Source organism: Serratia sp. CY27727, assembly GCF_052169275.1.
GTDB lineage: Bacteria > Pseudomonadota > Gammaproteobacteria > Enterobacterales > Enterobacteriaceae > Serratia > Serratia sarumanii.
The window spans coordinates 1-115,343 of the sequence record NZ_JBJNLB010000010.1 but is presented as its reverse complement, the minus strand read 5'-3'; the positions used below and the strand labels follow the sequence as shown (position 1 = coordinate 115,343).

Genomic DNA, 115,343 nt, shown 5'->3' with positions numbered 1-115,343 from the left:
CGCTGAGGGACTGATGATTGATGCGCAAACTTTCACGCTGGAACAGACTTTGATGCGTTTTGCCGAGCGAAAGCTGCAGGTTGTTGCCAACGATAATAGCGCAATCGCCGTTTATCGGATGGTGGTTGCCGAGTCTGGTAATTCTGATATAGGCACTCTATTTTATGATGCAGGAATACGAGAAAGTGTAACAAAACTCTCGGAACTCATGGCGATAGCGATGGAGCGTAAGGAACTGCATTTGGCAGATCCGCACCTTAGAGCTTTACAATTTTTGTCGCTATTAACCGCAGAGGTTGATATGCGTGTGTACCAGCGCCAATTAACCCCGCTAAGTACACCGCAAATTCAGGAAATGGTTTGCCATGCAGTTCACATGTTTTTAAATGGAGCGGCATTCAGAGATAATGGCTGAAAAAAGGCCTCTGTACCTCAGGCATCCCTCATTTTTATCTTTTAACGATTCGTTTGAAATCACGCTGAATCATTAAATTCAGTGTAGTCACGCATCTGGTATTCAAGGTTTTCGAAACAGACTTTGAGACAAACATGCACCTGAAACATCCCCGTTCTCTCAGTAATACAGCCTCCAGCGCACTCGAAGAGGGTTCGGCTCGCCTTTCATGCCATCGGAGCCGAGCCTGGACAGGCAAACGCCCCCTGGCAGAAATATGCCAGGGGAATGCCTCCACGGTGCCCCCTCTCGCCCGGCGGCCCAAAACCTTCTGCCCGGCCAGTTGTGCTGTCTGTCGTTCGACGCCGGCCGGCGCGCCCGAACTTAGCCCGAAAGCTGTTCGATAGTTTGCAGAATGCGCTTGTCGGAGATCGGGTACGGCGTGCCCAGCTGCTGCGCGAACAGGCTGACGCGCAGCTCTTCGATCATCCAGCGCACCGCTTTCACCTCTTCCTCCTGCTGTCGCTTCGGCGGCAGCTTGTTCAGCCACTGCTGCCACGCCTGCTGCACCTGCTCAACCCGCAGCATCTGCGCGCGATCGCGATGCGGATCGATGGTCAGTTTTTCCAATCGGCGTTCGATCGCCTGCAGGTAGCGCAGCGTGTCCGGCAGGCGTTTCCAGCCGTTGCCGGTGACGAAACCGCGGTAGACCAGGCCGCCGAGCTGGGTTTTGATGTCTGACAACGCCAGCGCCAAGGACATATCCACCCGGCCTTTCAGCCGTTTGTTGATGTTGAAGACCGCCGTCAGGATCTGCTCAACCTGCCTGGCCACCTCGACGACCGTGTCGTTCAGCTCGGCGCGGATCTGCTCCTGCAGGCGCGCAAAGCCTTCCTCTTGCCAGACCGGGCCGCCGTGTTCGGCGATCAGCTTGTCGATACCGCACGAAATGCAATCGTCAATCAGCTCCAACACCTTGCCGTACGGGTTGAAGTAGAGCCCCAGCTTGGCCTTGTTCGGCAGCTTTTCATGCAGGTATTTGATCGGCGAAGGAATATTCAACAACAGCAGGCGGCGCGTGCCCTGCCACATCGCCTGTTGCTGCTCGCTTTCGCTGTCGAACAGGCGGATCGCCACGCTGTCCTTTTCATCCACCAACGCCGGGTAAGCCTTCATCGAATAGCCGCCGCGCTTCTGCTCGTAAAACGCCGGCAGTTGGCCAAAGCTCCAGACATGCAGATTGCTCTGCTCCAGCCCATCGTCGGCCACCGCCGACAGCGTCTCCTGCACCTTCTCTTTCAGCTGCAGGCGCAACGCGGCCAGGTCTTTGCCTTCGCGCAGCGTCTGGTTTTTCTCGCCCACCACGCGGAAGGTCATCTTCAGGTGATCGGGTACCTGATCCCACTGCCAATCATCACGTGACACGGTCACGCCAGTCATGCGCCGCAGCTCGCGCTCCAGCGCGTCCAGCAGCGGCAATTCCAGCGCAGTGACGCGGCCAAGGAACGCCTCGGCGTAGTTCGGCGCCGGCACGAAGTTGCGGCGCACCGGTTTCGGCAACGATTTGATCAGCGCAATCACCAGCTCGCGGCGAATGCCGGGGATCTGCCATTCGAAGCCCTGCTCCTCCACCTGGTTGAGGATCGGCAGCGGAATGTGCACCGTCACGCCGTCGGCGTCGGTGCCCGGTTCAAACTGGTAGCTCAGCCGCAGCTTGAGGTTGCCCTGATGCCAAAAGTTCGGGTAATCGAGCGCGCTGATCTTGTTGGCGCCGTCCTTAATCAGCATCTCTTTTTCGAAGTTCAGCAGATCCGGCTGCTGTTTGGCCGCGCTCTTCCACCAGCTGTCGAAATGACGGCCGGAAACCACGTCGTTGGGGAGACGGCGATCGTAGAAGCCGAACAGCGTTTCGTCATCCACCAGAATGTCGCGGCGGCGTGATTTATGCTCCAGCTCCTCCACTTCGGCGCGCAGCTTTTGGTTTTCGCGGAAGAAGGCGTGGCGCGTCTGCCAGTCTCCCTCCACCAGCGCATGGCGAATAAACAGCTCACGGCACAGCAGCGGATCAATGGAGCCGTAATTGACCTGGCGCGCCGCGACGATCGGCAGGCCGAACAGCGTGACCTTTTCGCTGGCCATCACCGCCCCCTGCGACTTCGACCAGTGCGGTTCGCTGTAGCTGTGTTTCACCAGGTGCTGAGCCAGCGGCTCGATCCATTCCGGTTCGATGCGCGCAGCGATGCGCCCCCACAGGCGGCTGGTTTCCACCAGTTCGGCCACCATGGTCCACTTCGGCGGCTTCTTGAACAGGCCGGAGCCGGGGAAGATGGAGAAGCGGGCGTTGCGCGCGCCGGTGTATTCCTGCTTGTCCGCATCCTTCTGGCCAATGTGCGACAGCAGGCCGGTCAGCAGCGCGGTGTGCACGCTGCGGTAGTCGGAAGGCGTGCTGTTGATCGGCAGCCCCAGCTCTTTCACCACCTGGCGCAGCTGGGTGTAGATATCCTGCCACTCGCGCACCCGCAGGTAGTTGAGGAAATCGTTGCGGCACAGCCGGCGGAACTGGCTGGAGGAGTTCGCCTTTTGCTGCTCCTGCAGATAATCCCACAGGTTGACGAACGCCAGGAAGTCCGAGTCCTTGTCGGCGAAGCGGCGGTGTTTTTCATCCGAGGCCTGCTGCTTGTCCATCGGGCGCTCACGCGGATCCTGAATCGAGAGCGCGGCGGTGATGATCATCACCTCGCGCACGCTGCCGCTCTTCTGCGCTTCCAGCACCATGCGCGCCAGACGCGGGTCGATCGGCAACTGCGCCAGCTGGCGGCCCTGCGGCGTCAGCTGATAGTGGCCGTTGTCGGCGGTGGCGATCGCCCCCAGCTCTTCCAGCAGGCGCACGCCATCCTGAATGTTGCGCTTGTCCGGCGCCTCGACGAACGGAAACGCGGCGATGTCGCCCAGCCCCAGCGAGGTCATCTGCAGAATGACCGACGCCAGGTTGGTGCGCAGAATTTCCGGATCGGTAAACGCCGGCCGCGACAGGAAATCCTGTTCGGAGTACAGACGGATGCACACCCCTTCCGACACGCGGCCGCAGCGCCCTTTACGCTGGTTGGCAGAGGCCTGCGACACCGGCTCGATCGGCAGGCGCTGCACCTTGGTGCGGAAACTGTAGCGGCTGATGCGCGCGGTGCCCGGATCGATAACGTACTTGATGCCCGGCACCGTCAGCGAGGTTTCCGCCACGTTGGTGGCCAGCACGATGCGGCGGCCGTGGTGCGACTGGAACACCCGGTTCTGCTCGCTGTTCGACAGGCGCGCATACAGCGGCAGCACCTCGGTATGCGGCAGATTGAGGCGGTTCAGGGCGTCGGCGGTATCGCGGATCTCGCGCTCGCCGCTCATGAAGATCAGAATGTCGCCCGGCCCTTCGCGGCCAAGCTCGTCCACCGCATCGAAAATCGCCTGCAGCTGGTCGCGATCGGTATCGTCGCCGTCGTCGACCACCGGGCGGTAGCGCACCTCCACCGGGTAGGTGCGGCCGGAAACCTCGATGATTGGCGCATTGTTGAAATGGCGCGAGAAGCGCTGCGGATCGATGGTCGCCGAGGTGATGATCACCTTGAGATCCGGGCGCTTCGGCAGCAGTTCGCGCAGGTAGCCGAGAATAAAGTCGATGTTGAGGCTGCGCTCGTGCGCTTCATCGATGATCAGCGTGTCGTACTGCATCAGCAGGCGGTCCTGCTGAATTTCCGCCAGCAAGATACCGTCGGTCATCAGCTTGACCAGGGTATTTTCTCCCACCTGATCGTTGAAGCGCACCTTGTAGCCGACGCTGCCGCCGAGCGGGGTTTCCAGCTCGTCGGCGATGCGGTTGGCGACGGTACGGGCCGCCAGGCGGCGCGGCTGGGTATGGCCGATCAGCCCTTTCACCCCGCGCCCCAGTTCCAGGCAGATCTTCGGCAGCTGGGTGGTTTTCCCCGAGCCGGTCTCCCCGGCGACAATCACCACCTGGTGATCGCGGACGGCGTTTAATATGTCCTGTTTTTTTTGGCTGACCGGCAGGCTTTCCGGATAGGTAATGCGCGGGCAAGACGCGGCGCGCGCCTGCACTTTTTGCCGCGCCGCCGCGATGTCGCTTTCTACTTCGGCGGCCACCGCCAGCTGGGCATCGGGATTTTTGATTTTTCGTGCGCCCTGCAGGCGACGACGCAGGCGTTGTTGATCGCGGAGCATCAGCTCACCCAGTTGGGCCGGCAGTGCCTCGAGCGGAGATTTCACGTTCGGTGTTCCTTGTTTCTTCGCCGCCAAGGCCAGGCTTGGCAACGGTTTGATGTTTTTTTAGCGATTTTTTTGCTTTAGCCGCACAGCCTATCACAAACGGCTTTCTCCCCCTACTTCCGCGAGTAAAGCCTCGCCATGTCATTCAATAAAATCGAACGAAGATCTCGAAATATTGCGCTATCACTGTTGGAGGAATGTGAATAGCATGTACTCCATGCAAGGGACGCTGAGTCCTGATGTCACTGTCACAACGTAAGGAATTATCGATGAGCAACGTATTGGTTCTGAAATCAAGCATCCTGGCGACCTACTCTCAGTCTAACCAACTGGCCGATTTCTTCGTAGAGCAATGGAGCAACGCCCACAGCGGCGACACCATCACCGTGCGCGATCTGGCCGCACAGCCCATCCCGGTGCTGGACGGTGAACTGGTCGGCGCGTTGCGTCCTTCCGATGCTCCGTTGACCCCGCGTCAACAAGAAGCGCTGGCCCTGTCGGACGAGCTGATCGCCGAGCTGCAGGCCAATGACGTCATCGTGATTGCCGCGCCGATGTACAACTTCAACATCCCGACCCAGCTGAAAAACTATTTCGACCTGGTTGCCCGCGCCGGCGTGACCTTCCGTTACACCGAAAACGGTCCGGAAGGCCTGGTGAAAAACAAACGCGCGGTGATCCTGACCAGCCGCGGCGGCATTCATAAAGGCACCCCGACCGACCTGGTGGAACCTTACCTGCGTCTGTTCCTGGGCTTCATCGGCATCACCGACGTGGAGTTCGTCTTCGCGGAAGGCATCGCCTACGGCCCGGAAGTGGCGACCAAAGCACAGGAAGACGCCAAGGCGGCCCTGTCTCAGGTGGTGTCTGCCTAAGATCCTGCGCAGGGGCGCCGCGCCCCTGCCGGACAAGAAGCAAGTCCTGTCAAACCTGCACTACCCTCATAATAATCATCTATCCGTATCTCTTGGCGCGCCAGACGGCGCGCTTTTTTTTATTTCTTCAGCCACTGGCCGTTGATGCCGCGCACATACTCGCCGCTCTGCGCCCGCGTCACCAGCTTCTGCCCGGCCATGCGCGCCACTTCGTCGACGGCGATATGGTTGCCGTCCGCCACTTCCTGATACTTCTCGGCGCGGCCGGCGTTGATGCGCTTCACCAGCGCCAGCGTTTCCGCGTCCTGCTTCACCGGGGCGATATAGCCGCTCAGGGTTTCGCCCACCCGCCCTTGCTGCTTCGCCTCATCCAGCGTCAACGCCATCGCCACGCCGCTGAACAACCAGGCGGCGCCGGCCAGCCACAAATAACGTTTTTTCATGTCGGCTCCTAGAACAGACCGCTTTGGGTTTTCAGCAGGTTTTCGACGTCCTTATCCACCTTGATATGAATTTCATGCTCGATCTTGACGTTCATATTGATGGTGATCGGATCCTTCGGCGTCGCCACCTCGATGCGCGGCACGCAGCCGCTCAGCAGCGAAACGCACAGCACCGCTGCCAGCGTCGACACACTCATGATTTTCATTGTTGCTCCCCAGGTTGTGAGAGGGCCTGCTCCAGCCACTCCTGTAAATTGTCGCCGAAGCGCAAACTGCGCCACAGCTGAAACACATTTTCCTGATGCCGATAGTTCAGGATCACCTCGCGCTTGGCGTTCTTCTGCGGGTTGATGCCGTCGATACGCGCGCTCAGCGTCAGTTCGCCCAGATTGTCGAGATCGACCCGGGCGTGCGAACGGTTGATTTCCATGTAGCGCAGCCAGTCGATCGCCGCGCCGGTCGCCAGGTTGTTGCTGCCAATGGCGTCGGCCATATCTTTGTCCAGCCGCAGCGTCAGGGTGCCGGCGTTGGCGATCCAGCCGTTTTGCACCAGCCATTTCGGGTGGTTCAGGAACAGCGGCAGCTCGCCGTCGACCCGGCCGGACATGGCGAACTGCTTCGGCTTCAGGGCGGTGAACAGCGCGCTGAGATCGACCTTGTCCAGCTTCAGCACCGCGGCGTCATGCTGCGGCAACCGCAGCGCCGACAGGCTGATATGCCCGTTGAGCATGTCCACGCCGACGTTGCTCAACGTCAGCGGCTGCCCTTCGCTATAAGGATAGGTGCCCTGCAGATCGGCGGAAATGTTCTGCATCTCGAACAGGTTGCTGAAAGACTTGATGCGCAGCGACACCGGCTGTTTGGCCCCCAGCAGCCACTGATGCTGCTTGAACCGGTACGACAGGATAAAGTCCAGGCCGCTCATCTCGCCGTCTTTCAGCCACATGCCGCCGTTTTTCACCACCCAGTGGCCGCCGGCCTCGAAGCCCTGCTCGCGGGCGGCGGAAAACGCCGACTGCGCATAAAACTCGCCGTCGCGCAGCGTGAGATTGAGATCCGGCGCGAGCAGCGGCTGGAAGACCTTCAGCGACTGTTTCGGCCACCAGGCTTCACCGCGCAGGCGTTCGCCGTCCCAACGGCCGCGCAGCGCGATCGGCCCGATCTGCTGCGCCTGCAGTTTGCCCTGCAGCTGGAAACTGTCCGGCGAAAGGCCGTTCACCTGCAGCGCCAGCACCGGCGCAGGCAGATGGCCGCCGTCGCTGAAGCTGACCTTATCCGCCGCCAGTTGCAGCTCGCCGTTGAACTGCGGGCTTTGTTCATCACGCCGCCAGCGCAGCGGCCGGTTGAGGCTCAGGCGCGGCGCGGCGACCGTCACCAAACCATACTTCAATTTATCGAAACCGGTGGAGAGCTTGTCGAGCACCAGCTCGCTGTCCTGCCAGCGCCCGCTGCCGGCGACGTCCCAGGCGGCCTGCAGCGGCGGCAACCGGCCGTTGCCCCAGTAACGCCACTGCCAGTCGCCCTTGTCCGGCCAGAAATCCTGCGCCCGGCCGTCCAGGTGCAGCTTGAAGCGCCCCCAATAGCTGTCGCTGGCGTTCAGAATCGCCTGCAGGCGGCCGGTGATACCGGCGGCGGTCACCTTCACGCCCGCCAGCGGCAAACGCGCCTCTTCCAGCGTCATTTCCGGCGTCACCTTGCCCCACAGGCGCAACAGCGACCCTGGCTGCAGCACCAGCGTCGGGTTAAGAATGCTGCCGCCGATCACGCCCGGAATCGACGCGGTGGCGGAGAAGTCGGCCAGATTGGCCTGACCGGTCAATTGGAAGCGCAGATCGCTGTCGGTCAACCCTACCTTGCCCGGCCCGAGGGTGAGCACCGCATTGCCCTTGCCGTTGTGGCCGGCGGTGATCACGTTCAGCCGCGCGCTGATCTCCGTTTCATCCCACCCTTTGCTCCAGTCGTGCAGCGCAACGCTCAGGCCGCCGTTCAACGGCTGCCCGCTGTACGGCCAACGCCACTCGCCCTGCCTGATGCTGACCCGCTGCGGCGCGACTTCCCACGGCAGCACCGCCAGCGGCCGATCGTCGCCTTTTTCGCTTACCGTCAACACGCCCTGACGCTGTTGCCAGCGCATGTCCAGCAATACCGGTTTTTCCAGATAGGCGGTCTGCATTTCCCCCTGCAGCGCGCCCTGCGTCGGCAGGCTGGCCAGATCCAGCGGAATGGTTATCTTGCCAGCGAGACGCAGCGGTTGCGCGCTGTTGGGCGGGACGACGGTCAGGCTCTGCAACGTCAGCTGCTGTTTTTCATCCAGCTGCGCCTCGGCGCTGAGATTCGGCCCCTGATAATGCAGGCGTTGCCCGTCAGGGCCGGAGGAAAGCTGCAGCTTGCCGGCATAGCGCTGCCAGGGAACCATCGTCAGGTCATTTATGGTGAGATCCAGCGGCGGCAGCTGTTGCTGCAGCTGATCGAGCGCCAGCGGCGTGCTGTTGGCATCGCCGCCCGGCAGTTTTGACAAACAGGCGCTATCGACGCTGACCTTATCGCTCGACAGCTGCCAGCGGCCCTGGCGGTAAGCCAACCGCGTCGGCCCGACGTTGGCCAGCAGGCAATCTTGCGCGGTGAAACGCGCCCCCGCCAGCGCCAGGCCACCCTGGCGCCAGTGCAATTTGCCCTGCAACTCCAGGCGGCTTCCCGCCGGCAACCAATGCGATAACACGCCCGGCAGCCAGCGCGGCAAAGTTTGCCACAACGCCAGCACCAGAATTGCGCAGCCCGCCACCGTCCCTATGAATACTTTTAATCGCCTGGTCATTAAATGGTTGCTTCGTTCCTGAGTTAGGCATTGGTTAAGTCTATGCCTGAATTGACAATAATGATGGCATGAATTTGACATAGGGTGAAGCTGAGCGGGGTCGCAGCGGCGATTTGCACCTTTTTGGCGCAAACGTGTGCGGAGTTGTAGATTTTCGTTACATATGCATCACATAAACAGGACAGTTTTCAGACTTTTGTTATTGTCGTTGCCATTGATGATTAATAGTCTTGCAACCATTCTAATAAAAGTTCAGCTGCTAGCTAACTGTGTACTAGAGAAGCCATTCCCCACACCCCCGTGGGGATTTTTTTGCCTTAATGCCGAATCACGGCGTCAATAAAATCGTGCAATATGCGGCTGTCGCTCGCTTTACGCCAGATAGCATAAATATCGCTGCGCATTTCATTCCCGCATTCTATGTATGCAACCTTTCGCTGCCGCGCCAGGCTTTCGGGCACAAACGCATAGCCTAATCCCGCTGTTACGCAGGCAAATATCACGTCGTAGCATTCCACCTCCAGCAGCGCGGCGGGGATGACTTGCTGCTTCTGCAGCCAGGCGTCCACCAGATGGCGATAGTGGCATTGCCGCGAATAAACATAGAGATCGCTTTTTGCCAACAACGCCGGCCGATATGCCCCGCCAATGAAGACCAAACGCTCCTGGAAAGCACGCCGGCTCTGCATCTGCGGATGTTCGATCGGCCCATCTGAAAACACCACGTCCAGCGCCCCTTTTTGCAGCTGAAACTCCAGATCCAGCGAATATCCCTGCACCACACTCAGCTGAACGCGGCGATTCTGCGCACGGTAATGGGCCAACTTTTGCGGCAGATGATGACTCAAGGCGATATCCAGCGCGCCAAGCTTCAGTTCGCCCTGCACCGGATCCTGTTCAAGCTGCGCTCGCGCCCGCTCTTCGATAGCCAAAAAGCGCTTGGCCTTATGGTAAAGCGCCCGGCCTTCCGGCGTGAGCGACAACCGATTGCGCTCACGCTCGAACAGCGTGACGCCGCACGCCATTTCCAGCTCTTTTAATTTCTTGGTCACGTTAGAGGGCACGCAAAACAGCCGCTCCGCCGCGGCCGTGAGACTCTCCGACTCCACCGCCATGCAAAAGGTGGCTAACTGGGCACGTTTAAACATCTTAAGCCTTCACCAAAAGTGAACGATTCACGAACTTTATTTCACTTTTAGTCAGCCATCAAGTCCGTAAAATCCTCGCTGTCAGCACAATGCTGCCCCTGGAGATATCCAGTTTCATTACCGACCGAGGAAATCAATCATGATTACGCTCAACGTCTTTTTTCAGGTCAATCCGGCCAAGCGGCAAGCGTTTCTGAGCCTGCTCAACACCATGGTGCAGGAATCCAATAAAGAAGCCGGCTGCTCTTTTTACCAGCTTTGGCAATGCCAGAGCGATGAGAACAGCTACGCGCTGATCGAAAACTGGGACGATAAGGCGGCGCTTTCAGCACACCAGAAAACGCCTCATTGGATCGCCTTTAACGATGTCGTTAACAGTTATTTGACCCATGATTACGATGAGCATCATTACACGGAAATCGCTCGTTAAAACCGCGTGAACCGGCCCCAGACGGGCCGGATTTATCCCCCCTGCTTCTTCGGACAAACCCCGCGCAGGACAAACCGCTAACCAATTGTCGAATTTACTAAAATCTGTTAAATTGATCACAAAATCACGGTGGAGAAACCACGATGAAATTGGCGATATACAGTACCAAACAGTATGACCGTAAATATCTCGAACTGGTGAATCAGCAGTTTGGCTATGAGCTGGAATTCTTCGACTTTTTACTCAGCAAAAAAACCGCCAAAACGGCCGCCGGTTGCAAGGCGGTGTGTATCTTCGTCAACGACGACGGCAGCCGTGAAGTGCTCGAAGAACTGGCGGCGCTGGGCGTCGAAATTCTCGCCCTGCGCTGCGCCGGTTTCAATAATGTCGATCTGGACGCCGCCAAAGAACTGGGCATCAAGGTGGTGCGCGTACCGGCCTACTCACCGGAAGCCGTGGCGGAGCACGCGGTAGGCATGATGATGTGCCTGAACCGCCGTATTCATCGCGCCTATCAACGCACCCGCGACGCCAATTTCTCGCTGGAAGGGCTGATCGGCTTTAACATGCACAACCGCACCGCCGGCGTGATCGGCACCGGTAAAATCGGCGTGGCGACGATGCGCATTCTGAAAGGCTTCGGTATGAAGCTGCTGGCTTACGATCCGTTCCCGAGCGAACAGGCGCTGGAACTGGGCGCGGAGTATGTCGACCTGAAAACGCTGTACGCGCAGTCCGACGTGATCACCCTGCACTGCCCGCTGACGCCGGAAAACCACCATCTGCTGAATGCCGACGCCTTTGCGATGATGAAAAACGGCGTGATGGTGATCAACACCAGCCGCGGCGCGCTGATCGACTCCACCGCCGCCATCGACGCGCTGAAGCAGCAGAAAATCGGCGCGCTGGGAATGGACGTTTATGAGAACGAACGCGATCTGTTCTTTGAAGACAAGTCTAACGACGTGATTCAGGACGACGTGTTCCGCCGCCTCTCGGCCTGCCACAACGTGCTGTTTACCGGCCATCAGGCCTTCCTGACCGAAGAGGCGCTGACCAGCATTTCGCAAACCACGCTGCAGAACATCAGCCAGTTGGATCGCGGCGAAGCCTGCCCGAACCAGTTGAACGCCTGAGCGTCACCTCGAGGCGCCCTTGCGGCGCCCTGTTTATTTGAGAGAACGCGATGAGAACAACCACGGTAGCCGCCCTTGCGGCGCTGGCTTTAGCGGGGTGCAGCATGAAACCACATACGGCCGTCACGCCAGGCGATCTGCTGCATCACAACTTCGTGTTGCAGAGCGTGGATGGCGAAACGGCGAAGCCACCGGCGGGCGGCGGCCTGCTCAATCTGGAGTTCGGCGAGAACCTGCATGTCTCCGGCGCGATGTGCAACCGCTTCTTCGGCCAGGGGCAATTACGCGACGGCGTGCTGACGGTGAAACCGCTGGCCACGACGCGCAGACTGTGCCCTGATGAACAGCGCAACCGCTGGGATCAAGTGATCGCCGCCGTGCTGGAAAACGGCGCCGAAGTGACGCTAAGCGCCCAGCAGCTGACGCTCAACGGCAGCGGCCACACGCTTATCTATACCCTGCGCGATTGGGTGTATTGATCCTGCACGCTGGGCCTGGCGCTGCGGGCTTACCCGGCGCAGCTGCCCAGGCCCAGCGTGCGTTCTTCGCACTGCTTGCCGTTCGGCATTTGGCACATGCGCAGCGCTTCACCGTTCAGGTTGTGCGCGATGGTGGTGACGCCGCCGACCGCCGCGCAACCGGCGCTGGTCTGCAACGTATTGATTCTGGCACTGTTGCCCTGCTGTACTGGCTCTTCGTTATTGCTGCTGCAGGCGGCTAAAAGCAGCACGGCGCTGGCAAGCAGCCATTTTGATGTCGTCATTATCCCACTCCTGAACCCGGAACTGCGCTGTGTAAAATCGCCATTGCTGATAACGCGCGTCACTTGGCGGACACGTTTCGCTATCTTTGATGCAAACTTGTTTAATCTAGCTCGATATATAAATAATGAAAATATATTCCAGCCATTATTTGTCGTTTTTTTGCGTCGGCCGGACATTTATTTTGTTTGCAGAATATTTCCGCACCGGCGCGCGGTGCCAAACGTGACGGCGCCACCCGCTGCCAGGCTTCGGCCGCACGCAGGAAGTGATAACGTCACCGCTGCCGACCAGGAAGTTTTTCCGGCGATATCGCTATTCATTATCTTCGCGTGCTTTCAGTGAAACGGCGCATTTTTTACTACCGGAGAGGACGATATTTGCGTCTATGCTGGCGGCGCTAAGTAATTAGCATTCCACTATTTTCAGTGAATGATGGCTGAATTCTTCAACCGGCGCGACTTGCTGTCGCGCCGGCCTTTTTTCACATTAAAATAACACTCAGTGCACCGTGGCTTTCGACAGTAAATTAATCACCAGCACGCCGGCAATAATTAATCCCATGCCGACGATCGCCGGCCAATCCAATTTTTGCTGATAAACAAATACCGCGGCGACCGACACCAGCACGATCCCCATGCCTGACCAAATCGCATACACGATGCCCAGCGGCATACTCTTGACCACCATCGACAGCCCCCAAAATGCCACGCCGTAGCCCAGCACCACCAGCAGCGACGGCCACAGGCGGGTAAAGCCCTCGGAGGCTTTCAACATGGTGGTGGCGATCACTTCCGCGACTATCGCCATCGTCAAATACATAAATGCGCTCATGATTTTCTTCTGTCAGTTTGCCGATGCGCAATTATGACGCGCCGGAAATAAATTGTCTTTAAACGATGAAAACAATTTATTGCCGCCGGCCCCCAATCGACGAGGAAATAGGCCTTTGACGATTTGTCACCCGCCACACAAACACGATAAAGCCGCGTTCAAACCCTCTGTTAGACTTTTTTCCATTACTGCGAAAGTGCGCTTTCGCGGCTTTGAGAGCAATGAAAAGGTAACGCCGATGATAACTACAGATGGTAATAATGCAGTCGCTTCCGTGGCCTATCGCACCAACGAAGTGATTGCCATCTACCCTATCACGCCGAGTTCCACCATGGCGGAGCAGGCGGATGCCTGGTCCGGCGATGGCCGGCAAAACATCTGGGGCGATATCCCCCGGGTAGTGGAAATGCAGTCGGAAGGCGGCGCGATCGCCACCGTGCACGGCGCGTTGCAAACCGGCGCGCTGTCGACCTCGTTCACGTCATCGCAGGGTCTGCTGCTGATGATCCCGACGCTGTACAAACTGGCCGGCGAGCTGACGCCGTTTGTGCTGCACGTGGCCGCGCGCACCGTAGCCACGCACGCGCTGTCCATCTTCGGTGACCACTCGGACGTGATGGCGGTGCGCCAGACCGGCTGCGCCATGCTGTGCGCCGGCAGCGTGCAGGAGGCGCAGGACTTCGCGCTGATCTCGCAGACCGCCACCCTCAACGCGCGCGTGCCGTTTATCCATTTCTTCGACGGCTTCCGCACCTCGCACGAAATCAACAAGATCGTACCGCTCAGCGACGATACGCTGCGGCAAATGCTGCCGCAGGCGGCGATCGACGCTCACCGCCGCCGGGCGCTGTCGCCGGATCATCCGGTGGTGCGCGGCACTTCCGCCAACCCGGACACCTATTTCCAGTCGCGCGAAGCCACCAACCCGTGGTATGACGCCACCGGCCAGCACGTGATCGACGCCATGGCAGCCTTCGCCGCCCTCACCGGCCGCCACTATCGGCCGTTCGACTATTACGGCCACCCGCAGGCCGAACGCGTGGTGGTGGTGATGGGCTCCGCCGCCGGCACCTGCGAAGAGGTGATCGACACCCTGCTGGCCCGCGGCGAGAAAGTCGGCGTGCTGAAAGTCCGGCTGTTCCGGCCGTTCTCCGCCAAATACCTGCTCGACGCGCTGCCGGACAGCGTGCGCAGCGTCGCGGTGCTCGATCGCACCAAAGAACCGGGCGCGCTGGCCGAGCCGCTGTATCTGGACGTGATGACCGCGCTGGCGGAAGCCTACAGCCGGGGTGAGCGCGCCACGCTGCCGCGGGTGATCGGCGGCCGTTACGGCCTGTCGTCGAAAGAGTTCGGCCCCGACTGCGCGCTGGCGGTGTTCCGCGAGCTGGCCCAGCCGCAGCCGCGCCCGCGCTTTACCGTCGGCATCTTCGATGATGTCACCGGGCTTTCGCTGCCGCTGAGCGACGAAATCCTGCCGCAGCGCGCCTCGCTGGAAGCGCTGTTCTACGGTTTGGGCAGCGACGGCTCGGTCTCGGCCACCAAGAACAACATCAAGATCATCGGCAACGCCACGCCGCTGTATGCCCAGGGCTATTTCGTCTACGACTCCAAAAAGGCCGGCGGCCTGACGGTGTCGCACCTGCGCGTCAGCGAACAGCCGATCAACTCGGCCTACCTGGTCAGCCGCGCGGACTTCGTCGGCTGCCACCAGCTGCAGTTTATCGATAAGTACCAAATGGTCGAACGCCTGAAGCCCGGTGGCACCTTCCTGCTCAATACCCCTTACGGCGCCGACGAGGTCTGGTCGCGCCTGCCGCAGGAGGTTCAGGCGCTGTTGCACCAACGCCAGGCGCGTTTCTATATCATCAACGCCGCCAAGCTGGCGCGCGAATGCCGGCTCGGCGCGCGCATCAACACCGTGATGCAGATGGCGTTCTTCCACCTGACGCAGATCCTGCCGAGCGACGTGGCGCTGCAACAGCTGCAGGACGCCATCGCCCGCAGCTACAGCAGCAAGGGCCAGGAGATCGTCGAGCGCAACTGGCAGGCGCTGGGCGCCACCCGGGCCGCGCTGACCGAGATCCCGCTGCAGCCGGTCGACGTCAGCAGCCCGATGCGCCCGCCGGTGGTCTCGGACGCCGCGCCGGACTTCGTCAAAACCGTCACCGCCGCGATGCTGGCTGGGCTGGGCGATGCGCTGCCGGTTTCCGCCTTCCCACCGGACGGCACCTGGCCGGTGGGCACCACCCAATGGGAAAAGCGCAACATCGCCGAAGCGATCCCGATCTGGCAACCCGACCTGTGTACCCAGTGCAACCACTGCGTCGCCGCCTGCCCGCACTCCGCCATTCGCGCCAAGGTGGTTCAGCCGGCGGAGATGGAGCACGCCCCCGCCTCCCTGCAGTCGCTGGATGTCAAAGCGCGCGATATGCGCGGCCAGAAATACGTGCTGCAGGTAGCGCCGGAGGATTGCACCGGCTGTAACCTGTGCGTCGAGGTCTGCCCGGCGAAAGATCGCCAGAACCCGGAGATCAAGGCCATTAACATGGCTTCGCGCCTCGATAATCTGACGGCGGAAAAAGACAACTACGACTTCTTCCTGCAGCTGCCGGAAATCGATCCGACGCAGCTGGAGCGCATCGACATTCGCACCTCGCAGCTGATCACGCCGCTGTTCGAGTACTCCGGTGCCTGCTCCGGCTGCGGCGAAACGCCGTACATCAAGCTGTTGACCCAGCTCTATGGCGACCGTTTGCTGATCGCCAACGCTACCGGCTGCTCGTCGATCTACGGCGGCAACCTGCCGACCACGCCGTACACCACCAACGCCGAAGGTCGCGGCCCGGCGTGGGCCAACTCGCTGTTCGAAGACAACGCCGAATTCGGCCTGGGCTTCCGTTTAACTGTCGATCAACATCGCGCGCGAGTGCTGCGCCTGCTGAATGCTCTGGCGCCGCAGCTGCCGGAGCGGTTGGTCAATGCCCTGCAGATGGGCGACGTGGCGCCGGAGCCGCGCCGTCAGCAGATCGCCGAACTGCGCACGCTGTTGGCCAATCTCGAAGGCGAAGACGCGCGCCAGCTGGCGGCCGGCGCCGACTACCTGGTGGATAAATCCATCTGGCTGATCGGCGGTGACGGTTGGGCCTACGACATCGGCTTCGGCGGTTTGGATCACGTCCTCAGCCTGACGGAGAACGTCAACGTGCTGGTGCTCGACACCCAGTGCTACTCCAACACCGGCGGCCAGCAGTCGAAGGCCACGCCGCTCGGCGCGGTGACCAAGTTCGGCGAACACGGCAAGCGCAAGGCGCGCAAGGATTTGGGCGTCAGCATGATGATGTACGGCCATGTCTACGTGGCGCAGATCTCGCTGGGGGCGCAGCTCAACCAAACGGTGAAAGCGATTCAGGAGGCCGAGGCCTATCCGGGGCCGTCGCTGATCATCGCCTACAGCCCGTGCGAAGAGCACGGCTACGATCTGGCGCTCAGCCACGATCAGATGAAACAGCTGACCGCCACCGGCTTCTGGCCGCTGTACCGCTTCGATCCGCGCCGCAGCGCCGAGGGCAAGGCCGCATTGGCGCTGGATTCGCGGCCGCCGAACAGCAGCCTGTCGGAAACGCTGCTGAAAGAACAGCGTTTCCGCCGCCTGAACGCGCAGCAGCCGGAAGTGGCCAGCGCGCTGTATCAGGCCGCCGAGAAAGAGCTGCAGGAGAAATACGATTTCCTCAGCCTGCTGGCCGGCAAGGCGGAAAAATCCGCCGCAGAGTAACCTCCCTCAGGGCGCGAGCGATTCGCGCCCTGTTCTTTTACCGCCGGCGTCAACCGCAGCAAAAACCCGCTGGCATTCCTGCGCGCAATCCGTACCATACAGGCCTCGCGTCGGGCGCGTGGCAGCAGGATGATGAATAATGATCAAAAGCGGCCGGTTGAATGGTAAACTCGCGGCTACAACGCCATGCCCCTAGTGCCCCCCATTGAGAATGAGCACGATTTAAATGTCAGAAAAGCAATCCGTTAGCCAAAAAGAGCAGTACAACCTCAACAAATTACAAAAGCGCCTGCGCCGCAACGTGGGCGAAGCGATCGCCGATTTCAATATGATTGAAGAAGGCGACCGCATCATGGTCTGCCTGTCCGGCGGTAAAGACAGCTACACCATGCTGGAGATCCTGCGCAATCTGCAGCAGAGCGCGCCGGTCAACTTCTCCCTGGTGGCGGTGAACCTCGATCAGAAGCAGCCCGGCTTCCCGGAGCATATTCTGCCCGCCTACCTGGAAAGCCTGGGGGTGGAGTACAAGATCGTCGAAGAGAACACCTACAGCATCGTTAAAGACAAGATCCCGGAAGGCAAAACCACCTGTTCACTGTGCTCGCGCCTGCGCCGCGGCATTTTGTACCGCACCGCCACCGAACTGGGCGCCACCAAGATCGCGCTGGGCCACCACCGCGACGACATTCTGCAGACGCTGTTCCTCAACATGTTCTACGGCGGCAAGATGAAAGGCATGCCGCCCAAGCTGATGAGCGACGACGGCAAGCACGTGGTCATTCGCCCGCTGGCCTACTGCCGCGAGAAAGACATCGAGCGTTTCTCGATCGCCAAGGAATTCCCAATCATCCCATGCAACCTGTGCGGCTCGCAGCCTAACCTGCAGCGCCAGGTGATCGGCGATATGCTGCGCGACTGGGACAAGCGTTACCCTGGCCGGTTGGAAACCATGTTCAGCGCCATGCAAAACGTGGTGCCTTCGCACCTGAGCGACATCAATCTGTTTGATTTCAAAGGCATTCACCACGGTAGCGCCGTGGTGGACGGCGGCGATTTGGCCTTCGATCGCGAAGACATCCCGATGCAGCCCGTCGGTTGGCAGCCGGAAGACTCGGACGACGCGGTGCCTGCGCCAGAGCGTTTGAACGTGCTGGAAATCAAATAAGCCCCTCTCGCCGCTTGCCCTCTGCAAGCGGCGACATTCCCCTCTCTCGACGATCTCGATCCTGTTCACAGTTTGCGCAAAATTTACTGGGCGGTGCCGTTTTTACCCTATACTGTTTATTTATACAGTCATATGGAGATCGCGCAATGAATATCACCCCCTGCCTGTCCCACGTCTCGCTGGGCTCCAACGATTTCGAGGCCGCCGCCGCCTTTTACGATCGCACGCTGGCCGCCTTGGGTTGCCGACGCGTGCTGGAGCATCCCGGCGCCATCGGTTACGGCCGCGACTATCCGGAGTTTTGGCTGCAGGTGCCGATCGACGGCCGGCCGGCCTCGCCCGGCAACGGCACGCACGTCGGTTTTTTCGCCACCAGCAAGCAACAGGTGGATGAATTCCATCGCCAGGCGCTGCTGGCCGGCGCCGCCGATGAAGGCGCACCCGGTTCGCGGCCGCACTACGGCGAGGCTTACTACGGCTGCTTTGTCCGTGATTTGGATGGGCACAAGATTGAAGCCAGCTTCTGGGATGAAAGCGCGGCCTGAAGAAGAGAGGAAAGCCGAATAAAAAAATGCCGGTGATTAAACCGGCATTGTACGAATCAAATGTGCTATGCAGTAATTCAAAAATAAGAAAGTAAGACAATTATGGAGCGCAACGCCCATCGCTTGACGTTGCATTCACCTGCGGGAGAGATCATGCCCCATTTCCCCCGGCTAAATGTTGATATTGCTCAATGTTAACCGGGTTTTCGTCATTTTTGCCTACAGCCAGCGGCTGCGCTTCAGCCACCAGGCGACGCCAAGCACCAACCCGCCCAGCATGAGGCAAAACGCCGCAAAACCGAGAGGATTGCCGCCGCCCGGAATGCCGCCAAGGTTGACCCCGAACAACCCGGTCAGGAAGGTGGTAGGCAGAAATACCATCGCCAACAATGACATGGTGTAAGTGCGGCGGTTCATGGCATCGGCCATCACCGTGGTGATTTCGTCGGACAAGATGGCGGTGCGCGCGATGCTGCCGTCCAGATCGTCCAATCCCCGCCCCAGGCGATCGGCGATGTCCTGCATGCGGCGGCGATCGTCGTCGCTCATCCACGGCAGGCGGTCGCTGGCCAGCCGCGCGAAGACGTCGCGCTGCGGCGCCATATAGCGGCGCAGCACGATCAGCTGTTTACGGATCAGCGCCAGCTGGCCGCGCTCCGGCACCTGCTGCTCCAACAAGGCGTCCTCCAGATCGATGATCTTGTCGTGCAGATCCTCGATAAATTCGCTGGTGTGATCGGTCAACGCATCGGAAATTTCCACCAGCCAGCTGCCGCTGTTGGTCGGCCCGGCGCCGCTTTGCAGATCGTTCACCACCTGATCGATGGAATACACCTTGCGGTGTCGGGTAGAGACAATCAGTTTATCGGTGATGTACACGCGAATGGTGACCAGTTGGTCCGGCCGGGAATTGGCGTTGAAGTTGATGCTGCGCAGGGTGATCATGGTGCCTTCGCCCTGGCGGCTGACGCGCGGCCGTGAACTTTCGCCGGAGAGCGCTTCGCGCACCGAGTCCGGCAGCAGCGGCGTGGTGCTCAGCCATTCGGCGCTGGCCGGGTGCGCGTAATCAAGATGCAGCCAGCACGGCGCGTCGCAGGTGATCTTGTCACCCTGCTCGATCGGCGTGACGCCGCCCTTGCCGTCCAGCTGGTAGGCGTAAACCGCATCGGCGATCTGCAGCTCGCTCCCCTCAATCACATCCATTCATTTATCCCCTCAGTCTTGCTTATGTTGCTGAGTCTAGCGTTAACGCCTTGGAGATCAAAGGCCAAGCTGTAACGCCAGTTTTCACGTTGTCCTATAAGCGTGGTCTATACTTCTGCCGCAAGGAACGCAAGACAGCCCGAGAGGAGACTCGCATGTTACAAATCAGCGCTGCGGATATTTTGAAAATCGTCTTACCGACCGTCATTACGCTGTTTATCGCCGTCGTCAAAACCCCTTTTCGCATTCGGCGGGAAAACCGCGATAAGCTGCTGAACCTGCTCGAATCCGTCGAGAAGCGCCAGAGCGCCCCCATACGCCTGTTGCGATTTCGCGACTATCTCGGCAATAGCAGCGCCGGCCTTACTGCGCTGCAGCTGCTGCTGGCATTGCCGGACAGCGTAGCGGCGCTGGAGCGTTATCGCTTCACCGGTGGCCGCCAGCAAATCTTGCGCGCCACGTCCGCGGGCTTCGTTTTGCGGCCAAGCGCCAATAACGCTTTCAAACGTTTCCTGCTTTCGTGTCGCTATTTTTTGCTGTATTTGCTGTTCGTCACGCTGCTGGTACTACTCCCCGCGTTGACTCAATGGGGACTGCAGCAGTCAGGGGTATTGATTACGCCCCATTCACTCAGCTATCTGCCTAATGCGCGCATCACCGACGGCTGGCAGCTGCTGTTCCCCGGCTTATTATTTATTATCATCATGTTCAGCCTGGCATACCTGACCTTCAGACAGCTGGAACGCGCGGGTAACCTCAGCTCGGAACGCGCCTTTTATCGCTACTACCAACGAGCGCGTGAGGAACAACGATGCCGGGAAGTCCTGAGACAAATGCGCACTGCGCTGCGCCGAGCCTGACGAGAATGCGCCGCCTGCGGTGCATCGCAATGGCCGCCCTGCTGCTGTTCGGCCAATCGGTTCGTGCAGAGCCGGTGTTGGAGCGCCTCGCCACGCCCTATCGCGCGCCGACGGCGGCCGGTTCCCTGCCTTATTTTGTCGCTCACGCTCAATCCCCCCAGCCGCGTAACGCACTGGTGGTGATGCACGGCCATCCACGCGACGCCGCCAGGACGTTGCAAGCGGCGATCGACGCCGCGCAGGACGCGGGAGACAGCAGCTTGCTGGTCGCCCCGCTGTTTCAGGTACCGGTAAAACTCGCCGCCCACTGCCATTCCGCCGGTCTGCCCCAGCCGCAAGACGGCGACGCCCTGTGGCGCTGCGGCTCCTGGATCGAGGGCGATTTGGATAATGGCGGGAAGACCGGCTCATTCAACGCCATGGATAACCTGCTGGCCGATCTGAAACGGCGCTGGCCGTCGCTGCAGTCGATAACCGTGGCCGGTTTTTCCGCCGGCGCCCAGTTCGTGCAGCATTATGTCGGCTTTGCCCAGCCGCCACGCGGAGTGCGTCTGCGCTATGTGGTGGCCGATCCCGGCAGCTGGCTCTATTTTGATCGCCTGCGCCCTCTGCCCACCAGTTGGGGAAACTGCAGCAGTGAAGAAACCTGCCGTTTTCGCTGGCAAACGCTGGACGCCGGCCATTGTCCGCAGGCCAACCGATGGAAATACGGTCTGGAAGCGTTTCCCGCTCACCTGCAGCGCACCGCCGACGCGGCCCGCCGGCGTTACGCCGCCGCCGATATCACCTATCTGGCCGCCGCCGAGGATACCGGCGACGCGCCGGGCGCCTACTATCGGATACTCGACAAATCCTGCGCCGCCCAGTTGCAGGGCCCCTATCGATTGCAGCGCGCCCTGGCCTACGCCGACTACGATCGGCGTTACCTGGCGCCGGAGAAGCCGCATCGGTTAACGATCGTTCCCGGCTGCGGGCACAACGTCGCCTGCGTATTTTCCGCCCTGGCGGCCAGGCTGGCGCTTTTCCCCATTAATGCAGACTAATAATAACGGCAATGAAATAAACCTTTGCCGACAAATCAGGCAATATCGCCGATAAAGCGCTGGCAATGTCGTTATTATTATGACTTAACATATTGATATCATTTTTAATTCAAAATGATAATAATAAATCAACACAAAGCTGTTTCAGCGCAAATTTTAGGGGCATATACTTTTCTCACTACGAGGAGGTAGTTATGTTACGCGACCATTTAAAAATAAACGCCAGCGATACGCTGGAAAAAATCAGCAATATCCATTTGCAAAACCAGGGCCAGGAAGAGATCAGTGAGTTTGTGGTGAAAAACGCCGCCGGCCTGCAGATTGGCAAGGTCTCCGTTCACGATCGTTTCAGCACCCGACGCTCGTACCCCACCAGTTACCGCATCACTCAAACCGACATGAACGGCCGGGTGGTGGTGGATGCCATGCGGGACTGTCTATAAGCGTAACCACTCTCTGAAATAGCGAAAATACGGTGATGATGGTAACCCTGTTTATTATTAAACGGGGTTTATCGCGTGGAATAATTAATTATCTTCTTAGTTTCATCGTCGAAAAAAATAAAGCCCCCGCATCAAGCGAGGGCGATAATTAAAGCGACTCAGTGTTTGATGATATACATCGTCTGGCTGTAGGCCACGTCTTCCGGATTGGTGATCGGGTAGCCTTTTACCCACGGTTTGATCAGGCGGCCGTTGGTGTACTGGTAAATCGGCGCGATCGGCGCCTGATCGGCAATGATCTGCTCCATCTTGTTGTAATCGGCGGTCACCGCCGCCGGATTGGTTTCCCGCCCCGCCTGCGCCAGCAGCTTGTCATAGTCCGCGTTCTTGAACTTGGCGATGTTGCCGCTGTGGGTCGAGGTCAGCAGCGACAGGAAGGTCGACGCTTCGTTATAGTCACCTACCCAGGAGGCGCGGATCACGTCGAAATTGCCGGTGTTGCGGCTGTCGATGTAGGTTTTCCATTCCTGATTCTGCAGCTTGACGTCAATCCCCAGCTTCTTCTTCCACATCGAGGCCACGGCGATGGCGATCTTCTGGTGGCTTTCCGAGGTGTTATACAGCAGCGTCAGCTTCAGCGGGTTGTTCGGGCCGTAACCGGCCGCCTGCAGCAACGCCTTGGCCTGCGCGTCCAACTCCGCCTGCGATTGCTGTTGCAGCAAGCTCACTTCAGGTTTGAACCCGGCGGTCACGTCCGGCGTGAAGTGATAGGCCGGTTTTTCGCCGGTGCCCAGCACTTTTTCGGCAATAATCTTGCGATCGATGGCATAGGACAAGGCCTGGCGCACCCGCACGTCATTGGTCGGCGCGCGCTGGGTGTTGAACGCGTAGTAATAGGTGCCGAGCTGATCCGGTGTGTACACCTGCCCCGGAATGTCTTTCAGCAGCTTCTGATACATGTTTTTCGGGAAGGATTCGGTGATGTCGATATCACCCGCCAGATAACGCTTGGTGGCGTTGGATTCCTGGTTGATCGGCACGAAGGTCACTTTGGTCAGCACGGTACGCGCATGATCCCAGTAATGGTCGTTAGGCGTCAGCACCAGCTTCTCGTTCACCACCCGCTCCTGCAGTTTGAACGCGCCGTTGCCCACCAGATTGCCGACCTTGGTCCAGTCGTTGCCGTATTTTTCCACCACCGCCTGATTCACCGGGAACAGGCTGAAGTTGGCCGTCAGGCTGACGAAGTACGGCACCGGTTTGTCCAGTTGCACTTTAAGCGTGTAGTCGTCCGGCGCCGACACGCCCAAGCGATCGGCCGGCAAATTGCCGCTGATGATCTGCTCGGCGTTCTGGATCCCCGCCAGCTGCGCGAACCAGGCGAACGGCGACAGGTTTTTCGGATCTACCAGCCGCTGCCAGCTGTAGACGAAATCCTTCGCCGTGACAGGGTCACCGTTTGACCACCGCGCGTCTTTGCGCAGATGGAAAATGTAAGTCTGGTTGTCGCTGGTCTGCCAACGCGTGGCCACGCCGGGGATCACTTTACCGTTGGCGTCCTGATTGACCAGCCCTTCGAACAGATCGCGCGCCAGCTGGGCCTCCGGCAAGCCTACCGCTTTGATCGGATCGAGCGAGGCCGGCTCGTCTTTAATGTGGCGCACGATTTCCTGTTTGGCCGCCAGCGCGGTGCCCGGGGGAACCTGCGCCGCCATGGCGCTGCTCATACAGGCGCCGATCGCCGCCGCGCAAAGCGCCAAACGAAAACCTCGTTGCATTTTTCTTCCCGTCATTATGATGTTTCCCCGTTAACCATCTGAATTTTTTATCATATAGCACAAGATCCGTCCGGCCTAGCGCTCACGGCCGAGAAGTTGCAAAAAGTGCGATTCAGGCGATAAAAAACCCGTGCGGCGCAGGGCGGCACGGGCGGTGTTTGCAGCAGCGACCGTCAGTCGTACAGGTGGATGCTGTTGATGCGGTAGCTGAACTCTTCGCCTTCTTCTTCATCGAACACGGTGAAAAAGCCTTTCTCGGCCAGCGGACGGGCCGAAATATCGGTTTTTTGCAGCTGGCGCGCGTCGGCGTCGTCGTAGCCGTAATCGAGGTAGAAGGCATCTTTCTGGTAATCGATATGCAGGGTGAACGGATAGTTCGATTCATCCCCGCGCCCGTCGTCGTTTTTCACCACGCCGAACCACTCCCCCTGGCGGATCTGGTTTTCAGCGTCCACGCCGCACAGCAGCGTGATGGTGTCATTTTCATTTTCGCTATAGCTGGCGATGATTCTGGCTACTGGCATGTTAAATCCTCTTGCGGGTGATTGGCTTAGCACTGCCGTTAGTATAACAACAGCGTCAGGCCAGGTGCGGTTTAATTGGCGTTTTCGCCGCCGCCGCGTCACAGATCGCGCAAACGCCGCACAATTGCGATGGGAAAGATGTCTCAAAGCGTAATACACTGAATAAAATGACAATGACTCTCGACCTTTAATCCAGGGACAACACCATGACCGAACATCGACCACGCAGTGAACGTGGCCAGTTGGCCATCGCAGGAGAGAACTACGGCAGCTCGCTGCTGGGTGCGCCGCTGCTCTATTTCCCGGCGGCGAGCAGCGGCCCGCAGACCGGGCTGATCATCGCCGGCACCCACGGCGATGAGAGCGCCGCCATCGTGACCCTGTCCTGCGCGCTGCGCAGCATCGCGCCCGAGCAACTGCGTCACCACGTGGTGCTGGCGGTCAACCCCGACGGCTGCCAGCTGGGGCTGCGCGCCAATGCCAACGGCGTCGATCTGAACCGCAACTTCCCGGCCGCCAACTGGCGCTCCGGCGACACCGTCTACCGCTGGAACAGCGCGGCGCCGGTGCGCGACGTCAAGCTCTCCACCGGCGGGCGCCCCGGTTCCGAACCGGAAACCCAGGCGCTGTGTCACCTGATCCATCGCCTGAAGCCCCACTGGGTGGTATCGTTCCATGAGCCGCTGGCCTGCATCGAAGATCCCGCCAGCTCGCGGCTCGGCGTTTGGCTGGCGCACAAGTTCGAACTGCCGCTGGTGACCAGCGTCGGTTATGAAACGCCCGGTTCGTTCGGCAGCTGGTGCGCGGATCTGTCGCTGCCGTGTATCACCGCCGAATTCCCGCCGATCTCCGCCGATGCCGCCAGCGAGCGCTACATCGACGCGATGACCGAGCTGCTGACCTACCCGAATTAATCCTTACGGGGCGATATCGACGATCGCCCCGCATTCGAACGCCAGGCCCGGTTTGACGTCACACGCCAGCCAGGTCGGGCCGTCCAGATCGACGAAGCGCGCCGCCGGCGCCAGCGGCAAGGCGGCGGATATCGCCCGCGACGTGCACAACATGCAGCCGAGCATGATGGCGAACCCTTGTTCGCGCGCGGCCTGCGCCAGCGCCAACGCTTCGGTCAAGCCGCCGGTTTTGTCCAGTTTGATATTGATCATCTGATAGCGCTGCGCCAACCGCGGCAGATCGGCGCGGGTGTGGCAGCTTTCATCGGCGCAGATCGGCAGCGGATGAATAAAGTGCTCCAGCGCGGCGTCGTCACCGGCCGGCAGCGGCTGCTCCAGCATCGCCACGCCGAGATCGGCCAGCAGCTGGCAGCGCGCCGCCAGCCCTTCCGCCTGCCAGGACTCATTGGCGTCGACGATCAGCGTCGCCTGCGGCACCGCAGCGCGGATCGCCACCAGTCGTTCGCTGATATAGTGATCGTCGAGTTTGATCTTCAGCAGCGTGGCGCCCTGCTGCTCCAGTTCACGCGCGGCGAAGGCCATCGCTTCCGGCGTGCCGATGCTGACGGTCTGCGCCATACGGATATGCGCCGGTGCCGCCACGCCGCTGCGCTGCCACAGGCTCTGCCCGTGCAGGCGGCACTCCAGATCCCACAGCGCCGAATCCAGCGCGTTGCGGGCGGCGCCCGCCGGCATCTGCGCCAGCAGCTGCTCGCGGGTTATGCCTTGTGCGATCGCCGGCGCCATCTCTGCCAGCTGCGCCATCACCGATTCCTCGCTCTCGCCGTAACGCGGGTACGGCGTGCATTCACCGGTGCCGCGCACGCCCTGCTGTTCGATTTCGACCACCACCACCCGGGCTTCGGTGCGGCTGCCGCGCGCAATCACGAAGGCGGTATGCAGCGGCCAGGCTTCCGGGTAAAAACGCATGTCTCTCATAACGGCTCCTGAGCGAAAACTGCGCATTCAGCCAGGCTGATGCGCCGGTGATGTTTTATAGAACAGCCTAATATATACAACTATTTAGCAAACTTTGATATCCAATCCGCCCCGGTTGTCATAAACTGGCGCCAGGGTGTGAACCTGATGTTAAATGCCGTTGCCGGTGCGCCGTTTCATCAGGTTCATACCCTTTGTATAAACACCTGTAAAAGGAATCTAGCAATGACTCAGACAGTACATTTTCAAGGCAATCCGGTCAGCGTAGCGGGCAAACTGCCACAGCAGGGCGAACAAGCCAAGGCCTTCTCACTGGTTGCCAAAGACCTGTCAGACGTAGCGCTGAGCAGCTTCGCGGGTAAACGCAAAGTCCTGAACATCTTCCCAAGCATCGATACCGGCGTCTGCGCGACGTCGGTGCGTAAATTCAACCAGTTGGCCAGCGGCCTGGATAACACCGTGGTGCTGTGCATCTCCGCCGATCTGCCGTTCGCGCAGTCTCGCTTCTGCGGCGCAGAAGGCCTGAGCAACGTGGTCACCCTGTCCACCCTGCGCGGCGCCGAGTTCAAGCAGGCGTACGGCGTCGAAATCGCCGAAGGCCCGTTGGCGGGCCTGACCGCGCGTGCAGTCGTGGTGCTGGATGGCCAGGACAACGTGCTGTACAGCGAGCTGGTGAACGAAATCACCACCGAGCCGGACTACGACGCGGCGCTGGCTGCGCTGAAATAACAAAGCCGGCGAACGCCGGCTTTGGATACCCATTAAAGGCGCCGCAAGGCGCCTTTCTTATTCTTCGCCCTCGGCGCCGCCTTTGCGGCTGCTCAGGCCATACTCGCGCAGCTTGTTGGCGATGGCGGTGTGGGAAACGCCCAGGCGCTTCGCCAGCTTGCGGGTGCTGGGATAGGTGCGATACAGACGCGTCAGCACCGAGCGCTCGAAACGCTTGCTGATGTCGTCCAGCGAGCCGTCCAGCACCTCGTCGCCCAGCGACATCTCCACCTCGAACTCCGGCAACACGATATCCTGCGGCCGCAGTTCGTAGCCTTCGGTTTGCGTCAGCGCGCGGTAGATGGCGTTTTTCAACTGGCGCACGTTGCCCGGCCAGCCGTACTTGCTGAGGAAACCGCCCAAATCGCTCGCCAGCTTGGGCCGCGCCACGCCCTGCTCATCGGCGAAGCGCGCCACGAACAGCTCGGTCAGCGGCATGATGTCCTGCGGACGTTCGCGCAGCGGCGGGATGGTGATGGTCAGCACGTTGAGGCGATAATAGAGATCTTCGCGGAATTCGCCGCGCTGCACCAGCTCGGTGAGGTTTTTCTGGGTGGCGCAGATCACGCGTACGTCGACGTGCACCTCATGCTCTTCGCCGACCCGGCGGAAGGTGCCGTCGTTGAGGAAACGCAGCAATTTAGTCTGCATGCGCGGCGACATTTCGCCGATCTCATCCAGCAGCACCGAGCCGCCGTTGGCCTGCTCGAAGAAGCCCTTCTTGCCTTCCAGCGCGTTGGGATAAGCGCCCGGCGCATGGCCGAACAGCTCGCTCTCCACCACGTCATCCGGCAGTGCGGCGCAGTTCAGCGCCAGGAACGGCTGTTTGCCGCGCGGGCTGCGCAAATGGCAGGCGCGAGCCAGAATATCCTTGCCGGTGCCGGTATCGCCGACGATCAGCAGCGGCGCATCGAGCATCGCCAACTTGCGCGCCTGCTCCAGCACGTGACGCATCTTGGCGCTTACCGCGACGATGTGGTCGAATTCGGTATCGTCGTTCACCGACAGATTTTGCAGCTGGCGGCCCATGCGCGCGGTGGACTTCAGCATCACCACCGCGCCGACCGCGGCCGGCTGCTGCTGTTCGTCTTCCAGATAGATGGGCGTGATGTCCATCAGGAAGTCCTGGCTGCGGATCACTACCCGCTCGGAGTGCGGCGCCGTATGCTCGCTCTCCAGCCAGCGGCTGAAGTTATAGCCGCCGATCAGCGCCCCGGCGGTCTGGTTGCGGATCTTGTCTTCGTTCAGGCTGAACAGCGCCTGCGCCGCCGGGTTGGCCAGCTCGACCTTGCCCTTCATGTCGATCGAGAACACCGGTTCCGGCATCGATTCCAGCAGCGCACGCAGCGCGCGATGCTCGCGTTCGGAAGGCATAAAGCTGACGGTGCGCACGTCGGTCACGCCGGCGATGCGGCGGATCTCCGCCATCAGCGCGCGGAAAGTATCGAAATCCAGCTGGGAGAAATTGAGGTAAATGCGGCCGATGGGATCGATCTCGATGCCACGTAAGTCAATGCTGCGCGATACCAAAAGATCGAGTAATTCTCGAGTGAGACCGAGGCGGTCTTCGCAAAATACTTCCAAACGCATCAGTGTTGGCCTTATCTCTGCAGGTGCGGGGATCGTTGACGATGATGATACTCCCTCGCACCGGGCGGTAGAAGCGATCTGTCAGCAAAAGTTGACAGAACTCTGATTTATTGCCGTGGTTGCTGATTTTAAACGCAAGCGAATAACAGTATCGGCGTCATTTTAGACTACAAACAGAGAGTTATCACAACCAGAATTAATTTTGCAGAGATTTATCACGCACTCGCAGGGGGATCGACTGTCGTCAAGTCTCGATTACGTCCGGCGTCGGCGCCATTGAGAAAGCGGCGCTCCTGAGAACGCCGTGCGGGATTATTTGGCCTTGCCGTCGCTCTTTTTCAGCGTGTCTTTCAACTGGCCGATCAGCTGGCTGCGGAAATCGCCAAGCTTCGGCTTTTCCCCTTCCAGCCACGGCAGCGGGCGGCACAGTTCCATCGCCTTAATGCCCAGCCGCGCGGTCAACAAGCCGGCGCCGATGCCCTGCGCCGCGCGCGCCGACAGCCGCGCCGCCAAATCCTGCGACATCCAGTCCATGCCCACTTCGCGCACCAGCTCGGAAGCGCCGGCGAAGGCGATGTTCAACAGCACCAGCCGGAACAGACGAATGCGGCTGAAGTAGCCCAGCTCGATGCCGTACAACGCGGCGATACGGTTGATCAAACGGATGTTGCGCCAGGCGATAAACGCCATATCCACCAGCGCCAACGGGCTGACGGCGATCATCAGCGTCGATTCGGCGGCGGAGCGGCTGATTTCGCGCCGCGCCTGGTTGTCGAGCACCGGCTGCACCAGTTTGGCGTACAGCTCCACCACTTCACGATCGTTTTGCGTTTCATGCAGCGAGGCCTGCCAGCGCTGCAGCGCCGGATGCCCCTGATCCAGCCCGGCCTGACGCGCCAGCTTCTCGCAGAATTCGCGCCCCTGGCCCAGCCCGTGGCTGTGCAACAGCTCGCGCGCCACGTCGCGCTCTTCCGCGCGCTGGCGCAGCCGATACAAACGCCGCCACTCGGTGACCACCGAACCGACGCCGGCGAACACGATCAGGCCGCCGGCCACGCCGCCGCCCATGGCGATCCAGTCCTGCTGCACCCAGGCGGTATGCACCCACTGCACGCCCTGCGCCACCACGCTGACGCCGAACAGCGCCAGGCCAGCGGTGACCATTTTGCGCCACAGGCTGCGTTTCGGTTTCAGCGCGGCGTTAATGATGCCTTCGGCGCGCCCTTCTTCCTCTTCCTGCTGCAGCTCCGGCGCCGCCGGGAAAAAGCTTTCCGCCTGTTCGGCATCGAACGCGACGCCGGCGCGCAACGCCGGCTCCTGCGGCGGCTGCAGCGGCTCGTCAAAATCGATACGCGGTTTGATCGGCTCGCTCATCGCAATTTGTCTCCCAATAAAAACTCCATCACCGCATCCAGACGGATGTGCGGCAACGGGCTGTCCACGCTCATGGCGCGTGGACGAAATTCATCGAAGTGGAACCCCTGGCTTTGCCAGAACGCCGGCCCCGGCAGGCGCGCGGGCACTTCGCCGGGGAACACCGTCAGCGGCGCGCCGTCACCGAGGCGGTTGCCCTTCAGCGCCGGAATGCGTTGCCCCTGATGATCGACGATGCCGCTCTCGGTCGCCTGCACCGAGGCCAGGCCGACGCAATCCATGCTGATGCCCTCGAACGCCGCATTCTGCCACGCCTCCTGCACCAGCTGTTGCAGCAACGACACCAGATTGGCGTGCTGATCGGCGGTGATATGATCCGCCTTGGTGGCGGCAAACATCAGTTTGTCGATGGTCGGCGAGAACAAGCGGCGAAACAGCGTGCGCTTGCCGTAATGGAAGCTCTGCATCAGTTGGGTCAGCGCCAGACGCATGTCGTTGAACGCCTGTGGGCCGCTGTTGAGCGGCTGCAGGCAGTCGACCAGCACGATTTGCCGATCGAAACGGACGAAATGTTCTTTGTAGAAGTTTTTGACGATCGACTGGCAGTAGTAGTTGAAGCGAGCGCGCAACATGCCGATGTTGGTGTGTTTGTCGGCCTGCGCCAGCTTCGATTCGCCGAACGCGGCCACGTCGGGCCACGGGAAAAACTGCAGCGCCGGCGCGCCGGCCATGTCGCCCGGCAGCACGAAACGCCCCGGCTGAATGAAGTGCAGCCCTTCGCTTTTGCAGCGCAGCAGATAATCGGTGTAGGCCTGGGCGATCGCCGCCAGGCGGTTTTCGTCGGCCGGAGCCAGCGGATCGCAGGCTTTGCACAGCTCAAGCCAGGGTTTGGCCCATTCTGCGCGTTCGCCCTGCAGCAGCCCGGCCATCTGGCGCGACCAGGCCAGGTAATCCTGCTCGAGCATCGGCAGATCCAGCAACCATTCACCGGGATAATCGACGATCTCCAGGTACAGCGTGGAGGTGTCTTTGAAGTGGCGCAGCAGCGAGTCGTTGGAGCGGTAGCGCAGCGCCAGACGAATTTCGCTGACGCCGCGCGTCGGCGTCGGCCAGGCCGGCGGCGTGCCGTACAGCTGCGCCAGCCCTTCGTCATAGGTGAAACGCTGGATGCCGAGATCGCGCTGCGGGATGCGTTTGACGCCCAGCAGGCGCTCTTCGCGCGCCGGTGAAAACAGCGGCATGCGCGCGCCGCTGTGCACATGCAGCAGTTGGTTGACGAAGGCGGTGATAAAAGCGGTTTTGCCGCTGCGGCTCAGGCCGGTCACCGCCAGGCGCAGATGGCGATCCATTCCGCGGTTGACCAGCGAGGTTAACTCATTTTGCAGTCGTTTCATTGCTCTCCTTGACGTAACGCCCGAATGCCTTGTTCAGGCCTTTACGGAACAGCGGTTCCAGCACCAGCGCCAGCACGAAGCGCACCGGTTTGCGGCCGACGGTCTTCAACAGCCAGCCGGCGGCGCCCGCCGGGCCATAGTTCAATAACGCTATGATGATGACTTTAGCCAATGTCTTCAACATTGCCGCCGCTCCTCGTTTAAATCCACCCGTTCTGGCGGTGTTCGCAACATCGATTTTATTCATGACAATGCCCTCCGGCACAAGACGATTAATTTTACATTCAACGGGATAACGGCGGCGAAGATGCCCGGCCTGCGCAGGCCGGGCATCGCAAGAAGGGTTACAGCTTGCGGAAACGGCTCTGCACGCCGAAGGTATCGGACGTTACGTAGCGCTCGACCTGACGCAGCTGCTGCTCGCCGCTGCCCAACTCATATTCCAGCTGATCGAGCAGCTGGCGCGGCGTCTTCTGATGCTCGCCTTCGAAACGGCTGGCCGGCGCTTCGTCCAACACGAACACCAGCGCGATATAGGCCACCAGCGTGAAGAAAAACAGCCCGAAGAACAGCGACAGCACCACCATCACGCGGATCAGGCGCACCGGCACGTCGAAATAGTGGGCCAAACCGGCGCAGACGCCTTTCACCATGCCTTCTTCGGGAACGCGATAAAGCTTTTTACTGCCCAGCGTCATGCTCATCAGGACTGTCTCCAGTTCGGGTGTTCCGCATCAAGGATCTCTTCCAGCGCCTGAATGCGTTCACGCATGCGTTTGGCGTCTTCCGCCAGCTGCGCCAGGCGCTGCATTTCTTGCTGACTCAGCTGGATGCCGGTCTGTTGCCGATTGCTGTAATGCAGCCAAAGCCAAATCGGCGCGACAAACAGCACGAAAATTGTCAGCGGAATGGCAAGTAATAAAGCACTCATTGTTATTCCTTCTTATCGGGTCCTGGATAGGCGGCCACCTCCGACGTGTGGCCGCGGTTCGCCTTACTCTGAGCGGTTCATCTTGGCTTTCAGCGCCGCCAGCTGCTCACTGATGGCGTCGTCGGCTTTCAGCTCGGCAAACTCTTGGTCCAGCGACTTCTTTTTACCGATGCTGATGCTTTCCGCTTCGGCTTCCATATGGTCGATGCGGCGCTCGAACTGTTCGAAACGCGCCATCGCTTCATCCAGCTTGCCGCTGTCGAGCTGGCGGCGCACTTCACGGGAGGAAGACGCGGCCTGATGACGCAGCGCCAACGCCTGCTGCCGCGCACGGGTTTCGGTCAGCTTGTTTTCCAGCTCACCGATTTCGCTCTTCATGCGTGCCAGCGTTTCTTCTACGGTCGTCACTTCTTGCGTCAGCGTGGCGATCAGATCGACCACCTTTTGTTTTTCGATCAGCGCCGCACGGGCCAAGTCTTCTTTATCTTTGCGCAGCGCCAGTTCGGCTTTTTCCTGCCAGTCGCCTACCTGGCTTTCGCCCTGCTCAATGCGACGCAGCAGCTGCTTTTTCTCCGCCAGCGCACGCGCCGACGTAGAACGAACTTCAACCAGCGTGTCTTCCATCTCTTGGATCATCAACCGCACCAGCTTCTGCGGATCTTCCGCCTTATCCAGCAGGGTGTTGATGTTGGCGTTCACGATGTCGGCAAAACGAGAAAAAATACCCATAATTCACTTCCTCTTGGTTCTGATGGCGTCTGAAGCGCCGCGTTAAGTCGTACAGCTTGCCTGAAGATATAATCAAAACTCGTGCCAACTTTTATATCATTGATAAATAATGGATATTATTTTTTGACTCTCTGCGCGCTTGCTGTAGAGTGATTATTTTCACCAAACATTGGCGAATTTCATCATGAACGAGCAGCCAGAGAATTTGTTGGGCGAGGCAAACGCCTTTGTCGACGTATTGGAGCAAGTCTCCCAGGTGGCAAAGCTGAACAAACCGGTGCTGGTGATCGGCGAGCGCGGTACCGGCAAGGAGCTGATCGCCCACCGCCTACACTACCTTTCCAACCGCTGGCAAGGGCCGTTCATCTCGCTCAACTGCGCGGCGCTGAATGAAAACCTGCTGGATTCCGAACTGTTCGGCCACGAGGCCGGCGCCTTTACCGGCGCGCAGAAACGCCATCTGGGGCGCTTCGAGCGCGCCGACGGCGGCACGCTGTTCCTCGATGAGCTGGCGACCGCGCCGATGCTGGTGCAGGAGAAGCTGCTGCGGGTGATCGAATACGGCCAGCTGGAGCGCGTGGGCGGCAGCCAGCCGCTGCGGGTGGATGTGCGCCTGGTGTGCGCCACCAACGACGATCTGCCGGCGCTGGCGGCGGCGGGCAAATTCCGCGCCGATCTGCTGGATCGGCTGGCGTTCGACGTGGTGCAGCTGCCGCCGCTGCGCCAACGGCGGCCCGATATCATGCTGCTGGCCGAGCATTTCGCCATTCAAATGTGCCGCGAACTGGCGCTGCCGCTGTTTCCCGGCTTTACCGAACGCGCCAGGCAAACGTTGCTCGAATATGGCTGGCCGGGCAACGTGCGTGAACTGAAAAACGTGGTCGAACGTTCGGTCTATCGTCACGGCCACAGCGACAGCCCGCTTGACGAAATCATCATCAACCCGTTTGCGCCGCGTGAGGCGGCGCCGGTCGCCCCCGCCCCTGAAGGCGCCGGCGCGTTACCGGCGCTGCCGCTGGATTTGAAAAACTGGCAGCTGGAGCAGGAGAAGGTATTGATCGAAGCGGCGCTGCAGCAGGGGCGTTTCAATCAGCGCAAGGCGGCGCAGCTGCTGGGGCTCACCTATCATCAGCTGCGCGGCATGCTGAAAAAACATGCGCTGCTGCAAAACGGCGAAGCGGACGAGGAATAACAGGCAAAAAAAAAGCCAGCACCCGAGCTGGCTTAAAAAACACTGGAAGCAATGTGAGCAATGTCGTGCCTTCCACATCAGAGCCGCAAACTGTGGCCTTCCGTGAACTGCCAGGCGATGATAATAGTTATCAGTATCGTCTGTAAAGCACTTTGTTGAGAATTTTTCTCATTTCCACACGAAGATTGCGCAATTACCACTCAGGGAACGGGTCAGCCATGTCCAGCCAGTAGTCCACGCCGGCGGCCATTTCATCGTCGCTCAGCAGGCATTCGTCCAGCAAACGCACGATCGTCGCCTGCTGCAGATGCTGGCCGATAAACACCAGCTCCTGGCGCATGTCGCCGAACGGCTCCACCCATTTTTCCTGAATGTGCGCCCGCGCTTCGGGATCCTGCGGCCAGTTCTTTTGCGGGATGGCGCGCCAAAAGGTGCCCGCGAGGCCGTAGTGGGCGATGCCGCCGGCCTGGCTCCACTGCCCGGCCTGCCGCGGCCGCGTCGCCAGCCAGAAAAAGCCTTTCGAGCGCAGCAGCTTGCCGCCGCCCCAGTCGCCGTTGATCACGCGGTAAAACTTGTCAGGCGCAAACGGCCGCCGCGCCTGATAGACGAAGCTGCTGATGCCGTAGTTTTCCGTTTCCGGCACGTGTTCGCCGCGCAGCTCTTTCAGCCAGCCGGGCGCCTGCTGCGCCTTTTCAAAGCTGAAGCTGCCGGTATTCAGCACCGCCTCCAGCGGCAGCTTACCCGGCGCGATCGGCACAATGCGGGCATCGGGGTTCAGGCTGGCCAACAGCGCCATCACTTTGCCCTGCTGGGCTGGCGTCAACAGATCGGTCTTGCTGACCAGCATCACGTCGCAGAACTCAATTTGCTCAATCAACAGATCCGCCACGCTGCGCAGATCGTCCTCGCCCAGGCTTTGGCCGGCCTCCTGCAGGCTTTGCGCCCGCTGGTACTGCTGGATGAAATTCACCCCGTCGACCACCGTCACCAGAGTATCCAGCCGGGCGAACTGCGACAGGCTTTCGCCCTTTTCGTCCTCGAAGGTAAAGGTTTCCGCCACCGGCAGCGGCTCGGATATGCCGCTCGATTCGATCAACAGATAATCGAAGCGCCCGTCCTGCGCCAGCTCACGCACCGATACCAGCAGGTCTTCGCGCAGCGTGCAGCAAATGCAGCCGTTGCTCATCTCCACCAGCTTCTCCTCCTGGCGATCGAGATGCACGGCATTTTCCACCAGCGCGGCGTCGATGTTCACTTCGCTCATGTCGTTGACGATCACCGCCACGCGCATGCCCTGCCGGTTGTTCAGGATGTGGTTCAGCACCGTGGTCTTGCCGGCGCCGAGAAAGCCGGAAAGCACGGTCACGGGAAGTTGTTTCATGGGAGCCTCATTAAAATTCATTGCGTAATGCCTGATAGCCGCGCACCAGCTCGACGTTGGTGGCGGCCACTTCTTCCGAAAACTGCAGCGCGCCGCGATCGACCTGGCGATAGCGCGACAGGTCGCTGTCCGGCCCTACGCGCTCGGTCGAGGGGATATAGCGGTTTTCCGGCAGCGTCACGCCGTCCACCACCGCGTTGTAACGCACCACGCAGCCGGACTGGATGTGGCAGTTGAACAGCACGCTGTTGAAACCGATAAACACCCGATCGTCGATGCGACACGGGCCGTGGACAATGGCGCGGTGGGCGATCGAGCTGTAACGGCCAATGATGACCGCCGCCCCGCTCTTGGAGTGGATCACCACGCCGTCCTGAATATTGGAGTGCGAGCCGATGACGATCGGTTCCATGTCGCCAGCGGCGTTCAACTCGTCGGCGCGGATCACCGCATACGGGCCGACGTAGACGAAATCTTCGACGATCACCCGGCCGCAGATAATGGCGGTGGGATCGATGTAGGCCAGCGGCGAGACCTGCGGCAGATGGCCGCTGGGATTTTTACGCAGCATGATTTTCTCCCCGCCAGCTCAGCTCCGCCACCGCATTGTGGGCATGCAGGCTCTCCTGATGCTCGACACGCAGCGAGAAGGCGCGGTAATCGCACTGGCTGCGCAGCATGCGATACAGACGCCGCGCCGCGTCCTCGCAAAACATCAGGTTCTGCCCGTTGGCCAGCGCGAAGGCCTGTTCGTCGCGGCGTTTCACCAGCGTTTGTACCGGCGTGCCCAGCGCGTGTTCGATGCGATCGATCAATTTCACCGGTTCGAACGCCCGTTCATTCTCGGGCGTCACGGTGACCCAGGCCCAGCTGCGCTGGCTGTGAGGGGTGGCCGGCATTCCCTGCTCCAACAGCCACTCGCTCACCTGCCGTTGGCTGATCCGCTCCGCCGCCTGTTCAAAATCAAACTGAAACTGTTGCTGCGCCAACTGACGGCTGAGCGCCGCCGAACTCGGGCAGGTCGAGGAGTAAGGTACGCCGACGGTCAGCGCCAGCGTCAGCCTGTCCGTCAGGGTGGCCTCGATGCGCAGCGGGTAAGCCTTCCAGCCGCGCTGCGGCGACAGCAACGCCGGGCGCGACAGCAGCAGCTCGCCGCTGAGCGTCAGGCTGGCGCGATCGCTGTGTTCCGGCTGCGAATCCAGAAAGGCCTGCAGCGTTCGGCCGAGGCGCTGCGGCGTCAGCTCGCCCTGCGTCAATTCGTCCAGCGCCAGATACAGCCGCGACATGTGAATGCCGCGTTCGCCCGCCGCTTCGGCGCGCAGGTTGATGCCGGCGTCGACCTTGGCCATCAGTGGCTTGCCGGCCAGCTCCAGCGGCAGCGCGATCCCTTGCATCCCGACCCAATCGAGCCCGACATCACTCATTTCGCCGCGCCATGCCTGAGCGTCCGGCAGCGAACGGCGTGGTGGAAGTGCAACTTCGTTCATACATCCCCTTGCGTTATTGTGACTTTGCCGGGGAACGGTATCATGATTTTGTTATGTTATAACATATCAAATAAGATTTTTTTCACGATCGCGAACAACCTGATTAATCAAGTCGCAGAAAACTCAGCGATTTTGCTCAATGGATTGGGCTGCCGGTCAGAGTGCGATACACTAACGCTATTGCTGATTAACCCATGAGCCTCTATGCGTGGTTTACCCCTTTGGATAGTGTCGTTGTGCTTTACCGGCTCCGCCCTGGCCACAACAACACCGCCCGCGCCCGCCGCGGCCCCGTTGCCGGACATTCGCCAGAGCGGCTTTGTCTATTGCGTCAGCGGCATACTGAATACCTTCAACCCGCAAATGGCCAGCAGCGGCCTGACGGTGGATACCCTGGCCGCCCAGCTGTACGATCGCCTGCTGGATGTCGATCCCTACACCTACCGGCTGATCCCCGAGCTGGCGCAAAGCTGGGAAGTGCTGGACAACGGCGCCACCTACCGCTTCCATCTGCGCAAGGACGTGCCGTTCCAGACCACCGCATGGTTTACGCCCACCCGCAAGCTGAACGCCGACGACGTGGTGTTCAGCTTCGCGCGCGTATTTGACCAAAAACACCCGTATCACGACGTCAACGGCGGCGAATACCCCTATTTCGACAGCCTGCAGTTCGGCGATTCGGTGCAGAGCGTGAGAAAGCTCGACGACTATACGGTGGAGATCCGCCTGCAGTCGCCGGACGCCTCGTTCCTGTGGCACCTGGCGACCCACTACGCGCCGGTGCTGTCCGCCGAATACGCCGACACGCTGACGCGCGAAGGCCATCAGGAGCTGATCGACCGCGAGCCGGTCGGCAGCGGCCCGTTCCTGCTCAACGAATACCGCTCGGGGCAATATATTCGCCTGGCGCGCAACGCCGCCTACTGGAAAGGCCTGCCGCGCATGCCGCAGGTGGTGATCGATCTGGGCGCCGGCGGCACCGGCCGCCTCTCCAAACTGCTGACCGGCGAGTGCGACGTGCTGGCCTATCCGGCGGCGAGCCAGCTGTCTATCCTGCGCGACGATCCGCGCCTGCGCCTGACGCTGCGCCCGGGGATGAACATCGCCTATCTGGCGTTCAACACCCGCAAGCCGCCGCTCGACAACCTCAACGTGCGCCAGGCGATCTCGCTGGCGATCAACAACCAGCGGTTGATGCAATCGATCTATTACGGCACGGCGGAAACCGCAGCCTCGATCCTGCCGCGCGCCTCCTGGGCCTACGACAACGACGCGCACGTCACCGAGTACGATCCGGCCAAATCGCGCGAAATGCTGCGGCAGGCCGGCGTCAGCCAGCTGAACCTGAAGCTGTGGGTGCCGACCGCCTCGCAGTCTTACAACCCGAGCCCGCTGAAGACCGCCGAACTGATCCAGGCCGATCTCGGCCAGGTGGGCATCAACGTCACCATTGTGCCGGTGGAAGGCCGCTTCCAGGAGGCGCGCCTGATGGAGATGAACCACGATCTGACCCTGACCGGCTGGGCCACCGACAGCAACGACCCGGACAGCTTCTTCCGGCCGCTGCTGAGCTGCGCGGCAATCCGTTCGCAAACCAACTATGCTCACTGGTGTGACCCGGGCTTCGACGAGGTGTTGCAGAACGCGCTGCTGTCGCAGCAGCTGTCTCAGCGCATCGACAACTACCGCAAGGCGCAGAAGATCCTCGAGCAGCAATTGCCGGTGCTGCCGCTGGCCTCTTCCCTGCGGCTGCAGGCCTACCGCTACGACATCAAGGGATTGGTGCTGAGCCCGTTCGGCAACGCCTCGTTCGCCGGGGTGTACCGTGAATCCGCGCCGGAGGTGAAAAAGTGATTATCTTTACCCTGCGCCGCATTCTGCTGCTGCTGATCACGCTGTTCTTCCTGACGCTGGTCAGCTTCAGCCTGAGCTATTTCACGCCGCGCGCGCCGCTGAACGGCGCCGCCCTGCTGGACGCCTATCAGTTCTACTTCGTCAGCCTGCTGCACTGGGACTTCGGCGTCTCCAGCATCAACGGCCAGGCGATCAGCGAACAGCTGCGTGAAGTGTTCCCGGCCACCATGGAACTGTGCCTGCTGGCCTTCGCCCTGGCGCTGTTTATCGGCATTCCGCTGGGCATCATCGCCGGCGTGCTGCGCGGCAAGTGGCAGGACACCGCCATCAGCACCTTCGCGCTGCTGGGCTTTTCGATGCCGGTGTTCTGGCTGGCGCTGCTGCTGATGCTGTTCTTCTCGCTGCATCTGGGCTGGCTGCCGGTATCCGGCCGTTTCGACCTGCTGTATCAGGTGAAGCCGATCACCGGTTTCGCGCTGATCGACGCCTGGCTGTCGGACTCGCCGTACCGCGCCGAGATGATCGGCAGCGCCCTGCGCCACATGATCCTGCCGATCGCCGCGCTGGCGGTGGCGCCCACCACCGAAGTGGTGCGCCTGATGCGCATCAGCACCGACGACGTGCTGAGCCAAAACTACATCAAGGCCGCCGCCACCCGCGGTCTGTCGCGCTTCACCATCATTCGCCGCCACGTGTTGCACAACGCGCTGCCGCCGATCGTGCCCAAGCTGGGGCTGCAGTTCTCCACCATGCTCACGCTGGCGATGATCACCGAAGTGGTGTTCAGCTGGCCGGGCCTCGGCCGCTGGCTGATCAACGCCATTCGCCAGCAGGACTATGCGGCGATCTCCGCCGGCGTCATGGTGGTCGGCACGCTGGTGATCACCATTAACGTCCTGGCCGATATTCTGGGTGCGGCAACCAACCCGCTGAAACATAAGGAATGGTATGCCCTTCGATAACGTATACCGCGAGAAAAAAATGCCGAGCCCGCTGCGCTACACCTGGCGGATTTTCTACGGCGACGCGCTGGCGATGATCGGTTTTTACGGGGTGATCGCCCTGCTGCTGCTGTCGCTGTTCGGCAGCCTGCTGGCGCCCTACGCGCTGGATCAGCAGTTCCTCGGCTATCAGCTGCTACCGCCGTCTTGGTCGCGCTACGGCAACGTGTCGTTCTTTCTCGGCACCGACGATCTCGGGCGCGACATCCTCAGCCGCCTGTTGACCGGCACTGCCGCCACCTTCGGCTCGGCGCTGGCGGTGACGCTGGCCGCGGCGTTCTGCGGGGTGATCCTCGGCGTGTTCGCCGGCGTCACCCACGGGCTGCGCTCGGCGGTGCTCAACCACATCCTCGATACCCTGCTGTCCATTCCCTCGCTGCTGCTGGCAATCGTGGTGGTGGCGTTTATCGGCCCCAAACTTGAACACGCCATGCTGGCGGTGTGGCTCGCCTTGCTGCCGCGCATGGTGCGCACCATCTACAGCGCGGTGCACGACGAGCTGGAGAAAGAGTACGTGGTGGCGGCGCGGCTCGACGGCGCTTCCACGCTGCAGATCCTGTGGTACGCCGTCATGCCGAACATCGCCGCGGTGCTGGTGACCGAGTTCACCCGCGCGCTGTCGATGGCCATTTTGGACATCGCCGCGCTCGGCTTCCTCGATCTCGGCGCGCAGCTGCCTTCGCCGGAATGGGGAGCGATGCTCGGCGATTCGCTCGAGCTGGTGTACGTCGCCCCCTGGACGGTGATGCTGCCCGGCGCGGCCATCCTCGTCAGCGTGCTGCTGGTTAACCTGTTAGGCGACGGTATGCGCCGCGCAATCAATGCCGGGGTGGAATAATGCCGTTACTCGATATCCGCAATCTGACGATTGAATTTATGACCGCCGAAGGGCCGGTCAAGGCGGTCGATCGCGTCAGCATGACGCTGACCGAGGGCGAGGTGCGCGGCCTGGTGGGTGAATCGGGCTCCGGCAAGAGCCTGATCGCCAAGGCCATCTGCGGCGTAACCAAAGACAACTGGCGCGTCACCGCCGACCGTTTCCGCTTCGACGACATCGATCTGCTGCAGCTGAGCCCGCGCGAGCGGCGCAGGCTGGTGGGCCACAACGTCTCGATGATTTTCCAGGAGCCGCAGTCCTGTCTCGATCCTTCCGAGAGCATCGGCCGCCAGCTGGCGCAGGCGATCCCGGGCTGGACTTATAAAGGCCACTGGTGGCAGCGCTTCAACTGGCGCAAACGCCGCGCCATCGAATTGCTACACCGCGTCGGCATCAAGGATCACGACGACATCATGGGCAGCTTCCCGTACGAGCTGACCGAAGGCGAGTGTCAGAAAGTGATGATCGCCATCGCGCTGGCCAACCAGCCGCGCCTGCTGATCGCCGATGAGCCAACCAACGCCATGGAGCCGACCACCCAGGCGCAGATTTTCCGCCTGTTGGCGCGCCTCAATCAGAACAACAACACCACCATCCTGCTGATCAGCCATGATTTGCAGATGATGAGCAAATGGGCCGACCGGGTGAACGTGCTGTACTGCGGGCAAACGGTGGAAAGCGCCCAGTGCGAAGAGCTGCTGGCGGCGCCGCACCACCCTTACACCCAGGCGCTGATCCGCGCCATGCCTGACTTCGGCCGCTCGCTGCCGCACAAGAGCCGGTTGAACACGCTGCCGGGCGCCATTCCTTCGCTGGAACACCTGCCGATCGGCTGCCGTCTGGGGCCGCGCTGCCCTTACGCGCAGAAGAAGTGTATCGAAACGCCACGCCTGCGCCCGGTCAAAAACCACTTCTTCGCCTGCCACTTCCCGCTGAACATGGAGGAGCAATAACATGGAAACGCTGTTGGAAGTGCGCAACCTGAGCAAAACCTACCGCTACCGCACCGGGCTGTTCCGCCGTCAGCACGTCGAGGCGGTGAAATCCGTCAGCTTTACCCTGCGCGAAGGGCAGACGCTGGCGGTGATCGGCGAGAACGGTTCCGGCAAATCCACGCTGGCGAAGATGCTCTCCGGCATGGTGGAACCGACCGCCGGCGAACTGCTGATCGACGATCATCCGCTGGAATTCGGCGATTATCGCTACCGCAGCCAGCGCATTCGCATGATTTTTCAGGATCCGAGCACCTCGCTCAATCCGCGCCAGCGCATCGGCCAGCTGCTGGACGCGCCGCTGCGGCTGAACACCAGTCTGGAACCCGCCGAACGCGAGCAGCGCATCAACCAGACGCTGCGCCAGGTCGGCATGTTGCCGGATCACGCCTACTACTATCCGCACATGCTGGCTTCCGGGCAGAAACAGCGCGTCGCATTGGCGCGCGCGCTGATCCTGCAGCCAAAGGTGATCGTCGCCGATGAGGCGCTGGCCTCGCTGGACATGTCGATGCGCTCGCAAATCATCAACTTGATGCTGGAACTGCAGGAAAAACATGGTATTTCCTATATCTACGTCACTCAGCACCTCGGCATGATGAAACATATCAGCGACCAGGTGCTGGTGATGCACGAAGGGGAAATCGTCGAACGCGGCAGCACCGCCGAGGTGTTGGCGGCGCCGCTGCACGAATTGACCAAGCGCCTTATCGCCAGCCATTTCGGCGAGGCGCTGACCGCCGACGCCTGGCGGCGCGACGGCGGCCGTTTTTGAGCCCCGTCCTGGCCTGCAATAAACCCGCTGCGGCGGGTTTTTTATTGCCGCACGCGCCTGCCGCTACGCCAGAAAACGCAAATACAAATTACATTCTTGTTATATATCCTTATATTTTATTCCTTTCAGTTATTGATTAGTCCGTAACATTATTTTATCTCGCCAGGGCGATCGGTGAGGATATCCCCTACGTTGAGCCTCTCATACGACAGGATATCGCACTGATGAACAGCCTTCGCCATCGCCGCCTCTCGCAGTTTCTGCTTACGCTGGCCGCCGGTTTCTCTGTTTACGGCCACGCGCTGTGCTGCGATGAGCTGCGCTAAATCCGCCTTCGCCCCGCCTGCGGGCATGTTGCCTCTTTGTCCAGCCGCCGCTGCCGTACGCAGCGTTGGCTGTTGATCACGATTAAGGATTGACCCTATGGAACGACTCCGTCGACAACATAATGCCCAGTGGTATCACGAAACCCAAAGCAGCGTACGGGGCGATGCGCCGCTGGAGCCGCAGGCGGCCACCCTGCGCGATCGTTTTCTGCTGGGGCTGGGCGCCTTCGCCGACGAAGCGCTGAATGCTGCGCTCAGCGCCCGCGCCGGGGTATTCAACGCCTCGCTGGCCGGTTACCACGCGCTGTTTCCCGACCAGGTGTCGCTGTCACGATACATGACATTGTCACCCTACGATCGCCTCAGCACCGCGTTGACCGTCGCTCAGGTGACGGGCGTGCAATCGCTTTGTAGCCACTACGCCGCCCGCCTCGCCCCGCTGCACAGCCCGGACGCCTCCCGAGAAAGCAATATCCGTCTCGCCCAGATCACCCAATATGCCCGCCAGCTCGCCAGCCAGCCCACGCTGATTTGCCGCAGGGCGCTGCAACAGCTTGGCGACGTCGGGCTGAGCCCGGCGGATATCGTAACCTTCTCTCAGACGATCGGTTTTGTCAGCTATCAGGCGCGCGTAGTGGCGGGTGTGGCGGCGTTAGCCGGCCGCCCGGCGGTGGTGGTGCCCGGCTTCCCGAACGTCGAAGACGCCGATGGCGTCGCTTTCAGCGCCGACGAGTTGAGCTGGACTGCGCGTCTGCCGACAATCGACACGGAAGCCGCCGCCGCCGAACAGCTTGACGTGCTGGATCAGAGCCACCCGCAGGCGCGCGCCGAATCTTATTATTTGCTGTTGGCGCACGATGCCGCCGCGCTGCGCGAGCGTAACGGCGTGTTTAACGGCATCAATGCCGAAGGATATGGGTTATCGAGCCGATTGAAAGCGCTGGCGACGCTGGTGGTCTCGCGCATTAACGGCAGCCGCTACTGCGCGGCTACGGTGGCGCAAGAGCTACAGGACGACGAGCTGGCCCAGGCGCTGTTCGCCGGGCTGCCTCAGGGGCTGGCTTTTACCGAGGATGCCGTCAAACGTGCAGTGATCCACACCGCCGCCGAGCTGACGCGCGCTCCGGAGAAATTCACCCCGCAGAGCGTGCAGCCGTTGTTCAACAGCGGCCTGAATCAGGCGCAGGCGCTGGAAGTGATCCTCACCGCCGCGCTCTACGCCTGGGAAAACCGCCTGCGCCAAACGCTGGGCGATGCGGAGCCGGCACAGCCGGCGCAATGACCTATCACTGAGTTGACGGCTAATTTCGCCGTTAACTCTCTTTGGTCTATTTTGGTTAAAAACTTCACCAAAAGATGAACTGATAAAGTATAAATCCGAAAAAATAATATTTGTCAGAATTATGATTCGTTTTTTCCTGCCGTTCGCGAAAATAACGACTCGTCAAAATTATGTCTGCAAACAAAGCAATAGAAAGATTGCGCCCTCGCTCAATTATGTAACCGTTCTCATCGCAGAAGCAGTAAAACAAGGTTTTAACCCTGCTAATTAATAGAGGAACACATTAACGCCTCTAACTTTTCAGCAGTGGTGGCCTTGCTGTTTAGTTTCTATGATTAAGCCGATAGCGACGTTGTGATTTCCATTTCAAATATTCACTAAAAATAAACGCTCGCCGTCAACCCCATTATTTTTTGATTTTCCATCACAGCAAAAAAATATTGTGAGGTAACCCCATGTCTGAGCAAGAACTTAAATCCAGCAACAGTATCGTTAACGTGATTGTCGTCATCGATACCGATGCTCTGATAGAAGCATTCGAGAATAACAACCCCAGTCAGGACTCCGGCAACCCAACAGGTATCGGCCATCAATACGCTTATATGGTCGTCACCTCCGAACAGGTGATCGGCGGTTCCGGTACGGCGGACCTGAACTTTAAAGCCAATGTCGGCGACGTCATTCGCTGGACCGGCACCTCAGAATCCGCCAATTTCGACGCCGGCGTGTTGATCTACGGGCTGCCGCAGTTCGGCAGCGGCACCCAGGTCTTTTCCAACCCGACCTTCAAAATGTACACCCGCAGCTCGATGATGCCGGCGCAAAATACCGTGTTCCCCGTCACCTTCACCAACCAAACCTATTGGTTCATCCAGGCGGACATCAGCAATACCGGCACGGAAAATTATTGCATCCAATTTGGCCTTTATTATCGGCCAAATGGCGGCGATCAGAAATTACTGGGTTATTTCTATTGGGATCCGACCATTACCATCAGCAATTAACCTTATTCCGTCGACCGTTAGGCACCACATGATTATGGCCCCTCGGGGCCATAATCGTTGCGGAAACATCGGGTAAACTTAAACGTCTCTATTCATTTTGCCGACGCAGCCACTCGCTGGCGGCGTCGAAGAATTTTTGCGCCAACGGCGTGGCGCGCTCCGCCATATCGACCACCACCGCCGCATGACGCGGCATGGCGCCGATGGCCACCGGGCGCCGTTGTAATGCCGGCATCAGCGGCGATTGCAGCTGGCCGCGCGGGAACAGCCCGCAGCCCAGGCCGACGAAAATTCCCTCCAGCAGTTGGAAGATCGAGGCAGTTTCCAGCCGCGTGTGCAGCGTCAACCCGGCGTCGCGGAAGTGTTGATCGAGATAGCGGCGAAAATAACGCGTCGGCTCGGCCAGGCACAGCGGCAAGGCGGCCACCGCCTCCAGCGGCAACGGCGTGTCGCCCACCAGCTTAGGGAAGTGTTGCGGATGAAATACCAGCTCGACGCCGGTTTCCACCAGCGGTTGCGATTGGAAATGCAGCTCCTTTAAGGTCGACAGCTCGAAAAAGCCGATGCCGATGTCAACGGTATGCGCCGTCAGCGCCTCCAGCAGCTGATCGGCGCTCAGCACCGCCAGCCGGTAATCGAGATGCGGGTAACGCGCGCTGACCGCCTTGAGCATTTCCGATACCGAGATACTGCACTGCGGTACCACGCCAAGGCGCAGCGTGCCGTGCAAGCCGTGCTTGAGCGACTCCACCTCCAGCTTCAGCCCCTGGTAGACCGAGACGATCTCACGCGCCCACGCCAGCACCCGCTCGCCTTCGGCGGTAAAACCGCCGAAATGGTTGCCGCGGTTAATCAGCGAAACGCCCAGCTCTTTCTCCAGATTTTTCAATCGCATGGATAGCGTCGGCTGGCTAACGAAGCTGGCTTCCGCCGCCCGGCCGAAGTGGCGTTCCCGTTCTAAATTACACAAATAAATCAGTTGTTTAATATCCATAGCACGGCTCAATGATCGGCATTCGCATCAGTATACCACCGGGCGCCGTCGCCCGCCCGGCGAGTCAGAGCTTCAGCTTCACGTAATCCGCCAGGCGCGAGAACACGCCGCCCTGCGGCACCGCCTGCAGCGCGACCAGCGGCATGGTTTTCACCACCTGGCCATTGTCGCTGATGCGGATCTCGCCGACGGTCTGCCCTTTGCCAATCGGCGCTTCCAGCCGTGCGGTATTGATTACGTACTGCGCCTTCAGCTTGTCCGCTTCGTTTTTTGGCAGGCTGAGCGACTGGTTCTGCGCGCTGCCGACCGGCAAGCGGTGATCCTCGCCGTACCAGACCGGCTCTTCCCCCAGGCTCTGCCCGGCGCTGAACAGGTGTACGGTGGTAAAGTCGCGCAGCCCCCAGGTCAACAGCTTACGCGCCTGCTCCTCACGCCCCTTAGCGCTTTTGCCGCCCATCACCACGGCGATCAGGCGGCGATCCCCTTCGGTGGCGGAGGCGATGATGTTGAAGCCGGCCGAGGCGGTGTGCCCGGTTTTCAGCCCATCGACGTGCAGCGTCTTATCCCACAGCAGGCCATTGCGGTTCTGCTGCGTGATACCGTTCCAGGTCAGCGACTTCTCACTGTACATATGATATTCCGCCGGTTCACTCATGATAATGGCACGCGCAATCACCGCCAGATCGCCGGCGGTGGTGAACTGCCCCGACGCATCCAGCCCGTGTACCGTTTCGAAATGGGTGTTCTGCAGGCCCAGCTGCGCGCTCTTCTCGTTCATCAGCTTGACGAAGTTGGCCTGGCTGCCCGCCACATAGTCCGCCATCGCCACGCAGGCGTCGTTGCCGGAATCGATGATAATGCCGCGGCTGAGATCGCGTACCGTGACCCTGTCACCGGGCTTCAGGAACATCAACGAAGACCCCTTGAACACCGGGTTGCCCTGCGCCCATGCGTCTTTCCCCACGGTGACGACATCGTCAAGACCAATCTTGTGCTGGTCAAGCGCGTGGTCGATCACCAACCCGGTCATGAGTTTGGTCAGGCTGGCCGGGTTGCGCCGTTCATCGGCATTGCCGGCAGCCAACACCTGGCCGGTGGTGTAATCCATCAAAACGTAAGAGGCGGCGTCTATCGCCGGCGGGGTCATGGTGGGAAAATGGGGCGTCGTTCCCGCCGCCTGCGCCGCTACTAAAGGCAGTAATATACCGCCGATCACCACTGATACTGAACGCTTCACGCTGTGTTCCTCAGGCCCGCAGGCTGAATAAAATGCCAATATAATCCGCAAGATAGACTGCATTAATTCACTTTCAGACGAAACCATTACTCTTTTGCAGCGGGTGTCTTTATGCAACCATTTGTTTACGTCATCGCCCGCCGGCGATAGATAAGCTCTATGCCGCCATTGCCCCATTCGATTAGACGCCACCCGGCAGCCCCCCTAAACTTGTGACATAAATACGCAAGACGCATAAAAAAGCGTTTACTTTTTAGCTACAACCACCTGCGAAGTGTCATCATGAAATTTAAACCGTCAATCAAGCCTTACACCGGCCCGGCGGGCGGCTGGGGTTCGCTTGAAGCCACCACCCGCTTTGTCCTCGACAGTAAACAAACGCTCAAAAACATGCGCAACCTGATGCGCGTCAACAAGGCTCGCGGCTTCGACTGCCCAGGCTGCGCCTGGGGCGACGACAACCACAGCACCTTCAGCTTCTGCGAAAACGGCGCCAAAGCGGTCAGTTGGGAAGCGACGCGCAGCGCCGTCGAGCCAGAGTTCTTCGCCGCCCACAGCGTCAGCACCTTGCAGCAGCAAAGCGACTATTTCCTCGAGTATCAGGGGCGCCTCACCCATCCGATGCGCTACAACGCCGAAACCGACCACTATGAGCCTATCCATTGGCCGGACGCGCTGGCGCTGATCGCCAAGCACATCAACGGCATGGACAACCCGAACCAGATCGAGCTGTATACTTCGGGCCGCGCCAGCAACGAAGCGTCGTACCTTTATCAGCTGTTCGGCCGCATGCTCGGCACCAGCAATTTCCCCGACTGTTCCAATATGTGCCACGAGGCGAGCGGCGTTGGGCTGAAACAGAGCATCGGGGTCGGCAAAGGCACCATCCGCATCGATGACTTCGAAAAGGCCGATGCCATCTTCGTGTTCGGTCAAAACCCCGGCACCAACCACCCGCGCATGCTGCACAGCCTGAAAAACGCCGCCCGACGCGGCGCGCGCATCGTCAGCTTCAACACCCTGCGCGAACGTGGGCTGGAAAGGTTCGCCGATCCGCAGGATCCGGTACAGATGCTGACGCCAAAATCCTCGCCGATCAGCTCTTCCTATTACCAACCGAATCTGGGCGGTGATATGGCGGCGGTGCGCGGCATGGTAAAAGCCCTGCTGGAAACCCACCGCCAGCGTCTGGCCGCCGGCGAGCCCGCCCTGTTTGACCTGGCGTTTATCGAACGGCACAGCGTCGGCGTGGAGGCTTACCTGGCGCAGGTGGACGCGACCGAGTGGCAGACCATTACCGCGCAGTCGGGCCTGAGCGAAGCGCAGCTGCGCCAGGCGGCGGCCACCTATCAGGGCGCCGAACGGGTGATCTGCACCTGGGCGATGGGCGTGACGCAGCATAAACACTCCATTGCGACGGTGCGCGAAATCACCAACCTGCAGCTGCTGTTCGGGCAGTTGGGCAAACCGGGCGCCGGCCTGTGCCCGGTGCGCGGCCACAGCAACGTCCAGGGTAACCGCACCATGGGGATCGACGAGAAGTCGCCCAAAGCGCTGCTCGACAGCCTGGAGCGCCACTTTAACTTTACCGCCAACCGCGCGCTGGGCCACAACACGGTGGAAGCGATCGAAGCGATGCTGCGCGGCGAAGTGAAAGTGCTGATCGCGCTGGGCGGCAACCTGGCCGCCGCGGCGCCGGACACCGAGCGCACCGCCCGCGCCCTGCGCAACTGCGATTTGACGGTGCATATCAGCACCAAGCTTAACCGCAGCCATCTGGTGACCGGCAAAGACGCGCTGATCCTGCCGACGCTCGGCCGCACCGAACTGGACATGCAGGCCAGCGGCTCGCAGTACATTACGGTCGAGGATTCGTTCAGCATGGTGCACGCCTCGGAAGGCATCGGCAAACCGCTGGCGGAGACCCAACGTTCGGAGACGGCGATCGTCTGCGGCATCGCCGACGCGGTGCTGGGCACCCAGCAGTTGGACTGGCTGGAACTGGCCGACGACTACTCGCTGATCCGCGATCATATCGCCGCCACCATTCCCGGCTTCGAGGATTTCAACCGGCGCTGCGACCAGCCCGGCGGTTTCTACCTGGGCAATGCCGCCGCCGAACTGCGCTTCGCCACGCCAAGCGGCAAGGCAGAATTCAGCGCCGCCGCGCTGCCGACCACCCTGTTCCCGCAGCTGGGCGGAGAGCAAGCGCCGTTTACCCTGCAGACGCTGCGCTCGCACGATCAGTACAACACCACCATCTATGGTCTGGATGACCGTTATCGCGGCGTTTACGGCCAACGCGAAGTGTTGTTCATCCATCCGGAGGATCTGGCGGCGCTGGGCCTGCAGGATGGCGAACGGGTAGAGATAGAAACCCTGTGGAACGATGGCGTGGTGCGTAAAGTGGACGGGTTCAAGCTGGTGAGTTACGACATTCCGCGTGGCAACCTGGCGGCCTACTACCCGGAAACCAACCCGCTGGTGCCACTGGCCAGCTTCGGCGACGGTACCGGCACGCCGACTTCGAAGTCGATTCCGGTGGTGATCCGCCGCAGCGAACAGCAACCTTCGCTGCGCATCGCCTGAAAACGCGCGCCCGGTTCACCCCGGGCGCGCCAATATCGCCAGGATGGTCTGCAACTCGTCGGACAGCTGATGCCGTCGCCAGACGAAGTACAGGTCGCTCACCCCCTCCTCACCCATTTCCACCACCTTCAGCCCCGGCGCCGGCAAGATCAGCGGCAGCAACGAACCGGGTACGCAGGCGACGCCACAACCGGCCTGCACGCAGGCCGCCATCGCGGCATAAGACTCCATTTCCAGCGTCATGCGCGGTTTCAGCCCGCGCGAGGCCAGCCAGTGATCGACCTTCAGGCGAAACGAACATTCGCGGCTGAAGGTGTAAAACTCCAGCGGCGCCAGCGTGGCGGCGTCGGGTTCCCCGGCATCGGCCGGCATCAGCAATACCAGCCGTTCGTCGAATGCCTTTTGGCTGGCCAGCAGCGGATGTTCTATCGGGCCGTCGGTGATCGCCAGATCGAGATCGCTGTCGATCAACATGCGTTCCAGCACCAGCGAGTCGCGGCTCAGCACGTTGATGTGCAGATGAGGCTGTAAACGGCGCAGCCGGGCAATGCGCGCCGGCAAATGGCTGACCAGCGAGAAATCCAGCGCCCCGAGGTTCAGCAGCCCATGTTGGTGCTCGCCGGCGAACAGCTGCTTGCTGCGCTCCGCCTGCGCCACAATGTCGCGCGCCTGCTGGTAGAACAGCCGCCCTTTGGGATTGACGTACAGCCGGTTCTTGTCGCGGAAAAACAGCTCGCCGCCCAGCGACTCCTCCAGCTCGCGCAGCCGCAGCGTGACGTTGGAAGGCACGCAGTGCAGCTCGCGCGCGGCGGCGGCGATGGTTTTATGTTCCACCACGGTGCAGAAAAACTTCAGCTGGCTCAGCTTCATCTATCATTCACTTTTAGTTAGTGTTTTAGTTAAAAACAATCACTTTAGATTAGCATCGATTTCACCTACAGTCTGCCGACACCCTGAGGAGGATCTCTGATGCCACTGAATGACCTACTGACGCTGCCCGGCGTGGCGGCCCAACCGGATGCGGTAACCGACGGTTACGTGTTCAACCACACCATGATCCGCGTGAAGGATCTGACCAAGGCGCTGGATTTCTACACCCGCGTGCTGGGCTTTACCCCGGTTTATCTGGAAACGTTCGAAGAAGCCGCCTTCACCATCTGCTACCTGACGCGCAGCCCGCGTGAACAGATCCCGCAGGACGACGACGAACGCAAGCGCTGGGCGCTGAGCCAGCCGGGCATTCTCGAGCTGACCCATAACCACGGCACCGAAAATCAGGCGGATTTCCACTATCACAACGGCAACGGCGAGCCGCGCGGCTTTGGCCACCTGTGCGTCACGGTGCCGGACGTGCGCGCCGCCTGCGAGCGGTTTGAGCGCCTCGGCGTCACCTTCCAGAAACGCCTGCATGAAGGCCGCATGAACTACGTGGCGTTCATTCGCGATCCGGACGATTACTGGATTGAAATCCTGCAGCCGACGCCGCTGCAAGACTGACGGTCACCCGCCCTCCACCCCGGCCCTCGCGCCGGGGTTTTTCATCGATAGCGTTTCGATTGACCAATCTTGCGCAAAATCGCGCGGCAACGCGGGGTTCAGTGACGTTAGGCTTGCTCGCAGCGGGTGATTCGCGTAAAACTGTCAGCCGCAAATCTTGCCACTCACAACCCATTCACTGGACGATATGTTTCAAGATAACCCGCTGCTGGCGCAGCTTAAACAGCAACTTCACTCTCAAACCCCGCGCGTTGAAGGCGTCGTGAAAGGGACTGAGAAAGGCTTTGGCTTTCTTGAAGTAGACGGTCAAAAAAGTTACTTCATTCCGCCGCCGTACATGAAGAAAGTCATGCACGGGGATCGCATTATCGCCACCCTGCACACCGAGAAAGAGCGCGAAATCGCCGAGCCGGAGACCCTGGTCGAGCCGTTCCTGTCGCGCTTTGTCGGCCGCGTGCAAAAGCGCGACGACCGTCTGTCCATCGTGCCCGACCATCCGTTGCTGAAAGAGGCGATTCCGTGCCGCCCGGTGCGTGAATTGACCCACAACTTCCAGGCCGGCGACTGGGCGGTGGCGGAAATGCGCCGTCATCCGCTGAAAGGCGATCGCGGCTTCAACGCCGATCTGACCCAGTTTATCACCAACGGTGAAGACCATTTCGCCCCGTGGTGGGTGACGCTGGCGCGTCACAACCTGGAAAAAGAGGCGCCGGAGATGCTGGCTCTCAGCGAACCGGCCGCCGCGTCGGCGCGTGAAGATCTGACCGCGCTCGAATTCGTCACCATCGACAGCGCCAGCACCGAAGACATGGACGATGCGCTGTACGTGACCGACAACGGCGACGGTTCGCTGCAGTTGACCATCGCCATCGCCGATCCGACCGCCTACGTCGAACAAGGCAGCAAGCTGGACGATATCGCCCGCGTGCGCGCCTTCACCAACTACCTGCCGGGCTTCAACATCCCGATGTTGCCGCGCGATCTGTCGGACAACCTGTGCTCGCTGCGCCCTAACGAGCGCCGCCAGGTGCTGGCTTGCCGCGTGACCATCGCCGCCGACGGCGCGCTGGGCGAAGATATTCAGTTCTTCGCCGCCGAGATCGAATCCAAAGCCAAGCTGGTATACGACGAAGTGTCCGACTGGCTGGAAGGCATTGCCGGCTGGCAGCCGCCGAGCGACGCCATCGCACAGCAGGTAACCCTGCTGAAACGCGTTTGCGACGCGCGCAACGCCTGGCGCCACCAGCATGCGCTGGTGTTTAAAGATCGCCCGGACTACCGCTTCGTGCTGGGTGAAAAAGGCGACGTGCTGGAGATCGTTACCGAGCAGCGCCGCAGCGCTAACCGCATCGTTGAAGAGTGCATGATCGCCGCCAACGTCTGCGCCGCCATCGTGCTGCGCGATCGCCTGGGCTTCGGCGTGTACAACGTGCACACCGGTTTCGATCCTGCGCTGGTCGAGCAAGCGGTCACCGTATTGCAGGCCAACGGCGTGGAAGCCGAAGCCGACAAGCTGCTGACCCTCGACGGTTTCTGCGAACTGCGCCGCCACCTGGACGCGCAGCCGACCCAGTTCCTCGACAGCCGCATCCGCCGCTTCCAGACCTTCGCGGAGATCAGCACCACGCCGGGGCCACACTTCGGTCTGGGGCTGGAGGCTTACGCCACCTGGACATCGCCGATCCGTAAATACGGCGATATGGTCAACCATCGCCTGCTGAAGGCGATCATCAACCAGCAGCCGGCGGAAAAACCGCAGGATGACGTGACGGTACAGCTGGCGGAGCGCCGCCGCCTCAACCGCATGGCGGAGCGCGACGTCGGCGACTGGCTGTACGCTCGCTTCCTGCAGGACAAGGCCGGTACCGATACCCGCTTCAACGCCGAGATCATCGACGTGACCCGCGGCGGCCTGCGCGTGCGCCTGCTGGACAACGGCGCCGTTGCCTTCATCCCGGCACCGTTTATTCACGCGGTGCGCGACGAGATGCAGTGCAGCCAGGAAACCGGCACCGTGCAGATCAAGGGTGAAGTGGTTTACCGCCAGAGCGACACCTTGCAGGTCACCATCGCCGAAGTGCGCATGGAAACCCGCAGCGTGATCGCCCGCCCTGCGGCCTGAACGCCAACCTGAAACGGTAGCAGCGCCAAACGCCGACGGTGAAAACCGCCGGCGTTTTTTTTCGCCTCATTCCGGCTAGCGCAGCGGCTCGCCGCCGGTTTCGCGCAGCAGCGGCAGCACCGCCAGCGAAGCCAGCGTCGCCAGCATCAAATAGACGGCGGGCGCCAGCAGCGAGCCGCTCAGCGCGATCGACTGCGAGGCGATGTACTGGGCAAAACCGCCGAAGATCGCCACCCCGAGGCTGTAGACCAACGCAAACCCCAAAGCGCGAATGCGCTGCGGGAACAGCTCCGAAATCATCAGCATGGTCGGCACCGAACCGAGCGTGGTCAACCCGACCAGCAGCGCGACTATCAGCAACAGCACCGCCGGATGCGGCACCGCGCTCAGCCACCAAAACGCCGGCAGGGCCACGATCAGAATCGCGATCCGCGACCAACGGATCAGCGGCAGGCGGCCGTAACGATCGCACCAGTGCCCGACCAGCAGGCTGCCGCCGAAGGTGACAAGCCCCGCCAGCAGCATCGCGGCATAGCCGTAGGCCTGCGCCATCCCCAAGTATTTCACCGCGTAGGTGCCGAGATAATACATCGAGATGTAAGTGGCGACGGTGGCGCCGATGGTCAGCATCACCCCGAGCACCACCGCCCGCGAGTGCTTGCGCAACTGCGCAGGCGGCTCGTGCGCCCGCGGCACCGACGGCCGATCGCTCTCCAGCCCGAGACGCAGCCAGCAACCGAGCGGCGCCAACGCCACGCCGATAAAGAAAGGAATACGCCATCCCCACTCGGCCATGGCGTTCGGCTCGCCGGAAAGCACCGGCAAGGCCGCGCTGAGCGCCAGCGCGGTGACGCCGCCAACCACGGTGGCGATGCCCTGCGTCGCCAACGACCAGCTGGAATAGAAGCCGCGCCGGTTGGGCGGCGCCGACTCCACCAGCAACGACATCGACGCCCCTATCTCGCCGCCCGCCGCCATGCCCTGGATCAGGCGCGCCGCTACCAAGGTGACGGTTCCCCAGTAGCCGGCGCTGGCGTAGGTCGGCGCAAAGCCGATCATCGCCGTGCCCAGGCTCATCAAGGAAATCGTCAGGATCATCGCCGGTTTGCGGCCGCAGCGATCGGCATAGGCGCCAATCAGAATGCCGCCCAGCGGCCGCATGAAGAAGCTGACGCCAAACGTCGCGAACGCCAACAGCAATGCCAAATGCGGATCGCTGGACGGTGGAAAGAACAATACGCTGATGTAAATAACGAAGAAGTTATAAATACCGAAGTCAAAAAACTCCAGCGCATTACCGAAAGAGGCGGCGAATATGATCTTTTTGCCGCTGGCGTTCGGAGCCGATATTATTGCCGTTTGAGTTTCAGCCGTATTTTCACTCATCATTATCTTCCCTGTTATTATTTTTCGCGTTTATTTTAAATACGCTTCCGCCAACGCTGCCCAATAATGGCTGCCGGCCGCCAGACAGCCGTCGTTAAAGTCATATCCCGGGTTATGCACCATGCAGCTGCCTTCGCCATCGCCGTTGCCGATGATCAGGTAACAGCCCTGCGGGTGCGCATCGAGCATGAAGGCGAAATCTTCGCTGCCCATCAGCGGCCGGGCGCCATAGTGCGCGCGGGCGGCGCCGAACTGCTGTTCCGCCACGCGGTGGGCGAAACGGGTTATCCCTTCGTCGTTGACCAGCACCGGCGTGCCGTTAACGTGTTCCACCACCGCGTGAGCGCCGAAGCTTGCCGCCTGCGCCTCGATCAGCGCCGGAATGCGCGCCAGCAAGGTTGCGCGCGCCTGGCGATCCAGCGAGCGCACGCTGAGCTTCATCTCCGCGCTGTCCGGGATCACGTTGGCCGCCTCACCGGCCTTGATGCTGCCGACGGTGATCACCGCCGCTTCCAGCGGATCGATATTGCGCGAGACGATGCTCTGCAGGGAAACGGTGATATGCGAGGCCACCAGCACCGGATCGATCGTCAGCTGCGGGATGGCGCCGTGGCCGCCACGCCCCTGCACCCGCACGTTGAACTGATCCATCGAGGCCATAAACGGGCCATGCTGGAAAAAGAACTCACCGAGCGGCATGCCCGGCATGTTGTGCATGGCGAAGATGGCGTCGCAGGGGAAGCGCTCGAACAGCCCCTGTTCCACCATGCGCGCGCCGCCGTTCAGCATCTCTTCCGCCGGTTGGAAAATCAGGTGCAGCGTGCCGTTGAAGTTGCGCGTATGCGCCAGGTAACGGGCGGCGCCGAGCAGCATTGTGGTATGGCCGTCATGGCCGCAGGCGTGCATGCGGTTGGCCACGCTGCTGCTCCAGGGTTTGCCGGTGTTCTCCTCGATCGGCAAGGCATCCATATCGGCGCGCAGCCCGAGGCTTTTCACGCCGTCGCCCGCCCGCAGCGTGCCCACCACGCCGGTGCCCGCCAATCCGCGGTGCACCTCATAACCCCACGAACTCAGATAATCCGCGACCAGATCGCTGGTACGAAACTCTTCGAAACCCAATTCGGGGTGCTGATGAATATCGTGCCGAATAGCCGTGAGCTGCGGTAAATACCCTTCGATGATTTTATTTATCATAATTACATTCCTTTCGTGATTTTATTATTTATTTGGTGAATGAATAAACCTGAGGGTGAAAATAAAGGTATAACACGGCATGAATAATTTTATTTCGGCTCGCCTCGACAGATAAAATAATAATCCGCCAGACGCCGTATCCAGATAAAAAACGACAATGATTCGCTGTACGCGCCGCGAAAATGCAGAATGAATAACTGCCCGGGATTCTGTGGGCGGCAGCCTGCGCCAACGCTGTTTCATCACTTTGTTTTTACACTAAAACCCCACCTGCTTCACATTTCTCATCCGACCTGCCGCGGTTCAGCGGCAAAACTTCTACTGTTAAAACGTCATTCCAAATAACAACGTCGATTTTTACCTCTGTACGCCAAGGAGTTGTTTCATGAAAAACATCAGGTCCGGACTTATCTGGCTGCTGGTGGCGTTGGTCGGCGCCTTCGCCTTCGCCATGCTGGCGCTCAGCCGCGGCGAACACGTCAACGCCGTCTGGCTGGTGGTCGCCGCCGTCGCCTGCTACAGCATCGCCTACCGCTTCTACAGCCGGTTCATTGCCGACAAGGTCTTTGAACTGGACGATCGCCGTCTGACCCCGGCCGAACGCCGCAACGACGGCCTGGACTATGTGCCCACCAACAAATGGGTGCTGTTCGGCCACCACTTCGCCGCCATCGCCGGCGCCGGGCCGCTGGTGGGGCCGATTCTGGCCGCGCAGATGGGCTTCCTGCCGGGGACCATCTGGATCCTGGTCGGCGTCATGCTGGCCGGCGCGGTGCAGGATTTCCTGGTGCTGTTCATTTCCACGCGCCGCGACGGGCGTTCGCTGGGGGAAATGGCCAAGCAAGAGTTGGGCGCCTTCGCCGGGGTGATCACCATGCTCGGCGCGCTGGGGGTGATGATCATCATCCTGTCGGCGCTGGCGCTGGTGGTGGTAAAAGCGCTGGCCGACAGCCCGTGGGGGCTGTTCACCATCGCCGCCACCATCCCGATCGCGCTGTTCATGGGCATCTACATGCGTTTTATCCGGCCGGGCAAGATCGCTGAAATTTCGGTGATTGGCTTCGTGCTGATGCTGCTGGCGATCATTTACGGCGGCAACGTGGCGCAAGATCCCTACTGGGGGCCGTTCTTCACGCTGCACGGCACCACCCTGACCTGGGTGCTGGTGATCTACGGCTTCGTCGCTTCGGTGCTGCCGGTGTGGCTGCTGCTGGCGCCGCGCGACTACCTTTCCACCTTTATGAAAATCGGCGTCATCATCGGCCTGGCCATCGGTATCGTCTTCGCCATGCCGGAGATGAAAATGCCGGCGGTTTCGCGCTTCATCGACGGCAGCGGCCCGGTGTTCGCCGGCGCCCTGTTCCCGTTCCTGTTCATCACCATCGCCTGCGGCGCCATTTCCGGCTTCCACGCGCTGGTCTCCAGCGGCACTACGCCCAAGCTGGTGGAGCGCGAAAGCCACATCCGCTTTATCGGTTACGGTGCCATGCTGATGGAGTCTTTCGTCGCCATCATGGCGCTGATCTGCGCCTCGGTGCTGGATCCGGGCGTTTACTTCGCCATGAACTCGCCGGCGGCGCTGATCGGCACCACGGTGGAAAATGCTTCGCAGGTCATCAACAGCTGGGGCTTTATCGTCACGCCGGAAACGCTGGCGCTGATCGCCAAAGAGGTGGGTGAGAACTCCATCCTGTCGCGCGCCGGCGGCGCCCCGACCTTCGCCGTGGGCATGGCGCACATCATCAGCGAGGTGTTCAACAGCCGGGCGATGATGGCCTTCTGGTACCACTTCGCCATTCTGTTCGAAGCGCTGTTCATTCTGACCGCCGTCGACGCAGGCACCCGCGCCTGCCGCTTTATGGTACAGGATCTGGTGGGCGTGGCGGTACCGCAGCTGGCCAACAACCGTTCGTGGTTCGGCAACCTGGCGGGTACCACGGTGGCGGTAGCCGGCTGGGGCTTCTTCGTGTATCAGGGCGTGGTCGATCCGCTCGGCGGCATCAATACCCTGTGGCCGCTGTTCGGCATCGGCAACCAGATGCTGGCGTCAATGGCGCTGATCCTCGGCACCGTGGTGCTGTTCAAGATGAAAAAACAGCGTTACGCCTGGGTCACCATTCTGCCGACCGCCTGGCTGTTCGTCACCTCCATGACCGCCGGCTGGCAGAAGATCTTCCACGAGAAACCGAGCATCGGCTTCCTGGCGCAGGCGAAGAAATTTTCCACCGGCATCGAGCAAGGCACGATCATTGCGCCGGCCAAATCGCTGAAAGACATGGAAACCATCGTATTCAGCAACCAAATCAACGCCGCGCTGTGCGGGTTCTTTATGCTGGTGGCGGTGACCATGCTGATCGCCGCCTTCTTCGCGATCCGCCGGGCGTTGCGTTCCGAACAGCCGACGACGCATGAGGTCAGCGCCGCGCTGCGGGAGGAGACCGGCCGCGGCTGAGTCTCGCCGTTAGGAGAAACGGCCGGCCTCTTGAGCAGAGCACTGCTTAAGGGGTTGGGCCGTTAACGGACGACAGTTTGTCTGAAGATGTCGCCCCTAGGAATATTGTCTTCACCGACCCGCTTCTTGATTTCCGTCGCCAGGTATGGCGAAGCGCCCCCGTCACCGCCTGCGCCGCCTTCTGCAGATCGCTGCCAGTGCCGTATTGCCGCATCGCGTTGTCGTATGCCCGCTGCAACACGTCCGCCTCGCGGAACGGTTTGCCGTTCTTCTCAAGCTGCTCCCTGGCCTGCGCCAGCGCCGCCGGGTCTTTATGCGCCTTCAGCCCGGCGATATCGCCCTGCGTGCGGATGACGTCCATCGCCTGGCCGCCAATCTCCCCAATCAACTGCACCTGCTTGAGCCGATTTTGCTCCTTCTCCTTGTTGAATATCGGGCTGATGCTGCCGGCGTTGGCATGCTCGGTATCCCGGTTCAGCTGCGCCACATCCTGCTGCTGTCTGCCGGTGTCGCGAACTATCAGCGTACCTTCGCTAACCCCGGCCTTTGTCGTGCCCTCGGCGTGCCCGCTGTGGTTGGCGCCCGACAGCATACCGCCGGCCATATTGGTCAGCAGGTCTTTGCCCACCGGCCCGCCGGTGCTGAATGACCCGCCGCTGTGCGTCGCGCTGTAGTCCGCCTGGTTGTGGATGTCCGTCCAGCCCAAAGTGCCGGTATCGAGGCGGTTTTTCTCCTTGTCAGCTTGGCTTGCAATCACAGCGCCGTCGAGCTGGGTATGTTCTTTGACCTTGACGTCATACCTGCCTTGGCCGGCAAACAGCCCGGTCTGCTCTTTTACCGAGTCGAAGTTGCTGTGCAGTTTGTCCTTGCTGGCGCTCACGTTGGCTGAGCCGGTCATCGAGCCGAAGGTGAAGCTGCCGCCCGCACTGGCGTTTTGCTGTTTGGCGTCATAACGGTCGCTGTCCTGTTCGCTTTCAAGCCGAAGGTTACGGCCCACGTCGACGGTGACTTTTTCTCCGCTGGCCTGCGCGCCGGTAAGCCGAACCCGCTGCCGCAACTGACCCTCAAGGGCCGTTGGCTGGAGCCGCTGGGATTCACCACAGGCCAGCGGCTCGAGGTGATCACCGAACCGGGCCAGTTGAGTACCTGCCACTGAGGGAGCCGTATGAACATCACCTTTACCCCTGAGCCGATCCCGGAGCTGACGCTCACAGACGGCGCCCTGGCCGCACTCGGTTTTACATCCGGCATACCGTTGCAGCTTACGCTGCGGCCTGGTGGTCTGTGGATCACCACTGTGACCGATGAGGCCACCTGGGAAGCCGTCTGTGAAGCCAGCCAGCACCGCCACGGCATGGGGGCTGAATGGGTGCGGGAGAACGGCAAGGTGATTATTGGCGGCGACTGGCTCACCGAGTCCGGCATTGCCAGCGCTGAACAGCTTGAGGTGACCGCTGCGCACGGTGTTATCCGGTTACAGCGGCGGGAAGTGGGAGGATTTAGGGCTTAGAAGTAAGAACCCCGGCCAGTTGGCCGGGGTCAGTTATACGATTATTTGATTGATTTTTAATATATCTTTTCTTAAATCATCGTTAATATCCGAAGGCTCTAACTGACTTATAAGCTGCTTTATTTGGATAAAAGTACGTTTATGATCTTTTAGATCTTCGCCTTTTATCGTCGATAAAGCGGCTATAAGTTCACCATCATAATATTCTCCAGCCAGCGGATCTTCAGTCAGAACACCCAAAACTCTTGGCATCAACTGATCAACACATAGATCTTGCCGAATGGCACGGCAAAGATCCTCTACGGCCAACTCTTCGATAGGTATGTCAATGACGCGTTCGAACCATAGTTCAAGCGGAGATTGTTGACTTGGTTCCTTCGTTAAGTTGATGTTTCCTATCAATTTACGGAAGGTAATCATATCCCATATCCTTTCAAGGCTGATTCTATTTTATTAATGGCGTCAGTTGCTCTGCCATATGCAGCCTGAGCCTCAGGGTTATTTACGTTTTTCAACGTATCCGCATGGTTCCGCAATCCCCGGAGAGTGTTTTGCATTTCCTGCATATGATCCCAATAACCGCCACTCTCTTTAGGAACAGGATTACCATCCATATCCTTGAGGGTTCCTGTTATATCATGATCTTTCAGAGCATTTTTTATAGTGTTATCAATCTTCTTGATAGCACTTTCTTGCTTCTGATTCAGATTATCGACTTTTTTCTCTTCTGATTTGTTCGGATCATTTTCTGGCGGTGGTGGTGTTCCAGTTCCAGACCCCGAACCACCCAGTTCTTTCTTCTGTTCATCAGTCAGATCCTTGCCTATATTCGGGTTCGAGGCTGCATCCGGTGCATATTTATCCTGAAGTGAACTCAGATATTTACTGGTGATTTCATCGTTACCCATCATTTTCAAGGTAACAAGATGCTCCAGCTCATCGGACGTCATCTTGTCCGCTATATCCTTCACGGCTGCACCTGCCAGTCCGGCAATACCCGCCTTGGCGCCTATCTCCAGCAACTGCTCTGCGACCTTGCTACGACACGGTGCAGCGATAGCACAACCTTCCGCAACGACCTTCAGGAAGTTATTCTCCACCGCATTCTTCCCAGCCTGCCCGCCGGTCACCGCTCCCGCAGTATCTCCCGTCGCCAGCCCGCCTGCAAGCCCTGCGGCCAACTGGCTCAGCGCGCTCACCTGCTGCTTCTCGCTTTCGCTCAGCTGCTCTTTCGTTTTGCCCGGGAACAGCTGCCCGGCAATGTAGCGCGCCGCCAGTTCACCGCCCCCCGCGCCCAGTCCCCCTGCCGTGGCCGACTGGTTGTTCAACTGCGCCGTCACCGCCCCCAGTACAGCGTGCGCCATTGTGTTGGCAGCAACGTCGACTTCACCGGTCAGCGGATTGGTGGTCAGTTTCTTGATTTCCGTCGCCAGATACGGCGAGGCGCCGCTCGCCAGCGCGCCCGCCAGGTTATTGCCCGCAAGTGCCGTCAGCGCCCCCGTTACCGCCTGCGCCGCCTTCTGCAGGTCGCTGCCGGTGCCGTATTGCCGCATCGCGTTGTCGTATGCCCGCTGCATCACCGCCGCATCGTTCGTCGGTTTGCCGCTCTTCTCAAGCTGTTCCCTGGCCTGCGCCAGCGCCGCCGGGTCTTTCTGCGCCTTCAGCCCGGCGATATCTCCCTGCGTGCGGGAATGACATCCATCGCCTGGCCGCCAATCTCCCCAATCAACTGCGCCTGTTTGAGCCGGTTCTGCTCCTTCTCCTTGTTGAATATCGTGCTGATGCTGCCGTCGTTGGCATGCTCGGTATCCCAGTTCAGCTGCGCCACATCCTGCTGCTGTTTGCCGGTGTCGCGGACTATCAGCGTACCTTCGCTAACCCCGGCCTTCGGCGTGCCCGCTGTGGTTGGCGCCCGACAGCATGCCGCCGGCCATGTTGGTCAGCAGATCCTTGACCACCGGCCCGCCGGTGCTAAAGCTGCCGCCGCTGTGCGTTGCGCTGTAGTCCGCCTGGTTGTGGATGTCCGTCCAGCCCAGCGTGCCGGTATCGAGGCGGCTCTGTCCTTTGCCTACCATGCTTGAAACAAAGATCCCGGCCAAATTGCTGGAAACTTTGCTACTTGATAGGGCAATTATAATGCGCAGGTATTTGATAATGCTCTGGTATATCAGGCCAATCTGAAGATCTCAATAAAGAATCCGCATCCTCTTTAAATGCATCAAAAAAACTTGATAAATTCATTGAGTACACTCTGATATATACTAGTGCCGCTTGTATTGCGACCTTATCATCATCCAAGCTCGCCTTTACCAAAAACTCTTTTGCATTTCCAAGCAATTCAAGTTGACGATGGAATGAAGCACATTGTTGAGCTTTATAATCAACCAAAAGATCACTCTCATTTATTGGTTTTTTTGGCATTATCTTCGATAACTGAAGATAAATGTCTTTTAACTCATCAAAATTAATTTCTTTAATCATTTAGGTAATTTCCGTCCTTCAGTAGCAGCACTTTTTGTTTTATCTACATTAACTGAGCCATCCAGATTTAAAACAACTCTAAAGTTACCTTTGCTATCAAAAACTTCAAGATGATTTTTATGGCTAGCATCCAGATAAAATTGATCTCCCTTACGGATCTCATCACTGATGTTACTAGAAGCTTTATAAACTGTTTGTCCTTGATAAATTTTGCTAGTTTTCTGTGAACTATCTTTTGCCAAGACACCAAAACCAGCCTGCTTAAAGAACTCCCCCATATTTCCGACAGAGCCAGCATTAGGAACATATGGAACTTTCTTACCTGGAAGGATGATTCCAGCAATCAACCCTCCTGTTGCTTCCAGCGCTGCCTGATTCCCTTCAGATGCCTGAACTAACGTGTCTTTCACCGCTGACCAGGTTTCACTTTGCATCAGGGCAGTAACGGTATCCGCCACTGCCTGATTCTTCCCGGCCAGGTCGCTCATCGCCTTGCTGCAGTAGCTGTCGCCCGCAGCACATGAAGCCAGTGCCATTGCAGCATCAGCGGCGTAGTCCGCCGAGCCTAGTGCAGCATCACCTGTATCAGCAAGGCCATTGATAATGGCGTTCGCGATAGCAGAAGTGGTGCCTTCACCCAGCTTTTCCCTAACCTGATTTTTCAGAGACTCGGCGGCCTGTTTAACAGACTCCCGCGCCTTATCTCCTGACAACGAGTTATTCTCTACCGCATTCTTCCCTGCCTGCCCGCCGGTCACCGCTCCCGCAGTATCCCCCGTCGCCAGCCCGCCTGCAAGCCCTGCGGCCAGCTGGCTCAGCGCGCTCACCTGCTGTTTCTCGCTTTCGCTCAGCTGCTGCGCCGTCTTGCCCGGGAACAGCTGCCCGGCAATGTAGCGCGCCGCCAGTTCGCCACCACCTGCACCCAGTCCCCCTGCTGCGGCTGACTGGTTATTCAGCTGCGCGGTCACCGCCCCCAGTACAGCGTGCGCCATTGTGTTGGCAGCAACGTCGACTTCACCGGTCAGCGGATTGGTGGTCAGTTTCTTGATTTCCTTCGCCAGATACGGCGAGGCACTGCTCGCCAGCGCACCCGCCAGGTTATTGCCCGCCAGTGCCGTCAGCGCCCCCGTTACCGCCTGCGCCGCCTTCTGCAGGTCGCTGCCGGTGCCGTATTGCCGCATCGCGTTGTCGTATGCCCGCTGCATCACCGCCGCATCGTTCGTCGGTTTGCCGCTCTTCTCAAGCTGTTCCCTGGCCTGCGCCAGCGCCGCCGGGTCTTTCTGCGCCTTCAGCCCGGCGATATCGCCCTGCGTGCGGATGACGTCCATCGCCTGGCCGCCAATCTCCCCAATCAACTGCACCTGTTTGAGCCGGTTTTGCTCCTTCTCCTTGTTGAATATCGGGCTGATGCTGCCGGCGTTGGCATGCTCGGTATCCCGGTTCAGCTGCGCCACATCCTGCTGCTGTTTGCCGGTGTCGCGAACTATCAGCGTACCTTCGCTAACCCCGGCCTTTGTCGTGCCCTCGGCGTGCCCGCTGTGGTTGGCGCCCGACAGCATGCCGCCGGCCATGTTGGTCAGCAGATCCTTGTCCACCGGCCCGCCGGTGCTGAATGACCCGCCGCTGTGCGTCGCGCTGTAGTCCGCCTGGTTGTGTATGTCCGTCCAGCCCAGCGTGCCGGTATCGAGGCGGTTTTTCTCCTTGTCAGCTTGGCTTGCAATCACAGCGCCGTCGAGCTGGGTATGTTTTTTGACCTTGACGTCATACCCGCCTTGGCCGGCAAACAGCCCGGTCTGCTCTTTTACCGAGTCGAAGTTGCTGTGCAGTTTGTCCTTGCTGGCGCTTACGTTGACTGAGCCGGTCATCGAGCCGAAGGTGAAGCTGCCGCCCGCGCTGGCGTTTTGCTGTTTGGCATCATAACGGTCGCTGTCCTGCTGGCTTTCCAGCGCCAGGTTACGGCCCACGTCGACGGTGACTTTTTCTCCGCTGGCCTGCGCGCCGGTAAGCCGGGTGTCGCGGCCGCTGGTCACCTTGAGATTACTGCCGGCATCCAGGGTGGTTTCGGCATGCGTCAGGCCGTTGCCGTTCTCATGCCCCTTGCCGGCATTGACGCCGGCCGAGACGCTGATGCCATAACCGCCAGAGCCTGCGCCGATGCCGACACCGACGTTGCCGCCTTTGCTGCTGTTTTTGCCGACGGTGCTTTCGCGGTTCTGCGCCGACTGCAGGGTAATGTCCCGCGCCGCATCGAGCGACAGATCTTTGCCCGCTTTCAGCTGGCTGCCGGTGATGGCGATATCGCCACTTTGCGCGTTGTGGTTCTTGCCGCTCGCCGTTATCGACAGGTTTTGCCCGGCGGTGAGCGTGCTGCCCTGCGACTGGTGGCTGTCGGTGCGGGTTTCGCTTTTCGACGACTGACTGCCGTAGGAGGCGCTGATGCCCACTGTGTTGGTGGCACCTTGCGCCGCACCTTCGTCCCCCGGCTGTAAACCGGCGGCGGCGTTTTTTGCCTCCGCCGAGGCGGTCAGCGCATTATCCCGCTCCCAGGCTTGTGCAGCCTGCACGCCGGACAGCGCCGCCTTGGTGTTTTGCAGCGCGTTCAGGCGCCCATCGCCTTCTTTTCGCGCCTGCTGCGCCGAGCTGACGGCGGTGTTGAGCGCGCCGCCCACGGTGCCCGACAATGCCACGCTTAGGCCGCTCTGCTTCTGCTCGTAAGTTTCTTTACGCGTGTGCGCATCAACGCCGGGATCGATAGTCACGCTGTCGCCGGTAAGAGCCAGATCTTTGCCCGCCACCAGGTCGGCGCCGCCGATGTGCAGTTGGTTGCCCGCCGTGATGTTGACGCTGCCCTGGCTGCTGCCGACGGTGCTGACGCTTTGGCTTTGGGTCCGGCCTTTCTCGTCGATTTCGTGTTTGCTCGACTGTTTGCCAATGGTGAAGCCGATGCCGCCGCTGCTCAGCAGGCCGCTTTTTTTCTTCTCTTCCAGCCGGTAATGCGTGTCGGTCTCGGTGGCCGCGCCGATGTCGACGTTACGGCCTGCCTGCAGGTTCACGTCCTGGTCGGCGGCAATGGCCGAGCCGGTGACCGTCAGATCGTTGCCGGCGCTGACGCTGACGCTGTTGCCGCTGAGCAGGCTGCCTTTCTCGCGTGTGGTGGCGTCATGCGCCACGCTGTGGCTGCTGCTTTTTTTCAGGAAACCTTTTTTCTGTGACCGCTCTTCACTGAGGGCCGACTCGCGTTCGGTGGCGGTATTGAGGGTCACATCCTGCTTCGCCTGCAGGGCGATGGCGCCCTGTTCGCTGTGCAGGGCGCTGCCGGTAACCGTGACGTCGCCTTCACGCCCGATCACGGTCACACCCTCGCGCCCGCTGAAGGTGCTGCCGGTGCTGATTTCGCGCTCGGTTTGCTCTTCGCGATGGCTTTTGGTTTTGCCTTCGCGTTTGTTTTCGCTGTCCAGATCTTGCGTGCGGCTGCGCGCGTCTTTAATGGTCACGTCCCGCGCGCTGACGCCAATACGCCCCTCTTTACTGTCAATCTGCGCGCCTTCGGCCAACAGGCGGTTGCCCGCCACTAGGGTGACGCCCTGGTCTCCGCCGAGTGCGCTTACTGTCAGGCGCTCTTCCTGGCGGTCGTTACTGACTGATGAAGTACGGCTGTTGGCGTCCAGGTGCGTGGTATTGGTGGTGCTTTCGGCCCTGATGTTGATAGCGCCGCCGGCCTGCACGCGGGTGCTGCCGGCGGCGCTGGCCTGGCTGCCCGTGAACGTGACGTCTCGCCCGGCATTGAGCGAGAGGTTGCCGCCAGCGTTAAGCTGACTCCCCAGAGCCTGCTGCCATTCGCCGCTGACGTGCGCCATCCGGGAGCCTGCCGCTTCCGTGCCGCCGCGGGTGCGGTTACCCATTGAACCGGAGATAACCTCAAGATCGGCGGTATGGCTGCTTTTCGCGGCGGTGATGGTCAGATCGTTACGCGCGCTCAGGCTGAGCGTATCGGTCGCATCCAGTTTCGCTCCGGTGAGCGTGATATCGGTGCCGCGCAGGCGAATGTCGCCGGCGCTCATGGTCGCCTGGCGCAGCGCGTCCTGCAGGTTAGTGCTCATGGCCAGACTGTCTGCCTGCACGTCAATGCTGCCTGCCCTGACGTCGCCGCCCTGATGCAGGAACTGCCCGGCGTCAACCGTCAGGGCTTTTTCGGCAAACAGGTTGCCGGCATTGGTGATGCTGTTTGCCGAGAGTTGCAGGTCGCCGCCGCCAATTAGCGCGCCATCGCCGGTCAGGCGCAGCGTAGTCTGTGCCAGATACACCTTCGGCACCCACACCGTTTGCGAGCCGCCTTCCGTTTGCACCGTCTCGCTCACCAGCCAGACGATATCCTGTTGCAGCGCCGCAATCTGCTCCGGCGTCAACGCCACGCCCGGCACCAGATGGAAGTCCTGGGCGACTTTGCTGCCGTTGTTCATCAGTTGCTGGTACTGCTCCATCGCATCCCAGCCCTTGACGGACGGTTTACCGGTCAGCGCCAGCACCTGCTCACGCACCAGACGCTGCTCGTAAAAGCCGTCCCCCAGGCGCTTATGGGCCTGCGCGGGGTCATACCCTACGCGCTCGAGCATGTAGTCGCTGCTGATAAAGTTGTCGCGGCGGGTAAAGCGTTCATCGGTTACCACCAGGAACGGGCTGCCGGTCGCCGTATGTTGACTAAACAAGCCGTTATTGGGGATGGCGGTGGCCACATTGCCCAGATGCTGTAACTGCGTCAGCGCCAGCTCAGACGGCAGCAGTGGGCGCCCCAGCGGCGAGGACGGCGTGGCGCCCGGTCTTGTCATTTGCTCACCCGGCGCCAGCGTCGTATCGCCGTCAGGTCGGGCAGCGCCCTCTACCGTGAAGGCCAGCGGATTGCGCTCAAGCTCGGCGCGTTCGGCATCCACCGCCTTTAACGCCGCATCCAGTTGACTGATTTGCGCCTGATTGACCGTGGTGTTGGTGATGCGGGCTCCGTTGATGGTGACCGTGCCATTGCCGGTGATCACCCCGTCAACGGTCGCCAGCGCCGTGGTTTCGTCCCGGTTGAACGTGGGGTACCAGTGATGCGTGTCCTTGTCATAATGGTCAACGATAGCCGCCTGACGCCGCTCGTTAACCGAGTAACCGCGGTTGTCCACGCTGCCGCCGCCGTCCTGCGTCAGATTGCCGTTGGCCGTAATGACGCTGGCGTCATTGAGCAACGTTCCCGTGATGCGCAGCACCATGTTGCCGCCGGCCAGAATACGCGCGCCGATCCCCTCACTCACCAGCTTGTCGCGCGTCACCGTGCCGCTCTCGGTACGTTCGCGGAAGTTGTTGTAATCGGTGATGAACGGCGCGCTGTCGATATCGACATGCTTTTCGGGATCCCAGGTCATCACCTGCGTCCAGTCGTGCTCCCAATGGAAGCCGTTTTGATAAGGCGTCGGGATGGTCGCCAGCTGATTGCCCCCACGCGTTTTATAGAACGTCATCGCATAGCTGCCATCGGCATTCGGCTTGAGCGCCAGGTAGTTGACCCACAGGTCGGTCAATTGGCCCTTATTGTCCTTGACCCGTACCTGTGCGCGCTTGCCCGCCGCATCAATGGCCAGCAGTGTGCCGTAGCGGTTGGTTTGCGCCGCCGCGTCATCCTGATAGGTCAGCTGCTGGGTGGTCGGTGCCATGGTGCTTTTATCGGGATTGACCTTTGAACCGTAGGAGCGCCAGTAGTAGTTGTAGCGGTGCCATTTGTAGTCGCTCTTCTCGGCGTTACGCTCAATCACCAGCCCTTCGCGCAGGTTGTTCAGGCGACGCGCTTCCACGGTGGCGTCACCGTCCGCTTCGATAAAGCTGGCCCGGTTTTCAATCAGGTCATCGCTGTGCAGGTGCAGACGGTCGGCGCTGTAAATCAGCGCTCCCTCCCGGTTGATCAGCCGCTCACCGGCCTGCACCGTCAGGCTGTGGGTCGCCGCCATCACCGCAGGCGCACCGTGGTTGTCGATAATGCGCCCGTTCACGGTGATGTCGTCGCCCATCAGCGCCGCGGCGTTGTCCAGGGTATCGACGTTCAGCGTCATGCTGTCCGCCTCAAGGCGCCCGGTGTTTTGCAAGGCTCCGGTCGTCAGCTGCAGCGTTTTGCCCACCAGCGCCGCCGGATTGGTGATGCTGGCCGCATGGAGCGCCAGCTTGCCGGGCAGCAACCAATCCGCCAGGTTGGTAAAGGCGCCGCTCAGGGAGAACGTCACCGTACCGTTACTGCTGATCGTTTCGCCGGCCTGATGGGTGTAGTCCTGCTGCGCGGACAGCGTCAGCGCCTGCAGCCCCAGCAGGGTACCGTTCTGATTATCCAAGGTACGCCCATGCAAGGTAAGTTGCCCGGCGCTCTCCACGCGCCCGCCCTGGTTGAGCAGCGCCAGCGGCGAGTCGGTCCGTGACCGGTCAGTATTGATATTGAGGTTGCCGTTGGCCAGGATCCGCCCCTGGCGGTTGTCCAGCTGCGTGACCCCCGCGAGGGTCATCTGGCCGCTACTCTGCAGGAGGCCTGCGGTATTGTCGATATCACGAGAGGTGATATCGGTGCGCGTGGTGCCCAGTATCAACCCGCCATCGCGATTGTTCAGGCGCTCGGCCTGCACATCCAGTTCCGCCTGGCTGCTGAGCGTGCCCTGTCCGCTGTTATCGAACGCTTCGGTCTTGAGCGCCAGCCCCTGGGTTGACACTAATTGCCCACCCCGGTTGTTGACCTGCGCCCCCTCAAGCGTGAGCGCGTCGCCGCTGTGCACCTTGCCGTGCTGATTGTTAAGCCGGTCGAGTCGGTAGGTGCCCGCCCCCTGACTGATGAGCGTACCACCGGTATTATCCAGCTGCTTTGATGCCACCGCGATGCCGCCGCGGCTGCTGAATACGCCGCGTGTATTATTGATACCGGCGGCCGACACCTCTTGCCCGCCATTGCTGCGCACTGCACCGCCGGTATTTTCCAGCAAACCAAGAATGCGCAGCGCCACGCGTTGCTGGCCGTCTATCGTCCCGCCGGCATTATTCAGCGCCTGCGCATCAAGCGCCAGCGCATCGCCGCTCTGTATTTTCCCGCCGCGGTTGTCGAGCCCGCCGTTCAAATTGAGCCGCAGCTGCTTCTGGCTGTTGAGTTGCCCCGCCTGGGCGTTATCAAGGCTGCGGGCGGCGATAGTCAGCGCCTGGCCCGCCAGCCATTCGCCGCCGGTGTTATTGATGGCGCCGGCGTGCTCGCCGTCAGCGGCCCCTTGTACGGTCAGTTGCCCCTGCGCCGAGGCCTTACCGCTGCGGTTATCGATATCCTGTTTGATGCGCAGCGCCAGGTTTTGCGCCGATTGCATCACGCCCCGGGCGTTATCCAACCAGTCAGCCGTAAGCTGTGTTTCCTGCCGGCTCTGTACGCTGCCCTGCGTATTGTCAAAACCGCCGCTGATGGCCCGCCAGCTCCCCAGGCTGCCCATCCAGCCCTGCGTGTTGACGATATCCAGTGCCTGCAACACCTGAGACGATTGACTGAGAACTCGCCCCTGGCGGTTATCCAGTTTGCCGGTGAACTGCATGTCCAGGCTATCCAGCGCGTTGATGGCGCCCTGAGCATTGAGCAGACTGGCGGCGCGCACCTGCGTGCGGCCAGTGCCGGTCAAGGTGCCGTTTTGGTTATCCCAGCCCCCCGCCAGATTCAGAGAAAGCACCTGGCCGCCCAGCACCACCCCTGCGGCGCGGTTGGTCAACTGGCCTCCCTGCAGAGACAGATCGCCGCCGCTCTGCAGGGAGCCGCCGTCATTATCGAACAGGCTGCCTGCTCCGCCGTTAACGGCAAGGGCCTGCTGCGCGGTCAGTTTGCCGGAACGGTTGAGGATATTGCCAGTCGCATCCAGCGTCAGGCCTCCGCCGGACTGCAGCCGCCCGCCGGTATTGTCGAGCGACTGCGCGTTGGCGGTGACCTGCCGGCCACCTTGTGCGGTGCCGCCCTGATTGTCCCAATCGCCATCGGTGTTGACGGCGAGTGCGCTGCCGCCTTCAAGCCAGCCGGCGGCGTTGCTCAACCCTTGCTTCGCCGTCAGGTTCGCATCCTGCCTGGCGACCACCTTGCCCTGAGCGTTATCGAGGCGCTGCGCCGTTAGCGTGAGCGACTCGCCGCTGATTTCCCCCTCGCGGTTGCCAAGCACGCCCGACGCAGTGAGAGAGAGTCTCTGCCCGCCCAGCAGCTTGCCGGCCTCGTTGTGGATGTCTCGCGCTGACACCGTGGTTTGCCCATTTCCCTGCACCCTACCGTGATGATTGCTCAGCTCGCCCTCACTGCTCACCGTCAGCATCTCACCGGCGCCCAGCAGCCCCTGCGTGTTGTCCAGCCCCTGACGGGCATGCAGGTTAAGCCGTTGTCGGCCAATCACCTTGCCCTGCGTGTTGTCGAGACGGTCAGACTGCACCGTCAGCACCGTGGCACTGATTTCGCCGCCGCGGTTGGTGGCGTTGCCCGAGGTCTGCAGGGTTGATGCATGGCCTGAAAGCAGCTTACCGCCGTCGTTGTTGAGATTGCTCGCCGTTGCCGTGACGGCCGTTTCGCCTTGCGCCGTGCCGCCACGGTTGTCCCAGTCGCCGGCGTGCACATTCAGCGCCTTGCCGGCGCCAATCAGGCCGCGTTGGTTATCCAGGCGGCCGGCCGTCAGTTCGAGATTTCCCTGGCCGATGACCTGCCCCTGCGCGTTATCCAGCCGTTGTACCGCCAGACGCACGTCATCGCCGCTCAGGGTGCCGGACTGGTTATTCAGATCGCTACCTGCCTCAAGCCTCAGGCCGTTCCCGGCCAGCAGGTTGCCCCCGGCATTATTCACCGCGCCATCAGCATGGAGCGTGAACCCCGCCTGGGTTTTTATCGTGCCGCGCTGGTTATCGAGGCGACCGGCGTCGAGGCGAAGAGCTCCGTTGCTGCCCATCGTGCCACCGCCATTGTCGAGCAGGCCACCCACTCGCCAGTGCTGCGCCGTTTCCCCCAACGCCACCAGGCGACCGCGCTGATTGACCAGTCGGCCGGCCGAAAGCCGGAGGCTCTGCGTCTCGATGGTGCCGTCACTGTTATCCAGCGCGCCCGCCAGGGTGAAACGGCTCTCACCGTCACCGGTCTGAGACCAGGTAGCCTGTTGGTTGAACAGGCTGTCAGCATCGACCGCCCAGCGCCCGGCCTTGACCTTGGCCTGCTGCGCATCCACATTTCCCTTCGTGCTCACGGCCAGCTCACCGCTGTCTACGGTGGACTGGCGCAAGGCCACGCCGCCCTCGCGGGCCGCCAGCTCGGTGCGGCCGGCCGCAACCTGCGCGCCGCTGATATCCACCCGGCGCCCGGACGCGTTGACGTTCTTTTTACCGAGCAGACTGCCACTGGCGCGGATATCGCCCTGGCTATCAAGCTGCAGATTGGCATCATGGACCAGCGTGCTTTCGGCATTACTGCCCGCCAGCAGGTGGCCGCTGCTTTGGATGCCGCGCGCGGCGTTCAGGTGCACATTCCCGGCCGCCGCCAACGTACTGGATTGCGTTAACATTCCCTCGCGACTCTGCACGGCCAGTTGGCCACCGCTATACACTTTGCCGTGCGTCTCGATGTCGCCTTTTGCCGCCAGCTGAATATCGCCGCCGGCCTGCGTGGGCGCATCAGAGCGCCAACTGAGCTTGCCTTCGCTGCTCACGGTGAGCGTTTTGCCCGCCCGGACCTGTCCGCCCTGGTTACGCACGCCGACGCCGGCTTCGGTGCCGATCATGCGGATACTGCCGCTGTACATGCCACCCATCTGCCCCATGTCGATGGCAAGCTCAGGCCTGGCACTGCCGTCGTCCGAAAGCGGCGCGGCGGTTTTGCCGTCCGCGCTCACGCGGTTACGACCGGCCACCACCGACACGCCTTCTTTAGCCCAGACGCCGGCGTTGACCTCCACCGCGCGCGCCAGAATGTCGACGTACTCGGTATCATGACGGGTATCGCCGTTGAGCCCACCGCCCTCGATGCGCACCACGCCGCGCTCGACCTGGTAGCCCGCCACGCTGCCATCGGCGTTCAGTTGCGGTTTGCCGGTGGTCAGCGTCATGCGCCCAGCGTTGATGGTGCCGCAGCCGTTGCAGACAATGCCGGCGGGGTTGGCCACAATCACCTGCGCCTTGCCGCCGGCCACTTCCATAAAACCGCGCAGTTGGCTGGGATTGTTGCTGTTGACTTCGTTGAGGATGACGCGAGCCGGCGCGGAATTGGGATTGAGATTAGGGTTACCCTGGATCATCCCGGCCATCTGGGTCGCGGTCATCACCGCCGAGTTGTTGAGGATGGCGCCTTTGGCGTCGACGTCGAACTGCTGATACTGATTATGTGAAACCCCAGCCTGGTTGGGGGCGGTGATGTTGACCTGCGGCAAGCCGTTCTGGGTAGTGATGACCTCCGGCCGCTGGGAAGGATTGGCACCGCCGTCCGCGACAATGCCGTCTGCCATGACGGGGCCGGCGAACATCAACAGCCCAAGCAGCCACACTGACCGACGCACGGTGACCCACAGACGACTTCCACCTGTTATTCCTGAACCGATGCGCTGCCCCGGCTCGCTGCTGCAGCTGCGGGCCAGTTCGGACACCACCCGCAACTCCCCGTGGGTGCGGCTGAAGATAAGGCGATAGCAATGTTTGTTCATAGGTCACATCCGTGAGAAAAGTCAGTCCGTTCAGGTCAGTGCAGCAACGCTGCCGGTATCGCGATGTTCAGATTTCCAGATTTACGCTAAAACCCGCAGTCGCGCCGGAGGTATGGAACCCCGCAGGCTTGTAGAGCGGAACGCCGGCAAACAGGTCATAGCTGAATCGCCCCCACAGCGCGCCGCGCACGCCGAGCGCGCTGCCCGCCAATTGATGGCCAACCAAGTGGCGGGTGTTTGGGCCGTCCACCCGGCCGTAGTCGGCGGCCAGATACAATTCATGCCCGCGAGAAAACACGTTCCAGGCGATTTCATTGCGCCATAGCAGGCCCTTTTCGCCGGACAGCATCTGTTCGCCGTCAAAGCCACGCACCGTGTAACGCCCGGCAATGGCCATCCGCTCCTGCGGCGTCAGCGCGTTCGGGCTCCACTGCCCCCTTACGCTGGTATACACCCGCCAGGGCTGATCGCCCCAGGAGAACGGCTGATTGATGCCCAGGTCGCCGAGCAAAATGCCGGTACGTGCGCTGCCTTCATGACGCGACTCTTCCGGGGCAGGCAGGGCATTGAATGCGCCGGTGCCGCGGCGCCAGTTGATATTGGCGTCCAGCGTAGTGGTACCGAAGTAGCTGCGCTGATTCAGCCCCAGCTCCCAGCCGGCGGTCCGACGTTTTTGCGACACAATATCAACGTTGTCCACGGCGTTAGTCGAGTGCTTGCGGTAGCCGCGCAGGTTGAGCGTTAACTTGTGCGACTGGTCGCGGTACAGCAACCGGGAGACGGTCAACTGAATGTTGTCGCTCTTGCCGCTGTAGCGCAGCACCTCATTGGCGTTGGGGATGTTCTGGTGATAGGTGTAGTCGTTGTAATTGGCCGAGAAAGCCCAATATCCCACCGGGAAAAAGTAGTTCAGCGTATGTGAACGGTTGCCGAACAGCCCGTGCTGAAACACATCCTTGCCGATGTTGGCGTAAAACAGGTCATTCTGTGCAAACGGCGCATCGATAGCCAGAGTGGCCGAACCGAGATAACGCCCGGTACTTTTGGAGCCGCTGTCGTCCAGCCCCAGGCTGAGCCGCACCGGGCGCCCTTCGTGCCAGTTGACCTGCAGGTCACTGGTTCCGTCCTCGGCGCCGGGTACGATTTTAATATCGGCATTGGCGCTGGGCACCCGCCTGAAGTTCTCCAGCCCCTGTTCGATATCACGCAAGTTGAGGATATCACCGCGTGAGGCCGGAATAGCGTTCCACAGCCGCCCACGCCAGGAGACCGGCTCCTCAAAGCGGATGTCACCGATACGCCCCGGCTGCAGCGTCAGCGTCAATACGCCCGTGGTCAAGTCCTGCTCCTGCGCCATCACGCGTGTGGTGACATAGCCCTTGGCCAGTATGGCGTTTTGTACCTTGTTGATGGCAAGCACAATGCCCTGGCTACCCAGACAGCGGCCCCTGGCATCCGCCGCGGCGTTCAACGCCCATTGAAAGCGATCGGCAGACTCGCCGACCAACGTTAGCCGATTGATGATGAAGCAAGGGCGTTCATCGGTTGGGTAATCGGGCAGCACAACGTCGGGACGGGAAAGGCGCGCATCGGCCTGCGGGGCATTTTGCTGTTGCAGGGCGCGCTCGCGCTCCTGCTGGCGCTGCTGTTCGCGGGCATCAATGGACGCCATTCCATCGCTGGTAGACGCCGAAGCGGAAAACAGGGGTACGACGCCGATCAATAATCCCGACAGCCCGCAGCGGATAGAATAAAGTAAAGCACGAGCAGTATCTGAATCTGAGCGCATCCTTGGCTCCTCACCGTTACTTATAGTTATTTATTTTTTCAAAATCATAAGTTAAGTAAATTAATGTAAATAAACTTACTCTGGGGCGAATTATGAGCTTCGAGGGGGAAAAATCAACAGCTTTATGGCACTGCGATTCACAAAACCATAAGGGAGGCGGCGGGCATGCGAAGAATGGCGAAACGGCGGGAGGATGACGCCATGATGCGCCATCCTTTAAAATTAATTGTCGATCGGGAGGAAAATTAACACATCAGGCCGTTATCAGCTCAACAAATTGCTGCCGAAAGCCCCCTGCCAATCCTGCTCGAACTTCTCAACCGCGGCCTGCACCGCCGGCGCGCTGAGGAACTGCTCCGCCACATCCACCGGCAGCGTGATCGCCTGGCAGCCCGCCAACAGGCATTCCAGCGCCTGGCGCGGCGTTTTGAAGCTGGCGGCCAGCACCTGCGCCGACGGCGCGTGCAGGCTCAGCAGCTGCTGCAGCTCGTGCACCATTTCGATGCCGTCGCCGCCCTGCGCGTCCACCCGATTGACGTAAGGCGCCACGTATTCCGCCCCGGCCAAGGCCGCCAGGAGCCCCTGCCCGGCGCCGTATACCGCCGTGCCCAGCGTTGGGATGGACATCGTTTTAAGCTTCTTGATCGCCGCCAGCCCCTCGGCGGTTGCGGGGATCTTGACCACCAGCCCCGGTACGCGCTGGCTGAGCAGCGCGGCCTCCGCCACCATGCGCTCCGCATCGGCCGCCATCACCTGCGCGAACAGCTTGCCGGTGCCGCCGAGGGCGTCGCGCAGCGCGGGCAGCACTTCCCAAATCGGCTTGCCTTCCTTCGCCACGATGCTTGGATTGGTGGTGACGCCGTGCAGCGGCAGAATGCGCGCCAGGCGTTTTACCGCCGTCACATCGGCGGTATCGAGATAAAGCTCCATCACGGACTCCTGTGTCATGTTCTGTGGGCGGATTCAAACTCTGATCATCATAGGGCAAAAACCCCGTCAACCTTTGACCAAAATCAATTCAACTTTCATTCGAAACACCTTTAATGGCGAAAGATTCAGCAACGCCAAACGGGTGACTCATGTTCTTCAATCTGCAGCGCTACTCGACCCATGACGGCCCCGGTATCCGCAGCGTGGTCTTTTTAAAAGGGTGCCCGCTGAGTTGCCGCTGGTGCCAGAACCCCGAAAGCCGCTCGCGCCACGCGGATCTGCTGTTTGACGAACGCCTGTGCCTGAGCGGCTGTACGCTGTGCGCCGAGCGCTGCCCGCAAGGCCTGCAGCGTGACGAGGGCGCGCTGACGCTGCGGCGCGAAGCCATCAGCGCAGACGACTATGCGGCGCTGGCCGCCGCCTGCCCGACCGGCGCGCTCAGCCTGTGCGGCAGCGCGGTCAACCTCGACGATATCATGGCCGAGGTGATGCGGGATAAGCCTTTCTACCTGCGCAGCGGCGGTGGTGTAACGCTGTCCGGCGGCGAACCCTTTATGCAGCCGGTGGTCGCGGCGGAGCTGCTGCGGCGCGGCCGCGAAGCCGGCATCCACACCACCGTCGAATCCTGTCTGCACGTTCCGTGGCGTTACATCGCCCCTTCGTTGCCCTGGCTGGATCTGCTGTTGGCCGATCTCAAACACACCGATGAAGCGCGTTTCAAAACCTGGACCGGCGGCTCCGCCCGTCGAGTGATGAACAATTTCCGCCGGCTGGCGGCGCACGGCGTGCCAATGACCGTGCGCGTGCCGCTGATCCCCGATTTCAATGCCGATCGCCACTCTGTCCGCGCGATTGTCGACTTCGCCGCCGACGAGATCGGCGTATCGGAGATCCATTTTTTGCCGTATCACACGCTGGGCATCAACAAGTATCACCTGCTCGGCGAACCTTACCGCGCCGCCCGCACGCCGCTGGACGCGCCCAATCTGCTGGCCTTCGCCGAAGCGTACGCCGGCGCCAAAGGCCTGAGCGCCATTTTGCGAGGATAACGCCATGACTACGTTGGATTTGAAAACCCTCAGCGCCCGTATCCAGGCGCATAAGAACGCGCTGATTCACATCGTCAAACCGCCGGTGTGCACCGAACGCGCTCAGCACTATACCGAAGCCTATCAACAGCATCAGGATCGGCCGCTGCCGGTGCGGCGCGCGCTGGCGCTGGCCAACCATCTGGCGAAGCGCAGCATTTGGATCGCCAACGACGAGCTGATCGTCGGCAACCAGGCCAGCGAGCTGCGCGCCGCGCCGATCTTCCCCGAATACACCGTCGGCTGGATAGAAAACGAGATCGACCAGTTGGCCGACCGGCCGGGTGCCGGCTTCTCGGTCAGCGAAGAGAACAAGGCGATTTTGCACCGTCTTTGCCCCTGGTGGCGCGGCCAAACGGTGCAGGATCGCTGCTATGGCATGTTTACCGACGAACAGAAGGCGCTGCTGGCCACCGGCATCATCAAAGCCGAGGGCAACATGACCTCCGGCGACGCCCACCTGGCGGTCAACTTCCCGCTGCTGCTGGAACTAGGCCTCGACGGCCTGCGTGAAAAGGTGAACGCGCGCCGCAGCCGCCTGCGCCTGACCGAGTGGGAAGATCTGCATAAAGCGCAGTTTCTCAACGCCATCGACATCGTGCTGGCGGCGCTGAGCGAACACATACTGCGCTTCGCTCACCTGGCGCGCGACATGGCGCAGCGCGAAACCCGCGACTGGCGGCGCACCGAGCTGCTGGCTATCGCAGACAACTGCGATCTGATCGCCCATCGCCCGCCGCACACCTTCTGGCAGGCGCTGCAGCTGTGCTATTTCATCCAGCTGACGTTGCAGATCGAATCCAACGGCCATTCGGTTTCCTTCGGCCGCCTCGACCAATATCTCTATCCCTGGTATCGGCGCGACGTCGAGCTGGAGCAAAACCTGGCGCGGGAAGACGCCATCGAGCTGCTGCACAGTTGCTGGCTGAAGCTGCTGGAGGTCAACAAGATCCGCTCCGGCTCGCACTCCAAGGCCTCCGCCGGCAGCCCGCTGTACCAGAACGTCACCATCGGCGGCCAAAAACTGCTCGACGGCCGGCCGTGCGACGCGGTCAACCCACTGTCCTACGCCATTCTCGAATCTTGCGGCCGCCTGCGCTCCACCCAACCCAACCTCAGCGTGCGTTACCACGCAGGAATGAGCGCCGATTTCCTCGACGCCTGCGTGCAGGTGATCCGCTGCGGCTTCGGCATGCCGGCGTTCAACAACGACGAAATCGTCATTCCCGAGTTCATCAAGCTGGGGGTTGAACCGCAGGACGCCTACGACTATGCCGCCATCGGCTGCATCGAGACCGCCGTCGGCGGCAAATGGGGCTATCGCTGCACCGGCATGAGCTTCATCAACTTTGCCCGCGTGCTGCTGGCGGCGCTGGAACAGGGCCGCGACGCCACCTCCGGGCAGATTTTCCTGCCGCAGGAACAGGCGCTGTCCAAAGGAAACTTCGCCGATTTCGAGCAGGTGATGGCCGCCTGGGACCGACAAATCCGCTACTACACGCGCAAGTCAATTGAGATCGAATGCGTGGTGGACAGCGTGCTGGAGGAGAACGCCCACGATATTCTCTGTTCCGCGCTGGTGGATGACTGCATCGAACGCGGCAAAAGCATCAAGCAGGGCGGCGCCAAGTACGACTGGGTTTCCGGCCTGCAGGTCGGCATCGCCAACCTCGGCAACAGCCTGGCGGCGGTGCGCAAACTGGTGTTTGACCAGGGGGCGATCGGCCAGCAGCGGCTGGCGGCGGCGCTGGCCGACGACTTCGCCGGGCTGGATGGCGAACAGCTGCGCCAGCGGCTGCTCAACGCCGCGCCCAAATACGGCAACGACGTGGACGAGGTCGATCGGCTGCTGGTGCGCGCCTACCAAACCTACATCGAGGAACTGAAGCAGTATCGCAACACCCGCTTCGGCCGCGGGCCGATAGGCGGCGGCTACTACGCCGGCACCTCGTCTATCTCGGCCAACGTGCCCTTCGGCGCCGCCACCCTCGCCACCCCGGATGGGCGCAAGGCGCACCAGCCGCTGGCGGAAGGCGCCAGCCCGGCGTCCGGCACCGACCACCTGGGGCCGACCGCGGTGTTCAATTCGCTCGCCAAGTTGCCTACCGAGGCAATCCTCGGCGGCGTGCTGCTCAACCAAAAGCTGAACCCGGCGACGCTGGACAACCCGCGCGATCGGGAAAAGCTGATGCTGATGTTGCGCACCTTCTTCGAGAGCTATCGCGGCTGGCATGTGCAGTACAATATCGTGTCGCGCGAAACGCTGCTGGCGGCGAAGCAACACCCTGACCAATATCGTGATTTAGTGGTTCGCGTAGCTGGCTATTCCGCCTTCTTTACCGCATTATCCCCTGAGGCGCAGGATGATATTATTGCGCGCACAGAACATACTCTTTAAACCTTTGACTCTTAGCGGCCGCACCTTGGCGGCCGCATCATCAGGCCGATATGAATTTACGACAACAGACCATATTGCAGTTGGTTAACGATCGCCGGCGGATCAGCGTCAATGAGCTGGCGCGCGCCTCGGGCGTCTCGGAAGTCACCATCCGGCAGGATCTCAACCTGCTGGAAAAGCGCAGTTATCTGAAGCGGGTACACGGTTCCGCCGTGGCGCTGGAGAGCGACGACGTCGACGCCCGCATGATGTCCAATTTCACCCTCAAACAACGGTTGGCGCAATATGCCGCCGCGCAGGTCAACGACGGCGAGACGATCTTCATCGAGAGCGGCAGCGCCAATGCCCTGCTGGCGCGCTACATTGCCGAACGCAAGCGCATTACGCTGATCACCGTCAGCCACTATATCGCCAACCTGCTGAAAGAAACCGACTGCGACGTGATTGTGCTGGGCGGCATGTACCAGAAGAAAAGCGAGACCGTGGTCGGCCCGCTTACGCGGCTGTGCATTCAGCAGGTGCATTTCAACAAGGCGTTTATCGGCATTGACGGCTTTCAGGCCGAAACCGGCTTTACCGGCCGCGACATGATGCGCGCCGACGTGGTCAGCGCGGTGCTGGCCAAAGGCGTGGAGAATATCGTGCTGACGGACTCGGGCAAGTTCGGCCAGATCCAGCCCAACCCGCTGGCGCAGACCGGCCAGATCAGCCGTGTGATCACCGATTCGCGCTTGGCGCTGGAGTATCAGCATCAGCTGAAACGCCAGGGCGTACAGGTGGAGCTGGTTAACGAATAACGCAGGTCACTGCCGCACCGCGCGGGCTACACCGCGCGCCTTCCCCTTGCGCAGCGGGATTTTAAGACTATTTACCTGTTTATCCTTCCCGAGAAACCTATACTCAGTTTCGGCGCCTTTTGGGCCGTAACTTGCTAATTATTCGGCCGTTAACAAAAAATGCCATTTTTTTATATCGATACTGTACGGGAATCAACGGCAGGCCTGATTTATGGTTAACGCCTATACTTATAGGGCACTTCCATATAGCCAATGCTAAGGAGAAGTCATTATGATGATTATCAATAAACGTTTCGCCACCGCCGCGCTGGCACTGACTCTGGCGTTTTCACTCAGCGCCTGTTCCAACATGTCCAAACGCGATCGCAACACCGCTATCGGCGCCGGCGCCGGTGCAGTCGGCGGCGCAGTGCTGACAGACGGCAGCGCGTTGGGCACGCTGGGTGGGGCTGCGGTAGGGGGCATCATCGGTCACCAGGTTGGCAAATAACCTGACCGAGAGACCTCGGCCGACAGGCTGGCAAAAGCGCCTCGGCGCTTTGACGTATTAACCAGAATAACGATGATTTCAGGTCTGTTTTACTTTAAGTCTATGGTTCTTTTGCCGTTAACGGGCTAACCCCCGGCAGCAACAACCTCAAGCCATGCCGCAGTATTGCACCGCGGCATGGCGATTCACCTCAACCGCCCGCCAGTTTGACCTTCATGCCTTTGGCTTCCAGCAGCTGTTTGAGCAGATCGCGTTTATCGCCCTGGATCTCGATAATCCCGTCTTTCACCGAACCGCCGCAACCGCATTTCTTTTTCAGCTCGGCCGCCAGTTTGTCGAGCGCGGCATCATCCAGATCGACGCCGGCGATCAGGCATACCCCCTTCCCCTTGCGGCCGCTGGTCTGACGCTGGATGCGCACGATGCCGTCGCCCTTGGCGCGTTGCGGCTTAACGTCTTCCTGCTTGATGCGGCCGGTGTCCGTGGAATACACCAGGCGGCTGTTATCGTCATTCATCATTGCCTCCTCAGGCCAAAGAGGCGCGGATCGCGCGCAGCGTCGCGGCCGGATCCGCAGATTGGGTGATCGGACGCCCAATCACCATGTAGTCCACGCCGGCGGCCTGCGCCTGCACCGGGGTCATGATACGGCGCTGATCGCCCGCCGCGCTGCCTTCTGGGCGGATCCCCGGTGTAACCAGCTGGAAAGCCTGCCCGCAGGCGGCCTTCAGGCGCTGCGCTTCGTGTGCCGAACAGACCACGCCGTCCAGCCCGCAGTCGCGGGCCAGGCGCGCCAGGCGCTCGGCGTGTTCCGCCGGGCTGGCCTCGATGCCAATGCCGCGCAGGTCTTCCGCTTCCATGCTGGTGAGCACCGTCACGGCGATCAGCAGCGGCGCATCCGCTCCGTAAGGCAGCAGCGCTTCTTTAGCGGCGGTCATCATGCGCGCGCCGCCGCTGGCATGGACGTTGACCATCCAAACGCCCAGCTCGGCCGCCGCCGCAACCGCATGCGCGGTGGTATTGGGAATATCGTGGAATTTCAGGTCGAGAAACACGTCGAAACCGCGCCCGTGCAGATCGCGCACCAGCTGCGGCCCAAACAGCGTGAACATTTCTTTGCCCACTTTCAGCCGGCAGTCTTGCGGATCGATACGGTCGGCGAACGCCAGCGCAGCGTTCTTATCGGCGTAATCTAACGCCACAACGATTGGAGATGATTTTAAGTCATTGTTATTAGTGTTATTTTCAGACTTCATTTCTTCTACCTTCTGTAAAATGGACATAATCAGGTACTCACCCGCGAAACTGACCGCCGCATTCTACATGCCGGGGGCCAGAAATCCCAGCCGCAGCGCGTACCGCCGCTCTGTCATGTTACCTCTCACCTTTGTCATGGCGCGTCAACAAAAGCGCGTCAGCGATAAACCACGCAGCGTAAAACGTCGTAAAGATGCGTAAATTCTCAATCAAACATTTTGAACAACTTGCTCAGCATTATCAGATTTTCAAACGGCGCAGATGCTTTATTATTCACCACATCGGAAGCGAATGGCTTCCTTCCTAAATAAACAGACTGGAGTCACCTATGAAAACCATCAAATATTTTGCAGCCGCTACCGCTATCGCACTGACCTCTTTCGCTACCTTCGCCGCTGAGCCGGTCAACAGCCAACAGGCTGACAGCCTGACCGCCAGCGGCATCGTTTCCGCGGGCCATGCGACCACCCTCAGCAGCCTGGAGAAAAAACTGGCCGCTAAAGCCGATGCCCAAGGCGCCGGCAGCTACCGCATCATCTCCGCCGGCGGTAACAACATGCTGAGCGGCACCGCGATCATCTATAAATAATGTTTCCGGTACAGGGCCCGCACGCTCGGGCCCTGCCTCTGTTTCTCGCCTAAAAAACCCGCGTTTGCCTCACCCTTCTTTGTTACAGAAATATTAAATTTTTATTACACACTAGACACCCGATCGCCAGTGGCTTAGCTTGAAGGCATCTTCCTGCAGAAAGGCTTTCAAAATGAGCGAGATATCGACACTTACCATCAAAATTCCTCTGGAACTGAAGGAAAAAATCCGCGCCGCCGCCGCTGAAAACGAATTTTCGTTGAGCGTGGAAGTATGCCAGCGCCTGGAAAACAGCTTCAACGCGCCCGCCGCCAAGGCAGAAAAGCCGGCCAAAAAGGCGGATGAGCTGCACCACGGCGAGATCGACAATCAAAGCACCGAAGAAGAGGTTGAACAGCCGCTGAGCCAGAAAGAACTGAAGAAACTGCGCCAGCTGTTGAAAACCGGCGCCAAAGGCGGCAAGAAAAAGTAAGCGGCAAACGAAAAAAACGGGGCGATAAATCGCCCCGTTTTGTTTTGCCCCGCCGCCGCGTTATTGCCCGTCCAGACCGCGGATCGGTTTGACCGATGACCAGGCTCGGCACGACGGGCAATGCCAATAGAGCGAGTGCGCGGTGAAGCCGCATTTGTGGCAGCGGTAACGCGGCTTGGTGCGAATTTGCTCGCCGACCATATCGCGCAACAGCAGCAGGCTCTCTTTCGCCCGGCCGTCTTCGGCGTCCGCCAGGTGATAATCCATCAGCCGGTAAAACACGCGCATGGTCGGATGGCGCTGCAGCTGGCGGTTGATATAGACCTGCACCACGTCGCGCCCTTCGTGCTGTTCGATGATCTCGGCCAGCATCAAATCGGCGGTGGCGCCGGTGTTCTCTTCCACGCAGCGTTTCAGGAATTCAACCCAGCTGTGCTGTTGTTCCGGCAGATGCGTGTAGCATTCCTGCAGCATCGGCAGCGTTTCGCTGACCAACTCTTTATCCTGGCTCAGCACGCGTTGCAGCGACTCTGCCGCTTTGGCGTAGTCGTTTTGCGCCATATAGATGCGCCCGAACATGATGGATACGCGCGCACACTGTTTATCGGCTGCGTCCGCACGTTTGAGCAGGCTCATCGCCCGATCGAGATCGTCGCTGCCCATCGCCTGCAGCGCCAGTTCGCAATAGAAGTGCGCGATCTCGACGCGCTGTTTCTCTTTACCCAGCTTGACCAGCTTTTCCGCCACGTCGATCGCTTTTTGCCAATCGCTGGTGGCCTGATGGATCACCAGCAGTTGCTGCAGCGCCGATACGCGAAAATCCGCTTCGTCAGTCAACTGGCTGAACATGTCTTCCGCGCGATCGTACAGCCCGGCCGCCATATAGTCGCGGCCCAGCTGCTGTACCGCCAGCAGGCGCTGTTCAAAGGTCAGGGAGGCGCTTTCCATCAAGGCCTGGTGGATGCGGATGGCGCGGTCGACTTCGCCGCGCGAACGGAACAGGTTACCCAGCGTCAGGTGGGCTTCAACGGTGTTGCTGTCCTCTTTCAACATGTCGAGGAACAGATCGACCGCCTTGTCCTGCTGGTTGGAAAGCAGAAAGTTCACCCCTGCCACGTATTCACGCGACAGGCGGTTGGCTTCTTGCTGTTTATCCTGCTGAGCGCTTCTGCGCCCCATGTACCAACCGTACGCGGCAGCCACGGGCAGCAACAGAAACAGCAGTTCTAACATAGAGGATTATTCCTTGCTGACAACGGGCTGAGCCGCCGGTTCAGCGGGCTGCTCAAGCTGCAGCTCCAGCCTTTTGATCTTGCGCTCGGCGCGGCCCAACGCAATGCGCGTGCGCAGGTAAAACAGGCCGCAAATGATCCAGCCGAGAACAAAACCGGCGCCAAACAGCGTGGCCAACAGGGTCGATACGCGATAGTCACCCTGCGCAACCAGATAGTTGAAATTGACCACCTGATCGTTATGCGCACCCAAGGTGACGGAAATCACGAAGATCACCAGAACCAACAAAAAAATCAGCAAATATTTCACATTCTTTCCCGCGATGCCGAGTGAATCGGATGAACGATGCCAAAACGTGGCGTCCCTAACCCTTAAGTTAGCATTTCCCACTGCGGCAGGGAAACCCTGCGGCACGATAAAACCACATATCTGCTGGCATATTCGGCAGTAAACGGCCTTAGCGAACAAATTGATGAGAAAGCTTCTCAAAACGTCGAATTTATAAGGATATGGGGGCGACGGCGCGGATTGCAATGGCGGGAAAATGTAAGCGGTTAATGCGGCGCCGTTCCGACGCCGCGTTTTTGTGACACAGTCACGTCATGACATGATTAACCCGCCGTCCACATTGATGGTTTGGCCGGTGATGTAGTCGGCATCGTCCGAGGCAAGAAAGGCCACGAGACCCGCCACGTCCTCGGGCTGACCAGCGCGCTTGAGCGGAATGCCCGCCACCCACTCGGCCATCAACTCCCCTTTGCCGTAGGTTTTTTCCGGCCCGCTGAGAATTTCTCCCCAAACGCGGTCGTTATATTCCCACATCTCGCTTTCAATGATGCCGGGGCAGAATGCATTGACGGTAATGCCATGCGGTGCCAGCTCGAGCGCTAAACTTTGCGTAATGCCGATCACGCCCATTTTGCTGGCGGCGTAATGCGGTGTGTAAATGAATCCGTTACGCCCCTGACCGGAAGAGGTGTTGATCAGCCGCCCCTTGCGCTGGCCGACCATATATTTAGCCGCTTCCCGGCAGCAGAGCCACACTGCAGTGGTATTTACCGCCAACACTTTCTCAAAATCGCTTTTGGGCATCTGGTCAAAACGATCGATAGTGATCACCCCGGCGTTTTGAATGGAAACGTCGATCGCGCCGAATCGCTCCCAAGCCTGACGATAAAAATCAACCACCTGCGCCTCATCGGTGACGTCGAGGATCACCGGCAGAATATCCACACTATAACGCTGGCGCAGCGTTTCCGCCGTGGTCAGAATGCGTTCAGCATTCGATGCAATCACCAGATTGGCGCCCAAACGGGCGAAGCTCTCAGCGATGCCGGCTCCAATGCCGCGGCATGCGCCGGTAATCACCACGGTTTTCCCCGTGAAATCACGATTCATGGTTGTTCTCCTGTCATCAATGAGCTCGCCTGCGGCCGCCACAAGGTGCGTTGCACCGCCTGCCGCCAGGCGCTGTAGTTTTCCTGCAGCTGCCGGTGGCGCTGCATATCGGGTTTAAATTCATCATGTTGGGGCAACAATGCCGCCAGTTGCCGATCGGTAGTCCCCCACAGGCTGCGCATCGCCATCAGCGCCGCCCCCAGCGCCGAGAGTTCCGCCGTGTTGCTGCGCCACACCGGGCAACCCAGCAGATCGGCCTGAAACTGCATCAGCCAGTCATTGCGGCTGGGGCCGCCATCGGCCATTAACCCCTGCAATGCAAAACCCGGCTGTTGCCGCAATATGCCGATCACATCGGCGATTTGATAAGCCACCGACTCAAATGCGGCCCGCACCAAATGTTCCCGCCGCGTGCCGCGGCTGAGGCCGCAGATCACGCCGCGCGCCTGCTCATCCCACCAGGGTGCGCCGACCCCGGTCAGTGCCGGCACAAAATAGACGCCACCGCTGTCGGCCACGCAAACAGGCAGTTCACTTAACGGCGTCTCGTCCCCCGCCGGCATGGCGGTGATATCCAGCATCCAGGCAATGGCGTCGCCGGTGTGGGGAATATTGCCCTCCAGCGCATACTGCATACGCTCGCCATCATGCCAGGCGACGGTCGTTGCCAGAGCGCTCGTGTCGCATTGCGCTTCGGCGATCGGCGCCATCACCGATGAGCCGGTGCCATAGGTGGCCTTGACCTGCCCCGCCTGGCCGAGCGCATGGCCGTACAGCGCCGCATGCGAATCACCGACCATCGCGCCAATCGGAATGCCGTCGGCAATGCCTTCCAATCCCAACGTCGCGCCGAACACATGGCTGGAGGGGGAGATCGTCGGCAGCGCCTGGCGGGGAATGTTGAACAGCGCCAGCATCCGCTCGTCCCAATCGCCGGAGGCAAGGTTCAACAGCTGGGTGCGAGCGGCATTGGAGGTATCGCAGCCGAATGCCTGTCCTCCGCTCAACTGCCACAGCAGCCAGGCATCGATGGTGCCAAGGCAGATTTCCCCGTTCTCCGCCATCCGTTGCCCCCCTTCGCAGCGATCGAGCAACCAGCGCATTTTCGCCGCCGAGAACAGCGGTGAAAGCGGCAGGCCGGTGGCGCGACGCACCACTTCGGCCTGCCGATCGTGCCGCAGCCGTTCACAGAAATCGGCGGCGCGCGCGCATTGCCAGGTTAGGGCCGGCCCGATCGGCTGGCCGTCGAAACGCCGCCAACCGATGGCGGTTTCACGCTGGTTGCTGATGGCGATACCGGCAATACGGGATGCGCCGGCCAACGCAATCGCTTCCCGTAGCACCGCCAGAGAAGCTGCCAGCAAGATCTCGCCCCGCTGTTCCACCCAACCGGGCTGCGGCGTCTGCAGCGTCAACGGCCTGCTGGCTCTGGCGACGATCGCCCCCTGCGCATCCACCACCACGGCCTTGGCGTTGCTGGTGCCTTCGTCCAACGCGACAATGCAATCCGCTTTAACCATGGCTCACCTCAGCCAGCGGCTGCACCGCTTTTTTCTCCTGACGCTGCATCAAAATGACCTTGCTCTGCAAACGCTGCTGGAACTGGTCAATCACCACGGCGGTAACGATCACCAGCCCTTTAATCACCATTTGCCAGAACTCGCTGACGCCCATCATCACCAGACCGTCCGCCAGAAAAACGATCACAAAGGCGCCGATGATCGAACCGAATACCCTGCCGCGGCCACCGCTGAGCGCCGTACCGCCCAGCACCGTCGCGCCGATGGCGTCCATCTCGAACATATTGCCGGTCATCGGGTGCGCGGTTTGCAACTGAGAAGCGATGACCAGCCCCACCAGCGCCGCACACAGCCCGGAGAAGGCATAGACGAACATTTTCACTTTGACGATCGGCACCCCCGACAGCCGCGCCGCCGGCTCATTGCCGCCAATCGCATAGATATAACGGCCCAGCGGCGTTTTCTTGGTGAGATAGATCCCCAACAACACGATGGCCAACATCAGCCAAATCGGGTTGTAAATCCCGAGAAAGGTGCCGGATCCCAGGGCCGCAAAACCGGTGTTGCCCAGCGCTTCCATGCCCACCAGATTGGGATAGGTTTTGCCGTCCGCCGTCAGCAATGCCGCCCCACGCGCCACGTACATTGCGCCCAGGGTACAGATGAATGGCGCAACGCCGAGCCGCGTAATCAGCGTGCCGTTGATCAAACCCAACAACACGCCCAACAGCGCCACCGCGCCGATCACTTCAAAGACGTTGAGAAACAGCCGGTTGCCATCCCACAGCGGGATGCCGACGGTCAACAGCGCACCGGCGATCATCCCGCACAAGCCCGCCACCGCGCCGACCGACAAATCGATGCCGCCGGTGAGGATCACCAGCGTCATGCCAACCGCCAGCAGCCCGGTAATCGCCACGTGCTGCGTCATGATCAGCAGATTGGAGACGGTCAGAAAATTCGGCACCATGCCGCTGAAGAACAGCACCACCAGCAACAGGGCGATGAAGGTGCGCGCCTGCAGCAAATACATATACAACCGATACTTGGTTTGCATTGCCTTATCCTTATGCGTGTGGGGTTGAGGCGCGGATCAGCGTTTCGCGATCGGCCCGTTCGCGCGGCAGATCGGCCGTCAGTTTCCCGTCCGCCATCACCATCACCCGGTCGGCCAGTGAGACCACCTCATCCAGCTCCGACGAAGAGAACATCACCGCCAGCCCCTGACGTGCCATCGCGCCAATCAGGTGATAAACGTCCGTTTTGGCGCCGACGTCGATTCCGCGCGTCGGCTCATCGAGAAACACTACCTGCGGCCCGGTCAGCAGCGCCTTGCCCAACACCACTTTCTGCTGATTGCCGCCGCTCAGGCTGGTGATTGGCAGCTCCCGGTCACTCACCTTGATCGCCAGTTTTTCGATCATGCCGTCGACCAACGCACACTCCCCGGCCGACGCCAACGGCCGCAGCGCGTTGCGCCCCAGGCTGGCCAGCGTCATGTTGGCCTTGATCGACATCATCTGCACCAAGCCCTCCGCCTGCCTGTCTTCCGGCACCAGCGCCATACCCAACGCCATGCGCTGACGAAACCCCAACCGCTCCACGCTTTTGCCGTTGAGCAGAATGCGGCCTGCCGTCTGGCGCATCACGCCGTTGATCACCTTGAACAGTTCGGTGCGGCCGGCGCCCAACAGGCCATAAATGCCGATCACCTCCCCTTTGCGCAGTGAAAAACTGACGTCGTTAAGGCAATAGCCGCCGTTTTCACGCGGCAGCGTCAACTGCTCAACCTTCAGCACTTCATCCCCTTGCTCTGCCGCGCAATAATCAAAGTGCTTGCTCTTTTCCCCAACCATCTTTTCGATGATCCACGGAATGCTGACGTTGCAGACCGGCTCGGCGGCAACAAAACGCCCATCGCGAAACACCGTGATGCGATCGCCAATCTCCATCAGCTCTTCCAGACGGTGAGAAATGTAGATAATGGTGACGCCGCGTTTTTTCAGATCGGCGATCACCCGAAACAGCGTGCGCACTTCAGCCTGGCTCAGCGCCGACGTCGGCTCATCCATGATCAGCACCCGGGTGTCCTTCGCCAAGGCGCGAGCAATTTCCACCAACTGCTGATGTCCGATGCCGAGACTGCCCAACGGCGTATGCGGATCGATGTCCAACTCCAGCCGCTGCAGCAAGGATTTGGCCAGCTGATATTGATAGTCCACATTGATGCGGCCACGCTGGAAGAACTCGTTGGCCATAAAAATGTTGTCCATCACCGACAGGTTGGGGAACAGGTTCAGCTCCTGGAAAATAATGCTGATCCCGAGCCGCTCCGCCTGCTGCGTGGAAGTTAGCGTCACCGCTTTACCCTCCAGCTCGATGGTGCCGGAGGACGGGGTTTCCACCCCCGCCAGCAGCTTCATCATGGTCGACTTGCCGGCGCCGTTTTCGCCGATCAGCACGTTGACCTGATTGCGAAACACTTGATAACTCACGCTATCCAATGCCGTGACGCCAGGATAGAGACGCGAAACGTTGCGCGTTTGAATAATGACCGGATCGCTCATCACGCCCCCTTAAGGTTGAATGCGTACCGGCGTGATCAACAGCGGCTCGGCAGGCGCCTGCCAGCTGCTGAATACGCCGTACACGGTAATGTGGTCACCCACCTTGGGCGGGGATCCGGCCAGTTCGTCGATCGAAGCCTGATTAATCGCCCTGGCAAAATCGCCGAACAGCGCTTGGTCATTGAAATCGCCGTAGCTCAGCCCGCGATAGCTGTCGCGCAACGCCGTACCGCGATAAACCGGCCCGATCTGCACCTCCACGCTGCTGAGCGGTGCATCGGTCAGCTTGAGCGTTAATTTTCCGCTGCGCGAACGGGTGTTGACCGCCACGACTTCACCGCTGACCTTAACGTTGAAATAACAAGGGAACTCCGGTTGAGCGCGGTACCCCAGCAGACCGCAGGCGCTGTCAAAATCCTTGGCCTGGGCGATCCGGGCGAGCAGCTCGCCCAGCGGCTGCGCCGTTTTGACCGCTTGCGGAGCGATTTGGCCGCGGTAAATTTCCGCCGCCTGCGCCACATGCGGATTCACCGGGGAGCGAAGCTCCGCCAGCTTTGTCTCCGAAACGATACGGCAACCGCTCAACGCCAGGACGACGGTGACGGCCAGCGCAATGCGCATCGACATAACAACACCTCCGATCGCACCCCGCCGCCGGGACGGGGTGGTGAAAGACGCCGCTCAGCGCGGATTACGGTTTGAAGTTGAAGTCACTGACTCGTTGCGCATTGTCTTTGCCGATCAGGATGCCGCGGAACATCACGCGCTCCTTGCCGGTATAGCTGCCGGATTGGAAATAGCCGTCGAGGATTTCAACGCCCTGCGCGGCGATCGCCTGCGCCTGCAACATCACGCTGGCGTAGAGGCTGCCGTTGAGAATGGCGTCGCGTTCATCGTTGCTGCCGTCGATGCCCACCACGGTGACATCCTGCCGGCCGGCGGCCTTCAGCGCCGCCACTGCGCCCAGCGCCACCGGGCCGTTGCCGCAGATCACGCCTTTGATGTCCGGATGCGCCTGCAGAATGCTGTCCATGATGCGTTTCCCTTCCAGCAGATTGCCCTTGGCATCCTGCCGCGCCACGCTGACCATCTCAGGGTATTGGTCGATCACGTTGTGGAAAGACTGCGAGCGCGTAACGCAGTTATTGTCCGCCAGGTTGCAGGTCAGCTCGGCGTATTTGCCGGTTTCCCCCATTTTTTCGACAAACTGGTTGGCGACGTCCGAGCCGGCCTGGAAGTTGTTATGGGTGATCTGCGCCAACGCCACGCCATCGACCGGGATCTCGCGGTTGATCAGTACCACCGGAATACCGGCGTTTTTCGCCTGCTGCACGGCGGCGACGCTGGCCTGAGAATCGGCGTTATCCAAAATGATGCCCTGAACCTTGCGGCCGATAACCAGGCTGATCAGCTCCCCCTGGCGCTTAACGTCTTCGCCGTGCGACAGCACCAGCGTCTGGTAGCCGAGCGACTTGGCTTTGGCCTCGGCCCCCTTGGCTTCCGCGGCGTAATAAGGGTTGTCCAGCGAGTTGACGAGAATGGCGATCGTGCCCTTTTCCGCCGCCATGGCAGAGGTGCAGGCAAAACCGGTGAGCAGGGTAAGGTAAGTGGCTATTTTTCTCATGATGGTGTTCTCTTATCGTTGTGTTGAACATCGTCTGGTGTTGGCGATCGCTGCGGTTGCCGCTTACCAAATGGTAAAACCGCCGTCGATCATCAGGTCCGCGCCGGTGATCATGTCGCTGCCGTTGCTGGCAAAAAACAGGATCGCCGCCGCAATTTCGTCGGTATAAGCAAAACGCCCCAGCGGTATCAGTTTTTTCATTGCCTCGCCCTTCTCGCCGCGCCAGGCTTTCTCTCCCATAGGCGTCAGCACCACGGTGGGCGATAACGTGTTGACGGTGATGCCGTGCGGCGCCCACTCTTTGGCCATCACCTTGGTCATGCCCAGCAACCCCGCCTTGGCGGAGGTGTAAGCGCAGTGATCGTCAATGGCGATGGAGGCCGCCTGCGACGCGATGTTGATGATTTTCCCGCCGTGGCCGGCGGCTATCACGCGGCGCGCCAGTTCTTGCGAGCACAAAAAAGGCCCGGTGAGGTTGACCGCCAAGTGGCGCTGCCACTCCTCGAGCGTCACTTCCGTCGCCGGCTGCAGATTGACGTAGCCGGCGCAGTTGACCAGGATATCGAGCCGGCCAAAGCGAGATTGAGCCGCGTTGAAGGCGGCGGCCACCGAATCGGAATCGGTCACGTCGCACACCTGGCAGCACACCTGTTCTTCACCCAACTCCCGCAGCGCCGCCGCGGCCTGGTCCTGTTCGAAGGCCGGATACATCAATACCAGGCGCGCGCCCTTTTCCAGCAGCAGGCGATTGGCAGCCATCGCGATGCCGCCCAGACCGCCGGTGATCACCGCCACTTTCCCTGCCAGCGACATCTGGCTATCGACACCGTAGCGTAAATTAACGTCGTATTCGTTCCGCTCCATCGCATTCCCCCTATGGCGTTAACTGAGCATGCAACCCTGCGGCGTCGATGGCGTATTGCCGCCGCAGCGCCGCCCGGCTGCTGCTGTGGGTAAATTCATAAGCCGGCACGCCCAGCGCGGTAAACGGCCGCGGCAGCTGATGCCGCAGCAACAGCTCACCGATGATGGTGCCCAGGCCACCGCTGAGAGCGTGCTCCTCCATGGTCAGCACCCGGCGGTGCGAACGCATCAACGCCACTACCGCCGCCTCATTGAGTGGCCAGAGCGAAGGCAGCGAGACGATGGTCGGGTTATCGCCCAATTCCAGCACCTTCATCGCCTCATGCGCCACCGTCCCCAGGCAAAACACCAGGCTGTCAGAGCCTTGATGCAGCACCTCCGGCTCTCCGGGGCGGAAGTGATAGCTCGCGTTCAGCACCGGCAGCTTGTCGCTGTCCATACGGATATAGGCCGGGCCGGGTTGCGCGATGACATAACGGACAATCTCTGCCGCTTGCCGCGCATCCGCCGGCGCATAGACGCTGAGATTACCCAGCGTGCGGGCGATGGCGATATCGTTCATGCAATGGTGCGTCGCCCCCAGCGGCCCATAGCCGAATCCGGCATTCAGGCCGAGCATTTTCACGTTGGTTTCCGTGTAGCAAACATCGTTTTTCATCTGCTCGTTAGAACGGGCGAACAGGAAAGGCGCGGCGTTGGCGGTAAAGACCGTGCGGCCGCTGAGCGCCATGCCGGCGGCCATGCCCACCATATTTTGTTCGGCGATGCCGACGTTCACCACTCGCTCCGGATAAGCCTGCTCAAAGGGCGCGATTTTCGACGTGGACGTGGAGTCCGCCACCATCACGCTCAGATCGGCACCCGCCAGCTGCTCTTCGATCAACGCCGTCACCACGGCATCGCGTAAATCCTGCATGTTCACCCCTCCAGTTCCGCCAGCGCCTGCGCCAGCTGTTGTTCGTCCGGTACCGCGTGATGCCAGGCGGCAACGTTAGCCATAAACGACACGCCGTGCCCCTTTTCGGTATTGGCCAAAATCACCCGCGGCTTGTCCTGGCTCGGGCGTTGGATCGCCGCCACCAGCGCCGCCGGATCGTGCCCGTCGCATTCCAGGGTTTCGAAACCGAAAGCGCGCCATTTTTCCGCCAGCGGCTCCAGCGGCATGATGGCCTCTGTCTTGCCCGCCAGCTGCAGCCGGTTGCGATCGACGATGGCAATCAGGTTATCCAGCTTGAATTTGCTGGCCGCCATCGCCGCCTCCCAGTTGGATCCCTCCGCCAGCTCGCCGTCGCCCAGCAGCACGAACGCGCGGCGATGTGCGCGCCCGGCCAGTTTGTTGCCCAGCGCCAGCCCCACGGCGATCGGCAGGCCATGCCCCAAACCGCCGGAGTTGATCTCCACCAGCTCCGGCAGCTTCTGCCGCACCGGATGCCCGGCCAGCAAGGTGTCGTCGCCCATGAACTGATCGAGCACCGCCGGATCGAGCAGGCCCATCGCCGCGCAGCTGCAGTAAAAACCGCCGGCGCCGTGCCCTTTAGACAAAATGAACCGATCCTGATCGGGCCGGGCATTGCCGCGATCCATCACCGCCATATACAAGGTGCAGATGATGTCGATTTCCGACAGATCGGCGCCGGTATGGCCCTTGCCTGCCTTATGGTTCATGGTCACCACATATCGGCGCGCCTGGCGCGCCGTGTTTTTAATCGCCTGGAAGTCCATCGTCACCTCTGCTTGAGCACATTGATTATCGTTATCGCCTCTAAAACGATCCGCCAACCCGTCATTGATTTTCGAATGGAAATCATATGTAGCAAAAACGATAATTAATGTGGGCAAGATCAAATTTCAAGCAAAAGCACGCAGCAGGCGGAATCACAATTCACAAAAAGCAATTAATAACAATGAAATAAAAGTATTAAAATAACTTAAAATTCGTTTTACCCGGTGACTTTCGCTGACACCATAGATTTTCGAATAAAAATCAATATGGGTTGACCGGGTTTATCCATAGCTTTATCAATAATCGCGAGCTAAAATTCAGCGCATCAATAAGGAGTTGCCGTGGCAAACCGCCCGGCGGGAACTGACAGGTGCAGGAGTCTTTCGATTGAAAAGCAAAAGCGAACAGCTGGCGGAAATGCAGCAACGGCGCGAAAAGATCCTCGACATGATCCGCGAAGACGGCTCGGCGACGGTCAAAATGCTGACCGATACCTTCAAGCTGACCGAAGCGACCATTCGCACCGACCTGCGGGTCCTGCAGCAACAAGGTTATGTGCAGCGTTTCCACGGCGGCGCAACCCTGGTCGATGGCAAGCAAAACACCCATGCCATGCTGTTGGAACGCCAGGTCAACCTGACCGCCAAGGATCGCATCGGCAAGCTCGCCGCCGGTTTTATCGAACCGGGCGACACCATCATTCTTGATTCGGGCACCACCACCACGGCTATCGCCAATCACCTGAGCCACATCAAGAAACTGTCCGTTATCACCACCGGCGTCAATATCGCGCTGCAGCTGGGCGGCGAACCGGGCGTGAACATTTTGCTGACCGGCGGCTCGTTCAAATTTCCGACGCTTTCCACTTCGGGGGACAAAGCCGCCGGCTTCTTCGAGAACGTTCTGGCCCAGAAACTGTTCCTCGCAACGGCCTGCATCTCACCCCGCCACGGCCTCAGTTTCCCAAGCGAGACCGACATCAAACTGAAAACGGCGATGATCAACGCAGCCAACACGGTGTATGTGGTTGCCGACTCCAGCAAAATCGATAAGGTGTCGATGTTCGCATTGCCCTGTGACTGGCAGCATATCGACTATTTGATCACCGACGACGGTATCAGCAATACCGCCATACAGGCCTTTGAGAAGGTGGGAGTAAAGGTGTTGGTGGCAGGCGCCTGACGGGCGCCTGCGAGAAGAATGCTTATTCCGGCTTGCGCGCCGCGATTTCCTGCTGCTCTTGCGGCGGCGGCGTCAGCGGGCCAAACCAGCGCTGCGCCAGCCAGCAGGTGACCACCACCAACAGCCAACTGATCAGCGTGGCCATCGCCAGATCGCGTGGCCAGTGCATGCCCAGCAGCAAACGGCTGCCCATCACCCCCGTTGCCCACACCATCAGCAGCGCGACGGTTTTATAATGGCGGCGCGGCCACAGCAGCCCTACGCCCAACAGCGCCCAGGTGGCGGCGAACATCGTATGCCCCGACGGGAAAGCGAAGCCGGTTTCAAACTGCCAGTGCTTGCGCAGCCAGTTCGGCACCAGGGTCTGATCCTGCAATTGCTCGCGCACCAGCGCGCTGCGCTCTTTGCGATGCAGCGAATAGAAGTATTTGCCGTCCACGCCGTGGTTTTGCTCCAGCCATACCACAAACGGCCGCGGTTCTTGCACCCGATCCTTGATCAGCGACTTGATCCCCTGCCCAATCACCAACGCGGCGGAAAGCAGGATCGCCAGACCGATGGCCGCCTTGAGCCGAAAGCGCAGACACCACAAAAACCAACCGCAAAGGATAGCGCTGGTCAAAATGCCCCACGGCGAGGTCACGGTTTCGGTCACCCAGTACAGCGCTTTCAGCAGCCGATCATTGCCGCCGGGCTGCCAGTGCCAGCCGGATACCCAGACCGCCAGCGGCATCAACAGCAGCAGCAGCGCGCCGCCCGCCGTGCGTTTTGCTATCTCATACATTCCCGTTTTCCTCTGCGTGAATCAGACTGCAGTGTAACAAGAGTGTAATCTTGATAACACGCGAAAAATTAAACAGATAGGCAACCTATCGCAATAATAGGTAGCCGGAAAACGCCATCTGCTGGTTTGCTGAGCACCGCCCGGCAAGAAGTTGTGGCAAAATAGCCGATAATTAACGAAATAGAGATCGGCGCAGCACGTTTTAGTCTTGGTCAATTTACCGAACCGGACTTAGGATGCGCGACAATGATTGAATCGTAGGTTTTTGTGGAGAGTGACATGCAGCTTAAACGGGTGGCAGAGGCTAAACTGCCGACACCTTGGGGCGATTTCCTGATGGTAGGATTCGAAGAACTGGCGACCGGGCATGACCATCTGGCGCTGGTATTCGGTGATATTTCCGGCGAAGCGCCGGTGCTCGCGCGCGTGCATTCCGAATGTCTTACCGGCGATGCCCTGTTCAGCCTGCGCTGCGACTGCGGTTTTCAGCTGGAAGCCGCGCTGGAGCAAATCGCCGAAGAAGGCCGCGGCATTCTGCTTTATCATCGCCAGGAGGGCCGCAATATCGGCCTGTTGAACAAGATCCGCGCCTATGCCCTGCAGGATAAGGGCGCAGACACCGTGGAAGCCAACCACCAGCTCGGCTTCGCCGCCGACGAGCGCGACTTCACCCTGTGCGCCGACATGTTCAAACTGCTGGGCGTCGACGCGGTGCGTTTGCTGACCAACAACCCGAAAAAGGTCGAGATCCTGACCGAAGCCGGCATCAACATCAGCGAGCGCGTGCCGCTGATCGTCGGCCGTAACCCGAAGAACGAACACTATCTGGCGACCAAGGCCGCCAAAATGGGCCATTTGCTCGACCAGAAGTGATCGCCGCCGCGGCGGAAACAATCAGGGCGCCTTGCGGCGCCCTTTTTATTGCTTAATTACAGCATTTTCCTGATCACATAATGCAGGATGCCGTCGTTTTCGTAGTAGGTCAGCTCATTGCCGGTATCGATGCGGCAACGGGTGTCGATCACTTCCTTGCGCCCGTCGGCATAGGTGATGTGCACCGGCACCGTCTGGCCCGGCTGCAGCTGCTGCAGGCCGCCGACGCTGATCTGCTCATCCCCGGTCAGCCCCAGGGTTTTGCGCGTCACCCCTTGCGGGAACTCCAGCGGCAAAATCCCCATACCGATCAGGTTGGAGCGGTGAATGCGCTCGAAGGATTCGGCGATCACCACCCGCACGCCCAGCAGGCGCGGCCCTTTCGCCGCCCAGTCGCGGCTGGAGCCAGAGCCGTACTCTTTACCGGCGATCACCGCCAGCGGCACCTTTTCCTGCTGATACTGCATGGCGGCGTCGTAGATAGACAGCTGCTGCTGCGACGGGATATGGCGGGTATAGCCCCCTTCCACGCCCGGCACCATTTCGTTGCGAATGCGGATATTGGCGAAGGTGCCGCGCATCATCACTTCGTGGTTGCCGCGGCGCGAGCCGTAAGAGTTGAAATCCTGCGGCGCCACGCCGTGCTCGCTCAGGTAACGCCCCGCCGGGCTGTCGCGCTTGATGTTACCCGCCGGCGAGATGTGGTCGGTGGTCACCGAGTCGGCCAGAATCGCCAGAATGCGCGCGTCTTTGATGTCCTGCACCGGATCCGGCGTCACCTTCATGGTGCTGAAGAACGGCGGATGGCGGATATAAGTAGAATCCTCTTGCCACTGATAGGTCGCCGAGCCGGTCACCTGGATCGCCTGCCAGTTAGCGTCGCCGTCGAACACTTCGCCATATTCCTTGTGGAACATCTCGGTGCGCACTTCTTCCACCGCCTGAGCGATGTCCTGGCTGCTCGGCCAGATGTCCTTCAAATAGACCGGTTGACCGTCGTTGCCCTCGCCCAGCGGCTCTTTGGTCAGGTCAATCTTCATGCTGCCCGCCAGCGCATAAGCCACCACCAGCGGCGGTGAGGCCAGCCAGTTGGTTTTCACCAGCGGGTGGATGCGCCCTTCGAAGTTGCGGTTGCCCGACAGCACCGCGCCCACGGTCAGATCGCCCTCTTTTATCGCCTGCTCGATCGGATCCGGCAGCGGGCCGGAGTTACCGATGCAGGTGGTACAGCCATAGCCCACCAGATTGAACCCCAGCTCTTCCAGATAGGCGGTGAGTTTGGCGCTGTCGAAGTAGTCGGTCACCACTTTGGATCCCGGCGCCAGCGAGGTTTTTACCCAGGGCTTGCTGCGCAGCCCTTTCTTGACGGCATTTTTCGCCAGCAGGCCGGCCGCCATCATCACGCTCGGGTTGGAGGTGTTGGTGCAGGAGGTGATCGCCGCGATCACCACCGCGCCGTCGCGCAGTTCGTGCTGCTGCCCGTCCAGCGTAAAGGTTTTGCCGTCGGCTTTGGTCTTTTGACCGCCGATATCCAGCTCGGTGGCGGCCTTGAACGCCTGCGGCACATTTGGCAGCGCAACGCGATCCTGCGGGCGTTTCGGCCCGGCGAGGCTGGCTTCCACCGTCGACATGTCCAGCGCCAGCGAGCTGGTGAAGACCGGTTCATCACCGGGGTTGCGCCACATGCCCTGCGCCTTGGCGTAAGCTTCCACCAGCGCGATTTGTTCTGCGCTGCGGCCGCTGAGCTTCATATAGCCGAGCGTAACGTCATCCACCGGGAAGAAGCCGCAGGTGGCGCCAAATTCCGGCGACATGTTGGCGATGGTTGCCCGGTCCGCCAGCGGCAGATCGGCCAGGCCATCGCCGTAAAACTCGACGAACTTGCCGACAACGCCGTGCTTGCGCAGCATTTGGGTGACGGTCAGCACCAGGTCAGTGGCGGTAATGCCCTCGCGGAGCTTGCCGGTCAGCTTGAAGCCGACCACGTCCGGGATCAGCATCGACACCGGCTGGCCCAGCATCGCCGCTTCCGCTTCGATGCCGCCGACGCCCCAGCCGAGGATGCCGAGGCCGTTGATCATGGTGGTGTGGGAGTCGGTGCCCACCAGCGTATCGGGATAAGCCACGCGGCGGCCGCTTTCGTCGCTGTGCCAGACCGTTTGCCCAAGGTATTCGAGGTTGACCTGGTGACAGATGCCGGTGCCCGGCGGCACCACGCGGAAGCGGTTGAAGGCTTTCTGCCCCCAGCGCAGGAAGGTGTAGCGCTCGTGGTTGCGCTGCATTTCGATACGCACGTTGTCTTCAAAGGCGTTGTCATCGCCAAATTCATCGACGGTGACCGAGTGGTCAATCACCAGATCCACCGGCGACAGCGGGTTCACCTGATCGACGTTGCCCCCCAACCGCCGCACCGCTTCGCGCATCGCGGCCAGATCCACCACCGCCGGAACGCCGGTAAAATCCTGCATCAGCACGCGCGCCGGACGGTAGGCTATCTCACGGTCGGCATGGCCGGTTTGCAGCCAGGCGACGATGGCCTTGAGGTCGTCAACCTGCACGGTATCGCCATCCACATGGCGCAGCAGGTTCTCCAACAGCACTTTCATTGATTTCGGCAACCGGTCGATATCACCCAGCTGCTTCGCCGCCAGCGGCAGACTGTAATAGTAATATTCGCTATTCAGCGCAACCAGCTTATCCATACTTGTTTCACGAAGATCGGACGACATAGCTCCTCCATTTCTTATTGTGATAAAACAGGGTAATCACTGAGGTCTTGTTTAAAGATACCACAAAGATAAGTTAACGTTTTGATAACAACACGATTTGATCACAACGATAGGCGGGAACAATCAGCGCAAAGGAAGTCCGAACGCCGCCAAGGGGTTAGGCTGCGCGCCAACGAAAACGCTGCAACGAGGCGGCGCTTTGGCAGGGAAAATCCCGTGGCTTTAGCTGGGATTACGCACCAGGCGGTGACAGACTATGAGTACAACCGCCGCAATGATGGCAGAAACACCCAATTTAATGGCAATGACAACCGAGTCGAAATTATTCATCCCTATTTCACCATCACCGCTAATTTCTATGTTGTTGGAAACGAAGCTGTCGAAAATTCCGTCTGGTAGGTAGCGCAGCAACAAAAGGGTTAGCAACAAGAACAGAACAATCCAGAGACTTTTTTTCATCGTGATACCACGCATTTACTGTAATCAGGCACGCCTTGAACATCTATACGGCCGTACGCCATCAGCCCTCGACCTCCAGGCACTCTCACTTTTCTACGCCTTAGCAGCGCATCCCGAAGAATCTGAAAGTCAGATGCCTGATAGAGAGTAATACATCCCCAAGAAACACCGGTGCCATCTGTGTTGAGTGGATGCAGTCTAAAACTGTTTCGAATGGCGCCATTTACGACGGTGTAGTCACTCATTGTTTCATTGCTGAAGAGACCAAACCATTCAGAATGGCGATTCTTGTAGAGATGATACAGGTCAACCAATTCAGAGCGAATTTGATTTGCAATACTGCCCTTTGGTCTGTCGACGATCCAGTATGTTCCTGGAGGAATGGCGGCTTTCTCACGATCCGAACAGTTTGGGTTGTTAATGTAATACTCAATACCCGATAACACGTCGAATGTCCCCACTCCATAGCACCGTAATTTCACTATCTTGCCATCATTTGATAAATCAGCGTAGTTAAGCCTGCATATCTGCATAACGTTGAATTTCCTTATTCAATGATCCAAACGTTTGCACTCTACTCAGACGCTAACGGGTTGAAAAGAGGGCAGCGACTTTTCAGGATGATCCTGAGAAGCAAGAAGGCACGGATTTCCGGGCTAAAAAAACCCGGTTTGGCAGGCGCCTCTCCGGGTTTGATTTGATATCGTCAACGGTTACTTAATCGGCAGCTTGATGTCCTTGAACATCGCCTCGATCTCTTCGTGTCGCTCTGCATAAGGCTTTGCGGGGTATAACTGATCATGGCAAACAGGATCGAAACAGGAATCAAACAGGTTTTTCAGCGTCCAAACGGGCTATTCGTGTTCTGCAAGCACCACAAAAACACCAATATCCAAATCGCATTGAGTACACGGGACGCTTTCATGGCTGTTCTGATGGCCCGTAACCTGATGATGGTCTATCTGCAACATCAGGATGAGGAGTTGGAAAGCATCCGTTCGCGGCTGTACGCCTGCCGAACTCAACTCCAGAAAGCACAGCTCGTTGGCTATGCTCCCGTGGCATTAGCCGCAGTGGCAACAACCCCCCTAGCCGATCCCACAGAGAAGAAAGCGGCAGCGCCGAAGCGAAAACGTAAACGCCTAACCCTATCAACGGTGCTCGAGGAGTATTTGAAGTGCCAGAAGGCAGAATGGCGAGGTAAAACTTACTCTGCGAATGAGGCCAAATGTCGCTACTTCATCACCCTTATTGGGAACAGGCTGATCACCGATATCAGTAAATCGGATGTGTCAGACTTTAAACAGCACCTGATTGATAGAGGGTTTAGCCCAAATACCTGCAATGACTACTTCATCAAGGTTACGGGTCTTTTCACCTTCGCAGCTACTCAGCGTGAGTACCTCACACGCTCCCCATTCGACGGTATGGGATTCAAACGGGTAACCAATCTGAAGCCACGGAGAGGTATAAAGAATGCAGAACACCAACAAGCTATTAACGGCTTTCCAGAACGATCGCAAAATTGGTGGCTGCTACAACTGCTCTATTATACCGGGTGCAGAATCAGTGAGATCGTCCAACTAACCCCAAGGGACTATCGTCAGATTGATGGCGTTTGGTGCATATCTATAAACGATGATGGAGTCAAAACTATCAAGAACGAAGCATCGCGGCGAAACATCCCTATCCACCATGATCTGATAGCGTTGGAAGTTTTAGAGGATAAACCTACCTTCTCGTATACCCCTGATCGGGCATCTCAATTGGTTAGCTCTATCTATACCGGCTTAGACGTCACCGCACATAGTTATCGTTACGGAATGAGTGACCGCCTGCGCAATGTAGAAGCTTCGGACTATGTTAGGTTCGCCCTGCTTGGGCATGCTCACAAAACAACTACTGATCGTGTGTATCGCTCGGATGGCGCTTTGGAACGCTTAAGAGAAGCTATAGATAAAACTTAGAATCGAAAGAACCTAACTACGGTCAGGTAAGGGGGAAAATTTACTGCCACTCCCCCTATACCCTCTTGACCTTGCATCTGTGTGGATATACAGTAAACACAACATATGGTGCATTTGGATTTCACTAAACACCATATGGACATCTGTATCCAAAACAAAAATAGGTATATGAAAGTGGCAAATAATACAAAACAAACCTCAAAATCAGTCGCCTCGAAGGCGGCGCAAACGCTGAACAACCCTAATGCTTCAGCAATCCAAAAGAGCCTAGCCGGCTCAGCCTTGGCCCAGTCCAGCACGAACAAGCAAACTGGCAAGGCGATGGAAGCTAAGGCCTCAGCAGCTCTAGAAAATCCACGTTCTGCGGATCTCACTAAGAGCTTGGCCGGGACTGTAGTTTCACAGGCAAACAAGAAACGTTAAGGCATTATCTAATGGGGGAAATATCTATTACCCCCATTTAATTAAGTTATATAACTCGAACATTTTCACCAAGAGTAACTATTTACACCATATAATTAACCATTTATTTATACAGGTCGCAAAATCACCTATTGGAACGATATTCTTTTAGAAATCTAGCAGATGATCCTGCACAATAATTTATCAATTTCTTAACGTCGTTTTCATACATTGGCAAGTCTTTCCCGAAAACAATATACTCGGGAAAGGCAGACTTGCTATCATTAACTCTTTTTAGTTTTATAACGCCTTTTTCCCGATCCTCATTGATCAACCTTAACTCAGCAACAGTCTCCATACTCCCATTATGTAGCTGTTTTACTATAAATTTTCTATCAACGAAAAAATTTAATATATTTGGCGAGGTACTTTCTATTGAAATAACCCACGTTAATGGCATGGCATCGCATATCCTTTCACTAAGGATCTCACCATAAACTTGACCACTGTTTCCGTTATTCAAGGCCATTATGATGTCAGGTTGTCCAACCAGAAGTCCTTTATCAGTTCCATCAATTAGGTATTCTAAGTTAGTAGACCATTTGCCACTAAGAAATGACTCGTCGTAAAGATATGTTTTTTTAAACTCTTCGTACGAGTTAGGTATATCGCTAATACTTCTCAATCCGCCGCTAAAATTCGTTATGAAACCAGCAATAAAGAAAAGTGCATATTTTACCACGGACCAAATTTTATTTCTCACAAAGTCCCTCACCTAAATAAAACGCTGAGCATTGTATTAAAAAGACAAGAAATCGAAGAGTATATTTACAGAAAGCTTCACTTTTCAGCGATACTAACAGATTCTAGTGTTACTTGGACCAACATTTTTTGAAACTCCAATGCATCAATGTCACCATCTCTTTGATATTTCTCCTCAGCATCTTTTAATTCCGCCTCCATTCCTATACGTATATTTTCTGCCTTTGCCTTCCCTGTCTTTATCGCTTTGACAATACTTTTACAAAGAACCTCAGAATTATACATGGTATCTTGAAGATCTTTTAAATCCTCTTTGTTTTTCAAAAACATTGGTCCAGCATCACTATCAAGAACAACTCGTGTTGCCATTTTTCTGCATTCTGATTTAGCCGCAGTGAATCCAGAATAAACACTAAGAATTATAGCTACTAATGTCAATTTTCCACACATTAAAACACCTTCCTTGTCTAATTTAAGCCTTTAAAAGATCTCAAAATCCGTACATCTTCTTTTGAAATATCCTAGCATACCTATACCTCTACTTAACACCTTCTCTACCCCCTGAACCTTTTTCTCGAGCTATTTTCAAATATCAGTGGGGTAATTCTCTAACACCCTCTCAGACCTCTTGTGCAGCCCCGTATTGAATCCATCTTGAATCTAAATACAATCCATAGCTTAAACTTTAAATCTCTCACAAGTCGATACCGACCGATCTGGCGTGTCTGTCTTGCCTGCCCGGCTCCCGGTGCACAGTTGGTGCGTAGCTGATTAGCCTCTTTAGGCTCCCCTACCCACGTAGACCGCGTAAACACTAGGTTTTGATCTGGGGATTGGTTGATTTTTGAATAGCCATTTAACATAATGACTATTAAACGCACCTTTGTAACAACCCCAACCAGTTACCTTTCCTCTATCTCAAGTCATTTGGTAACGCTACGCCAATTCTGAGACAACAACGAGAGGCAGAACACGCCAGATTCCACAGAGAAGATTGTGAGTGTGGATAACTCGATCAGTCTGTGGGTAAGTCTAACCAAAAATACCGATATTCGACCTTTTGGACACTTCGCCCCGTATTCAGCCGTAAGGCTCATAAACGCCTTTTTGGCGCGGCTGCGCCTCTTTATCGGCAAGACTACCTTCAAGGGGCTACGCCCTGCATCGGTACGATGCACCCGTGCACGGGCGGTAGTGCCACACAGCTGCAAAGACCAAGGAGGCCCGGAGGGGCCGACTGGTGAGCCTCTTTAGGCTCTAAAACAGGCCCTTTTTTGGGCAAAATAAAAATAAGCGCGAAAAGCGTGTTTGGTTTAGAACCCTATCTTTTCTACCTCGCTGCAAAATAACTTGCACGCGGCTGTAAGGCCCGCCCCACAAGGGTTAATCCGTTTTTCGGAATATTTATATCTTCAATTGGGCAAGGTCTACCCCCTCCGATTTTGGGCAATAGTGGCGTTTAGTAGGCTCATTAATTGGGCACTTGTGGACCATTTAACGGCTTTAACCCCTATTTATTTTTGGTCAAATTTAGACGGATTACAGGCAAAAAGAAAGGGGCCGAAGCCCCTTTGTGTTAATGACCAACTGTCTGTTAGTGTCCAACCTGTATTAGTGTCCACCGCCGATCATCATGTTGATTTGGCGTCCGTCGAAGTCTTCAATCTCTTCACGTACCAAACCTTTCACGGCCCCATCCTGAACCTTGACCACCGAAGTTACTTCGATCTGGTGCTTTTGGGTTGCAGCTTCAACAGGATTGCGGTAAGTGTTCATGAAGGCACTGCCCGAATAAATACTACTCAGGTCGATTGTAGGCTGTGGTCTGAGTGCCGGAGGTGGCGCGATAGAGTCGGCTAGTTGGTACATTCCAGCGGCCCGGCCTGCGGCCTCCAGCCAAGGATTAGTAGGCTTACTGTCGAGTCTGGCTTGATTGATCCGTTCAGTTGGATCACCAAACTGGGATTGACCTACTTCCCATGCTGAATACAGCGTTCCCAGAGGCCCCAGAAGCTTACCGGCCTTACCTACCATGCCGACCTTAGAGGCCGCCCCGGCAACGCCGCCTGTCGTCTTGGAGGCTGTCTTAGCAACACCGCCAGCGGTAGCCGCTTCCACTCCGCCGAGTGCGCTGATTGACTTCAGCACACCAAGCAATTTTGTTAGTGGGTGAAGGAAGCCGATGATCCACTTCAGCGCCCCGCCCAACTTCCACATGCTGCCCGCAAAAGCTGTTACGCCCAATGCGTAGGCCGCCATTTCTCCCCAGCCTTTAAGACCTTCGAAAGAGATCCCCATCTGTTCAAGGTAATGACCGCCAACAGATGCAACAAATACGATCGTGTCATAGAGGTATGCGAAGGCGTCTGTGGCTCCGTCGATTACGTTACCAGCCAAATCACCCCAGAACTTGAACGAATCCGCGTTATTGTTCAGCGCAGCGGAAATGGTGTCGAATGCGTTGGTAAGAGCACTACCGAAGCCACCATCGAAGAATTCTCCCATTGACGCCTGCATTGCGGTCTTCAGTCGCTGGAAGCTTGCCCTATTCGAGTTGACCGCTCGATCGAGAGCGCCACCATTGCGGGCGAGTGCCTTGAACTCATCAGCGACGGCCGGGAGGATGTCCTTAGACATCAGCTTGCCCTCTTCCATCATCTTAAACAGGTCTTTGGTAGTCAGGTTGACGTTATTTTGGGTCTTCTGAAGAGCCTTGACGAATACGTCTACTGCGCCGGGGAGGCTCTCAGAAAGTTGTCCTTTGAGCTCTTCGCTCATTATTTGACCTTTTGACGCCATCTGGTTAAGCGCTTTCAATGCCCGGGATTGCTCATCGGCAGAAGCACCTAGGACGGTCCCATATTCAGAAACGCCCTCGAAAAGGTTCCTAACCTGACCGTCAGACATTGAGGATTTAGCCGCCGCGTAGAAGGAAGTGTAATCCTTGCCAACTTTGATCAGGTCAAGGCCCAGACGGTTGGACTGATCACGAAGATACTGCATTTCCTTCGCTGCTTTGTCGGCTGAACCGGTAACAGCTGTAAGGCCCGACTCCATCGATTGCAGGTCTTGGCCCGCTGTCATGATGGACTTCCCGACGGCGACCGTGGCGGCAATGGTGATTGCACCCTTCGCACCTTCGATCATTGAAGTGTCCAACTTGGTGACCTTGGCAGTAACTGGCAGTGTCTGGCCTTTCATGCCCACACGGCCCTGTTTCCGCATATTGGTTTGCAGCTTGCTTACGGCGGCGTTGTACTCACCCACAGCAATCTTCCCGGCGTGGAATTGACGAGTCAGATCACCAAACTGGGAGAGGGATTCCGTTCTCTGCTTGCCGGTCAGGTTGTAGCTGCTGGCGGCAGTAGAGAAGCGGATAGACTTGGCGTGGATCTGTTGAATCTTACGCTCTGCTTGCAGCTGTTCGCGTGCGGCCTGTTTGGCTGCGGCTGCTTCTGCACGGGCGGCTTTAGTGCGTCGTGTATACTCGGATTGCTTGAAGCGTTCAGCGCCCGGCGGGGTCACTTTAGAGGTGGCAGCTTTCATCTTGCTAGCTGTCTTATCCCACTCTTGACCGATGCTCTTGATCGCTTTCTTTGCCTTGGCAAAGCTGCCCCGATCGACTTCCCAGCTTACGACGTTCTTTGTTGATGTAATGATCATATTGCTGCTCATGCTTCACTTCCTTGTTTTAGCTCTTGGATTGCATAACTGACAGCAGCAACGACCATCCGATTAATGTTTGTCTGGGGGCGATTATAGTGGACGTCGTAGCGGATCAGCTCCAAATCAGCCAGGGTGAGGCGTCCGAATTCCACTTCTGAGATGATGCGATTAGGCGTCTTGCCCATAATTCGCGGCAGCAGGCGGTCAACCTTTGGACTCGGCCCCACGTTGGCGAACGTCTTAACCGGGGATGAAATATCGAAAATGATGATTGAACTACCCTTCATTATTCAGCCTCTTTATTCTTGGTCAGGCTCATGATCACGCCCTTCAGGTTGGCCTCTTGGTCTGGCGTTAGAACGGTGATCCCGTGCTTGCTGATCTCCACACGGCGCAGCTTGGATTTACTGACCTCTGTCTCCTTGGACTTCATGAGAAGAGAATCAGCGCGACCGTTTGCCGGTCCACCCTGTGCAACATGGCACATTGCAATCCCGCGTGATTTGACCTTTCGGCCCTTGGTGGCTTCGGTAGCTTCCACAGCTGCGAGGAACTCACCAGAGCTGGCGATCAGGGCTTCTAGCTCATCCTGTGCCTTGGTGCTCTTGGTGACCTCTGAGGCGGCTTCCAGTTCAAGGACTCGCTTTTGTTCGGCGACATGGGCTTGAACGTTCTTGATCAAGTCTGCGATGTTGGACATGGGTAATTCTCCTTATAAATTAGGTGTATGGTGCTGTTTGAGGGGGCTGCTATGGGTAGTGCTGTTGGGGGTGTTACTGCGGTTGAAGCTGGGAGAGAACTTGGTAAGCGATGTACAGGATCACGACGTGGCGCGGGGTGAAAACCTTTAGCCACATATCGCAGATCAGGCGGTTAATGACCAACTGCCTGTAGTCTATGCTTGTAATCCTGTTTATCGTGCTTATCCTTCGCCACAACGTTTCTATTCTTCTCATCGGCTTTAGCCGTCTTGCTGGTTGGTTTAAAGATTGGGCTACTCACGTTAAGAGGGCGCGGCCCGTGTAGGGATTCCAAAATCTCGGACCAGTGGCGCATTTTGCTAACCAGCTTCGCCGGGTATTGGTGATCAGTGAGCCAGCGGTTAACCGTCTGCGTGTTTACTTCCAACAGGCATGCAATCTCTCGCTTGCTCTTGCCGTCGCGGGTCATGCAATGACACATGGCGATCTTACAGTTAAGTGAGATTTGGAAGCGTCGGCGCAGCTTGTGGTTAAACTTCTTACGCTGGTCTAACACGAAGGCCAACGTGGCGTAATGGTACATGCTCACAATCTCATGAGGCTCATAACCCCAGATGCACGCACGGCGGATCGTATCCACTTGAGCGGGTGACAGGTTCAGCGCTCGGATATTCGTTTTAGTTAGCGGCTTGTTGGTCAGGCGGAAGGCTAGCTCATCAATGCGTTGCTGTTCTGCTGCGGAAATCTCAATCACTATTTTCTCCTTGTCTGCTTGCAATCGGGTGGGGCTTCCTGTACAGTTTACTGGTCGAAACTCAACCTTAAAAAATGGCAAAAGGTTAAAAAATAACCAACATCAGTAAGCATCGCCGTCATCCGGGTTCCAATCATCATCAATGCTGTAACCGTCATCGTAACTGTCGTTGTTAGATGCCCAATCTGAGGCCTGAGTGGCCCCCTGAGCTTCTAGAATGCGCTGGCGGTGGAATACGCCGATCTCGCCCTGCAACCGCACGGCAGCCTTAGCACGGCTCCCTTGGCAATGGCGCATAGTCTCGGCCAAATCATACTTGAAGCCATGCAGTTCAGCGGCAGCAATCTGCTGATCCAACTGGTCAGGCTCGGCAGCTGTCACCGCGTCGCTATCATCGTGATCGCAGTCATCAACAGGAAGAATACTATCAACTGTTTCCCCTTCGGTTTGTGGTTCGGCTACTTCGATTGCCTCAGTTGTTTTAATTACATCGGGCTGTTCTGAATCAAGATCATCATGCTGGACAGGATCCCCAGCGTCGCCGCTGTTATCATCGTCAAGTTGTTCTTGGTCTTGGACAACAGACAGTTTAGGCTTACCCTTTCCAACTGGACGGCTTGCAGCATTTTTATTCCCCTTTGACTTACGGTTATTTACTCTCTTCACCTCGGCAGACTTCGCGAACTCCACCACGATCGGCAGCGCTTCTAGCAAGTCTACGTCTCCCCTTCCCCGGTTGTCTGGGTCGGCAGCGATCAATTCCAATTCTTTCAGAGTTGCCATTGCACGCTTCACCGTAGAGAGGGAGCATGACAAATAGGCTGCAAGATACGACTGACTAAACTCGGCACGCTTGCCGGTTCGGGTGAAGCTTAGGATCAGGTTGTAAGTCATTTTCATTTCAAGGGTGAACTTAACCCCCTTGTATGATTCCAACATCATGACGGTGTTCAGTGCTGCGACGTTGCCGTTTTGAATATCGGTATTCAGGGTTACTACATTATTTGCTGCGGGTGCTGCTGTGGTCATTGTCTTTTTCCTTAACAGTGGTGGAATTAACGGTATTCTTCTTTACGAATTCACGAGTGGCTTTCTTTACAATGGTGTAAATGGAGCCATGCTCCCGGGTAGCGGCCAGAGCACACAATTCACGCATCAATTCATCATCAAACTCAATCTTCACTTGCTTCTCCTTGTTGGTTACTGACGTGCGATAGGCTCGCCGGTCACTTGCTCAAACTCTGCGGCGCTGTTCAAGGCCATCATGGTAAACACGTCCTGCGTGCTGATCTCCATTCCACGCGCTGAGAAGAAACTTTGCCAAGCGACAAGAACATCGGTCAGGATGTCGTGGCTACCGTGGAAATCCAAAGTAACACGGAGCTGGAGCCTTTCTTCTGCGGTCATCTGAGATGCACGCTCTTGGAGCCGCAACGCTTGCGCCGTAAACTGTGGATACTGGTCCAACTCAAGAGCTAGCGCCTCTTTAATGTTGTTCGCCAGATCGTGGCGGCCGTTCTTACGGAAGCGGCTAGCCTGTTGGATTAGAGACTTACGCAAAGTGCGGCCGGACGCCAGACGCTGCGCGATATCTTCTACATCGTCGAAGCGGGTATTTTTTGTGTCTGTCATGCTTGCATTCTCCTTGGAAGGTTGTATAATCAGTGTATATTGGCCCATTTGCGACTCAACAATAATTATTTTCTCATAAAAGTGTTGATTTGTCAATCACTTTGTGGTATTTCATTGCGTGTCGCAGCCCTTCCTTATTATCTTTAGTAACGCGGGCGCTCGCGTGATACACGGTGTGACATACATTGTCAACAAATTTATATTAATCAACCCTCCGCAATCTCTCCCCCGCCGTTGTCACATATTCTTCCCCGCAGGTGGTCAATCTCTAAAACCCTCTGTAATCGACTCTAAGCGATTCTCCGGCCTTGTGGCTATGGTTTAGATAACGCAGCAGCGAGCCGCACAGGAAGCCTGAGGGTGGTCACGTGGCTGGGTGTTATCTGTATTCCAATCTGCCGCCGCCCCGGCCGCCCATGAGTCACCTTCACATCGTTCCGGTGTTCCAAGTTGGTCTTGCTCGCAGGTGCGAGCGCTGCCCAAGGGAGTCTTGCCTGTGGATACAGGCGCTATAGATCTATGCTCACAGCCGTGAGCTTGCCCAACAGAGGCGCGTCTGTAAGACGCTTACCAAGAGACGGATCTGATCTAACAGCTATTCCATAGCTAAAACCACTACACCTCTTAATATCTAAATTAATAACAATTGTAATTGTTAAGGGTTTTATGGTTTTGATCTATTATTATCGATCCCTTGAATTTTATTATTATCAGGTAAGTTAATTATTATAGTGGGTCAAATTGACCTAACTTTTATCCGCTAGGTTAGCTCAAATTGACCTAACTTCCACACTGAGCGCTTGAGAAGTTAGCTCAGATTGACCTAACTTTTTATCGCCTCCGGTAGGAGCAGATAGCACCCACCCCCGATACTGGCCCGGTGAGCCTGCCTCACTTGGTGGCGCTCTTCACCTGTTGGATATCTCCCCGGCGTACACCTTGGAACCTCCCCCGCCTTGCCGGTAACCCTCCCACCCGCTGACTCATATCATAAATCAATGTAGAATGCAATAAAATTTGCAAATCTTACCAAAATAAGATAAAATAATAGTACAGACAGAGAGTTACGCATTCTCTCTTGCTGTCTCCTTGTTGGGATCGAGCCTTAGCCAGCCATATCCCAACGGGGTGTGCCGCTTCTCCTCGTTGCGGCGCATCTCTAAGCGCATTTGCGATATTCGAGTGTGCTTAGAGATACCACTAACGCATGGTTGTATCTCCTCGTTGAATTTAAGGTCGCCGGGTTCCAGAGTCCCGGCCCTTTCTTCTGGTCACTTGATCGAGTGGTCATAGGAAAGGGTTCACAGGCCCCTCCTCACCTCATCGGGTGACAGATGCAGGCGCAACACCTCACAGTTGGACACGGCCCCTTCACCGTGACCTAACGATAAACAGACTGGCGCAACGCTGGAACTGTTTCCGGTGGGCCGCATTACCCGCCGTTTTCTGTGTGTGTCTTGTCTGCGGGTTGATCCCAAGTCTCCCGTGATAGGCGGTCAGGGCACACACAGAAAGTTACTTGCTTCTCCGGCTGTCGCTTTCACTCAGTAATCATATTAACAAAGGGGCCTCCTCCCTCTCCGGCCCCTTTCTTTTTCCTTGGTATCCCTAGCGAGCCTCATAGGCTGCGATCGCACAGCTGCCCCGCTCCCTGCCGTCGTGGCTTGTGGTGCTCGCTAGGCATATCTGAATGCCGCCTCCCCTGTGCTGGGGACTGCTGCTTGTTGGATCGGTGTGATTAGTCCCGTGGGGTAAAACCTTCGGGATCCTTTCCTCCCTCCACTTACTGCAATCCACACCACACAAAGAATTGCCTCCGGCAATATCGCGGCCCCGCCGCACATGTGGACTCACACCCCACAGCCCACCTCTGGGCGCATAACTCCAACAAATAGGAATCCTCAAATGCAAAAGTTTGAATACGAACCAACTAGCATTGGTGACGTTCTGGTAGATACCGCCTCCGACCTATTCAGCCGCACTGAACTGAAAGGCGTCACTCTCCCCGCCGACGTCTTCTGTGGCGACATCCTGAGCAAGGCGACTATGGCACTGTTCAAGGCTGGCGACGCTGATCCGATCATCTGCCTGTCTGACCGTTCCGCCGGTACAGAAAAGACAATCCGAATTGTGGATCGCCACGTAGTGATCACCGATTTCCGCCTGCAAGCCGCTGACGCCGCAGCGAAGAAAGAAGCCCTAACCAAGCTGACCGCTGACGGCTCGATCCGACTGGCAACTAACGCTGATTTCTACAAAGCGTAATCACCCCCCAATTCAAAGAAGGATTTTAAGCAATGGCTAAGACCGTTAAAGATTTGAAAGCTGCTTACGAAGGTTACGACTTCGTTACCCCATTCAAGGAAGTGCGCCCGGGTAACTACCTGTTGCAAGAGCTGGGCCTGTTCGCAACTACTCCGAGCAAGTCACCTTCTGCACGCATCGCCGATATTGTGGAAAGCGAAGCCTCCGAGCTGGCCCAGAACGATAGATACGGTACCGATCAGAACTCGGTGAAGATCGACAAGAGCACCATGTATCAGGCTGAGATTCCTGTAGTTGTTCAAGCTGCATCTGTTCGCCCGCACGACTGGCAAGGCCGCATTAGCGCCGTTGACGGTAAAGAAATGACCATTGAAGAGTGTATCGCCGCACGCGCTGAGCGCTTCAATATCGACTATCGCGAACGACTGGAAAAAGATCTGGCTATGGCGATCTTCGAAGGTAAAGCCGAAGCGATCCATACCGACGCCGGATCTGTGGACTTCCAAGCAATCACAGGTAAGGCTCCGGGCAGTCAAGAAATTGACTTCGGTACTGCTGATACTGCCGACATGAGTTCACAGTTTAACAAGGCTCGCCGCCTACTGAATAAAGAACTGCGCGGAGCTCGTTCTTTCTTGGAAGGTATGATCGTGTTTTGTGGCGCTGAGTTCTATGACCGTGTCAGAACCAACGCCTATAACGCACAGTTGATCATGCACAAGGTAGATGGCGCCCCTAAGAATGCCTACACCAATCAGCTGATCGCCGGTTTCGAGTATATGGATTGGCAGAACATGCGCTTTATTTTAGTTGACGACGACCGCTACAGCGTGGATGAAAAATCCGGCCTGATGCTTCCTAAGTTCAGCCGCGACGACATTAACCCACTGCGTCTGGTACAAGGCCCATGCAGCCGCCACCAAGGAATCGCGTCCGAGAAAGGCGTGCAGGCCCGCTACGGTTGGACCAATGTAGACGATCACGGCATGATCGAAATGAAACAGGAATTCAGCCACCTGCCGCTGAATCTACGCGGTAACTACGCTCTGAAGCTGACGACCAAGGCGTAAAAACCTGCCGCGTGCACTGGGGGGCTTCGGCCCCCTTTGCCATTGTGGCTAAGTGCCTTGGCTCTCATTCATTGAAACTTTTAACTTGAGGCAATAATGAAAATCTCAATTAATGACTCCCTTGGGTTCAATCTCTTCTCTTCGTTTGGTGCTGACGTGATCAACCGCTCCGCGCTGTGCCGGATCATGGGCTTCGACGATAACCGCTTTCACCGGTACGAGAAAAAGAACGGGTTTGAACGCGCCCTAAAACACTTCATCGCTGAGGCTCGCAAGGCTAAAGCTGAATAAGAGAAAGGCCCCGCCGTAATTGGTTGGGGCCTTTTTTGTTTTAACGTGGTCGACAGCGCGGTTAAGAGACGCTCCAACGAGTAGCGAAACAAGGAGGGATTGAATTCCCCTCCTTGATGAGGCAAGCTCACCGTCTGTGTAGATCAACAGGATCGAAACAGGATACAAACAGGTGAGCGAACACCAGAGAATCGAAGCCTGCTGTAAGTCGTTAATTTTACGGCTTACTTAATCGGCAGCTTGATGTCCTTGAACATCGCCTCGATCTCTTCGTTGGAACGCAGCGCCACCGCGCTGTCGACCACGTCGCGCGTCAGGTGCGGCGCGAAGCGCTGAATGAAGTCGTACATGTAGCTGCGCAGGAAAGTGCTGCGGCGGAAGCCGATTTTAGTGGTGCTGTAGGTGAAGATATCGCTTGCATCCACCGTCACCAGATCCGGATCCTGCACCGGATCCACCGCCATGCTGGCGATCACCCCCACCCCCAATCCCAGACGCACATAGGTTTTGATCACGTCGGCGTCGGTGGCGGTAAAGACGATGCGCGGCGTCAGGCCGGCGCGGTTGAAAGCGGTATCCAGCTCCGAGCGGCCGGTAAAGCCGAAGGTGTAAGTGACGATCGGGTAAGCCGCCAGCTCTTCAATGCTGATGCTGCTTTTGCCCGCCAAAGGATGATCGGGCTTCACCACCACCGCGCGGTTCCAGTGGTAGCACGGCAGCATGATGAGATCGTCGTACAGGTGCAGCGCTTCGGTGGCGATGGCGAAATCGGCGGTGCCTTTGGAGACCGCTTCGGCGATCTGCGTCGGCGAGCCCTGGTGCATGTGCAGCGAGACGCGCGGGTAACGCTCGATAAAGCCCTTGATGACGTTGGGCAAGGCGTAGCGAGCCTGGGTATGCGTGGTGGCGACGTACAGCGAGCCTTTGTCCGGGTAAGTATGTTCACCGGCAACAGCTTTGATGGCATCCACCTTGGACAGCACTTCACGCGCGATGCGAATAATTTCCTGGCCGGCCGGGGTGACCTGGGTCAGGTGTTTGCCGCTGCGGGCGAAGATCTGGATGCCCAGCTCATCTTCGAGCATGCGCACCTGCTTACTGATGCCGGGTTGCGAGGTATAGAGCCCTTCTGCCGTCGAGGAGACATTCAGGTTGTGGTTAACCACTTCCACAATGTAACGAAGCTGCTGCAATTTCATATCTTATACCATCCTAGGTTAAACACTGCGGCTTACCCGCAGCCAGGTATATCGGTGTCGCCCCGGTATGCTGAAACTCACAAGCCATAAACACCGTGTTTTACCCTGATGGTGAAGAAAACGCCGTTGTTAATAAGCTTTAATAATAAAAAAACTTTTTATATAACCACTATACCACGTTGCAGCTTCAAGTATAGATCCGTGTCACACTATGATAACGATTATTTTGCATTGGTATCAACGTGAAACGGCGGTGACGGAGGGGTAAAAACAGCAAAGGATAGATCCGTTTCCCCCTTTTCACCAGTAAAAGACCACCTCCTGAGGAGGTGGCTTTACACGACGCCCCCTAAAAGGGGGCCATTTTCGAGTTAATCCTGCAACAGCTCCATCTGCTGTTCGATCTCTTGGTCCTTCTTATC

Annotated in this window: 98 protein-coding genes and 2 pseudogenes (1 of these 100 running past the window's edge); 40 read left to right on the top strand and 60 right to left on the bottom strand. The window is 59.0% G+C overall.

The features are described 5' to 3' along the window. Nucleotides 1–415, top strand: partial view of a TetR/AcrR family transcriptional regulator gene (locus ACJ8HB_RS20525; protein ID WP_033653064.1) — the 3' portion only. It extends 209 nt beyond the left edge of the window; the window shows 415 of its 624 coding nt (coding positions 210–624); the start codon falls outside the window, past its left edge; it ends in the stop codon at nt 413–415. A 363-nt stretch (nt 416–778) separates the two neighbouring features. Here the strand turns inward: ACJ8HB_RS20525 and hrpA are convergent, their stop codons facing one another. Beyond that, the gene (gene hrpA / locus ACJ8HB_RS20520; protein ID WP_094860158.1) at nt 779–4,666 is read right to left on the bottom strand and encodes an ATP-dependent RNA helicase HrpA; all 3,888 of its coding nucleotides are present in this window, start codon (nt 4,664–4,666) and stop codon (nt 779–781) included. A gap of 269 nt (nt 4,667–4,935) precedes the next feature. Here hrpA and azoR point away from each other — a divergent pair, with 269 nt between their 5' ends. Then, nucleotides 4,936–5,541, top strand: coding sequence for an FMN-dependent NADH-azoreductase (azoR, locus tag ACJ8HB_RS20515; protein WP_033634661.1), 606 nt, complete (start codon nt 4,936–4,938; stop codon nt 5,539–5,541). A gap of 119 nt (nt 5,542–5,660) precedes the next feature. Here the strand turns inward: azoR and ACJ8HB_RS20510 are convergent, their stop codons facing one another. The 4 genes from ACJ8HB_RS20510 to ACJ8HB_RS20495 form a co-directional block, all read right to left on the bottom strand. Continuing rightward, a complete protein-coding gene (locus ACJ8HB_RS20510; RefSeq protein WP_033634662.1) occupies nt 5,661–5,984 on the bottom strand; it encodes a YdbL family protein in 324 nt (107 codons plus the stop codon). A gap of 8 nt (nt 5,985–5,992) precedes the next feature. Further along, on the bottom strand, nt 5,993–6,190 hold the full coding sequence (locus ACJ8HB_RS20505) for a YnbE family lipoprotein (protein ID WP_025302979.1): 198 nt from the start codon (nt 6,188–6,190) through the stop codon (nt 5,993–5,995). Next, nucleotides 6,187–8,799 (bottom strand): YdbH family protein, encoded by a 2,613-nt coding sequence (locus tag ACJ8HB_RS20500; protein ID WP_047567282.1) that lies wholly within the window; start codon nt 8,797–8,799, stop codon nt 6,187–6,189. Before ACJ8HB_RS20500 ends, ACJ8HB_RS20505 begins: the two co-directional genes overlap by 4 nt. A 317-nt stretch (nt 8,800–9,116) precedes the next feature. Further along, nucleotides 9,117–9,947 (bottom strand): LysR family transcriptional regulator, encoded by an 831-nt coding sequence (locus tag ACJ8HB_RS20495; protein ID WP_047567280.1) that lies wholly within the window; start codon nt 9,945–9,947, stop codon nt 9,117–9,119. Nucleotides 9,948–10,086: 139 nt separating this feature from the next. On the opposite strand from ACJ8HB_RS20495, the gene ACJ8HB_RS20490 reads away from it, so the two are divergent. The 3 genes from ACJ8HB_RS20490 (at nt 10,087) to hslJ (ending at nt 11,992) form a co-directional block, all read left to right on the top strand. Beyond that, nucleotides 10,087–10,377 (top strand): putative quinol monooxygenase, encoded by a 291-nt coding sequence (locus ACJ8HB_RS20490; RefSeq protein ID WP_047567278.1) that lies wholly within the window; start codon nt 10,087–10,089, stop codon nt 10,375–10,377. Nucleotides 10,378–10,520: 143 nt separating this feature from the next. Next, nucleotides 10,521–11,513 (top strand): 2-hydroxyacid dehydrogenase, encoded by a 993-nt coding sequence (locus ACJ8HB_RS20485; RefSeq protein ID WP_016927571.1) that lies wholly within the window; start codon nt 10,521–10,523, stop codon nt 11,511–11,513. Nucleotides 11,514–11,563: 50 nt separating this feature from the next. Beyond that, nucleotides 11,564–11,992 carry a heat shock protein HslJ gene (hslJ, locus tag ACJ8HB_RS20480; RefSeq protein ID WP_047567275.1) on the top strand — a complete coding sequence of 143 codons (429 nt, stop codon included), beginning with the start codon at nt 11,564–11,566 and terminating at the stop codon, nt 11,990–11,992. 29 nt (nt 11,993–12,021) lie between these two features. Here hslJ and ACJ8HB_RS20475 read toward each other — a convergent pair whose 3' ends face one another. Together ACJ8HB_RS20475 and ssmE are read right to left on the bottom strand one after the other, a co-directional pair. Next, complete coding sequence (locus ACJ8HB_RS20475; protein ID WP_015377999.1) at nt 12,022–12,276, bottom strand: DUF333 domain-containing protein; 255 nt, start codon at nt 12,274–12,276, stop codon at nt 12,022–12,024. Between the two features lie 499 nt (nt 12,277–12,775). Then, on the bottom strand, nt 12,776–13,108 hold the full coding sequence (ssmE, locus tag ACJ8HB_RS20470) for a multidrug efflux SMR transporter SsmE (RefSeq protein ID WP_033634669.1): 333 nt from the start codon (nt 13,106–13,108) through the stop codon (nt 12,776–12,778). Between the two features lie 238 nt (nt 13,109–13,346). Here ssmE and nifJ point away from each other — a divergent pair, with 238 nt between their 5' ends. The 3 genes from nifJ (at nt 13,347) to ACJ8HB_RS20455 (ending at nt 18,590) form a co-directional block, all read left to right on the top strand. Further along, a complete protein-coding gene (gene nifJ / locus ACJ8HB_RS20465; RefSeq protein ID WP_047567273.1) occupies nt 13,347–16,880 on the top strand; it encodes a pyruvate:ferredoxin (flavodoxin) oxidoreductase in 3,534 nt (1,177 codons plus the stop codon). 226 nt (nt 16,881–17,106) lie between these two features. After that, nucleotides 17,107–18,045, top strand: coding sequence for a tRNA 2-thiocytidine(32) synthetase TtcA (gene ttcA, locus ACJ8HB_RS20460; RefSeq protein WP_033634672.1), 939 nt, complete (start codon nt 17,107–17,109; stop codon nt 18,043–18,045). Nucleotides 18,046–18,191: 146 nt separating this feature from the next. Further along, complete coding sequence (locus ACJ8HB_RS20455; RefSeq protein ID WP_033634674.1) at nt 18,192–18,590, top strand: VOC family protein; 399 nt, start codon at nt 18,192–18,194, stop codon at nt 18,588–18,590. A gap of 219 nt (nt 18,591–18,809) precedes the next feature. Here the strand turns inward: ACJ8HB_RS20455 and zntB are convergent, their stop codons facing one another. Then, entirely contained in the window at nt 18,810–19,793 is a 984-nt protein-coding gene (gene zntB / locus ACJ8HB_RS20450) for a zinc transporter ZntB (protein WP_033653059.1), read from the bottom strand. Nucleotides 19,794–19,843: 50 nt separating this feature from the next. Here zntB and ACJ8HB_RS20445 point away from each other — a divergent pair, with 50 nt between their 5' ends. The 3 genes from ACJ8HB_RS20445 to ACJ8HB_RS20435 all read left to right on the top strand — a co-directional run bounded on the left by ACJ8HB_RS20445 (nt 19,844) and on the right by ACJ8HB_RS20435 (nt 22,139). After that, nucleotides 19,844–20,653: a hypothetical protein gene (locus ACJ8HB_RS20445; protein ID WP_223307151.1), complete on the top strand. Its 810-nt coding sequence runs from the start codon at nt 19,844–19,846 to the stop codon at nt 20,651–20,653. 5 nt (nt 20,654–20,658) lie between these two features. Further along, a complete protein-coding gene (locus ACJ8HB_RS20440; protein ID WP_047567268.1) occupies nt 20,659–21,696 on the top strand; it encodes a hypothetical protein in 1,038 nt (345 codons plus the stop codon). A 194-nt stretch (nt 21,697–21,890) separates the two neighbouring features. Then, nucleotides 21,891–22,139: a hypothetical protein gene (locus tag ACJ8HB_RS20435; RefSeq protein ID WP_033648443.1), complete on the top strand. Its 249-nt coding sequence runs from the start codon at nt 21,891–21,893 to the stop codon at nt 22,137–22,139. A gap of 158 nt (nt 22,140–22,297) precedes the next feature. On the opposite strand, the gene ACJ8HB_RS20430 is transcribed toward ACJ8HB_RS20435, so the two are convergent. Both ACJ8HB_RS20430 and ACJ8HB_RS20425 read right to left on the bottom strand, forming a co-directional pair. Then, nucleotides 22,298–23,932: a peptide ABC transporter substrate-binding protein gene (locus ACJ8HB_RS20430; protein WP_047567266.1), complete on the bottom strand. Its 1,635-nt coding sequence runs from the start codon at nt 23,930–23,932 to the stop codon at nt 22,298–22,300. A gap of 158 nt (nt 23,933–24,090) precedes the next feature. Then, the gene (locus ACJ8HB_RS20425) at nt 24,091–24,441 is read right to left on the bottom strand and encodes a hypothetical protein (protein ID WP_015378006.1); all 351 of its coding nucleotides are present in this window, start codon (nt 24,439–24,441) and stop codon (nt 24,091–24,093) included. Between the two features lie 206 nt (nt 24,442–24,647). On the opposite strand from ACJ8HB_RS20425, the gene mpaA reads away from it, so the two are divergent. Beyond that, entirely contained in the window at nt 24,648–25,355 is a 708-nt protein-coding gene (mpaA, locus tag ACJ8HB_RS20420; protein WP_047567263.1) for a murein tripeptide amidase MpaA, read from the top strand. A 3-nt stretch (nt 25,356–25,358) separates the two neighbouring features. Here the strand turns inward: mpaA and ycjG are convergent, their stop codons facing one another. Continuing rightward, on the bottom strand, nt 25,359–26,333 hold the full coding sequence (gene ycjG / locus ACJ8HB_RS20415) for an L-Ala-D/L-Glu epimerase (protein WP_047567261.1): 975 nt from the start codon (nt 26,331–26,333) through the stop codon (nt 25,359–25,361). Between the two features lie 225 nt (nt 26,334–26,558). On the opposite strand from ycjG, the gene tpx reads away from it, so the two are divergent. After that, on the top strand, nt 26,559–27,062 hold the full coding sequence (gene tpx, locus ACJ8HB_RS20410) for a thiol peroxidase (protein ID WP_004930536.1): 504 nt from the start codon (nt 26,559–26,561) through the stop codon (nt 27,060–27,062). 57 nt (nt 27,063–27,119) lie between these two features. Here the strand turns inward: tpx and tyrR are convergent, their stop codons facing one another. The 7 genes from tyrR to pspA all read right to left on the bottom strand — a co-directional run bounded on the left by tyrR (nt 27,120) and on the right by pspA (nt 33,119). Next, nucleotides 27,120–28,691, bottom strand: coding sequence for a transcriptional regulator TyrR (gene tyrR / locus ACJ8HB_RS20405; RefSeq protein WP_038880356.1), 1,572 nt, complete (start codon nt 28,689–28,691; stop codon nt 27,120–27,122). Nucleotides 28,692–29,003: 312 nt separating this feature from the next. Further along, complete coding sequence (locus ACJ8HB_RS20400) at nt 29,004–30,065, bottom strand: YcjF family protein (protein WP_004930545.1); 1,062 nt, start codon at nt 30,063–30,065, stop codon at nt 29,004–29,006. Further along, nucleotides 30,062–31,459: a YcjX family protein gene (locus ACJ8HB_RS20395; RefSeq protein ID WP_047567256.1), complete on the bottom strand. Its 1,398-nt coding sequence runs from the start codon at nt 31,457–31,459 to the stop codon at nt 30,062–30,064. Before ACJ8HB_RS20395 ends, ACJ8HB_RS20400 begins: the two co-directional genes overlap by 4 nt. Beyond that, entirely contained in the window at nt 31,440–31,706 is a 267-nt protein-coding gene (pspD, locus tag ACJ8HB_RS20390) for a phage shock protein PspD (protein ID WP_031299672.1), read from the bottom strand. Before pspD ends, ACJ8HB_RS20395 begins: the two co-directional genes overlap by 20 nt. Before the next feature lie 97 nt (nt 31,707–31,803). Beyond that, the gene (gene pspC, locus ACJ8HB_RS20385) at nt 31,804–32,163 is read right to left on the bottom strand and encodes an envelope stress response membrane protein PspC (protein ID WP_033643233.1); all 360 of its coding nucleotides are present in this window, start codon (nt 32,161–32,163) and stop codon (nt 31,804–31,806) included. After that, the gene (pspB, locus tag ACJ8HB_RS20380; RefSeq protein WP_004930553.1) at nt 32,163–32,390 is read right to left on the bottom strand and encodes an envelope stress response membrane protein PspB; all 228 of its coding nucleotides are present in this window, start codon (nt 32,388–32,390) and stop codon (nt 32,163–32,165) included. The genes pspC and pspB overlap by 1 nt, the downstream gene beginning before the upstream one ends. Before the next feature lie 63 nt (nt 32,391–32,453). Continuing rightward, nucleotides 32,454–33,119 carry a phage shock protein PspA gene (gene pspA / locus ACJ8HB_RS20375; RefSeq protein ID WP_047567251.1) on the bottom strand — a complete coding sequence of 222 codons (666 nt, stop codon included), beginning with the start codon at nt 33,117–33,119 and terminating at the stop codon, nt 32,454–32,456. Nucleotides 33,120–33,303: 184 nt separating this feature from the next. Between pspA and pspF the strand changes: the two genes are divergently transcribed. Next, the gene (pspF, locus tag ACJ8HB_RS20370) at nt 33,304–34,311 is read left to right on the top strand and encodes a phage shock protein operon transcriptional activator (protein WP_047567248.1); all 1,008 of its coding nucleotides are present in this window, start codon (nt 33,304–33,306) and stop codon (nt 34,309–34,311) included. A 193-nt stretch (nt 34,312–34,504) separates the two neighbouring features. Here the strand turns inward: pspF and zigA are convergent, their stop codons facing one another. The 3 genes from zigA to folE2 are packed head-to-tail and all read right to left on the bottom strand — an operon-like array spanning nt 34,505 to nt 37,179. Continuing rightward, nucleotides 34,505–35,692 (bottom strand): zinc metallochaperone GTPase ZigA, encoded by a 1,188-nt coding sequence (gene zigA, locus ACJ8HB_RS20365; RefSeq protein ID WP_047567245.1) that lies wholly within the window; start codon nt 35,690–35,692, stop codon nt 34,505–34,507. 10 nt (nt 35,693–35,702) lie between these two features. Then, entirely contained in the window at nt 35,703–36,263 is a 561-nt protein-coding gene (locus ACJ8HB_RS20360; protein ID WP_033634689.1) for a carbonate dehydratase, read from the bottom strand. Further along, nucleotides 36,253–37,179 (bottom strand): GTP cyclohydrolase FolE2, encoded by a 927-nt coding sequence (folE2, locus tag ACJ8HB_RS20355; protein ID WP_033653048.1) that lies wholly within the window; start codon nt 37,177–37,179, stop codon nt 36,253–36,255. The genes ACJ8HB_RS20360 and folE2 overlap by 11 nt, the downstream gene beginning before the upstream one ends. A 204-nt stretch (nt 37,180–37,383) precedes the next feature. On the opposite strand from folE2, the gene sapA reads away from it, so the two are divergent. The 7 genes from sapA (at nt 37,384) to ACJ8HB_RS20320 (ending at nt 45,290) form a co-directional block, all read left to right on the top strand. Further along, nucleotides 37,384–39,033: an ABC transporter substrate-binding protein SapA gene (sapA, locus tag ACJ8HB_RS20350; protein ID WP_047567243.1), complete on the top strand. Its 1,650-nt coding sequence runs from the start codon at nt 37,384–37,386 to the stop codon at nt 39,031–39,033. Further along, nucleotides 39,030–39,995: a putrescine export ABC transporter permease SapB gene (gene sapB, locus ACJ8HB_RS20345; RefSeq protein WP_004930575.1), complete on the top strand. Its 966-nt coding sequence runs from the start codon at nt 39,030–39,032 to the stop codon at nt 39,993–39,995. The genes sapA and sapB overlap by 4 nt, the downstream gene beginning before the upstream one ends. Then, nucleotides 39,982–40,872 carry a putrescine export ABC transporter permease SapC gene (sapC, locus tag ACJ8HB_RS20340; protein WP_004930580.1) on the top strand — a complete coding sequence of 297 codons (891 nt, stop codon included), beginning with the start codon at nt 39,982–39,984 and terminating at the stop codon, nt 40,870–40,872. The genes sapB and sapC overlap by 14 nt, the downstream gene beginning before the upstream one ends. Then, nucleotides 40,872–41,864: a putrescine export ABC transporter ATP-binding protein SapD gene (gene sapD, locus ACJ8HB_RS20335; RefSeq protein WP_004930587.1), complete on the top strand. Its 993-nt coding sequence runs from the start codon at nt 40,872–40,874 to the stop codon at nt 41,862–41,864. The genes sapC and sapD overlap by 1 nt, the downstream gene beginning before the upstream one ends. A gap of 1 nt (nt 41,865) precedes the next feature. Further along, the gene (sapF, locus tag ACJ8HB_RS20330; protein ID WP_033648455.1) at nt 41,866–42,678 is read left to right on the top strand and encodes a putrescine export ABC transporter ATP-binding protein SapF; all 813 of its coding nucleotides are present in this window, start codon (nt 41,866–41,868) and stop codon (nt 42,676–42,678) included. A gap of 423 nt (nt 42,679–43,101) precedes the next feature. Next, entirely contained in the window at nt 43,102–44,286 is a 1,185-nt protein-coding gene (locus ACJ8HB_RS20325; protein WP_047567238.1) for a CMD domain-containing protein, read from the top strand. A gap of 455 nt (nt 44,287–44,741) precedes the next feature. Beyond that, nucleotides 44,742–45,290, top strand: coding sequence for an inclusion body family protein (locus tag ACJ8HB_RS20320; protein ID WP_033634697.1), 549 nt, complete (start codon nt 44,742–44,744; stop codon nt 45,288–45,290). 88 nt (nt 45,291–45,378) lie between these two features. Here ACJ8HB_RS20320 and ACJ8HB_RS20315 read toward each other — a convergent pair whose 3' ends face one another. Next, nucleotides 45,379–46,284 (bottom strand): LysR family transcriptional regulator, encoded by a 906-nt coding sequence (locus ACJ8HB_RS20315; protein ID WP_033653045.1) that lies wholly within the window; start codon nt 46,282–46,284, stop codon nt 45,379–45,381. A gap of 64 nt (nt 46,285–46,348) precedes the next feature. Beyond that, nucleotides 46,349–47,521: a serine-type D-Ala-D-Ala carboxypeptidase DacD gene (gene dacD, locus ACJ8HB_RS20310; RefSeq protein ID WP_047567235.1), complete on the bottom strand. Its 1,173-nt coding sequence runs from the start codon at nt 47,519–47,521 to the stop codon at nt 46,349–46,351. Between the two features lie 282 nt (nt 47,522–47,803). On the opposite strand from dacD, the gene ACJ8HB_RS20305 reads away from it, so the two are divergent. After that, nucleotides 47,804–50,110, top strand: a complete 2,307-nt coding sequence (locus ACJ8HB_RS20305; protein WP_033634701.1) for an FdhF/YdeP family oxidoreductase — start codon at nt 47,804–47,806, stop codon at nt 50,108–50,110. 15 nt (nt 50,111–50,125) lie between these two features. Here the strand turns inward: ACJ8HB_RS20305 and ACJ8HB_RS20300 are convergent, their stop codons facing one another. After that, the gene (locus ACJ8HB_RS20300; RefSeq protein WP_033648464.1) at nt 50,126–50,980 is read right to left on the bottom strand and encodes a LysR family transcriptional regulator; all 855 of its coding nucleotides are present in this window, start codon (nt 50,978–50,980) and stop codon (nt 50,126–50,128) included. Between the two features lie 99 nt (nt 50,981–51,079). On the opposite strand from ACJ8HB_RS20300, the gene gloA reads away from it, so the two are divergent. Both gloA and ACJ8HB_RS20290 read left to right on the top strand, forming a co-directional pair. Then, the gene (gloA, locus tag ACJ8HB_RS20295; protein WP_004930603.1) at nt 51,080–51,607 is read left to right on the top strand and encodes a lactoylglutathione lyase; all 528 of its coding nucleotides are present in this window, start codon (nt 51,080–51,082) and stop codon (nt 51,605–51,607) included. 187 nt (nt 51,608–51,794) lie between these two features. Beyond that, nucleotides 51,795–53,729, top strand: a complete 1,935-nt coding sequence (locus ACJ8HB_RS20290; protein ID WP_033653041.1) for an exoribonuclease II — start codon at nt 51,795–51,797, stop codon at nt 53,727–53,729. Nucleotides 53,730–53,804: 75 nt separating this feature from the next. On the opposite strand, the gene ACJ8HB_RS20285 is transcribed toward ACJ8HB_RS20290, so the two are convergent. Both ACJ8HB_RS20285 and ACJ8HB_RS20280 read right to left on the bottom strand, forming a co-directional pair. After that, entirely contained in the window at nt 53,805–55,115 is a 1,311-nt protein-coding gene (locus ACJ8HB_RS20285) for an MFS transporter (protein ID WP_047567229.1), read from the bottom strand. Between the two features lie 30 nt (nt 55,116–55,145). Beyond that, nucleotides 55,146–56,309 (bottom strand): M20 aminoacylase family protein, encoded by a 1,164-nt coding sequence (locus tag ACJ8HB_RS20280; protein WP_047567227.1) that lies wholly within the window; start codon nt 56,307–56,309, stop codon nt 55,146–55,148. Between the two features lie 385 nt (nt 56,310–56,694). On the opposite strand from ACJ8HB_RS20280, the gene ACJ8HB_RS20275 reads away from it, so the two are divergent. Further along, a complete protein-coding gene (locus ACJ8HB_RS20275) occupies nt 56,695–58,761 on the top strand; it encodes a carbon starvation CstA family protein (protein ID WP_033653036.1) in 2,067 nt (688 codons plus the stop codon). Nucleotides 58,762–58,909: 148 nt separating this feature from the next. Here ACJ8HB_RS20275 and ACJ8HB_RS20270 read toward each other — a convergent pair. Beyond that, nucleotides 58,910–59,800: pseudogene (locus tag ACJ8HB_RS20270) on the bottom strand (hemagglutinin repeat-containing protein); the annotation flags it as partial. On the opposite strand from ACJ8HB_RS20270, the gene ACJ8HB_RS20265 reads away from it, so the two are divergent. Both ACJ8HB_RS20265 and ACJ8HB_RS20260 read left to right on the top strand, forming a co-directional pair. Beyond that, entirely contained in the window at nt 59,786–59,917 is a 132-nt protein-coding gene (locus ACJ8HB_RS20265; RefSeq protein WP_370739149.1) for a SymE family type I addiction module toxin, read from the top strand. The pseudogene ACJ8HB_RS20270 and the gene ACJ8HB_RS20265 overlap by 15 nt on opposite strands. Nucleotides 59,918–59,926: 9 nt before the next feature. Then, nucleotides 59,927–60,271 (top strand): hypothetical protein, encoded by a 345-nt coding sequence (locus tag ACJ8HB_RS20260; RefSeq protein ID WP_047567224.1) that lies wholly within the window; start codon nt 59,927–59,929, stop codon nt 60,269–60,271. A 33-nt stretch (nt 60,272–60,304) separates the two neighbouring features. On the opposite strand, the gene ACJ8HB_RS20255 is transcribed toward ACJ8HB_RS20260, so the two are convergent. From ACJ8HB_RS20255 to fsa, 6 genes and pseudogenes are all read right to left on the bottom strand, one after another. Continuing rightward, the gene (locus ACJ8HB_RS20255) at nt 60,305–60,691 is read right to left on the bottom strand and encodes a contact-dependent growth inhibition system immunity protein (RefSeq protein ID WP_047567222.1); all 387 of its coding nucleotides are present in this window, start codon (nt 60,689–60,691) and stop codon (nt 60,305–60,307) included. Continuing rightward, nucleotides 60,688–62,376, bottom strand: a pseudogene (locus tag ACJ8HB_RS20250) (VENN motif pre-toxin domain-containing protein); the annotation flags it as partial. The gene ACJ8HB_RS20255 and the pseudogene ACJ8HB_RS20250, both read right to left, overlap by 4 nt. 10 nt (nt 62,377–62,386) lie before the next feature. Next, nucleotides 62,387–62,752 (bottom strand): hypothetical protein, encoded by a 366-nt coding sequence (locus ACJ8HB_RS20245; RefSeq protein ID WP_125460730.1) that lies wholly within the window; start codon nt 62,750–62,752, stop codon nt 62,387–62,389. Next, nucleotides 62,749–73,446, bottom strand: coding sequence for a hemagglutinin repeat-containing protein (locus ACJ8HB_RS20240; RefSeq protein WP_052133430.1), 10,698 nt, complete (start codon nt 73,444–73,446; stop codon nt 62,749–62,751). The genes ACJ8HB_RS20245 and ACJ8HB_RS20240 overlap by 4 nt, the downstream gene beginning before the upstream one ends. A 67-nt stretch (nt 73,447–73,513) precedes the next feature. Further along, nucleotides 73,514–75,235 (bottom strand): ShlB/FhaC/HecB family hemolysin secretion/activation protein, encoded by a 1,722-nt coding sequence (locus ACJ8HB_RS20235; RefSeq protein WP_047567220.1) that lies wholly within the window; start codon nt 75,233–75,235, stop codon nt 73,514–73,516. A gap of 264 nt (nt 75,236–75,499) precedes the next feature. Continuing rightward, complete coding sequence (fsa, locus tag ACJ8HB_RS20230; RefSeq protein ID WP_047567218.1) at nt 75,500–76,165, bottom strand: fructose-6-phosphate aldolase; 666 nt, start codon at nt 76,163–76,165, stop codon at nt 75,500–75,502. 149 nt (nt 76,166–76,314) lie between these two features. On the opposite strand from fsa, the gene ACJ8HB_RS20225 reads away from it, so the two are divergent. The 4 genes from ACJ8HB_RS20225 to osmB all read left to right on the top strand — a co-directional run bounded on the left by ACJ8HB_RS20225 (nt 76,315) and on the right by osmB (nt 80,938). Beyond that, complete coding sequence (locus tag ACJ8HB_RS20225; protein ID WP_047567216.1) at nt 76,315–77,214, top strand: glycyl-radical enzyme activating protein; 900 nt, start codon at nt 76,315–76,317, stop codon at nt 77,212–77,214. 4 nt (nt 77,215–77,218) lie between these two features. After that, the gene (locus tag ACJ8HB_RS20220) at nt 77,219–79,651 is read left to right on the top strand and encodes a formate C-acetyltransferase/glycerol dehydratase family glycyl radical enzyme (protein ID WP_047567214.1); all 2,433 of its coding nucleotides are present in this window, start codon (nt 77,219–77,221) and stop codon (nt 79,649–79,651) included. A 50-nt stretch (nt 79,652–79,701) separates the two neighbouring features. Beyond that, on the top strand, nt 79,702–80,448 hold the full coding sequence (locus ACJ8HB_RS20215) for a DeoR/GlpR family DNA-binding transcription regulator (protein ID WP_047567212.1): 747 nt from the start codon (nt 79,702–79,704) through the stop codon (nt 80,446–80,448). 271 nt (nt 80,449–80,719) lie between these two features. Further along, nucleotides 80,720–80,938: an osmotically-inducible lipoprotein OsmB gene (gene osmB, locus ACJ8HB_RS20210; RefSeq protein WP_004945176.1), complete on the top strand. Its 219-nt coding sequence runs from the start codon at nt 80,720–80,722 to the stop codon at nt 80,936–80,938. Between the two features lie 190 nt (nt 80,939–81,128). On the opposite strand, the gene yciH is transcribed toward osmB, so the two are convergent. Together yciH and pyrF are read right to left on the bottom strand one after the other, a co-directional pair. Continuing rightward, nucleotides 81,129–81,455 carry a stress response translation initiation inhibitor YciH gene (yciH, locus tag ACJ8HB_RS20205; protein WP_033647552.1) on the bottom strand — a complete coding sequence of 109 codons (327 nt, stop codon included), beginning with the start codon at nt 81,453–81,455 and terminating at the stop codon, nt 81,129–81,131. A gap of 10 nt (nt 81,456–81,465) precedes the next feature. Then, a complete protein-coding gene (gene pyrF / locus ACJ8HB_RS20200) occupies nt 81,466–82,194 on the bottom strand; it encodes an orotidine-5'-phosphate decarboxylase (protein ID WP_049232982.1) in 729 nt (242 codons plus the stop codon). 329 nt (nt 82,195–82,523) lie between these two features. Between pyrF and bhsA the strand changes: the two genes are divergently transcribed. Further along, a complete protein-coding gene (gene bhsA, locus ACJ8HB_RS20195; protein WP_041035330.1) occupies nt 82,524–82,784 on the top strand; it encodes a multiple stress resistance protein BhsA in 261 nt (86 codons plus the stop codon). Between the two features lie 172 nt (nt 82,785–82,956). After that, nucleotides 82,957–83,256 (top strand): Arc family DNA-binding protein, encoded by a 300-nt coding sequence (locus ACJ8HB_RS20190; RefSeq protein WP_033653022.1) that lies wholly within the window; start codon nt 82,957–82,959, stop codon nt 83,254–83,256. 60 nt (nt 83,257–83,316) lie between these two features. Here ACJ8HB_RS20190 and lapB read toward each other — a convergent pair whose 3' ends face one another. The 11 genes from lapB to ACJ8HB_RS20135 form a co-directional block, all read right to left on the bottom strand. Continuing rightward, nucleotides 83,317–84,489: a lipopolysaccharide assembly protein LapB gene (gene lapB / locus ACJ8HB_RS20185; RefSeq protein WP_033634721.1), complete on the bottom strand. Its 1,173-nt coding sequence runs from the start codon at nt 84,487–84,489 to the stop codon at nt 83,317–83,319. A 6-nt stretch (nt 84,490–84,495) separates the two neighbouring features. Further along, nucleotides 84,496–84,798: a LapA family protein gene (locus tag ACJ8HB_RS20180; protein ID WP_004930650.1), complete on the bottom strand. Its 303-nt coding sequence runs from the start codon at nt 84,796–84,798 to the stop codon at nt 84,496–84,498. 291 nt (nt 84,799–85,089) lie between these two features. Further along, nucleotides 85,090–85,887 (bottom strand): SDR family oxidoreductase, encoded by a 798-nt coding sequence (locus ACJ8HB_RS20175; RefSeq protein WP_047567198.1) that lies wholly within the window; start codon nt 85,885–85,887, stop codon nt 85,090–85,092. Continuing rightward, nucleotides 85,884–87,407 (bottom strand): FGGY family carbohydrate kinase, encoded by a 1,524-nt coding sequence (locus ACJ8HB_RS20170; RefSeq protein ID WP_047567196.1) that lies wholly within the window; start codon nt 87,405–87,407, stop codon nt 85,884–85,886. The genes ACJ8HB_RS20175 and ACJ8HB_RS20170 overlap by 4 nt, the downstream gene beginning before the upstream one ends. Beyond that, complete coding sequence (locus ACJ8HB_RS20165; protein WP_047567194.1) at nt 87,400–88,464, bottom strand: ABC transporter permease; 1,065 nt, start codon at nt 88,462–88,464, stop codon at nt 87,400–87,402. The genes ACJ8HB_RS20170 and ACJ8HB_RS20165 overlap by 8 nt, the downstream gene beginning before the upstream one ends. A 10-nt stretch (nt 88,465–88,474) precedes the next feature. Continuing rightward, the gene (locus tag ACJ8HB_RS20160) at nt 88,475–89,974 is read right to left on the bottom strand and encodes a sugar ABC transporter ATP-binding protein (RefSeq protein WP_033647561.1); all 1,500 of its coding nucleotides are present in this window, start codon (nt 89,972–89,974) and stop codon (nt 88,475–88,477) included. A gap of 9 nt (nt 89,975–89,983) precedes the next feature. Beyond that, nucleotides 89,984–90,601 carry a DUF2291 family protein gene (locus ACJ8HB_RS20155; protein ID WP_047567192.1) on the bottom strand — a complete coding sequence of 206 codons (618 nt, stop codon included), beginning with the start codon at nt 90,599–90,601 and terminating at the stop codon, nt 89,984–89,986. A 64-nt stretch (nt 90,602–90,665) separates the two neighbouring features. Continuing rightward, nucleotides 90,666–91,598, bottom strand: coding sequence for a D-ribose ABC transporter substrate-binding protein (locus ACJ8HB_RS20150; protein ID WP_033653015.1), 933 nt, complete (start codon nt 91,596–91,598; stop codon nt 90,666–90,668). 63 nt (nt 91,599–91,661) lie between these two features. After that, complete coding sequence (locus tag ACJ8HB_RS20145; protein WP_047567188.1) at nt 91,662–92,462, bottom strand: GolD/DthD family dehydrogenase; 801 nt, start codon at nt 92,460–92,462, stop codon at nt 91,662–91,664. A 10-nt stretch (nt 92,463–92,472) separates the two neighbouring features. After that, a complete protein-coding gene (locus ACJ8HB_RS20140; protein ID WP_033647566.1) occupies nt 92,473–93,378 on the bottom strand; it encodes a transketolase family protein in 906 nt (301 codons plus the stop codon). 2 nt (nt 93,379–93,380) lie between these two features. Further along, nucleotides 93,381–94,184 (bottom strand): transketolase, encoded by an 804-nt coding sequence (locus tag ACJ8HB_RS20135; RefSeq protein ID WP_033634732.1) that lies wholly within the window; start codon nt 94,182–94,184, stop codon nt 93,381–93,383. A gap of 388 nt (nt 94,185–94,572) precedes the next feature. Between ACJ8HB_RS20135 and ACJ8HB_RS20130 the strand changes: the two genes are divergently transcribed. Next, nucleotides 94,573–95,367 (top strand): DeoR/GlpR family DNA-binding transcription regulator, encoded by a 795-nt coding sequence (locus tag ACJ8HB_RS20130; RefSeq protein WP_033647568.1) that lies wholly within the window; start codon nt 94,573–94,575, stop codon nt 95,365–95,367. Nucleotides 95,368–95,389: 22 nt separating this feature from the next. Here the strand turns inward: ACJ8HB_RS20130 and pgpB are convergent, their stop codons facing one another. Continuing rightward, nucleotides 95,390–96,151: a phosphatidylglycerophosphatase B gene (gene pgpB, locus ACJ8HB_RS20125; protein WP_033647569.1), complete on the bottom strand. Its 762-nt coding sequence runs from the start codon at nt 96,149–96,151 to the stop codon at nt 95,390–95,392. 279 nt (nt 96,152–96,430) lie between these two features. On the opposite strand from pgpB, the gene ribA reads away from it, so the two are divergent. Further along, the gene (gene ribA / locus ACJ8HB_RS20120; RefSeq protein WP_019452695.1) at nt 96,431–97,024 is read left to right on the top strand and encodes a GTP cyclohydrolase II; all 594 of its coding nucleotides are present in this window, start codon (nt 96,431–96,433) and stop codon (nt 97,022–97,024) included. A gap of 56 nt (nt 97,025–97,080) precedes the next feature. Here the strand turns inward: ribA and acnA are convergent, their stop codons facing one another. From acnA to ACJ8HB_RS20105, 3 genes are all read right to left on the bottom strand, one after another. Beyond that, on the bottom strand, nt 97,081–99,753 hold the full coding sequence (gene acnA, locus ACJ8HB_RS20115) for an aconitate hydratase AcnA (RefSeq protein WP_047567186.1): 2,673 nt from the start codon (nt 99,751–99,753) through the stop codon (nt 97,081–97,083). Nucleotides 99,754–99,975: 222 nt separating this feature from the next. Beyond that, nucleotides 99,976–100,212, bottom strand: coding sequence for a hypothetical protein (locus ACJ8HB_RS20110; RefSeq protein ID WP_052133513.1), 237 nt, complete (start codon nt 100,210–100,212; stop codon nt 99,976–99,978). Next, nucleotides 100,209–100,745, bottom strand: coding sequence for a DUF2778 domain-containing protein (locus ACJ8HB_RS20105; protein WP_072021557.1), 537 nt, complete (start codon nt 100,743–100,745; stop codon nt 100,209–100,211). Before ACJ8HB_RS20105 ends, ACJ8HB_RS20110 begins: the two co-directional genes overlap by 4 nt. Before the next feature lie 267 nt (nt 100,746–101,012). Between ACJ8HB_RS20105 and ACJ8HB_RS20100 the strand changes: the two genes are divergently transcribed. Next, nucleotides 101,013–102,179: a site-specific integrase gene (locus tag ACJ8HB_RS20100; RefSeq protein WP_223307149.1), complete on the top strand. Its 1,167-nt coding sequence runs from the start codon at nt 101,013–101,015 to the stop codon at nt 102,177–102,179. A gap of 174 nt (nt 102,180–102,353) precedes the next feature. Further along, nucleotides 102,354–102,602, top strand: coding sequence for a hypothetical protein (locus tag ACJ8HB_RS20095; RefSeq protein WP_072021624.1), 249 nt, complete (start codon nt 102,354–102,356; stop codon nt 102,600–102,602). 124 nt (nt 102,603–102,726) lie between these two features. Here the strand turns inward: ACJ8HB_RS20095 and ACJ8HB_RS20090 are convergent, their stop codons facing one another. From ACJ8HB_RS20090 to ACJ8HB_RS20050, 9 genes are all read right to left on the bottom strand, one after another. Further along, entirely contained in the window at nt 102,727–103,344 is a 618-nt protein-coding gene (locus ACJ8HB_RS20090) for a hypothetical protein (RefSeq protein ID WP_176602515.1), read from the bottom strand. A 77-nt stretch (nt 103,345–103,421) separates the two neighbouring features. Further along, on the bottom strand, nt 103,422–103,793 hold the full coding sequence (locus ACJ8HB_RS20085) for a hypothetical protein (protein ID WP_141240937.1): 372 nt from the start codon (nt 103,791–103,793) through the stop codon (nt 103,422–103,424). Between the two features lie 1,161 nt (nt 103,794–104,954). Next, nucleotides 104,955–107,018: a tape measure protein gene (locus ACJ8HB_RS20080; RefSeq protein WP_052133429.1), complete on the bottom strand. Its 2,064-nt coding sequence runs from the start codon at nt 107,016–107,018 to the stop codon at nt 104,955–104,957. Next, nucleotides 107,015–107,296, bottom strand: coding sequence for a hypothetical protein (locus ACJ8HB_RS20075; protein ID WP_047567181.1), 282 nt, complete (start codon nt 107,294–107,296; stop codon nt 107,015–107,017). The genes ACJ8HB_RS20080 and ACJ8HB_RS20075 overlap by 4 nt, the downstream gene beginning before the upstream one ends. After that, complete coding sequence (locus tag ACJ8HB_RS20070) at nt 107,296–107,709, bottom strand: hypothetical protein (RefSeq protein WP_047567179.1); 414 nt, start codon at nt 107,707–107,709, stop codon at nt 107,296–107,298. Before ACJ8HB_RS20070 ends, ACJ8HB_RS20075 begins: the two co-directional genes overlap by 1 nt. 173 nt (nt 107,710–107,882) lie before the next feature. Then, nucleotides 107,883–108,464, bottom strand: coding sequence for a hypothetical protein (locus ACJ8HB_RS20065; protein WP_094887965.1), 582 nt, complete (start codon nt 108,462–108,464; stop codon nt 107,883–107,885). 102 nt (nt 108,465–108,566) lie between these two features. Continuing rightward, complete coding sequence (locus tag ACJ8HB_RS20060) at nt 108,567–109,493, bottom strand: hypothetical protein (RefSeq protein WP_141240936.1); 927 nt, start codon at nt 109,491–109,493, stop codon at nt 108,567–108,569. Next, nucleotides 109,465–109,647: a hypothetical protein gene (locus tag ACJ8HB_RS20055; RefSeq protein ID WP_047567173.1), complete on the bottom strand. Its 183-nt coding sequence runs from the start codon at nt 109,645–109,647 to the stop codon at nt 109,465–109,467. Before ACJ8HB_RS20055 ends, ACJ8HB_RS20060 begins: the two co-directional genes overlap by 29 nt. Nucleotides 109,648–109,664: 17 nt before the next feature. After that, nucleotides 109,665–110,096, bottom strand: coding sequence for a hypothetical protein (locus ACJ8HB_RS20050; RefSeq protein WP_141240935.1), 432 nt, complete (start codon nt 110,094–110,096; stop codon nt 109,665–109,667). 1,905 nt (nt 110,097–112,001) lie between these two features. Here ACJ8HB_RS20050 and ACJ8HB_RS20045 point away from each other — a divergent pair. From ACJ8HB_RS20045 to ACJ8HB_RS20035, 3 genes are all read left to right on the top strand, one after another. Beyond that, nucleotides 112,002–112,361, top strand: a complete 360-nt coding sequence (locus tag ACJ8HB_RS20045; RefSeq protein WP_047567169.1) for a hypothetical protein — start codon at nt 112,002–112,004, stop codon at nt 112,359–112,361. A gap of 32 nt (nt 112,362–112,393) precedes the next feature. Beyond that, entirely contained in the window at nt 112,394–113,431 is a 1,038-nt protein-coding gene (locus tag ACJ8HB_RS20040) for a major capsid protein (protein ID WP_047567167.1), read from the top strand. A 96-nt stretch (nt 113,432–113,527) separates the two neighbouring features. After that, nucleotides 113,528–113,722 (top strand): hypothetical protein, encoded by a 195-nt coding sequence (locus tag ACJ8HB_RS20035; protein WP_047567165.1) that lies wholly within the window; start codon nt 113,528–113,530, stop codon nt 113,720–113,722. Nucleotides 113,723–113,946: 224 nt separating this feature from the next. On the opposite strand, the gene cysB is transcribed toward ACJ8HB_RS20035, so the two are convergent. Continuing rightward, a complete protein-coding gene (gene cysB / locus ACJ8HB_RS20030; RefSeq protein WP_033634747.1) occupies nt 113,947–114,921 on the bottom strand; it encodes an HTH-type transcriptional regulator CysB in 975 nt (324 codons plus the stop codon). Nucleotides 114,922–115,343: the final 422 nt, after the last annotated feature.

What these genes read in the sequence shown, in the direction of transcription:
- ACJ8HB_RS20085 (WP_141240937.1), bottom strand. Translation starts at nt 103,793, where the DNA reads ATGTGTGGAAAATTGACATTAGTAGCTATAATTCTTAGTGTTTATTCT.
- hslJ (WP_047567275.1), top strand. Translation starts at nt 11,564, where the DNA reads ATGAGAACAACCACGGTAGCCGCCCTTGCGGCGCTGGCTTTAGCGGGG.
- mpaA (WP_047567263.1), top strand. Translation starts at nt 24,648, where the DNA reads ATGACCGAACATCGACCACGCAGTGAACGTGGCCAGTTGGCCATCGCA.
- tyrR (WP_038880356.1), bottom strand. Translation starts at nt 28,691, where the DNA reads ATGCGTTTGGAAGTATTTTGCGAAGACCGCCTCGGTCTCACTCGAGAA.
- lapB (WP_033634721.1), bottom strand. Translation starts at nt 84,489, where the DNA reads ATGTTAGAACTGCTGTTTCTGTTGCTGCCCGTGGCTGCCGCGTACGGT.
- ACJ8HB_RS20255 (WP_047567222.1), bottom strand. Translation starts at nt 60,691, where the DNA reads ATGATTACCTTCCGTAAATTGATAGGAAACATCAACTTAACGAAGGAA.
- ACJ8HB_RS20320 (WP_033634697.1), top strand. Translation starts at nt 44,742, where the DNA reads ATGTCTGAGCAAGAACTTAAATCCAGCAACAGTATCGTTAACGTGATT.
- ACJ8HB_RS20275 (WP_033653036.1), top strand. Translation starts at nt 56,695, where the DNA reads ATGAAAAACATCAGGTCCGGACTTATCTGGCTGCTGGTGGCGTTGGTC.
- bhsA (WP_041035330.1), top strand. Translation starts at nt 82,524, where the DNA reads ATGAAAACCATCAAATATTTTGCAGCCGCTACCGCTATCGCACTGACC.
- ACJ8HB_RS20145 (WP_047567188.1), bottom strand. Translation starts at nt 92,462, where the DNA reads ATGGAGCGGAACGAATACGACGTTAATTTACGCTACGGTGTCGATAGC.
- cysB (WP_033634747.1), bottom strand. Translation starts at nt 114,921, where the DNA reads ATGAAATTGCAGCAGCTTCGTTACATTGTGGAAGTGGTTAACCACAAC.
- pspD (WP_031299672.1), bottom strand. Translation starts at nt 31,706, where the DNA reads ATGAATAAAATCGATGTTGCGAACACCGCCAGAACGGGTGGATTTAAA.
- ACJ8HB_RS20285 (WP_047567229.1), bottom strand. Translation starts at nt 55,115, where the DNA reads ATGAGTGAAAATACGGCTGAAACTCAAACGGCAATAATATCGGCTCCG.
- zntB (WP_033653059.1), bottom strand. Translation starts at nt 19,793, where the DNA reads ATGGATGTGATTGAGGGGAGCGAGCTGCAGATCGCCGATGCGGTTTAC.
- ACJ8HB_RS20165 (WP_047567194.1), bottom strand. Translation starts at nt 88,464, where the DNA reads ATGCAAACCAAGTATCGGTTGTATATGTATTTGCTGCAGGCGCGCACC.
- sapD (WP_004930587.1), top strand. Translation starts at nt 40,872, where the DNA reads ATGCCGTTACTCGATATCCGCAATCTGACGATTGAATTTATGACCGCC.
- ACJ8HB_RS20485 (WP_016927571.1), top strand. Translation starts at nt 10,521, where the DNA reads ATGAAATTGGCGATATACAGTACCAAACAGTATGACCGTAAATATCTC.
- pyrF (WP_049232982.1), bottom strand. Translation starts at nt 82,194, where the DNA reads ATGAAGTCTGAAAATAACACTAATAACAATGACTTAAAATCATCTCCA.
- ACJ8HB_RS20280 (WP_047567227.1), bottom strand. Translation starts at nt 56,309, where the DNA reads ATGATAAATAAAATCATCGAAGGGTATTTACCGCAGCTCACGGCTATT.
- pspF (WP_047567248.1), top strand. Translation starts at nt 33,304, where the DNA reads ATGAACGAGCAGCCAGAGAATTTGTTGGGCGAGGCAAACGCCTTTGTC.
- ACJ8HB_RS20435 (WP_033648443.1), top strand. Translation starts at nt 21,891, where the DNA reads ATGTTACGCGACCATTTAAAAATAAACGCCAGCGATACGCTGGAAAAA.
- ACJ8HB_RS20510 (WP_033634662.1), bottom strand. Translation starts at nt 5,984, where the DNA reads ATGAAAAAACGTTATTTGTGGCTGGCCGGCGCCGCCTGGTTGTTCAGC.
- nifJ (WP_047567273.1), top strand. Translation starts at nt 13,347, where the DNA reads ATGATAACTACAGATGGTAATAATGCAGTCGCTTCCGTGGCCTATCGC.
- pgpB (WP_033647569.1), bottom strand. Translation starts at nt 96,151, where the DNA reads ATGTATGAGATAGCAAAACGCACGGCGGGCGGCGCGCTGCTGCTGCTG.
- ssmE (WP_033634669.1), bottom strand. Translation starts at nt 13,108, where the DNA reads ATGAGCGCATTTATGTATTTGACGATGGCGATAGTCGCGGAAGTGATC.
- ACJ8HB_RS20490 (WP_047567278.1), top strand. Translation starts at nt 10,087, where the DNA reads ATGATTACGCTCAACGTCTTTTTTCAGGTCAATCCGGCCAAGCGGCAA.
- ACJ8HB_RS20100 (WP_223307149.1), top strand. Translation starts at nt 101,013, where the DNA reads ATGGCAAACAGGATCGAAACAGGAATCAAACAGGTTTTTCAGCGTCCA.
- ACJ8HB_RS20395 (WP_047567256.1), bottom strand. Translation starts at nt 31,459, where the DNA reads ATGAAACGACTGCAAAATGAGTTAACCTCGCTGGTCAACCGCGGAATG.
- ACJ8HB_RS20140 (WP_033647566.1), bottom strand. Translation starts at nt 93,378, where the DNA reads ATGCAGGATTTACGCGATGCCGTGGTGACGGCGTTGATCGAAGAGCAG.
- ACJ8HB_RS20110 (WP_052133513.1), bottom strand. Translation starts at nt 100,212, where the DNA reads ATGAAAAAAAGTCTCTGGATTGTTCTGTTCTTGTTGCTAACCCTTTTG.
- ACJ8HB_RS20240 (WP_052133430.1), bottom strand. Translation starts at nt 73,446, where the DNA reads ATGAACAAACATTGCTATCGCCTTATCTTCAGCCGCACCCACGGGGAG.
- ACJ8HB_RS20305 (WP_033634701.1), top strand. Translation starts at nt 47,804, where the DNA reads ATGAAATTTAAACCGTCAATCAAGCCTTACACCGGCCCGGCGGGCGGC.
- osmB (WP_004945176.1), top strand. Translation starts at nt 80,720, where the DNA reads ATGATGATTATCAATAAACGTTTCGCCACCGCCGCGCTGGCACTGACT.
- ACJ8HB_RS20050 (WP_141240935.1), bottom strand. Translation starts at nt 110,096, where the DNA reads ATGACAGACACAAAAAATACCCGCTTCGACGATGTAGAAGATATCGCG.
- ACJ8HB_RS20170 (WP_047567196.1), bottom strand. Translation starts at nt 87,407, where the DNA reads ATGGTTAAAGCGGATTGCATTGTCGCGTTGGACGAAGGCACCAGCAAC.
- pspA (WP_047567251.1), bottom strand. Translation starts at nt 33,119, where the DNA reads ATGGGTATTTTTTCTCGTTTTGCCGACATCGTGAACGCCAACATCAAC.
- ACJ8HB_RS20235 (WP_047567220.1), bottom strand. Translation starts at nt 75,235, where the DNA reads ATGCGCTCAGATTCAGATACTGCTCGTGCTTTACTTTATTCTATCCGC.
- ACJ8HB_RS20475 (WP_015377999.1), bottom strand. Translation starts at nt 12,276, where the DNA reads ATGACGACATCAAAATGGCTGCTTGCCAGCGCCGTGCTGCTTTTAGCC.
- ACJ8HB_RS20135 (WP_033634732.1), bottom strand. Translation starts at nt 94,184, where the DNA reads ATGGACTTCCAGGCGATTAAAAACACGGCGCGCCAGGCGCGCCGATAT.
- ACJ8HB_RS20035 (WP_047567165.1), top strand. Translation starts at nt 113,528, where the DNA reads ATGAAAATCTCAATTAATGACTCCCTTGGGTTCAATCTCTTCTCTTCG.
- ACJ8HB_RS20290 (WP_033653041.1), top strand. Translation starts at nt 51,795, where the DNA reads ATGTTTCAAGATAACCCGCTGCTGGCGCAGCTTAAACAGCAACTTCAC.
- ACJ8HB_RS20075 (WP_047567181.1), bottom strand. Translation starts at nt 107,296, where the DNA reads ATGAAGGGTAGTTCAATCATCATTTTCGATATTTCATCCCCGGTTAAG.
- pspB (WP_004930553.1), bottom strand. Translation starts at nt 32,390, where the DNA reads ATGAGTGCTTTATTACTTGCCATTCCGCTGACAATTTTCGTGCTGTTT.
- ACJ8HB_RS20325 (WP_047567238.1), top strand. Translation starts at nt 43,102, where the DNA reads ATGGAACGACTCCGTCGACAACATAATGCCCAGTGGTATCACGAAACC.
- ACJ8HB_RS20260 (WP_047567224.1), top strand. Translation starts at nt 59,927, where the DNA reads ATGAACATCACCTTTACCCCTGAGCCGATCCCGGAGCTGACGCTCACA.
- ACJ8HB_RS20040 (WP_047567167.1), top strand. Translation starts at nt 112,394, where the DNA reads ATGGCTAAGACCGTTAAAGATTTGAAAGCTGCTTACGAAGGTTACGAC.
- ACJ8HB_RS20300 (WP_033648464.1), bottom strand. Translation starts at nt 50,980, where the DNA reads ATGAAGCTGAGCCAGCTGAAGTTTTTCTGCACCGTGGTGGAACATAAA.
- yciH (WP_033647552.1), bottom strand. Translation starts at nt 81,455, where the DNA reads ATGAATGACGATAACAGCCGCCTGGTGTATTCCACGGACACCGGCCGC.
- sapC (WP_004930580.1), top strand. Translation starts at nt 39,982, where the DNA reads ATGCCCTTCGATAACGTATACCGCGAGAAAAAAATGCCGAGCCCGCTG.
- ACJ8HB_RS20175 (WP_047567198.1), bottom strand. Translation starts at nt 85,887, where the DNA reads ATGAATCGTGATTTCACGGGGAAAACCGTGGTGATTACCGGCGCATGC.
- gloA (WP_004930603.1), top strand. Translation starts at nt 51,080, where the DNA reads ATGCCACTGAATGACCTACTGACGCTGCCCGGCGTGGCGGCCCAACCG.
- ycjG (WP_047567261.1), bottom strand. Translation starts at nt 26,333, where the DNA reads ATGAGAGACATGCGTTTTTACCCGGAAGCCTGGCCGCTGCATACCGCC.
- ACJ8HB_RS20245 (WP_125460730.1), bottom strand. Translation starts at nt 62,752, where the DNA reads ATGATTAAAGAAATTAATTTTGATGAGTTAAAAGACATTTATCTTCAG.
- ACJ8HB_RS20360 (WP_033634689.1), bottom strand. Translation starts at nt 36,263, where the DNA reads ATGCTGCGTAAAAATCCCAGCGGCCATCTGCCGCAGGTCTCGCCGCTG.
- ACJ8HB_RS20400 (WP_004930545.1), bottom strand. Translation starts at nt 30,065, where the DNA reads ATGAGCGAGCCGATCAAACCGCGTATCGATTTTGACGAGCCGCTGCAG.
- ttcA (WP_033634672.1), top strand. Translation starts at nt 17,107, where the DNA reads ATGTCAGAAAAGCAATCCGTTAGCCAAAAAGAGCAGTACAACCTCAAC.
- ACJ8HB_RS20505 (WP_025302979.1), bottom strand. Translation starts at nt 6,190, where the DNA reads ATGAAAATCATGAGTGTGTCGACGCTGGCAGCGGTGCTGTGCGTTTCG.
- ACJ8HB_RS20045 (WP_047567169.1), top strand. Translation starts at nt 112,002, where the DNA reads ATGCAAAAGTTTGAATACGAACCAACTAGCATTGGTGACGTTCTGGTA.
- ACJ8HB_RS20105 (WP_072021557.1), bottom strand. Translation starts at nt 100,745, where the DNA reads ATGCAGATATGCAGGCTTAACTACGCTGATTTATCAAATGATGGCAAG.
- ACJ8HB_RS20495 (WP_047567280.1), bottom strand. Translation starts at nt 9,947, where the DNA reads ATGTTTAAACGTGCCCAGTTAGCCACCTTTTGCATGGCGGTGGAGTCG.
- ACJ8HB_RS20500 (WP_047567282.1), bottom strand. Translation starts at nt 8,799, where the DNA reads ATGACCAGGCGATTAAAAGTATTCATAGGGACGGTGGCGGGCTGCGCA.
- ACJ8HB_RS20215 (WP_047567212.1), top strand. Translation starts at nt 79,702, where the DNA reads ATGAATTTACGACAACAGACCATATTGCAGTTGGTTAACGATCGCCGG.
- ACJ8HB_RS20440 (WP_047567268.1), top strand. Translation starts at nt 20,659, where the DNA reads ATGCGCCGCCTGCGGTGCATCGCAATGGCCGCCCTGCTGCTGTTCGGC.
- pspC (WP_033643233.1), bottom strand. Translation starts at nt 32,163, where the DNA reads ATGAGCATGACGCTGGGCAGTAAAAAGCTTTATCGCGTTCCCGAAGAA.
- sapA (WP_047567243.1), top strand. Translation starts at nt 37,384, where the DNA reads ATGCGTGGTTTACCCCTTTGGATAGTGTCGTTGTGCTTTACCGGCTCC.
- ACJ8HB_RS20220 (WP_047567214.1), top strand. Translation starts at nt 77,219, where the DNA reads ATGACTACGTTGGATTTGAAAACCCTCAGCGCCCGTATCCAGGCGCAT.
- sapF (WP_033648455.1), top strand. Translation starts at nt 41,866, where the DNA reads ATGGAAACGCTGTTGGAAGTGCGCAACCTGAGCAAAACCTACCGCTAC.
- ACJ8HB_RS20430 (WP_047567266.1), bottom strand. Translation starts at nt 23,932, where the DNA reads ATGACGGGAAGAAAAATGCAACGAGGTTTTCGTTTGGCGCTTTGCGCG.
- ACJ8HB_RS20150 (WP_033653015.1), bottom strand. Translation starts at nt 91,598, where the DNA reads ATGAGAAAAATAGCCACTTACCTTACCCTGCTCACCGGTTTTGCCTGC.
- ACJ8HB_RS20315 (WP_033653045.1), bottom strand. Translation starts at nt 46,284, where the DNA reads ATGGATATTAAACAACTGATTTATTTGTGTAATTTAGAACGGGAACGC.
- zigA (WP_047567245.1), bottom strand. Translation starts at nt 35,692, where the DNA reads ATGAAACAACTTCCCGTGACCGTGCTTTCCGGCTTTCTCGGCGCCGGC.
- ribA (WP_019452695.1), top strand. Translation starts at nt 96,431, where the DNA reads ATGCAGCTTAAACGGGTGGCAGAGGCTAAACTGCCGACACCTTGGGGC.
- tpx (WP_004930536.1), top strand. Translation starts at nt 26,559, where the DNA reads ATGACTCAGACAGTACATTTTCAAGGCAATCCGGTCAGCGTAGCGGGC.
- ACJ8HB_RS20190 (WP_033653022.1), top strand. Translation starts at nt 82,957, where the DNA reads ATGAGCGAGATATCGACACTTACCATCAAAATTCCTCTGGAACTGAAG.
- ACJ8HB_RS20070 (WP_047567179.1), bottom strand. Translation starts at nt 107,709, where the DNA reads ATGTCCAACATCGCAGACTTGATCAAGAACGTTCAAGCCCATGTCGCC.
- ACJ8HB_RS20080 (WP_052133429.1), bottom strand. Translation starts at nt 107,018, where the DNA reads ATGAGCAGCAATATGATCATTACATCAACAAAGAACGTCGTAAGCTGG.
- ACJ8HB_RS20425 (WP_015378006.1), bottom strand. Translation starts at nt 24,441, where the DNA reads ATGCCAGTAGCCAGAATCATCGCCAGCTATAGCGAAAATGAAAATGAC.
- ACJ8HB_RS20060 (WP_141240936.1), bottom strand. Translation starts at nt 109,493, where the DNA reads ATGACCACAGCAGCACCCGCAGCAAATAATGTAGTAACCCTGAATACC.
- azoR (WP_033634661.1), top strand. Translation starts at nt 4,936, where the DNA reads ATGAGCAACGTATTGGTTCTGAAATCAAGCATCCTGGCGACCTACTCT.
- acnA (WP_047567186.1), bottom strand. Translation starts at nt 99,753, where the DNA reads ATGTCGTCCGATCTTCGTGAAACAAGTATGGATAAGCTGGTTGCGCTG.
- ACJ8HB_RS20455 (WP_033634674.1), top strand. Translation starts at nt 18,192, where the DNA reads ATGAATATCACCCCCTGCCTGTCCCACGTCTCGCTGGGCTCCAACGAT.
- fsa (WP_047567218.1), bottom strand. Translation starts at nt 76,165, where the DNA reads ATGGAGCTTTATCTCGATACCGCCGATGTGACGGCGGTAAAACGCCTG.
- folE2 (WP_033653048.1), bottom strand. Translation starts at nt 37,179, where the DNA reads ATGAACGAAGTTGCACTTCCACCACGCCGTTCGCTGCCGGACGCTCAG.
- ACJ8HB_RS20160 (WP_033647561.1), bottom strand. Translation starts at nt 89,974, where the DNA reads ATGAGCGATCCGGTCATTATTCAAACGCGCAACGTTTCGCGTCTCTAT.
- ACJ8HB_RS20225 (WP_047567216.1), top strand. Translation starts at nt 76,315, where the DNA reads ATGTTCTTCAATCTGCAGCGCTACTCGACCCATGACGGCCCCGGTATC.
- ACJ8HB_RS20155 (WP_047567192.1), bottom strand. Translation starts at nt 90,601, where the DNA reads ATGTCGATGCGCATTGCGCTGGCCGTCACCGTCGTCCTGGCGTTGAGC.